Source organism: Clostridioides sp. ZZV15-6388, from assembly GCF_020657755.1.
Classification (GTDB): domain Bacteria; phylum Bacillota; class Clostridia; order Peptostreptococcales; family Peptostreptococcaceae; genus Clostridioides.
In genome coordinates this window covers 1-113,909 of the sequence record NZ_JAGWCU010000011.1, presented here as the reverse complement: position 1 = coordinate 113,909, position 113,909 = coordinate 1, and the positions used below count along the sequence as shown (strand labels likewise).

Here is a 113,909-nt window from a genome sequence, read left to right as displayed (position 1 = left end):
ATAATTTTTTTTAAAATAGGTATACCCAAAAATTAGATTAATATAAAAGATTCTTTATATGAATTTTTTTCAAATATTTTTTTAATTATATTTTTATTTTATATTTACGAATAGATTTCATATTTTTTCCTAAATTGCTGTAAATACATTAATATTTTAATACCTTATATAATATTTTCCAATTATTTATAATACATTTTTTCATTAATTTTCTATAATTAAAACTTTATCACCTCTAATAATACCTAATCAATCATAACATTTAACATTTTATGTAAAATTTATAAAAAAATGTATATAATTTAAAATAAGTGACTATACTAAAAATATGATACGGATAACCAATAAGTTCAACCTATCTCCCCCAAAATAGAATGGGCTACAGTTCCCCCCAACTGTAGCTCATTTTCGTGTTATTTAGGTGTTTTTCATATAATTTCAATCTAAAACAACTTCTATAACAGTATCTTTATATTTGACAGATACATACTAAAATACTAGAATTAAAGAAACCCATGTTAGCTTTTTTATTAGGTCTTTAAAAGATTTACTATGGGTTATTACTTATAAAATAGGGGGATTTAAATGAAGACAGAACGATTAATCATTCGTCAGTTTTCACCTGACGATTGGCAAGATTTGTTTGAATATTTATCACAAGAAGATACAGTAAAGTATGAACCTTATGAGGTATTTACAGAGAATCAATCAAAGGAAGAGGCAATTAACCGTTCAAACAATCCAGACTTTTGGGCAGTTTGTCTACGAAACACAAATAAACTAATTGGGAATATTTATTTAGCAAAAAAAGACTTTGAAACATGGGAGTTAGGCTATGTTTTCAACAGCAATTATCAAGGGAATGGTTTTGCAACAGAGGCTGCGAGCGCCTTAATAAATGACTTATTTGTTCATCACAATGCTCATAGAATTATTGCCTTTTGTAATCCCCTTAATGTAGCATCTTGGAAGTTACTTGAACGATTACATATGCGTAGAGAAGGACATCTTGTCAAGAATACTTGGTTTTTCAAAGATAAAAATGGTAACCCTATATGGCAAGACACTTATGAATATGGAATTATAAAGGAAGAATGGCAATCCATCAAATAAACCTTATAAATACCTCATCCTCTTTGACTAGTATGAAAGTTTGATTATTGGTCAAGACACCTATTTTTTATATTCTAATAGTTTTATATGTTCACCATATACAAAGTAAAAATATAAATTTTTATATGTTTTTTTAAAGATAAAGAGGGGCCTGTCTCAAGATAGAGATAAGCCTCTTTTTCATTGTTGAAATGCTGAAAATATATTTGATTTCATACAAAAAAGAGTATCTCATGAACTAAAAAGCTCATTTTGAGACACCCTCCTTTATTTATTTTAATCTATATTGTTATCTTTACTTTTTATAAACATCAAGTTTCCATTATTTATTCCCCATATCTCATCAGCAAATAAAGCAACTTCCTCTGAACTTGTTGCTATTATCACACATTTATTATCTTTATGTGCCAAATTGTAAAACACATTTATTAGACTTTCTTCACTTTTATCATCCGTGCTTTCTATAATATCATCACATACTATTAATTCAGGATTATTAGATAATGACTTAGCAATACACACTTTTTGTTTATCATAATAAGATAAGCTTTCTACTCTATCCATTACTTTTTCTTTATCAATTCCTACCTTTTGTAGAATTTTATATACTATTTCCTTTTTATTCTTTTTCTTATTTTCACTAATTCTCATTGGTAAAAACATATTCTCCAAAATAGTTTCATTATTTAATAAATTATAATCTTTAAATATAGCTCCTATATCCTTATTTCTATACATATCCTTATTTATATCTCTTAAATCCTTACCCTTGTAAATAATACTTCCATCAGTATAATCATCAAGACCTGATATTATAGATAACAAAGTACTCTTTCCTGCCCGAGGCTTTCCTATAATAACATACATTTTTCCAGCTTCAAATTTGGCACTTACATCTTTTAATACATATTTATTGCTTCCCTCATATTTATAATTAACATCTATCAGTTCTAGCATTACCAATTTACATCACCTAATTTCTATCATAAATTATCTGTATTGGTTTATATACAATTGTACTATATACGGCTACTATACCAGTTAATAATATCAATATTATCGCTACAATAATTATCTTAAATATCAAATTTGGAATTAATTTATCTCTTAAACTTTTTGTTTCTTGTTTGATATCATCACTATTTATATCTATATTTTTATATTCTCTATTATTCAGTAAATCAACATTATGTATTACATTATATTGATTTTGATATTTAAAAACATAATTTGATATTTTTGAAGCTGATATACTTACAATTCCTCCTCCAAGTATAAGGCACACTAAAGTTATAATAATACTTTCACATATAAAACTCTGAACTATCTTAAATTTAGGCATTCCAATTAATATTAACACACCAATGTAATACTTTATTTTTTTTATTGCTATTATAGAATTTATCATCAATAATATCGAACCTAATATTAATATTCCAAGCGTAACTGTAAAAGCTATATTAGACAAACGTTGCATTGGTGCTATTAATTTACTGTACGCAAACTCATCTATAGTAACTTTATAAATGTCACTTAGACCTTTATCTCTTATCTCTTTCTCAAAATCTTTTCTACTATTAGAGTCTCTCAATAAAAACCTAGCATTTGTATAAATTATTGGTTTTTCCGATTCAATCTTCTTTTCAAATTCTACTAAAGTATTGTACGTAGTTAATATACTATTATAGATACTTTCATCTTGAACCATTTCTATATCTTTAACATTCTTAGTATCTTTTTTCTTATATATTCCTACTATTTTTAAATTTAGTTTAGTATTAGTACTATAATCACTTAATAGAGATATAGTATCTCCAATTTTTAACTTATTAATATCAATAAATTCTTTACTTACCATACATTCATTATCTTTTTGAAATACTCTTCCTTTTACCTTCTCCAGGTTATAGTGTTTAAAACTTTCATTCTTTTCTGTATATCCTATAATTCCATAATTTTTAGTCCTCATATCATTATCTACGATTTGCCTGTCATCATTAGAATTATATTTGTTATCATCAAAGTGTGCTGTGATATTTCCAATAAAAGATACTTTTTTTACATATTTTGACTTTGCAAAATTTAAATAATCATTTACACTCAAGTTACTATATTTTATCATAGACTTTCCTGAATTATCCTGAACAAGTTTTTTACTATCAAGCTTAATTTGAACTTCTGATTCAAATTTTTTCTCATAATTTGCCTTTATCACATTAACGTTCGAATTTATTATTGAGGAAATCAATATTGCTAAGACCATCAATAACATAACAACTACACTAAATGAACTACGCAATTTATTTCTAAGTAAGTTTTTGATTGCATTATTTAAAATATACACTTCACATCTCCTCTTACCAATTCAATAATGTCTTAGAATTATTATATCTATCTTAATTTGTTACTTATATTCTTTAAATACTAGATAAAAAGTTGAACCTTTACCTTCTTCACTTTCTACCCATACAAATCCGTTACATAAATTACATACATGTTTTACTAAACTAAGACCTATACCATATCCATCTTTATTCAATTCATTTATTCTATATCTGTCATAAAATATTTTTTTCATACTATATTTATTCATTCCAATACCATTATCTTTTACTGATACAATAACACTACCTTTTTGATTTTTCACATTTACACAGATATCTTTACCTTCACCATATTTTATTGCATTGTCCAAAAGGTTAGATACACCTCTATAAATCCACTTTTCTTTCCCATAGATACTCATATTTTCATCTTCATCAAAATCAAAACTTAAATTATCATATACTTTAGAATAGTGGTCACATACTTGCGCACATATTAAAGCTATATCAACTTCATACATATCTTCATTATTTTTTGTATCACTTATTGCAAGTACATCTTCTACAGTATTTGAAACATTATTAAGAGTATTTAACAATTCTTCATTTCCACTTAACTCTAAACTTGTTCTAAGTATTGCTATGGCATTTTTTTGTTCATGAGATAAATATGAATTTAATCTTTTATAATCTTCAATATGAGAATCAAACTTATCTTTTAAATCTTTATATACTTTAGACATAATGGGGTCTATACTCAATACTTCGTCTTCATCTTCTATATTATTTATATTATTTAATATCCCCATTCTTTCTTTAAACTCTAATCTATTCAATATTGCTAAAAGGATAAAGTTAGAAGTCACTATAAAAGCAAAAAACAACATTATAATTATATTAAAATTACCATTAAGGGCAAGATTATAATCAGAAATTAATCTTTCATCTAAAGTATTATCTTCCATAGTGTTATAAGTATTATCTATATTTATTCCATAATATGAATTTGAATCACTAGCCATTAATTCTTTACTTGTATTAGATATATTTATAATATATTTCAAACCTACTGTAAAAATTATAAAGACTATAACAGAATATAAAATTAAAACTATAGTTTTTTTATCTTTTAATCCTTGCATATAGAATATCCTATCCCTCTAGTAGTTATTATTATCTCTTTTCCTGCAACTTCTCTTAATTTCTTTTTTAATCTAGCTATATGTACCCTTAATACAGATGATAATGGGTCAAAGTATTCATCATAAACATGTTCTGATATATCTATACTTGATACGATGTCTGGATATCTACTTGCAATATATTCTGCTATATCAAACTCTTTAGTTCCTAGACTTACTTCTTTATCATACACGTACACTTTTCTAGATGATGGATTTATTTTGACAGGACCTGCCTCTATATTTGGATTTGTCCTACCATAAAATCTTCTTATAACTGCTTGTATCCTAGCTCTCAATTCTATAATTTGAAATGGTTTTACTATATAATCATCAGCTCCTAAATCAAGTCCTTTTGCCAATTCATTTACTTCATCTCTTGCTGTTACAATTATTATAGGTGTATTTAGATTATTACTTCTAAAAAATTCTAATATCTCTAGACCATCTCTATCTGGTAAATTTAAATCCAATAATATAGCATCATAGTCATTTATAAATGCTTTTTCTTCTCCATCTAATCCACAATTTGCTATATCTACTACTAATCCTTCATTTTCCAACCCTATCTTCATATTATAAGAAAGCTCTTTATTATCTTCTATTACCAATACTCTCATATAATCATCTCCTAAATAAAATATCAACTTATCCATTATATATAATGAATGTTTATTGAATGTTAATTATTCTTTATAATTATTTAATTCTTATATAAAACCTAACCCTATTATTATTCAAATACTCACACTTGTCAAATTTATGCTTAATTACTATTCTATTTAATATCTCTACCAATATAATTATTAACTTTTCCATCATATTTAATAAATCCAAAATATAGATTAATAAGAATTAATTAACGAAATTCTTTATAAGAACATAACCTATATTAAACAAGCTCTTAACTAAAACTTGAGTTTGTCAAATTTTAAAATACGAAAGAGAATCATTTATATGCTATTAAAAATTTGGCTTTTAAATAAAATTTTTTTATTCCTTTTTAGTAATAGCTAAAAAGACAATTTTATTGCACACTTAAAAAAAGGGGGTCTTACAATATTCTTAAATTATAAATGAGATACCCTTTTTTATTTACATATAGATTGTTTAATACTTTACAAAAAAAGTGAACTCATCTGATAGAGTCCACTTTTTGCTGTAGTCAAATCTTTATTTTGAAATAACTTCTTTTAGTGTTGGGAGTGTATTAAATAAATAATACCTGTAATTTTTATTTTATTAACTTTAAATGCCTCTTTCAATATTATATAAAACAACAATAAATACTTATAATAATTTCAAATATCTGTGAAAATTTATTAACTATATTATAATTATAAACTTATGGTTATAACTACTAGTACTACTATTTACTTTTATTTAATAAGTATCAACAAGTACAGATTTCTTTATTTTCTGTTTATCTAAATGTGAAATTGCACTAGATACAGCAGTTTGACCTTGCCCTGCTGGTCCACTTCCTATTATTGCAATGTCATATCTCATAATCTCACCTATTTTCTAATAACCTTTCTTTTTTCTTTTATATAAATAATATATCAATAGCCAACATCACTGACAATTAGGCACTTATTTGTAACTACATAAATAAATCTTATAAATAAAAAACTCACTTTATAATGAGTTTTTTTGTTTATATATATGATTTAAATTAATTATATATATGATTCAATTTTATTTTTTAAATTATCTTTAGGTATAAACCCTATTAATCTATCTATAGGTTTACCATCTTTAAATATTATTACAGTTGGTACTGTAGACACTTCAAACTTTTGAGCTAATTCCATACTTTGGTCTATATCTACTTTTAAGAAATTTGCTTTTTCAGTCATATCATTTCCTAAAGCCTCGTATACTGGTGATAACATTTTACAAGGTCCACACCATGTAGCAAAGAAATCTACGACTACTAACCCTTCTTTGTTTTCTACTTCATTTATAAATTCATTGTTATTTATTATTTTTGCCATAATATATATCTCCTTTATTATTTTTATTGTTTTCTTGATATTAATATACTACGACTTATGTACTAGTTCAATTAGTCACTTTTTTGTAACCATTCATTTTTAACACTCTTAAGATTATCATTATAGTCAAACATTAATTAAACTTATTTATGTCAATACTTTTTATACTATCCATCCTACACCTAAAGTGGTGGGGTTTCTGCACTAGGCTGTAAGTTCAGCTGTTACTTATGTAGTAATTATAAAAATCTGTAAATTTTATTTAGTTGTTAACTAAATTTGAACTTCATTTCAAAAATACACTAAAAAACTTTTCTAATTTGTAACTTAATTTTTTACTTCATATGATTGACAATTATATATATACATTATAAAATAATATTAGTACCTACTAAGGTAGTTATTATATTTTTATTAAAGGAGTTTATATATGGATGCTATAGTTAATGAACTACAAAACATAGGATTTACCAAATATGAATCACAAATCTACATATCATTATTAAAGGAAAACCCTCTAACTGGATATGAAATAAGTAAATTATCAGGTGTACCACAATCAAAAGTCTATGAAAATATAACAAAATTACTTAACAATAATATAATTATCAATATTGAAACTGACCCTATAAAATATGTACCTATAAACCCTAATGAATTACTAAAAAGTAAAAAAGAAGAATTCAATAATTCTATGGACAAACTAGAAAACAATTTACAGATATTAAATAAAGGAAAAAGTATAGAATATGTTTTAAACATAAAAGGCACTAAAAATATATTAAAAAAAGCAATCGAAATGATAAATAATGCCAAACAAGAAATTATAATTTCTTGTTCACATGAAGAAATTCTCAACCTAAAAGATGAGCTTTTAACTGCTTCTAAAAAAAATATTAATGTTGAAATACTACTTTTGGAAGATAAAAATATAGAGGGTCTAAGCAACATTCATATTCATGGAGGTAATGAAGCTACACTTAAAAATAAAAAACTTTATAAAGGTATTCTTTTAATTGTAGATGATTCTGAAATATTAACAGGAAATTTATCTGAAGGTAATGAAGCTATTTCAATTTGGACAAAAAATTCTAATATTTTATATATTGGAAATCAATACATACAACATGAAATTTATATTTCACAAAAAATAAAAGGGGGTCTTAAAGATGAATAAAGTTAAAATCAAACAAGTTGATGCATTTACAACTATACCTTTTGGAGGAAATCCTGCTGGTGTAGTCACAGATGCATCCAATATTTCTAACGAAATCAAACAGAATATAGCAAAGGAAATGAATTTATCAGAGACTGCATTTGTCTCAGAATCAGATGTAGCAGATTTCAAGGTTCAATTTTTCACACCTGGCTTAGAAGTTGACTTGTGTGGTCATGCTACAATAGGAACATTCCATGCTCTTTTAGAAGAGGAAAAACTTGATGCTAACAAGAATATCTTTTATCAAGAGACAAAAGCTGGTGTACTATCTGTAGAACTTAAAAAAATAGATAATGAAAACATATTTATGATGGAACAAAATCCTCCTAAATTCGAAAATCTAAATAGCTGTAGAAAAGAACTGGCACAAATGATAGGTGTAAAAGAAGATAGACTTCTTGAATATCCAATTATGAAAGTAAATACAGGAATTTGGTGGCTTGTCTTTGGATTAAAGTCTCTAGATGATTTAGAAAATATTTCTCCAGACTTAAATAAAATAAAAGAATTTAGTGCTGATAATAATTTAATTGGAATAACTCCATTTTGTGTAGAAACTCTAGATAAAAAATGTGACTATCATTTAAGATCTATAGCTCCATATGTAGGAGTAACAGAAGACCCTGTATGTGGAACTGGCAATGCTTGTGTATCATCTTATATAGTACAACACAGTATTTTAGATAAAACTGACTTTATTGGTGAAGAAGGAAACTTTATAAATAGACCTGGAAAGGTATATGTAAATATAGCTAAAGAAAACAATGATATCTCTTCTGTAAAAATTGGAGGAAGTGCCTATACTATTTTAAGTGGAGAAATTGTGTATTAATACTTTATCTAATTTAACAATAAATAAAAATACTAGTCTTAATTGACTAGTATTTTTATTTATATATTTTGTTTAACAAATTTATTTCACTATACATCATGTTAAAAAGTAACACTTTATATGATTATTATCAATTAGCTATATATCAATCTAATACAATATAACTATCATAGATTAATATACATAGTATAGTTATCTACTGATTATTTATCATCCTCAACAAGTTTATTTAATGTCTTGTCAAATAAGAATAATAATATAGCTGCAACAAATAGTATCACTGGAATTATAGTATATACTTTAATCATCTCAAACTTAAGAGTAAATGCATATATATATCCATATCCTTGACCAGCTATGAAAGTAGCAAATGTCCAAACCCCCATAAGAACACCTAGAAGTTTTTTAGGAGCATACTTACTTACAAAAGAGTTACCAAGTGGTGAGAATAACATTTCCCCAAAACTTAGAAGTATACCAAACATAACTATCCATATTATACTAGCTTTAGCAGTTTCAGGAGCTCCAACACCTCTTGTAAGCTCTGCTCCAACAAGCATTAAGAATGCAAGCCCTAAGAATATTAATCCAAGACCTGTCTTTTTAAATAAACTTATATCACCTTGTGGTCTACTAGCAAGCTTAAACCATAATGCTCCAAGAACTGGACCTAGTACAATACATACAAGTGCATTTAATGAGTCGAACCAAGCAAGAGGAACTTCAAACCCTCCAATAGTCATGTTTACAAATGCTGCACCATAATCATAAACTGCAAGATAAGTTAGGTACCAGAATAACCAGAAAACTACAGAGAAGAATGAAATAAGTATAATAGCCCAAATTCTCTTCTTATCCATACTTGTAAGAGGAGTATTATCTTTTTCTTTAACTTTCTCAGCTACTACACCTTCTTTAAAAGGTCTTTTCCCTGCATTTCCAAGGAATCTCCATCCATATGTGAACCAGATTGCACCGATTACACAAAGAACAGCTGCTATGAAGAAACATTGAGAGAAACCAAGTATTCCATTTTTAGCAAATGTCTTAAGATAAAGTATACCAACTGCTGTTGTTCCGATGAAAGAACCTATATTAACAAAAGAATATTGTACAGAGAATGCTGTATCAAGTTCTTCTTGATTATCAAAAAGTTGTCCATTTACTGCTGATACATTTCCTTTAAAGAATGCAGTACCAATTGAAACTAGAATTATCATTGCATTTACCATAGAAACTGTAGTTGCAATAGAACCAAGATAGTATCCTACCCCCATGATAAGCATACCTATAGGTATAGTATATCTAGCTCCTATCCATCTATCTGATATATATCCTCCAATTATTGGTGCGAAATATGTGAATGCAACAAGGTTAGCTTGCATTATAGCTGCTTGTCCTTTATCTATTCCAAGACCACCTTTAACAATAGCTGTTGTAAGGAATATATAAATTAAAAACTTTGCAGAATAATATGCTGCTCTTTCAAACGAGAAAGTTGTTGCACAGATATAAAATCCTATAGGGAATTTACCCTTTTTATTTACTGTTGTGCTCATAAGTTTAAATCCTTTCTTAATTGTATTTTTATATTTTCTACGTTTTATCCAGACTCTTTCTTTTAATGAAAGATATGGTGATATTGTTTTGTAAAACAATTCGTAATAATTATTAAGATAATTGCGTTTTTATTTGTAGAATCTAGATGTTTTCATGGCATAAAGATTAATATCTTTATTGTCAATAAATTTAAATACTATATCTATAAATTTAAATTATATAAATTCATTATTGTCAGGTATATTTATAACCTGTTATCTTTATAAATTAACACCACAAAAAACCAAACTATAAATTATTAGTTCATTAATTATTATTTAGCTTAAATACAATATTGCCATAACATAATGGATAATTTTATATCTAACTTCTAAATTCATCACTCTAGCAATTTTTTCTAATTTAACTACTCCTAATTAAATGAAAAAATCTTCACTATATGCAATTCTTATTTTTTTACTTGATAGTATTTTACAAACTAAATTCCTCCTTTTGTGGCAAATTGCGTAATCATATTACTATTGCCTTTTTAAAGGAGTTTTGAATAAAGCAACATGTATTTATTCAAATTAAATACTGTCTTTACTTGTTTTTTAAATTTCTAAATACTTCATTCAATTACTTGTCAACTTAAATAAATAAACTACTATCTATTCACAGATTAAATTTATTTCTTATTAAATATACACATGCATTCTGTGAATCTAAATATAAAAACTGTTGTTTTAAAGTGATTACCTAGATATTCGCTTTGATATTATTAATTGAGGTGATACTATTTATAATTTATTAACCATAAAATACCTCAACTTGAAAACTTTTTCACGAATATTTATTTTTCACCTCCCTTTATTTATTTCACCATGTAAATCGTACCATAAACACATACTTATATGCAACAAAAAAATAAGAAAAAAATCGAATAATCGACAGTAAATAATTAGAATAAATCAAATTATACTTGTCAAGTATATTATATAAATTTTTCGTCTGGAAATATAAGTTAAACTAAGCGTCAAAATAGTTTTTTAGAGATGAAATTTTATTGTTTTATAGATTCATATTATTTATTAGATAGGTTTTTGATATGCAACTTATACTGCTTAGACTATACGACGTCAAAGAGCATTTGTTATTTAAGAAACATTATCAATAATAAAATTAAAAAAAAGAATATTCTAATCAATTTTAACTAACTATTTTTAATTTTTAAATAATTGTTATATTTTTAATTAACTTAATAAATTTAAATTCTTCAAAATCAATTATTTTTTATCTGTTAACTCAACATTTACTTAATTAATATAGAAAAGTTTGATTAAAAACAAACTATAGTAATTATTATATATTACTCTTTTAGAAATAGTCTAAATTTTGTATATCTATAATTTTTCAAGTTACACTATAAATATACAACAAATATATCAATTTAAATTATAAAGGTATATTTAGTCTTATTTTGTCGATTATATTTATAATGTACTCTTCTAAACTAAAAGTATTTATCTAATCTATATTTTCATGTATGAAAAATAATTAATCCTTAAATATCTAAATTGTATTATTTATAATAAAATATAACTTATGTTTATATTGGTATAATTCCAAATAATTCAATGTTAATATTTAAAAATAGCTTAGTAATATACTTAATTCTAGCAATAATATAAAAATAATAAGCTGGATAGATATTAAGTTCAAAGTGCGTTTATATGAAACTAAAAATAGGATTTTTACAGAGAAATTAAAACTATATGTAACTTAAATTAATCTATTTTACTTTAGTAAAATATAAATTTTTACGATATAGGTAAAATTAAATAAGGTGACTTCTATTTAATATAGTAGCCACCTTATTAATCAACACTAAAATATATTTTATATTGTCATATACTTTAAACGATAATACTCTTATAATATTATTAATTTTACTTCAGATTTCTAGCATACTTATTAAACTTACCATTCAACCATCCCCTTGATTAAAAAGTATCTTCAATAATAGTTTAATTTTTTAAGAATTATATATTATAAACATCATTTTAACGATTCCTATAATATTATTATATATTCAGTTTTTAATAAAAGCAATGTGAATAAATAATATTCTGAAATAATTAAAAATACCAATAAAATATTCATAAGCACTTATTGTAAAATTATATTTAAATATTATTTTATTTTTTTTATATTTTTAACTATGCTATACTTTGTAAGTAGGAGATAATATAAAAAATACTTTATTGCGGTATATGACTTGATATATATGAGGTAACTTCATCAGGAGAAATATTCAAAACAGTTGCAAACTCTTCATTTAATAATCTTTCTGCTTCTTTCATCATATTATCATCTGCTTGATGTGATTTTTTACCAAGAGATTTTATATATTCTTTATTACAGTATATACTTCTTATTAATTTAAGTAACTCTTCACACTTACCACTTCTAAGCATCACTTTAAATTGCTCACTTCTCATTTTTTCATTATCTATCCAAGATGTATCCATATTTGGTATATCACTTATTAGCGAAGCCACAGTAACTTCAGAAAGTATCTTTCTCATTGGAACTTTCTTATTATCAACAGGTATTTTTATTATTGTATTATTAGAATAAAGGGGACTTAATACATAATATTCTTTTTGTACACCATTTGTAATTTTTTCGTTTGTTATGTCCAAAACTTTACAAACACCTGTCATTCCGTACATTATATAATCATCAATCTTAAACACAAAACCTCACCATCCTTAACAAAAAATAGTTTTGACAACTGAATTTACATCATCAAAACTATATACTATATACTAATTGTACCATATTTTAAGATTTTAAGCTAAGTAAAACTTTTATTGTTTAAATAATAAAAAATACATTGACTATTAATCAATGTATTTTTTATTATTTTTGATAGTGAATAAACCATGACAATCGAACAAATCATAACAATCATATCCAGTATAATATTTATAAAATTGGTGCTTGGCTATTCATTGAGTATCCATCATTTCTAACATCATTTATCTCTAATGCATCATCTTTTGTTTCAACTTTACTAAGTTTTTTAACTGCTCCATAATGCTCTCTCAGTGAAAGTTTATCTCCATTTCCAGAAATAACCCATAAAACTTTATAACCTCTAGGTATTACTTGTAGCTTATTTTCACCCTTACCATCAGTAAAGTAAACTAATAAGTTAATCTTTTTATTATTAGCATATTCGAAGACTGGAGTAAATTTTGTGCCTCCACCTATTTTAACTCTATCTTTTATATCTTTTATAGTTTTTGCTTTATATACACGTCTAATTTCACTGTCACACTCTATAATAGTAATTTCATGATTATAATTTTTAACTATATTAAGAACTTCTTTAATTGCTTGTTTAAATTCTTCATCACTAATACTTCCACTTATATCAATAGCAACTGCTATTTCTGCTTTATGACTTCTAAGTTCTCCTCTTAAATCTAATCGGTTAGGCTGTCTTCTATTTCTCCTTGTTATAGTCTTCTTTTTGTTGCTTTCAACTGTTCCCATTAACCTACTAAGATATAAATTCCATGGTAATTCACCTTTACTATTTTTAAGGGCTGCTATCATATTTTCCAAGTGTGCTGGAATTTTACCTTTTTGAGAACTATCAATAAATTTTTCTGTAAATTCTCTAAGAGTTCTTTCATCTATATCATCGGATTCTTCCCATATATCATGAGTTTTTTCTGGACTATAATCAGTTTCTATATTTCCATACTTGTCACTATCATCTTCTTCACCATCTTCATCTTCTTCTAACAAATCTAATTCAGTTTGAATCTTTTCTACATAATACTCAAAAGGCTCATACGGCTCTAGTTTTAGAGAATATTTCAGATTGACCCATTCTAAAGTAGTGGCATATGGCGGTAAATTATTCAAATATTTGTTTACTACTATATCCATTGCCATATTAATGGCTAATGTACTATACTTTCCTTTTAATTCCTTTGCTCTCACTAAATGCATAGATACTATATGATAAATTTCATGCTTTATTGTACTTTCCATTTGTTCTATATTGAGAGTTAAAAAAATTATTGGATTAAAGTATATGACGTATTTAGCTCCTTTAAAATTCACACCTGTAGGACTACTTATATCGAATCTTATCTCCCTTGACATCTGAAACAAAAAATATCCATAAAAATTATCTTTTTCTTCCATAAGGCTTAAATTAACTTTATCTACTAGACTAAAAAATTCATCTTTAAAATCTTTTGGTATATCCACCTCAAATTTCTCATTAGCACGATTTGCCTTTAGCATAGAATGAGTATTTATAATTTCACTAGCTTTAATATAGAGTTCTTTTGCTTGCTTATCAAAATAATTTTCCATATACTATCCCCTTATTAAACGATATGACTCAAAGTAAGATTTTACAAACTCTTCATTTTCTATAGCTTTTTTATACACTTCAATATAGCTATTTCTAATATCCTTCATAATTCCTATCATTAAATCTATCGGATATATTTTTAAGAACTCAATAAACCTATCAATATAATATTTTGATTCATACTCATCATTTTTCATATTTGATTCTAAATTTTTTAGAATATTTATTGCTGATAAATAAAGTCTTGTATGACTTTCATTTTTTACTCTTTCTACCAGATGTTCATCAATAGTATCACCTAAAAAAACATCTTCATAAGATATCAATGGGCTGGAATCTGATTCAATAAAACTTATAAACTCTTCTGCTATAACCTTACCTACATTCCCCTTTATAACATTTAAAAATACTGCTCTAGGAATTGATTTCTTTTTATCCTTATAAACTTTATAAATTTTAGAAACTCTTTCATAACTTCTCGGAGTTGCTCTTATGTCATCTTCATTTGTTTTATGCAGATATTCTGGGAAAGTTGAAATAAACTCTATAATCTTTTTTTCAATGCCTTCATCTATTGCCCATTTCAACCATTGTGTATGGTCACTCTCCATATTTAACCAAACAAATCTATTTTCTTGAGCTGAATCCATATCTACAACTTGATAATCGAAGTCTGAACCATATTTACTTGATGGATTCATTGCTGCTAAAATCTTTACATCATCATGTAGCTTATATCCATTAATCTCTCTATTTAAAATTAGATTCATAAGTTCTTGTTGTACAGTATGCTCACAACGATTTATCTCATCTATAAATAAAATAACTGTTTTTCCTTTAGATATTTCTTCATCAATTTCTCTTAGTTTATTATGAACAGCATATACTGTCGTTTTCTTTTCTGTCTTATATCCATTAGAATTAACTCCTACATAAGATTCTATAGTTGGAAGACCTCCTATTTCACCTTCTTTAAGTAGATTTCCATCAATTACAATCAAACTCCAATTATTTTCTTTAGCAAGTTTTTTTGCTAGAGCTGTTTTTCCTATTCCACTTTCACCAACTATTAGAGGTACTTCTCCAGTGGATAATATTAAGTCAACGCTTTTTAATGTATCTATAAAATTCATTTTTTCTCTCTCCTACATAATTTTCAATTTTTCATCTACAGCTATTTTTTTTGCTGTTTTACTTCCATATTTATAAATAAACATCATCTTGTCTATTGCTATATAGTCACTGTTTCTATCTATAATATTACAATTTAAAAAATCTCTAATATACTTTTCTTCAACATCTTCTTTTGATAGTACTTGTTTTAATACTTCTTCTAGCTCATCCTTAGATATTTTTTTTACAATATACTTAATCACTAAAATATTTACTTTTAAAAATTCTAATATTTTATTCTTATCTAAATTAGTTATAAAGTTAATAGCTGCCTCATTATTCTTAATAGCTATAAGTTCTGTATTATAACTAGGAGAATCTATATATCTTAATGCATCATAACTTATTTTTACTGCCTCTTCCTGTACACTTTCATAAGGTTGTTTTATAAACTTTATTGAATCATAATTTTTTCTTACTGCTAATAATTGTAACTCTTCACTTGGATTTTTAGAATATTTAATAGCCCACCCTGCTTGATTTATAGCTAATTTAATCACTTTATCAGTTGGATTTTTTATATAGTCTAATATACTCCATCCATCATTTACTGCTTTTATCATCATATCTTCTGTTGGGTCATTTATAAATTTAATTGCTCTAATATTGTTATTAATTGCTAATTCTTGCATCTCTCTGGTTGGATTATTTATATATTCTAGTACAAGTCCGTTTTCTTTGATAGCTAGTAGTTTCATCTCATCAGCTGGATTATTTATAGTTGCTATAATATTAGGATTATTTTTTATCATTTCAATAACTTTTGACTTTTCCATAATATGCCTTTCCTTCTATAGTTATTTTTATTTGTATATTAATATAATAATCTATTCCTATCTATATAATTGTTTCTTATTATAATAAATATACTTTTTAAGCAAGTTTAAACAGAATAATTATACCAATTTTAAAAAAAATTTCTAAAACCTTAGAAAACTAAGTATTTTTAAACTCTGTTATTATATGTTAATTATAGTAGTTTTTAATAATTTACATGATTTATTAAAGTTTTATGACTTTTATCTATCTCTAAATATTTGCAACCTTTTTATGATTGCTCAGATTATTCTATTCAAAATTTATCACATATAAAAAATAATACCCTTTATAATAAAATAATAAAAAAAAGAGATTAAACAATCAGTTTAATCCCTTTTTATAAATTTATATAAGCTTAATCATTTTCATTTAACCATTTAGTTAGAACCTCTATATATTTATCATTTTCTTCAACAAATGGCATATGTCTTGAATATTCAAATAGTTCCCATTTGCTATTAGGAATTCTATCATACATAGTCTTTGCAATGTATGGTGAGCACAAATCTATCGCTCCACTAGTTACTAAACAAGGTTCCTTTATTTCATGTAATCTATCTGTAAACTCATATCCAGAAAGAGTACCTGTAGGAGAAAATTCATTGTATCCCCATCCTACAATATATGCTTCAGAACCAGATTTTTTAGGTCTTCTTAAACATTCAGGAGAATCTTCAGTTACTTCCCCTGCACAATACATCTCCATAAACTTTTCCAATGCATCATTATATTCTTTACTAGAGTAATCTCCAGTATTTACTGCATCAAGTAACGCCTTTTGGTCAGCTTCACTCATATATGATATTCTTCTTTTTTGTTCTTTTTCCCAAAGTTTTGCAGAAGAAAGAGTAGATGAAAGAATATATGACTTAATACCCTTTGGTTTATACTCAAGAGCATACCAAATAGCCTGCATACCTCCCCAAGACTGACCTAATAGATGAATTTCATCAAGCCCTAGATGTTTTCTTAGTTCGATAAGCTCTTTGATCCATGTGTCCGCATTAAATAGCTCCGGATGCCCTTCTACAAATGAATTACCACAACCAATTTGGTCATACATTATAACTTGTCTACCACTTTCAGCTATCTTGTCTAATACTTCAAAGTAGTTATGTGTAGAACCTGGACCTCCGTGAAGTAGTACTAATGGTTTCTTTCCTTCTGTAGCTTCTCCTACTATACGGTAATAGGTCTTAAAACCTTCAAAAGGCATATATCCTTCAGTGATTTTCATGTTTATCTCCTCCAATTTGTCATTATTAACAATAATTAAGTTCATTAATAAGGCTATTTAAAACTTCTCATACATATTTAATTATGTATTTTTATATTTATACCTACTTTTATAAATAGTATAACATAAAAGTTAAAAATCACCATACCAAACCAATTATAAAATTACATTAACTATATAATTTTATTTTTTGTTAATAATAGTATATACATTTTTGACTATTTTCATTTGTTACTTTAATATCAATTTTAAATTTTCTTTCTCTAATAAACTACTGCTATTTTATAGTCTCATGGCAGTTTGTAAATTTAAACTTTTATAAAAAAATTTTATAAAATATGAATATATTGATTGTATTTAACTAAATAGGGCAATAAAATAATTAAGTATAATTAATTACATTTCAAACCCCATTAGTTTTATGTTAAAATTATCTTTATTATATTTGTTTACAGGAGGTTTATATTTGAATAATATTAATTCACTTAAAGTAATAAAATTATCTCTTGGATGCTCTCTTGCTATATCTATTGCTTGGCTGTTAAAATTAGAATACTCAATGGTCGCTGGAGTTATAGTACTACTTACAGTAAAGGACACTAAAAAAGAAACTCTTAAAGGCTCTATTGGAAAGGTTTATGGCTTTCTTTTATGTACTATTTTTTCCTATTTATGTTTTAATATTTTAGGATATAATTTGACTTCATTTTCAATATTTATATTCATAATTATACCACTTTGTTTTTTATTAAAAATTCAAGATGTTATTGCCATGTGTGTAGTAATCGCATCCCATTACTTCCTCCAAGGAGAAACATCTATTAAATGGATTTTAAATGAAGCTGGAATATTTGCAATAGGCACTGGAATAGGTGTCATAATAAATATGTATATTCCAACAAATATACATAAAATCTATGAAGTTCAAAAAAAATTACAAGAAGAAGTGAGTATTGTGCTTATAGATATTGCCGATATTATTGTAAATCCTAAAAAAGAAAATAGGTTCAGTAGAGATTTATATACCTTAAATTCACTTATTGATAATAGTATTTCTGAAACTTATGATAATATTAATAATACTTTATTAAGTGATACTAAATTTTTCTTAGAACATATGGATATTATAAAAAGCCAACGGGATATCTTAGAAAACTTGTATAGTTATATATCTCAACTAAATTCTACTCCACCACAAGCTCATATTCTATCTGCTTTCATACATAAGATAGGTTATACTGAATTTGAAGCCGAAACAGGGAATCTTCTTCTTGAAGAATTGGGCAGGTTAATGCTTAGTATGCAAAATCAACCTCTACCTGTTGATAGAACAGAATTTGAAAATAGAGCTATTTTATTCTTTTGCTTAACTGAATTAAAACAGTTTTTAATTAATCGTAGACGTGCTCAAGTTCTTAGAGATAATAATTTTTATAAATAAAAAAGGTGATGTCTCAAAATAAAAATTTGAAACACCCCCTTTTTTATAATTATGTACTTACATATCTAAAAGATTTGCCATTCTATCAAATGTGTTATATCCAACTACTCCATCAGAAGTTAGGGCATAAGCTCTTTGGAATTTCTTTACAGCATCATATGTTATAGGGCCAAACTGTGAATCTATATTAACATTATACCCTATATCATATAGCATAATTTGGACACAATGAACATTATTTCCACTTGTAATATGACCATATCCAACTAAGTCTCTAGTGCTTATTGTATAGTTTCTAGAACCTGTTATTGTTATAGTTGCTTTACTTGGGTTATATGTTCCATAATTTTTTGAATATGTACCTGCACTCATATCTTCATCACTAAACATAGATTTCTTATCTGAAACAAATACTTCATCATTTGGTTGAGGTACTATATTAAATTGTTTGCATAGCTGCTCATAGTTTTCTTTTGCAAAATCTGGTGCGTCTTTATACTTAAATGTATATCCAGAAATCTCAAAATTGACTATCTTATTCCCTTCTGTAGTATTTTCATTTTGTTCTGCGAATGCTAAATTAGTACATGTAAGCATTAAACAACATAAAAGTGCTAAAACTTTTTTTAACATAAAATCCCCCTATAAAATTATAGTATTTCTACTTAAGCTTCATTCGCTATTAGTAGATACTTCTATTTTATCAGATTTTTGGGGAATTTTACCTAAAATTTTGTAAGATTCTTCATATCTCTTTCTGTATTTTTCTGGAGCAGTTTCATATGTGTAGTCTACAGTTTCTGTAAAGGCATGTCCATAATTGTTTTATTCTTCGATGTTTTTGATATTTTCGTTAGGATTTTCTTTTAAAATAGGTATTTGTGCATTAATTTCTAAAAAAGATGTGCATGAAATTATAAATGCTAATATTCCTACTATAACTCCACTTCTACATTTTCTTTTATATTTTCTAATCTTACTTCTAAGTTAGATTTATTAAATTCTGTTATTAACATATCAATTTTATTTAAATTATCAATTTCTATAGCATGTAATAGTGTTAAACCATAGCAATTTCTTTCTTTTGATGAACAATTATTAAGTACGCTTTCATCACAACAAAGCTCACAATCATCTGCAACTTTTTTACTCATTATATATACCAAAGGATTAACCCAAAATAAACGTTTTGTAAATAATATTAAAAACTTTATTACTATGTCTTTGTTTTTAACATGAGTTAATTCATGCTTTAAAATCCAATATATATCATCCTCACTGCATTCTAAATTGGGCAAAAGAACATATGATTTTAATAATCCTACACAAGCATGACTTTCTAATTCTTCTGTATATCTTATTTCTATGTCTTTTTTTATATTTAACTCAATTAATAGGTTTTTGTAAGTTTTTTTAATACTTTCATATTCTACTTTAGAAGAAGTATCAATGATTAAATTCTTAAATTTAAAATATTTAGATAATATGAAGAATAAATATATTATTGTAACAGTTAGCCAAGCACATATTATAAAAAAAGATATACTTATTTTTGGAGTGAAATTATTATTAAAGCTATTAATAATAGTGTGTTTTTGAATCCTCTCTGTATATAAATTTATAGAATAATTAAATATAAAAAATAACATTCTAAAAATAATAATTAACCAAATATAATAATTAAATTTTTTGCTAAATTTTTAAAATAAAATCTTTTTAAAAAGATTAAAATACATATACCAAAGCTACTTACAATAGTAGTTTTTAATATAGTATTGATTAAATGGTTAAATATATAACTATTCATTTTCTTCTGTGCTAAAGCTTTCTTTGAAAGACTCAAATGTTTTTTTAGATAATATATTATCTGCATACAGAGAAGCCATCAAGCTTTCTTTAGAATCGTCATGTATTGTGTCAAAAAAGTTTCTTGTTTCAAAATTTTTGTATTCTTCTTCCCCAACAAGAATTGTATAGTGTGTGAATCTTCCTATCTTTTCAGCAGTTAAAAAATTTTTATTAATTAGTCTTGCTAGAAGTGTTAACGTTGTTGTCTGTTTCCAATTAAATTGTTGTTCCATAGCAATTATTACCTCTTTAGATGGAACTGTTTTGTTTATTTTCCAAATAAATTTCATAACCTTTAATTCTGCTTCAGGTATCTTTTTAATCATAATACTTTCCCCCTAAAATACAATTTTACGTTTATAGTTTAATACTACAAAAAGATATAAAAAGAGTCAAATAAAATTTATGTAAACAAAAAAATAGTGTCTAAGCTATATAAACACTATTTTCTAAACATATGTATTTAATCTTAATTATCAACTGGTACTTCTATTAAATCTGAGTCTTTTGGAGTCTTACCTGATACTCTACATGCTTCTTCATATTGTTTTCGATATTCTTCGGGAGCAGTTGCATAAGTATAGTCTACAGTTTCAGAAAAGGAATATCCAGTATTCTCTGTATCTTCATCTGTATTATCAATTGGAATATTTTCTAATATAGGAATTTGAGCATTAATTTCTAAAAAAGATGTGCATGAAGTTATAAATACCAATATTCCTATTAGTATACCATTTTTACCTTTCTTTTTTATTATATTTTCAAGTCTTATTTCTAAATTAGATTTACTAAATTCCGTTGTTAGTAGTCCTGCTTTATTTAAACGAGAAAGTTCTATAGCATGTAATAAGGCTAAACCATATTTTTTCTTTTCTCGTAAAGTACAATTGTTTAGCACACTCTCATCACAACAAAGTTCACAATCTTCATTTATTTTCTTACTCATAATATAGACAAGTGGGTTAAACCAAAATAAGCTTTTTGCAAATAATACTAGAAACTTTATTAATATATCTTTATTTTTAAAATGAGTTAATTCATGTTTTAGTATCCAGTATATTTTATCTTCTTGATATGGAAAATCTAATAACAATATGTAAGGCTTAAATAAACCCATGCATGCTGGACTATCTAATTCTTCAGTATACTTTAAAGGTATATTCTTTTTTATATTTAACTCAAGTAATAAATTTTTGTATGTATGATTTATATGTACATCTTCTACATCAAAAGATGTATCAATGACTAGATTATTAAATTTTAAATATCTACATAAAGTATAAGATAATGATACTATAGCTCCAATTACCCAAATCAATAATATCCAAAACGAAACATCTAGAGTTGGATTAATTTTGTTATTTAGATTAGTAAAATTATCAATAAAAATATAATTTTTTGATACTTCTTTAGTAAATTCTATAGAATAACTTAAGAAGAAAAACAGCATTCTGAGTATAATAGTTAACCAAATGTAATAGTTAAACTTTTTACTAAATATTTTAAATAAACATGTTTTTAATAATAGCAATAAACAGATAGAAACACTGCTTATAATTGTTGTTTTTAATAAACAATCAAATAAATAGCTCATATAATTACCATATCCTCCTAAAAAATGATTTCTATTGTTTCATTCTATAATTTTATATATTTTAAAATAAATATGCAATAATATAGAAATAATTATCTGTAGATATTTGCAAAAATAGCTATACTATTTAAGATAATATCTTAAGGAGTATAGGTAAAGGGGACTCAGAAAAATAGAAGAAAAATATAAACAAATGTTAATGGCCACAAAACAAATAGTTAAAAAACATGATGATAAATTTATACATTCAATTTCTACATTACATAAAGATGAACACTTAACTGAAGAAAAACTTAATGAATTAGAAAATTGGGCAAGAAGCTGGAAAGATGAGGAGTAATGTATAAAATTATCTTAAAAAAGAGTTATCAGGTTTAAATAACTCTTCTCTACTTATCATTCTGATTTTTATTTAAATTTTTTATTAGAGCATATAAAACATCTGAAACAATCTTTAATCCTTTTGCATCTAAATTTTCTAGTCTTCCTGTTATATCATTTGGCAAATGATGCTTTGCATATTTAACAGAATCTTTAAGAATTATGTCTGATGTTGTATTCAATTCATTTACTATTTTAATAAATGTTTCTAGACTAGGCATTTTCTTACCTCATTCAATATTACTTAAATGATTATATCCTATATCAGTTTTCTCTGCTAATTCTTCTTGTAATTCCTAGTTCTTTTCTGCGGTCTCTGATTCTTTCTCCTAAATAATTTAAATTCAATTTATAATCTCCTATTTTTTATATAATTCTTATTAATTAGTATATATTTTAAAGACTCCATTTTTTAAAATCCAATAGGTCTAATTTAGCCCTCTCTTGTACTAAATTTCTTGGTATAATATTATCTCCTGTTGATGTAATTTTAGATATACTATTTTCAATTGTTTTATGATTATATCCATTTTTAATATCAATATTGATTGAATAGTAATCTACTACACCTGTAACACTTTCAAAAGTATCTTCACTTAAGATTAAATTAGGACTTAAAGAACTTCTTTCAAACCCATCATACATTTAATCATAAGAAACTATAGCTCCTATCTTAAATGTTTTGTAAAGATACTTTTCATTTAAATCCTCTAATTTATAATATTTATCATCTAATACTTTATTTTCTCTAAACTTAATAGTAACTGAATCTCCTGGTTGTATATTGACTACACTTTCTCCTTGAAGCAATACTCTAATACTTTTATTGTTAGTCTGTGGAATATATAAAATTGCATCTGCATGCTCTTTCATATCTTTAATATTTATATCTCCTTTTATCGTATATCTTTTTAATTTATTTAAAGCTGAATCATTATATCCCCTCAAACTATTTTTTAGAATAAGCTCATTTGTATTTTTATCTTTATCCAAATAGGAATTAAAGTACATATCCTTAACACCTAAGTTTAAATTGTTAAAATATTTTTGATTTTTTATATCCTCTTCATTTAAAATCATTTTTGATGGTATTAGTTTACAAGTATCTATATCTTTTATGCCATCTAGTTTTTTAAGTTTATTTAGATAAGTTTCTGATATTCCTTTTGATTTATTCTCACTATATACATCTATTTGGAAATCAGAATTAGAGTGCAATTCCCAGTTTTGATAATTCCCTCTTTCTTTTTCTATTGAAAGTTTGTATGATAAAACGATAAATGTTATTCCACATATACTTAATGAAAGTAATATAATTAAAAATGTCTTTTTATTTCTAAATATATTTTTAAAAGATAGTGCTATATATGTTTTCATAAATTTCCTTAAAGTGGTTATTGATATAATACTTTTTTCTAAATTTGCAGTACTAAGCCTTTTATTTATTCCATCTATAATTGAAATCTTTCTTATTTGTTTGTATAATAAAACTGATATTAAAAGTATTATAATGCTGATAAATAATATTGATATTAAAATAATAGATATTGGTATAATAACTTTAAGTTCTACTAATGTTCCATGAATTATTATATTTGTATTAACCTTATTTGATATATTATTTATACCAAATACTCCTAAAAACCCAAATACTATACCTATAGGTATAGAAATTATGTACATAAATATAAGTTCAATAAAAACAAGCTTAAAAATATTATAATTATTACATCCAACAGCCTTTAAAATGCTATAGTCTTTGATTCTGTTATATATTGAAATGTTAAAAATACCATATATAATCAATCCATATATAGAGCTTATTATAAACACAAATTGTAAATCATTAAAATTAATTTTGTTATTTATATTTTCTAAACTGATAATATCACTTTGTGAGTGAACATTTTCTCTTGGAATGTTAATCGAAATTGCTATTTTTTCTATTTCTTTTTCTATATTGACGTGTTGCTTAAACTCTATATATGCAAATATTTCATTGATAGCTTTTTCCTTAAAGTTTAAGTATAAATTCCTTCTTCCATACAATTTATTTGAAGCTATATCATTTAATATACCTACAATAAAAAAATTTTCTTCTTTGTATTTTCCATCATTATCATTAACTTTTAAAGTAATTTCTTGATTTAACTTAAAATCCAATCCTAATAGCTTTAAAATCCAGTCATCTACAACTATTTCATTTTTATTTCTTGGCAATCGCCCTTCTTTTATTTTAGATCCACTCAATAAGTAATCATTATTTGCACTCATTATATCTATATTTTGCTTTTCTTCTTTTGAAGTTTGATTATATAAATATTGTAATCCTATGTGTTCAATACTACTATTTGATTGAATTTTATTTAATTGTTCTTTATTAATTCCATTAAATAAAACATGATAAGGTCCATTTTTATATTTTAATGTCTGTAAATCTAAATTATTATTAGTATATCTAAGAACACTCGTTCCAACTATTGACATTAAAGTAAAAATACTACTATATTTTTCATATTTAAAATGAATTCACTATTTCTATTAATCTAATTATCTAGATTTAAATAATCTGATATATCATAAAAATGAATATTAAAAATTGTATAAACACCATTCTCTGAGTACACATCAATCTTATGCCCTAAATTATCCAACATCTTTTTTGCAAAGTATAATCCCATTCCAGTAGATTTATACAATCTATTTCTTCCATTTGTTCCTGTAAATCCTTTATCAAAAATTCTACATGTATCCTCTTCATTTATACCAATGCCATAATCTTTTATAGATAACACTACTCCGTTTTCTAATGGTTTTGCATTAAATTCAATTTTACCAACTTCTTTTGAGTATTTTATAGCATTATTAATAATTTGGTCTAAAATATATGCTATACATTTAGAATCCGTGTAAACAGTATAATTTAAGTTGTTTAAACTAACTTCAATATTGTTTTTTATGAGTAAAAACGAGTTATTCTTTATAGAGGATTTTATTAATTTTTCTAAATTAACTTTATTCATAAATATGTCCTCAAATATACTATTACTTCTACTGCTATATAAAATAGAATTTACTAAAAAGTTTATTTTTGCAATTTGATTCTTAATATCTATACTATCTTCTATATTATTTAATCTATCTGTAATTATACTCAAAGATGATATTGGAATCTTTATTTCATGAACCCATTTAGCTATGTATTCATCCAATTCTTTTAGAGATTGTTTGTAATTTTTTGTATCATCATTGTTCTTTGGTTTCAAATTTTCAATAATATCTCTTATGATATTTTCTTCAAAGGACTGTCCACTAATCAAGTAGTTGTCTATATCATCATGATTTTCTAAACACTTACATAAATCTTTATAGCTATTTTTAAAGTTTATATAATCTACAATAAAAAATACTATTATTATGAGTAAAGCTAAAAAATCTAAGTATATTAACTCTGCATATTGATTCTCAAATATATTTATAGCAAATAAGTAAATATTTATTATACTAATGATAATTAAAAAAAGTACAATATACTTGAATCGGTCTTTTAAATATTTTACTATCATTATATTGTATATCCTATTCCTTTTTTAGTTTTTATAAAATCATCAAACCCTAACTCTTTAATTTTACTTCTTAGCCTATTCATATTTACTGTAAGAGCATTATCTGTAACAAACTCATCATTATCCCATAGAGTCATCATAAGACTTTCTCTTGATACAACTTTATTTTTATTTTTTAATAATAAAGTTAAAATTTTTATTTCATTTTTAGTCAATTCTATATCTTTTTCCTTGTACTTGTTCTTTATGATTCCTTTTCCCACATCAAACATCAAATCTTTGTAGTATAGAACACTATTAGAGTCGCTATAATTGTAAGCTCTTCTTATTATCCCATTTATTTTGGTAACTAATATATCTATAGAAAATGGTTTTGTAATATAATCATCTCCTCCATTATTTATTCCCATTATTAAATCCATATCAGAATCTCTTGATGAAAGGAATATTATTGGAACATTTGAAACAGACCTTATTTTCTCACACCAGTAAAATCCATTATACAGTGGTAAATTAACATCCAAAAGTACTACATCTGGCTTTTTATCTATAAATTCTTCTAAAATCAGTTCAAAATTATCAATTACTTCTACTTTAAATCCCCATCTTTCTAATGCCAAAGCAATTTCTTTTGATAAATCAATATCATCTTCTATTAATAAAATTTTATACATTTATGTAATCTCCATTATTTTAATATTTTCTTATAATATAAATTATCTCTATCATATCATATTTTGTATACATTTATTAGTCAAACGACTTAGACCTAATTAATAAGGTGCTGTCTCAAAATAGATATATGCCTCTTTTTCATTTTTGAAATGATGAAAATATATTTGATTTTATACAAAAAAGAGTGCCTCATGAACTAAAAAGTTCATTTTGAGACACCCCCTTTGTTTTAATAGATTTGTTGATTAATTTTCGTATATTACCTTCTTAAACTTATTAACAGATACTGCTCCATATATTATAAATATTATTAAGCATATTACTAAGCTCAATATATATATACTAAATAAATCAGCCATTAATAAATTACCTGCTAGTCTTAATGCAAAGTAACTTGATATTGTTGCACTTAACATTGGTAAAGTGTAAAATATGGCTACTTCTTTAAATACAGCTTTATTTATTTCTTTTTCTGTAGTTCCTATCTTTAATAAAGTTTTATATTTATCTCTATCTTCATAAGCATCACTATATATTTTCATGTATATTATACTTCCAGCCACAAGCGTAAATACTAAAAATAAAAATACAAGCACTACATATGCAAATTTCATCCATTGACTTTCGTTTTGAGCTTTATATCCATTTCTCATGTAGCCACTTTTCATACTTAAATTTTTTTCAATATTATCAAACATCTTTTGGCTATTTTCTTCATCAGATACTTTTGCTCCATAGAAATATATTGCTTGTCCTTTGTCTTTTAACTTAGAGTAGATGTTATCATTCACTACTATAATACTGTCATTAATCCCTGTTCCTAATACTGGTACTTTTACTTCCCCTTTTGTAATATTATATACTTGTCCATCAATGTTCACACTGGTTTCTTTTTTAGCTAATGTTACTATCGTTTGAGGACTTTTTAACTGTATTACATTATTTCCTTTAACTAATTTTTCGCCATACTCTTTTAATTCTTTCTCATTTCCATTTACTTTAAGAGTATTGTAAAAATCACTGTATTTCATTATTGTATTTAATTTATCATAATCATTTTTGCTATCTGGATTTTCTAAAGCAATTAGTTCTGGATTTACTGAATACCTTATATTATTAGTGTCTTTGATTATATCTTCTATTTGTTTTCTGTTTACTTCATTTCTATCTGTTGAAACTATACTAACAGTATATACATTTCTTTGTTCTTGAGCATTTTGTTGTAGATGTTTTATAGCAACTGATGCACCAAGGGTTGATATTGTAGTAGTTATAATTATAGCTATTATAGAGTAAGTTTTATAGTTTTTATTTAATCTGTAATTTATATTGTTTATAGCAATTATATTATTTCCATTAAATAATACTTTTTTATTTTTCATTATCATATGAAATACAACAGGCATAACTGATTTAAATAGACCATAAGTACCTATTATTATTATCACTATAACTGCCATTACACTAGTTATGTTTCCAGAGCGTATATCCATAGAAAGATAATAACCACATCCTAATACTAAAGTTGATATTATGGCTAATATGTATAATCCTATTCCTACTTTTGGTATTTTGTCTTGCTTCTTAGATGTGTTAATTAGGTTTATTACACTACTTCTACATATTGTTACAAAACCTTTTATAGTCATTATCATAAATATAGAAATAAATATCAAACTGGCATACATTATAGCTTTGATACTAAGCCCATTGGATACATTTATATCAAATCCAGATAATTTTATTATCACTACCTGGAAAAATCTAGATGTTATTATCCCTATAAGTATCCCTGTTATACAAGAGCTTATTCCTATAAGCATATTTTCTACAAAATATATTTTTCCTATAGTATATAAATCCAACCCCATAAAAGATAGTATTCCTATTTCTTTTGACCTATTTTTAAAGAATATATTTGTTGCATACCATATAAAGAAAAATAAAAATACTGATAATATTATTATTACAGATATTAACACTGATAATGTGAATTTCTGATTTTCTCCTTGCAATACATTTATGGCATCACCATATCTTAGTAATTCAAAATTAGTCAGTACAACTACTGAAAAGACCATAGATATAAAAAATGCCAAATAAGTTCTTATATTACTTTTAAAATTATTATAAGCAATCCCAAGTACACTCACTTACATTTCACCTCCCATAGAGGCCAACATATCCATAATTTTTCCATAAAATTCTTTTCTACTACTTCCTTTGTTTAATTTACACTTTATAGTTCCATCATTTATCATATATACTTCATTTGAATAACTTGCTGTTAGAGGGTCATGTGTAATCATTATAATAGTAGCATTATTTTCTTTATTTATCCTTTCTAATGAGTTTAAAAGTTCATAAGCTGATTTAGAATCTAAAGCACCCGTTGGTTCATCTGCAAATATTACTGCTGGGTTTGTAATTAGTGACCTTGCTGCTGCACCTCTTTGTTTTTGACCACCTGATAATTGGTATGGATATTTATCTAAATGATTTTCTAATCCAAATTTTTTGGCTATAGAAAATACCTTATCTTCAATTTCCTTACTTTTCTTTTTCCCTAACGCCAGAGGAAGTGCTATATTATTCATGAGTGTCATATTATCTAGTAAGTTATAGTCTTGAAATATAAATCCTATTTTTTCTCTTCTTAATTTCGATAGTTCATTATTTTTTACTTTCGATATATCAATCCCATCGAGTATTATTTCTCCTGAGGTTTGTTTGTCAAGCGTAGACATTAGATTAAGTAATGTTGTTTTGCCTGCACCTGATGGCCCCATTATTGCTATAAAATCACCTTCATTAACTGTAAGAGATATACTTTTTAGTACATTTGTTTTAAATCCTTTTATACCGTAATCTTTTGATATATTCTTTATTTTTAATATTTCTTTCATAATTAATAACCTCCGTTTGCTCACTTCTTAGTATATCTTCATTTTAAAGGTTTTGTACGGTTAAATCCTTATGTAAATATTACATTTTGCCTACCAATATTACACTTTTGTAACATAGAAAGGTTATTAATAAATATGTTTCTTAAATTTTTACTTATATTAATTTTTTAATGCTGAAAATGCCATTTCCTTATTAAATACTCATCATATATATTTATTTTATTTTTATATTCAATACTTCTAAATGCTTTGCTTATATTATTTTCTGTCATTTTAGATTTAAAATATAATTTTTAGCATCCTCAAAGTTATCAAATATTCTAAAATTGTTTGATTTATTTAACTCTAACATTAATTCTGAAAATCTTTTATTTATCTTATTTTCATCACTTCGCCAGAATGTAAAATCAACTTTCAACCACTTTGGTTCCAAGACATTTCTAAAAATATCACTAATTTTACTTAATGCAATTTCAGCATTAGGATATTTTATAACCTGTAACATTTGTAATCCCTGATATATGTTCTGTTGCTCCTCTTTAGATAACAATGATTTGTCGAGAGCATGTCCGTCTATTAGCGATATTCCCCCACCTGTTCCCTTTGTGGATATGATAGGTATTCCGGCAATAGACAGAGTATTGATATAGCGGTATATTGTTCTTGTTGATACATTAAAATAATCTGCCAATTCTTTAGCTGTTATATGTTCATGATTGACTATATAAAAAAAATTTGTACTAATTTCCTCCTTTCTGTTGCCATATGAAAACGCCACCTATAGTCTCTACTTAGGTGGCGTTATTCACTGGTTGGAAATCTATTTTTACTTGTTCTTATATATTTGCCTTGGTCAAGTGATGGGAGTAATATAACTTCTCAAACCATTGATTTTTTAATTCTATTCTATCCAGCATAAAGTAATATTTAATTGTTATTTAATAATTGATATTTTCAAGTTTCAATACCTTTTTTATACTGTTATCATCTTTAAAATTTATCGTTCTTTTACAGTCTTTTACTTTAAACTCAGGAATAGTTTTAAATTCTTCATCACATGTTCCGTCTTTGTTTAAATACATACAGCTTGACATTCTAACTATTAAACCACTATTTTTTAACTCAAACAACACAGGGTCTATTCCTCCACCATCACCTCCAGTAGTTTCTCCTACTAAAGTTGCAAGCTTAGTCTCTTTACAAAACATAGAAAACGACTCTGATGATGAGTATACTTTTTCGTCTATAAGTAAGTATATATTACCTTGAAATTTTAAATCATTATTAGTATTTATAGTATAAGAAGTCTTTTCAAAATCACTAAAATTTTTTAAAGTTTCTTCTGGTGCATTTTTCTTTACACCTACTGGTAGATTTTCTATAGGCTCTAACTTTATATTTCTTGCATTGGTGTATTTTTTAACTATTTCATTATTATTTCTATAGAGTCTATAACCCTCTATTTTTATATCATTTTTTATAAGTTTAGATACAATTCCTTTCCAATATCTGTCACTTCCCCCTGAATTTCCTCTTATATCAATAATTAAAGCTTGATGTTTTTCTAAATTATTAATATAATCTCCTATAATTTTTAAATCCTTATCTATTGACCCATTTTGTGGCGACATTGCAGGTAAATACATGTATCCAACCTTGCCTTTAATTATATCTTCTAAAATTAGTTCTTTTTTCACAAAAATATCATTTGGCATTTTTATCTTAGTATTTATAGAATCATATCTATCTACAACTTTTTTATCATTAAGAAAGTCATACCAATTATTATTAGAGTATGATTTTTTAAAAAGTTCATATCGGTTTTTATTATCTATTAATTCAGTATGTTTATTGTTTAATTCAGATAATATAGATGACATTTTTTCTATAAATTCTTCATCACTTTCAGTATTTTTAATTCTTTTTATATACTTATCCTCATTTTCTAACCAGTCAATATTATTAAGTCTCTTATTTACATCTAAGTAAGGATACCCCGTTTTTATAACATTATATACATATTTAAAGTCATCTACCTTTTCTTTCTCAGATAGTTGCTTCTTTTGGGAATAAGTAGAATTACCTAGTAAAATTATAGATATACAAATAATTCCTAAAAACAATATTTTCTTTTTCATATAATTCTCATCAACTTTCCAGCTTCATATTTTAATATATTATATTATTATAAATATTTAGAGTAATACTTATATATTATATTTCATTATAATTTATATATCCATAAATATATTTTAAATTTATTATTCTATAGTTTTATCAAAGGAATTCTAATCTGTATTTATATATTAATAAACAAATTAATAATAACTTTTGCCACTAACTTTTAACTGTACACAATGTATTTCTATATAACAAAAAATATTTAGATATATATTTATATAATCTTTATTAGTGTAACCACTTATCTCATTATATATATATTTCTCAAAACTACTAACTAAAACAAACATCATTCAAAATTATTGTAAATAAAAACGTAGGAAGATTTATCTAACAAAAATCTCCCTACGTTCTTATTTACCCTATTTTCCTTTTTAGTTATTCTTCATCTAATACTGTTATCCATATTTTCTTTATGTAAAGCAACTCCACTAGTAACTATACATATATAGCTTCTTGATAAGTTTATTATAGCTTATTTTTTACTTAGTGTTATATATCTTTTATCTCAAAGGTATTTGAAAACTCACTATAAATAGAAAATCTTTCAGACAATTTTTTACTGATAAAGAATGCTCTTATTTATATTTTTTTAATAAAAACTATAGAATACTCCATAGTTTTTATTTAATCATCTAAGATTTATAACAATACAACTACTTGTTACAAATTGTATCAACTTCATATATATACCTATTAAGCATATTTTCTAACATTTCTTGTCTTCCCGACTTATTCTTTATAGTTGGCATTTGTAGTGCATAAGCTTCTAAATCCTTAAATCCAACCTTACCTTCTACTATGTCTTTACCTATACCTTCACTAAAGCTTCTATATCTATCTTTAGTAAAGTTTTCAAATACCTCATCCTCTAATAATTTATGAGCTATCAATAATCCTTTTGCAAATGTATCCATTCCTGCAATATAAGCTAAGAATAAATCTTCTACTTCAAAAGATGCTCTTCTTACTTTAGAGTCAAAGTTAAATCCACCTGGTGCTATTCCACCTTGTTTTAACACTTCATACATTGCAAGGGTTGCATCATATATGTTTGTTGGAAATTGGTCTGTATCCCATCCTAATAATAAATCTCCTTGATTTGCATCGACACTTCCTAAAACATTGTTTATTCTAGCTATATTTAATTCATGTTGGAAAGTATGACCTGCCAGTGTTGCATGGTTTGCTTCTATATTCAACTTGAAATATTTATCTAAATTGTACTTTCTTAAGAATCCTAAAACTGTAGCAGTATCAAAATCATATTGATGTTTAGTAGGCTCCTTTGGCTTAGGTTCTATTAAGAATTGTCCAGTAAATCCAATTTCTTTAGCATAATCTACAGCCATTTTTAGAAATCTTGCAAAGTTATCCATTTCAAGTTCTGTATTAGTATTAAGTAAAGTTTCATAACCTTCTCTTCCACCCCAGAATACAAAGTTTTCTCCACCTAAATACTTAGTCACTTCCATAGCCTTTTTCACTTGAGCTGCTGCATAAGCATAAACATCAGCATTACAAGTTGTAGATGCCCCATGAACAAATCTTGGATTGCCAAACATATTAGCAGTTCCCCATAACAACTTTATGTCTGTTTCTTTCATTTTAAGTTTTATGTACTCAACTATTTCATCTAATATTTTATTTGTTTCAGCTAAATCTTTTCCTTCTGGAGCTATATCTCTATCATGGAAACAGAAATACTCAATTCCCATCTTAGTCATAAATTCAAATCCTGCATCAACTTTAAACTTTGCTATTTCCATTGGATTTGTCATGCTATTCCAAGGTCTATCTACTGTACCTACTCCAAATGGGTCGTTACTTTCTCCACATAAAGTATGCCAGTAACTCATTGCAAACCTTAAGTGCTCTTTCATAGCCTTATTGCCTACTACTTGTTCAGGATTGTAGTATCTAAATGCTAACTCATTGTTAGATTTTGGTCCTTCAAATTTTATCTGTCCTATTCCTTCAAATATCTCACTCATTTTATATCCTCCCAATGTTTTACACACATGATATATGTAATATTTTTTCTTAATTTAAAATTATCTTTTATTTTTATCTTTATCTTCATTTTTAAGCTGTCTTAATTATTTATCTTTAAAATTAACTGCTTCATCTAATAACTTAAAATCTTCTTTCAAAGATTTATATATTTTTTTATACAATTTGTGATATCTCTTGTATATGTCCACACTTTCACTTATTGGCTCTAATTTAGTTGAAGCTTTTATTATAATATCACAAGCTTTTTGTACATTTTCGTATATTCCAGCTCCTACTAATGCAAGAATTGCCACTCCAAGTGCTGGTCCTTCACTTGAGTTTATAGTATATACATCTTGATTAAACATATCTGCCTGCATCTGTCTCCAGACTTTACTTTTACCTCCTCCACCAGAGGCCCTTACTTCATTAACTTCTATATTAAGACTTTGTATTATATCCATACAGTCTTTTAAACTGTATGAAACACCCTCCATAATTGCTCTTGCCATTTCTTTTTTAGAGTGCATTGGAGATAATCCAAAGAACACTCCTCTAGCATAAGGGTCAAGATAAGGAGTCCTCTCTCCCATCATATATGGTAAGTAAAGTAATCCATTACATCCTGATGGCACCTGACTTACTTGCCCATTTATAATTTCATATACATCTTTCTCTAAAGATTTTGAAATTTCTATTTCTATTTGGCAGAAATTATCCTTAAACCATTTTAATGATAATCCTGCTCCTTGAGTAACGCCCATAACATGCCATGTATTTGGTACTGCGTGACAGAAAGTATGAACTCTACCTTCTTTATCAATTTTAGGTTCTTTTGTATATGCAAATACCACCCCTGATGTGCCAATAGTAGATGAAACTACACCTTCTTCAACTATTCCATTTCCTATAGCTCCTGCTGCTTGGTCTCCAGCTCCACCTACAACTATTGTTCCTTCCTTAAGTCCTGTTAAGTTTGCTACCTCTTTAGTCACATATCCTGTAATTTCTTGAGATTCATAAACTTTACCTAAGAGGTTTTTATCTATATTTAACTTTTCAAGTACTTCATCACTCCAATTTCTTTTACTTATATCAAGTAACTGCATACCACTTGCATCTGATACTTCTGTAGCATACTCTCCTGTCAACTTGTATCTTATATAATCTTTTGGAAGAAGTATTTTATTAGTATTTTCGTAAATATCAGGTTCATTATTTCTAACCCATAATATTTTTGATGCTGTAAAACCTGTAAGTGCTGGATTAGCAGTTATTTCAATTAATCTTTCTTTTCCCACTAAATCAGTTATCTCTTCACATTCTTTTATTGTACGTTGGTCACACCATATTATAGAGTTTCTTAATGTATTACCTTCTTTATCTAGCATAACTAGACCATGCATCTGTCCTGATAATCCAATTCCTTTTATATATTCACTACTTATACTTGAACTTTGAATTACATGTCTTATAGATTCTACTACAGCTTCCCACCAGTCATTAGCATCCTGCTCTGCCCAGCCTGATTTCTCTTGTATAAGAGGATATTCATATGTACAGCTTTCTATAGTATTTCCTAGTTTATCAAATAAGACAGTTTTAGTACCTGATGTACCAATATCTACACCTAATACATACTCCAATTTAATCCCTCCTTGAGATAGTGCTTAAAATTATCGTTTTCCTATTCCAATTTTTTTATATTTAGATATATTTTACTTGCTTTATTTTTGTTAGTATATTAAACTAACTTATGAACTAATAATAAAATATTTAATTATCTTTGTCAATGCAAAATAACCTTTTATTTTTAACTAAAAAGTATTACAATATTATTTTAAGGAGGAATATCAAATTGGTTACTGATAAATACACTATTCGAGAAATGAACGAAAGATTGGTACTTGAACAAATTATAAAAAATCAGCCTATTTCTAGGGCGAGTATCGCGTCTACCATAGGATTAAACAAAGCAACTATATCCGCTATTACCAAAAAGCTTATTGATGAATCTCTAGTCCATGAAATAGGAATTGGAAATAGCACTCATAGTGGTGGAAGAAAACCCATACTTTTAGTATTTAATAAATGTGCAGGTATTTCTTTAAGTATGGATATTGGATATGACTATATATTTTCTTCTTTATCTTATTTAGATGGAACTATTATAAAGTCAAAGAATTTGACAGATATACAGATAAATAAAGATAATGTCATACAACTAATAGATGAAGTCATAAATAGTTATAATATATCCAAAATAGACACTCCTTATAATGTAATAGGATTCACTCTGGCTATACATGGGATTACTTGTGAAAATAAAATACTGTTCACTCCATATTATAATCTTAATGAGATTGATTTATATAGTATCCTTAGTGAAAAATACGACTTCCCTATTCATATAGAAAATGAGGCAAACTTAACAGCTTTAGCTGAGAGTACTTTCTCAACTGTACATAATTCACTACTTAGTCTTAGTATTCACAGTGGATTTGGTTCAGGCATTATAATAAATAATAAATTATATAGTGGTAGAAATGGTATGAGTGGCGAAATTGGTCACACTATTATCATGCCTAATGGTAAACCCTGCCCTTGTGGAAACCTTGGATGTTTAGAACAATATTGTTCAGAGAAAAAAGTATTTGAACAACTTTCTACTTTAGAAAATATCCCTAAGATGGATTCTAATATGGTAAAACAGCTATACTATGCAAATAATCAAAATGCTAAAAAAGTTATTCAGGATTTTTGCAGTTACTTATCAATAGCTATAAATAACGCTATTGCAACTTATGCTCCTGAGATAATCTATTTAAATAGCCAAATAATTAGAGATATACCTGAGATATTACAGATTACAAAAGATATGTTAGTTAGTTCTTTTAACAAAGGTATAAATATAGAAATTTCATCATTAGGGTCTGAGGCATCTCTATATGGTGGTTCTGCTGTAAATATTAAGAGCTTTTTAAATATACAAAATTTAACTTTGATGAACGAAATAAATGAAAAAATAGCTGTACTATAATATTAAATAATCTGTGAACTAGCTTATTTAAGCTAGTTACATTTTTTAATATCTAAGTGAATCGATACCTATTATTTTTACTACAAATGTAATAGAACACTAGAAAAGACAACTACATCTAAATCAACATTTACAACAGATGAATCACTTCATAAGTCACTTTATTTAATAGCTTCAAGATTATATATAAGTGAATTCAAAGTTTTAGAACCTGACCTAAAGTATTAAATCGATTAAATATTCATCTTAATGAAATATTAGTTACAGTCATTATTAAAGTCAAAAAAATTAAGAATAGCTTTATATAGATGCTATTTTTATAAAAATAGTAATAATCTTAAATAAGGGTTATGACTACATAGCCATAACCCCTTTAAAGTATAAATTCTAAAATTAAATTTATTCTGGAGTTTACACAAGATTATTTATATTCTCTTTCTCAGAAGTTGTACATTAATTAAATATTAATATGAGATTTCTATTCATCATCAGCTAATAAATTCATTGTAGGTTCAACTATAGAAATATTGTCTTTACCTATCTTCTCTAACTTTACTGCTAGTTCTTTTGCATCTGAAAAAGCTGATTCAATAACCATACCTAAATTTAGCCCTGAAATGATTTTAATTCTACTATCACTATTGGCTTCTAATAAAGCGGCATTGCATGGCGTCCCACCGATTAAATCTACCATTATAATTATTTCTGAACTTTCTTTATATACTTCTAAAGCTTTTTTTAGTTTTTTTATTGTTCCTTCAATTCCATCATCTTGCTTCATATTTACTGTAGGATAGTCTACAGAGTCCCCTATTATCATTTTAGCAGCATTCAAAACTTCTTCAGCCATATTTCCATGACTCATCAAAATAATACTATTCACTTTAATACACCTCTCTAATTTTATAAAATATCTACAAGATAAGTTTTCTTATCATCAGGCGTCATTATAGTTGTAATTTCAATTCCTTCATCTAGGAGTTTTCTAAATGCTTCTTTCTCTTCTTCAGTAACACTGATATTAGGTTTTAACACAGTTGTATTCTTTCTACTTGACATATTTCCAACATTTATATTATGTATCTTTAATCCTGCTTCTATAAACGGAATAAGGTCAACAGGAGACTTTACAATTAACAATACATTTTGTCCTTCATACTTACCAGCAGTAATATTTTTTATAGCAGTTTCTTCTGTAATTATAGATGATGCTATTCCCGCAGGTGTCGCCATTCTTAGAACTTGTTTTTGAACAGAATTATTGGCTACTGCGTCATTTACTACCATTAATCTTGTAACGCCTAATTTATTACTCCACATAGTTGCAACTTGACCATGAATTAAACGGTCATCTATACGAATATTTTTAATTCCTTTCATTTCCATATCTAATATCACCCTTTCCTTATTTTAAAATACCTAACGCATATAGAATTATTGAAACCACCATTACACCTAAAATTAAGTATATTGGTTTTATATTTTTTTTAAGAGCCCAATAAACAATAACAACTAAAATTGCAGGAATTAAACCAGGCATAATTTGGTCTAATATTTCTTGACCTTTCATTGTAAAATCACCTTGCTGAAAGTTAAGAGCAACATTAGCTTTTACTACTGAAGGTATTAATGCACCTACAACCATCAATCCTAAAATAGATGTACTCTCAGTTAATATTTTTAAACTTTTTTCAATTGAAGATATTAGCTTAGTCCCTGATGTATAACCAGCATTAAACAGCGGTATACTTAATAGTTTCAATGCTACACTTACTATAATCCATAATAAGATTCCAAAAGGACTTCCATCTATCGCCATATTAGCTGCTATAGCTCCAAAAATTGTCCATGGAATAACGACAAACAAACTATCTCCTAGACCTGCTACTGGCCCCATCAATCCTGTTTTAATTGAAGTAACAGCCTCCTCAGTATCTTCACTTGATAATTCCTCCATAGCTACATTAATACCCAAAATATAAGGAGCAACCCATGGATTAGTATTAAAAAATTGTAAATGGTTTAATACAGCATTTTGAAGTTTTTCTGGCTTATCTTTATATACTGTTTTTAAAAATGGTAATACTGCATAACAATATGCTAAAGCTTGCATCTTCTCATAATTTGAAGAAACAGAACTGGTAAAAAACCAACGCCATAAAACACTTTTTTTAACTTTTTCATTTGATTTATTTAATGACACATTATCACTCATCTTCATCCATACCTCCTACTACAGTATATTGTTGTGCTTGATTTTCCACATTCTTTTTATAAATTATAAGTGCGATTGCTCCTCCGATTAAAGCCACACCTAATAATGGTACTTTCATATAGACTGCTAAAACAAATCCAATCACTAAATAACTAAAATACTCTTTTGCAGGAAGATATCTAAGTAGTAATCCTATTCCTACTGCTGGAAGTAATCCTCCAGCTACTGTTAAACCACCTGTTAACCATTCAGGTGTATATTTTAAAATAGTATCAACCAAGGAAGGCCCAAATATTACAGCTAGAGCAACTGGAATACCCGTTGTAGCTGCTGTTAATAATACTCCTAACATTTGCATATATGTTATGTTTTTATAATTTCCTTTTTTAGCTCCATCTTCTGCTTTATGAACTAGCCATATACCAATAGTATTTCTAAGGACATCCAATTGTACCATTAACAAAGCAACTGGAATACCTATAGAAATTCCTACAGATGCTTCTTGATTAGTCGTAATAGTTATAAACGTAGCTACTATACTTGCTGTTTGATAATCAGGAATGGATGCTCCACCAAAATTACTAATCCCTAATGATAGTAATTGTAATGTACCCCCAATATATAAACCTGTATTTATATCACCTAATATAAGACCAGTAATAAAACCTGCTGTTACTGGCTGATATGTCCCAAACATTGTTGAATTTTTTTCATAGTTTATAAAAAATCCATATAGTACGATTAATAATAATTGCCATAATTGTGGCTCCATTATGATTTCACCTCACTCAAAATATTTTTTAGTTCTTCAAAATTATGCTTAGAATTTTTATTTAAGAAGATAGGAATTTCTTCAAGTGGGCATTCTATTTCATAAACTTCTCCACCTGCATAACTAATTCCACTAAATATATTCTCCCATGTGTATCCTTTTGGCAAATATACTTTTCTACTTCTATCTTTATAATTCATTATTGGAGCAACCAAAATTTCATCTCCAAACATATATGTATTATCAATCTCCCAAGTTTTCTCATCTTCAGGAAATTCATAAAATAGAGTTCTCATAACTGGTGTTCCATCTTCATGAGCTTCCTTCATTAATTTTTTTAAATAGCTTTTTAAACTTTCTCTAATTTTTATAAACCTTGTAAGAATTCTTTCAACATCTTCACCATAAGACCATATCTCATTAGGAGCTCCAGTGACCATTGAACCTCCACCTTTGTTTGATAATGGCTTACTGTGAGGTAGCCTATCTCCATGCATTCTCAAAATTGGTGAAAAAGTAGCATATTGGAACCATCTTACCATAAGTTCTCTAAACTCTGGGTCGTTAGGATTTCCTCCATGGAAACCTCCAATGTCTGTAGTCCACCAAGGTATACCTGCTAGTCCCATATTTAGCCCTGTATTTACTTGATTGTTAAAAGCCTCAAAACTAGAATCAATATCACCAGACCATACTAAAGCTCCATACTTTTGAGCACCTGCCCAAGCTCCTCTTACAAGAGTTACAACAGACTCTGTATCATCATGTAAACCATCATAAATCATTTTTAAATAATCGATAGGATATATATTTCCACAGCTTAAAACATTTCCTTTTTTGTATCTATAATTATCAAAATCATAAACAGAATATCCAGGTTCAGCTACATCTAACCAATAATAATCAATTCCTAGTTGCTTATAATTTTTATCTATTCTATCCCAAACATACTCCCTTGCATTTTTGTTTGTCATATCTACAAAGACTGTATTCCCTTGAATTTGCATTGTCATTCTGACACCACGATTAACATTAACCAAATAACCATTTTCTAAATAATCATTGTAGTTTTCTGCATCACTTTGAACTGTGGGCCATACAGATACGATTGGTTCTACTAAATACTCTTCTTTCAGTTTTTTAACTAATTCCTTAGGATTTTTCCAATAATCTAAGTCAAATTTATATTCTCCTTGCTTAGGCCAATGAAAATAGTCGATTGCAATTGATGAAAGTTTAATTCCCCTTTTTGAGTATTCTTTCACAACATCCAAGACTTCTTCCGAAGTTCTATATCTTAATTTACTTTGCCATAGCCCTAATAGGTTTTCAGGCATCATAGGTACAGTTCCTGTAACTTGAGAGTAATTTTTACTTAACTCTTTTGGGCTTTCTCCACAAGTAATCCAATAATCTATAAAGTTTGTAGAAAACATCTTCCACTCTGTTATGTTCTTGGCAAAAGATACTCTTCCAATTCCTGGATTATTCCATAAAAATCCATACCCTAAACTAGAAATATAATAAGGAACTGATATTTGAGAATTTCTTTGGGCTAACTCCAAAACGGTATTCTTTAAATCTAGAAATTCATGCTGGTATTGTCCCATCCCAAAAACCTTTTCATAAGGTTCAGACTCAAATCTAGTAGTTACTTCAAATTCCCCACTACAACTTGGTCGATATTCTCTTGATTTTAATTTAAGTGTGGAGTTAAAGTCTTTGGTAATTTCAATGGTTCCTACATCTTCTCCACCATCATCGTGTTTTACAGCTCTTAATCTAATAAATTCCTTTAACAATATTTCATTTTTATCGTTATAAAATGTAATTCTATCTCTATGGTCTAAGATAGCCTTTAATTTTCCATTTTTAATACTTACACTACCATCTTCACTCTTGTCGATTTTAATATCTTCTTTATTCAACTTAGGTTTTTCATTAAGAGCATAATTTTCATCAATAAAATTTTGGTCGACAAATGACCTAATACGTAAAGAATTTTTTCCCCATGCTTCTATTCGCAGTAGTTCATTGTCAAATCTTTTTTCAATATAATCTTCAAATATTCTTACCACAGCCATCCTCCTAAATCGATAATTTAATATTCCATTTTGATGTACTTTAAAATTAAATAACTCAGTCTAATATCTTAATTTTATATATTAAACATTGCATACAATTTATTTGTACGTTAAACTAACTTACTAATAATATACTTTATTTAGTTCTCTTTGTCAATCGTTTTCCAAAATTTGATAGAATTTTCCAATTTAGTTATAGATAACAGCTTTTGTATAACCTAATACTCACAAATAAACAAATCCATTGTTATCCTCGCTGTCATCTATAACACTTGTTCTTAGTTATAAAAATAAGGAATAGTTTGTCTACTATCCCTCAAAAAAATCTTAATATTCAAATTTATAATATATGTCTTCCCTATAATTCTAATAAATTAAAAACCATACAAATAATAAATACTTCCTATATACTTAAAGTTTATTTTAGAGACTTCATATTATTTATAGTATTTAAAATCTTGATAATGGAATATCTATTATTATTATAAATTTATTTTCATCAACTTTTATTTCTAAATTCCCATTATATTTTTCTACTGATTTTCTCATACTACTTATTCCTATTCCATGCATAAATTTATCTTCCTTGTCAGTTATTATTTTTTCTCCATTAAATTTCAATTCGTTAGTTCTTGAATTCTCGCATTTTATAACAAAGAAATTATTTACTTTAGTTCCTCTAAGTTTAATTTTTTTATTAATTGTATTTTCATTTATCTTGATGCAAGCATTGATGGCATTATCTAACATATTAGAAAATATACTACATATATCACTTCTTTCCAAAAAATTACAATTATCCATTCTTATATCAACTACAAAGTCTATATTGTACTTTTTACAAAGTAGACTTTTATCATTTATAATCACATCTAAAACTACGTTGCCAGTGTCAGACATTAATCTATAACTTTCTAATTCATCATTAATACTATTAATATATTCATTATTACCATATACATTTGTTATACATATCATATGATTTTTCATGTCATGATATAATTGTCTAATATTTGATTGAGATTCTTGTAAGCTTAAATAATATATGTTTTGTTTTTTAATATCTTCTCTAATCACTTTATTTTCTAACATTAATTTATTATGGTTAACTATCTTATTTATCATATTTACAGAAAATATACTTGTTAATAATAATATTGAAGATACTAATACCATAATAAAGTCCATGTATATACTTGTATTCCCAAAAGTGTATCTATATACAGTGTCAAATAATATAATAATACATATCAAATTTCCTATTATTGAGAGAAGTACATATATGTAATGTATACCAATTATCTTTCTTTTTAATTTAAGTGATTTAGCAATTGGTATCAAAAATAATAAAATCATATTTGATATAACTATTACTTCTAACCTTATTATTTTATTACCTAACAGAGCATAATAATCAAAGAGTATAACTCTACCTCTTATAGAAACCATAACTTCATATATTGTTTTATACACTAATAGGTATACCAATATAAAAATTATCAGATAACCTATACTTATAATTACACACTTTAAGTTATTAAAACCATATATTTTCTTATAGTATACAAACATTAACACAAAATATAACATCAAAGTTACTCTAATATCTATATGTTTTAGATTGTATAAACAGGAAATTATTATTCCTAGTAATAAAAAAATAGGTATTCTTTTATTTTCTCTATTACATGAAAACACTTCTTCAAGTATTACTTTTGATATTATTAAAGGTACTATTATTCCTGGTATTGATAACATGATGCTCCAAATATATTGTTCTAACATAAAATATCTCCAAGCATATTAGTTAATGTTTTTCTAAGATTACTTATTCTATGTTTACTAACTGGAACTTCTCTATCTCTAATCATAACTGTATTGTTTTCTATACTATCAATATAGACCATATTAATTAGAAAACTCTTATGACATCTAAAAAAATTGAATAATTTCAACTCTTTTTCTACTTTATCCATACTGCACTTTGTGTGATACTCTCCATCTATGGTATGTACAATAATATCTCTTCTTATAACCTCAATATATAAAATGTCCTTTATAGGTATTTTTTTAATGCTTCCTCTATTTTCTAAAATCATAAAATTATCTTTTTTTCTAGTTAAATCTTTTACACAGCTTAAGATACTTTCCTTTAGTTCTTCATACTTTATAGGCTTTAGTAAATATCTATATGCTCTAACTTTATAACCTTCTTGAATATACTCAACTAGAGAAGTAATAAACATTATTTCGGCTGATTCATTTTCATTTCTTATAACCTTTGCTAAACTCATTCCCGTCATATCTCCCATCCTAATATCTAGAATATAAATATCTATACCTGCAGGATTTTCCTCTAGAAACTGTTCTGCACAATCATACTCAAATATTTTAATATGACTTGATACATCTTCTAATATCTGAGTAATCGAATTTCTTATTTTCTCTCTTTGTTCTACATCATCTTCACAAATAACTATCCTATACACCCTTACCTCCCTGTAATATATGCATTATAAAAACATTATTTTTATTATAATATTATTTTAATTTACTGTAAAACTCAATATAAAAATAAGCTCATCATGCAATATTATTTTTATATTGAGATTGATATCAACTCCATATTAAGATAGTTTTAAATCTACTTAAATCATTATTATAATGTCTTTATTTGTTCTACAAAATCTTCACTCTGTACATTTTTTAAAACTTTTATAATTGTCATTATAATTATTATCAACAAAAACACTACTATTATAATCACAGCTCCTATAAGCTTTAGGTTTATCAGCTTGATAGTTTCAAAATCTTTTATTATTATCAATCTTGCAATCAAACTGGGTATTATAGCTAAGATAACTCCATTAAATAGATATATTATCCCTTCTATTTTAATAATTCTTTTAATTTCATCTTTTGAAATGCCTATACCTCTAAGTAATGCAAATTCTCTTCTTCTATTCTTTATACTAACAACTATAATATTACAACAATTAAACATAGATAATACAACTATAATTCCAATAACTATTATCACAATCATATTTTTTTGATTATCGCTTTTTTCAATTCCAGATGCCTCCTCCTTATAAGGGGTCAATAGACCTTTGCCTGATTTGTCTACTATTTTATTCAATTCGCTTTCAATATATTTGTTATTGGCAAGCTTACTAGTCCATACATCAAATCGCTCATATGAATGAACTCCTGTAAATTTATCCATTTGATTTACATGCAGAACAGCTCCAAAGCTTGTTCCTACTCCTTGAGATATTATAGGTAAATTTGTAATAATTCCCCCAACAATAAACTCTTTAGAAATTGTTTCTTTATAGTTACCTGTTTTAGTGTCTGAAATATTAAAGTTTAAATTTATTTTATCACCAGTTTTTACATTAAGTGATTCACTATACTTTTTATCTATTAATATATATGGTTCTTTCTCTAATTTACTTAAATTTCCTTTACCTTCTATTAATACCTTCTTTAATATATTGTTATCTTCAACTCCTAAAACTTCAATAAAACTTGGCATTATCTTTTTTCCATTTTCAATATGGGCATTTTGTTTTAGTACATCTTTATTTTCCTTCCAATATTTTGATTTTTTATTTATATTCTCAATACTATTCATCGTGATAAAGTATTTATTTCTATGAGCATTTACTTTTTTAACACCATTTATATTTTCTATCTCTTTTAAAGTTTTTTTATCATAGCTTACTGTATTTTGTAATATAGATGAGGAATCTATGTTAGTTATTAAAAAATCTCCAGGAATCCATAACCGTAACCCACCATCATTTAAAAAATTGCTTGTAGCTTTTGAATATACTGTTAATATTAAAAAAAATACTAATGATATTGATACTATAAGCAAATTTGTTCGTTTTTGATTTCTTTGTATGTTTTTTAATGCTATATTTCCATAGTCATTATAAAGTTTAGTCATCAGTCTATTTATGGATGATTTTTTCCTTACAACAATCTCCCCTTCAATTTTTTTTATACATGTCATTGGGTCAGTTTTAGAGAATTCTATAAGTGGTTTTAATACTGATATTATTATGGTTAATGTACTTAATAATATTGAGTATATGTATGCATTCATATGGCTAGTATCTTTAATTAAATTTATATAATTAATACCATATATTGCTCCTATCATGTATTCACTACACAAACTAACTATTAATTTTCCTATTATTATTCCAATAGGAATACTTATAATCGAATATACAAATACTTCCCAGACTATTATTTTAGAAATATCAGATGGTATAAAACCAAGTGTTTTTAGTATTCCAAAATCCTTAGCTCTATTCAACATTAATGTATAAAATATATTGTAAATTAATAATATAGTAGCTAAAGCAATTACTATATTTACTAAAATATATGGTATTTTCAAATTTAAACTATCTGACATAGCTAATATTAATGGTCTATTTAATGTTATATTATCTTCATTTAATTTTCTATCTTTAACGAGCTTATCTATTTGCTTTTGTATATTTAATTCTTTTTTAAACATAAAAATAACTTGGTCATATTTATTTTTAATATGCATATTTTTCATGGCATACTCTTTACTTATAGTGGCTACAGACATACCTTGTGCTTTTAAAATTGGATTACTTTCTAATATTCCTACAATCTTAAATTCTTTTTCATTAGTATATAAATTTACTCCTTTTTTACTTTGTTTAATATAGTCTATCTTTATTTTTTTACCTATTGGCTCTTTTATTTTACACTGTTTAATATACCATGTATCTACTGCTATTTCGTCTTCTTTTGCTGGAAATCTGCCATTTTTTAAAGTATACGAGTTAGACATTTCTTGAGTAGCCTTATCATCCCATAATATTTGAAGTATTTGACCTTTTCCTATTTCATGCAATCCTAAAAATATTGATTTTCCAATCTTCTTTATATCAGGATTATTCTCTAAATACTTTAATTCTTCATTAGGTGGTTCAGAGTATGCAACATGCTTTGTACCTAACTCTTTTTTAGATTGATTTATCATTAAATTTCTAACATCTTCACTTATTATATTCATTACTAAAAATAATGCAGTTGAAATTACAATACTTATAACTATTAATAATGTATTTTTCTTATCTCCTATCATATATTTTCTTGCTAGTTTTTTTAGATTCACAGCTACACCTACTCTCTTATAACTCCATCTTCTATTTTTATGACTCTGCCTGCATACTTAGCAATATTCATGTTATGAGTTATCATTATTATTGTCTGATTGTATTTTTTCTGAGATTTTTTTAGCAAATTTAAAACCTCAGATTCACTTTTAGTGTCTAGATTACCAGTAGGTTCATCTGCTAATATTATTGATGGTTTGTTTATAAGTGCTCTTGCTATTGCTACTCTTTGTTGCTGTCCACCAGATAGTTGATGTGGTAGATGTTCTTTTCTATCATTTATACTTAGTAATAGCATTAATTCATCAACATAATTATCATTTTTATTATTGATATTTATTGTTGGTAATTTTATGTTTTCCTCAACTGTTAAAGCAGGAATTAGATTGTATGATTGAAATATTAAACCTATTTTTTCTCTCCGTAAAATAGATTGTTGTTTTTCATTAAGAGATGAGATATTTATATCTTCTATAATTACATGTCCACTTGTTGGAGTTTCAAGACCAGCCATTATATGTAATAATGTACTCTTTCCACTTCCACTCTTGCCTATTATTGCAACAAATTCACCTTTGTTTATTTTTATATTTATATTATTTAATGCCTTAACTTCTGTTTCATCTTTTCCATATATTTTAGTTAGGTTTTTTATTTGTAAAATACCCATTTTACCCTCCTTAGAATATAACTGTTTTATTTTTTATAGTTTTAATCATATACATGTACATTCCATATGGCTTTAAGATAATTATATAAATCAACATTTATATAATTACTCCAACAAATATACTATTTTTTAATTGAGTTATCTTAAATACAAAATAGCATTAAGGCATTCTACGTTCAATATTTATAGCACAAGTGGGTATTTGGGAGACACAACTGGGGTTAAACTTATGTATTTTTCAATTTTTAGGTTACTATATAAATTCATAAAAAGGGTGATTATTCTCCTTCTTCAGAATAATCACCCTTTTATATAAAAGCTTCTATTACAAATATTTATATGAAGTTTTTGAATCTGAATTTATATTATTATAGCTATCTAATATTCTTTTAGATAAGATAGTAAGCTTTTATAATATATCCTTAATATATTTACTTATCTTCTCTAAGTTCGTCAAATCCAACTATAGGTATTTCTAAATTATATTCATTAAGTAATTTTTCTAACTCATCTATAAAAATACCTTTCTCTTCTACCATTTGGATATCATTTATTTTATTCATCAAATCCTTGCAACCACTTAATTCACCAAACCAATTTTTAGAACTACAGGTCTTGTTATATCCACAACTTGGGCTACCATCTACGGCAATGATACTTTTTATATTATAATTATTTTTTAAATATTCATCAAACTGTCTTATATAAGGTATTAGCATTTGTCTACATTGTTCTCTAAAAAACAAATTGTCAAACTGTTCTTTTACATGTCCCCACCTATTTATTCCATACATAATCATCTCTGGACATGGTAGTTGAATTATTCCATATCCATTATTTATTAAATTTATTGTTATACTTTGTGCACCTTTAAATTCTGATAGCCCCTCTACTTTAGAGTTACAATTCAATATACAATGACAAACTACTACAATCTCTCTGTTTCTTTTCATAATATTCTCCTTAAGTATTCTCACTTTTAATAATACTACATATTTTGATAATTATATTATTCATTTGCTCTATATTTATAGTATTCTATATAGAAATATACAATTAGTAATCTTTTATAATCTATACTATGATAAATATATACATTTTTTTAGGAGGTATTATAATTGAATACTAAGAAAATAACATTTTCTTCAATGTGTATAGTTATTAACATTGTTTTAGGTATAGCTATATCTATGATAAATATACCATTATTATTTTTAGATACGGTTGGTACTGTGCTTGGAGCTGTAGTATTAGGGCCTTTTTGGGGTGCTCTTATTGGTGGCTGTACAAACTTGGTTTTAGGAGTTATATCAGGCCCTACGAATATACCTTTTGCCCTTGTAAATATTGTTCTTGGTCTTATCGTTGGTTATATTTCTAAGAAAAAAGGTTTTGGTTATAAGGAGGCTATTATTACAGGACTAATTCTATCTGTTGTTTGTCCTTTAATTGGTACTCCTATTTCAGTTTTATTGTTTGGTGGTTTAAGTGGAAGTGGTGCTGATTTATTAGTCGGTTTTTTAGTTCAGTCTGGTCAGAAGATATTTACTGCTGCATTCTTTCCAAGAATACTTAGCAATATAGTAGACAAGCCTTTGTCTTGTATTATGGTTGTGTATTTTATAAGTAAAATGCCTAAAGGTTTTATATCTCAATATAATAGAAATACATCTAGTTCTTCTTAATAAATTGTAAATAATATATGATTTATTAATCTTTATAATAAATTTATATGCATATATTTGTATAATGATATTTTCTATTTTGGCTTCATTAACTTTTAGTATTTATGATTTAATTATACAACATTTGTATTAATTTAATTAAATACAACCTCTTAATATAGATTTAGATTCTAAAGCTGTATTAAGAGGTTGTATTGTTATTTTATTATAATCAAATAAGATATTAGCCAATTGCTACTACTAACTTATCTCTGATACATTTTATTTAACTTCTTTTAAAAACTCAAAGTTACTCAAGGTTTTTTCTTTCCTTTACATCTTAGTTAAAATGCGTCTCCCTAAAAATCATTTTTTACAAGTATTTCTTATACTAACAAATACCTCTTCGTTTTCTGTAAACAACTCATACATATCTTCAAACTCTGGTATATCATATCCATGAGAATCATCATTTCTTAACTTTCTAAGTGTTTCTATAACAATAGAAGAATTTTGGGGCAATAAGTTATGATACTCACAAGCCAAGAGATAATCATAGAAGGTCTTAGATTTTATATTTAAATTAATTGATTTATAATACAGCATTGCTTTTGTTAATTCTAGAAATGATACCATATAGCTTTTAAAACCTTCTTTTATATATCTAGCCCATAATTCAGGTATTTCTTCTTTAGTATATAGTATTTTGAAGTTTTGCAAATCATATAAACAAGAACCAAAATCTCTATTTACTTCTTCTATTGAACTCCAAGACAATTTATTTCTAATTACCATACATATCCCTCCAATCTAAGATATCTATTACATCACTATTTTCAAAATAGAAATTATTTATATAATCCTTAAAATCTTTAGATTCATAAATAACATCACCTTCTAAAATAGCCTTTCTAAGTGCTATTGTATAGTTATCTGTAACAATCTTTAAGTCTACATCAACATCTAATATATTTCTTAGAGCCTCTGTTTTCGTTGCAAGCTCTGTAATTGATACTTTTTTGATAGGAATCCATGCTATATCTATATCACTTTCTGATGTATGCCTATCTGTTCCATAACTACCAAATATTATGATGGCCATAGTATTTTCTTTTGGAAATATATTTATTATTGAGTTTTTAATCTCATCTGGTATATTTCTCATTTAATCACCTCATATTTATTATGTAATATTACTTAGTTAAATAATTCTCCTTCAAAAGCTCTTTACATTAATGAATTAAAGTTATATTATAACTATTTTAAACTAATTTTCATTTCTAGTTTTCATTTATCTACTTGATTAACAGAATCACTGAATTGCATCTAAAAATTTGCTTTTCATACTAATCTCTTATCTGCTTTATGTCTTAATTTATCTATAATTATATACGACTTTCCATAAAATAATTTGAATATATATTTTAGTTATACTTCTTAATAATTGGTAACCCTTTACACTCAATTAAAAATCACTCTAAATAGTTATCAAATTTTCTTTTTATTATACTTTTTAATTTTTAAAATTAACATAACAATCTTATTTTATAATTATTATATATACTATACAAAATTATTTTATCATATATTCATCATTGAAGTACCATCTACTTTAATAACTATTCCTCTATTATGGTCTTTTTACTATTAAATTAAAATGAAAGAAGAGATTTTTTATTACATTAATAATATCTTCTTTATTCCAGATTTCCACTTACTCTCTTAAATATATAAAATAAAGTAAGAGGTTTATTATAGACCTCTTACTTTATTTTTATTTATGATTAGGTTTTATTGATAACACTCCACTTCCCCTACTGATTTTCCTACACATCCACAAACTTCCATTCTACTCTTAACAAATTCTTTAACCGAATCTAAACCTTTTTTACCATATTTCTTAGGGTCAATTACCTCTGGGTCAGAATTAAGCACATCCTTAACCCCATTACTATAAGCAATCCTTAACTCTGTTGCATAATTAACCTTGCAAATCCCTCTTTTTATAGATTCTTTAATAATCTCATCTGGTATCCCTGACCCACCATGTAATACTAATGGAACTGATACAACCTCTCTAATTTCAGATAATCTATCTAAATCAAGTTTTGGCTCTCCCTTATATAACCCATGTGCCGTACCTATTGCTACTGCTAAAGATGATACCCCTGTTCTTTCTACAAATTCTTTTGCTTCTAGTGGGTCTGTATATGCTCCACCATCACCACCATCTAAATCGTCTTCCTTACCTCCAACTTTACCTAATTCGGCTTCAACAGGTATATCTGAAGGTGTACATGCATCTACAACAGCTTTAGATACTGATATATTATCTTCGTAACTTTCATGAGAACCATCAATCATAATAGAAGTATATCCAACTCTAAGTGCCTGCATTGCTAGCCCAAAACTTGAACCATGGTCTAAGTGCATTGCTACAGGAACGCTTGCCTTCTCTGATGCTACCTTTACATTTGCTAAATAATAATCCAATCCTGCATACTTTATTGTTGAAGGTGTTGTCTGTAGTATTACAGGTGATTTAAGTTCTTCAGCAGCTTCTATTACTGCCATAACCATCTCCATATTTTCAACATTAAATGCTCCTACTGCATAATGCCCTTCTTGTGCATCTAATAATATTTGTTTAGTTGTCACTAATGCCATAATTCATCCTCCTATATATTTATAATGATTTAATTTCTTCATTATTTAATTTTGATACTATTTCTATGCTTGTCTTACTATTTATTAGCTCATTTAAAAATTCTTCATCCATTAGCTTTGCAGATAGTTGAGACAATGTCTTTAAGTGTAAATTATCACCATTATCTGTAGCTGCTATCATAAATATAATATGTACTGGACTTCCATCCTCCGATTCAAAATCAAACCCTTCTTTTGATACACCAACTGCTACACGTGGTACTTTTACTGCATCTGTTTTTGCGTGTGGTATCGCTATGCCCATACCAAAACCTGTAGATGATATTTCTTCTCTCTTATGAATTTCTTCTTTAAATTTATTTTTATCTAAAAGAACACCCGATTTATCAAGTATTTCAACCATTTCATCAATTACATCTGTTTTATTTTTTCCTTTAACATCTAAAACTACTGTTTCTTCGTTATACAAAGATATGTTATTAGATACGTTTTCCAATTTTGTATTTTTATTTTTATGTCCATTTTTAATTTCATTTGTATTTTCTGTAGTATTATTGTTATTTACTACCTTAGGTGTAACCATCATATAAAGTATTGCTCCTACTAATGAACCTACAAGTATGCATCCTACCCATAAAAGTGGCTTATTTACTAATCCTAAGACTAAAAATCCTCCATGTGGAGCTGGTACCTCTATTTTCATTATGTAAGTTAAAATCGCTGATATTGATGATGCAATCATAAGTACTGGCAAGACTTTCAGTGGATTCTTTGCTGCAAAAGGTATCGCTCCTTCTGTTATATGAGTACTACCTAGTATATAATTAATCAGTCCTGCTGCTCTATCTTCTTCTGTAAATCTATTTTTAAATAAAGTAGATGCTATTGCTATTACTAATGGTGGTGTTATACAAGCTGCAGATACACCTGCCATGAATAAGTAGTTTCCTTGACCTAGAAGCATAGTTCCAGTTACATATGCTGCTTTATTTACTGGACCTCCCATATCAAATGCTGACATACACCCTATTACTAATCCCAAGATTATAGGGCTTGAGTTCTGTAATCCTGAAAGGAAATTCATCATAGCATTATTAAGTGCTGAACATGGTCCTCCAAGTAACAACATAGATATACCAACAACACCTACACTGACTATAGGAATTATAAAAATTGACTTAAGGCCTTCTAACTGTCTTGGTAATTTTCTTAATAAATACACGAATAATTTAACTGCATAACCTGCTAAAAATCCTGATATAATTCCACCTAAAAAACCTGAGCCTGTGTCAAACGATATCATTCCTCCAACAAGCCCTGCCAACATACCAGGTCTACCTGATATAGATTGAGCTATAAATGCTGCTAATATAGGAACCATCAAATTCATAGAATATCCACCAACAGATTTTAATGTAGCTGCTATCTGATTATACTGTTCTGAATTTGGGTCAAATGAATAAATTCCCCACAAAAATGATATAGCAGTTAGCACTCCTCCTGCTACTACTAAAGGTAGCATATGAGATACCCCATTCATTAAGTCCTTATATAACTTTTGACCAAACGATAAATTACCTTCTTCTGTAAATTTGTTACTTGATGTACTTCCTTTTCTAACTGGTACTTTACCATCAATACACTTTTTTATAAGCTCACTAGCTTTGTGTATACCTTCTTTTACAGGCACCTCTATTACTGGTTTTCCATTAAATCTATCCATATCAACGTTTTTATCACAAGCAACTATTATTGCATCTGCCATTTCGATATCTTCTGCTGTTAATTTATTCTCTACACCTATTGCGCCATTTGTTTCAACTTTTATATCACATCCTAATTCTTTAGCTGATTTTTTTAATGCTTCTTCTGCCATAAATGTATGAGCAATTCCAGTTGGACAACCTGTTACCCCAAGGATTATCTTCTTCCCCATTTTTATACCACCTTTCTTACTTTTATATTTTTTATGTAATCTTCTACATTCGCCAGATTACCTATACCATTACTTTCAGCCACACTTGCACCCGTTGCCGCAGACCTTTTTAATGCATATTCAATATCTTCTGGATTTTCTAGCCATATACTTAAAAAAGCAGCTAATGCAGAGTCACCAGCACATGCAGAACTAACAACTGTAACTGGTTGAGCACTAGCATAATAAATTGCTTTTCCATTGTAAAAATAAGAACCTTTTTCTCCTAATGTTAGTAATATATTTTGAGCTCCTTTTAAATGTAGTAACTTAAGTACATCCTTAATATCCTCTTCATCTCTTACGATAATTCCAAATATATCTTTGATTTCCTCATCATTTGGTTTTATCAAATATGGATTATATTCTAATAATTCATTTAATTTCGGCGAACTTATATCAAGTATTGTTTTTATATTCTTATTTTTACAAATCTCAAATATTTCTTCATAGTAATTCTCATCAATACCAGGTGGTAAACTTCCACTTATTGACAAATAACTTATATCTTCTAATGACTCTAGCTTCTCTAGCATGTCTAATTTTTGCTTTGCATTTACATATGACCCAGAGTTTACAAATTTAAACTCATCATTTCCATCATTTAAAAATATATTTATACGAGTTGTATCTTCTACCCATGTAGGTAGTACATCAAACCCTTTCTTTTCACTTTCTTCAACTATATATTTTCCTGAGAATCCTCCAAAAAAACCTAATATCTTAGACTCTATACCATAATGACCTAGTACAAATGTTACATTTAAACCTTTTCCATTAGGAGAATATGTAGCATTTGATGTACGATTTACTAATTTACTTTTTATACCATTAGTAGATATGTTCATATCTATTGCTGGATTCGTGGTTAATGTATATATCATTGTCTTCCCCCTTGCTTCTGTTGTGTATGCTTTCATTATAATAAAAAAGTCTATGAAAATCTTTTCATAAATAGAAAATAGATTTTCATAGACTTTTTCAATTTAATTTCCAGAATTATTATATTTGACCATATAATCTATAATTATCCTAGATATAATGTACAGGGGCAACCTAGAAGACACTTCATATTCAGATATAGATATATGATAATGCTTATATCCTACAATATATAAATCAGAATACTTTATAAGTTTTGCATTTTCACTACAGCAACATGTTATAACTTTGGCTCCACCTAAATTGGCATTTTGTGCTGATTCTACAAGTTCTTTAGTATTTCCATTCAACGAAAATATGATTATAAGTTCATCTTCTTTCATTGATTTAGATTTTATTTTCATTATATTAGGGTCATTTATGAAAAACACATTAAAATCAAGCAATTGTAACTTAAGGCTAAACTCTTTTGCTACATATTCAGTAAGACCTCTTGCTAGGACGTATATCTTACTAGATTCATTTATAGTTTTTATTATATTAATTAGTGTAGTTAAAGATATTTGTTCTATAACTCGTTGTGCTTCTATAAAAGACTTGTTTATTATATCCCCCATATTGTGTATATCATTATTTTCATCTTTTACTGTCAACCTGTATCTAAGTTCATTAAATCCATTTAAACCACATTTTCTAATTGCTCTTGAAACAGTTGCTGGAGACGAATATGTTTCATGAGCAATCTCTACTATGGACAATTCTGGTAATATCGACTCATTTTGATTTATAAATTTAATTATTTCCATTTCCGTTTTCGTTAGATTTTCAGAGTTTCTTTTATTTAACTCAATTATCATATTTTCGCTCTCCTTATATATAGGTTTTATTTGTCTAAATTTATCACATATTATAATATATTACCTCTTAACTACTTATTTTTATACACAATTATGATTTAGTCAATGTCTATAGATATAAATTTATAATATTATAATTTTATACTTTAGTTTATTATATTATCATTATGTTATATCACAATAAAAAAGTAATTGCTCAATCATCAAAATTGAGCAATTACAAGATTTTCAGTATTCAAGCGACTTAAATTATTGAATACTATTCATATATACCTCATACTTATCCACTTATCAGTTTATATATTTGAAAAGTATATTTTTTTATTAGTAGAGATTAATTTACTAAAAATTGAAATTGTGGTCCCTGTACATAATATGGAAAATAGAGTTCCAAATCCTAAATTTCCGCCTAAATATACACCTAGAATTAAAAATAGTACATCTACTGTAGTTTTTAAAACTTTATATGAATATTTAAAGTTATTTTCAATATGGATTAATATTGCATCTAAAGGACTCATTCCAATATCAAACTTTATAAGCATTGCAAATCCACCACACATAAGCATATGCCCCATGAGAAAACTCATGTTTCTAATAATAATATCTAAACTCCCTATATTAAAATTCAATAGCAAATATGTATATAAATCTATAAATGCACCTGCTAATAGTACATAAACACAACTTCCTAATCCCAATCCTTTTTTATTCAATAACAATGCTAGCAATAATAAAATTCCATTATATATTAACCCTGCTACTGTATAATTTACACCTAGCTTTAAGTGTATACCTTCGTTTAAAAGTGTAATGGCATCGCTACCAAGACCTGACTGAAGTATAAGAGATATTCCACATCCCAACATATTTATAATTAAAAATATAAACATAAACTTTTTTATAAACTTTTTTATAAACTTTTTTATAAACCTTTTTATAAACTTTTTTATAAACCTTTTTATACTCATAATTAATAAAACCACCTTATTTATAATTATAATCCCTCCTATAAAACCATATTATTAATATAGTTTTTATAAGAGGGATTATTCATATTTAGAAACTATTTACTTTTTATTTTAGTTCTTCTCCATTGGTTCTTATTACACTTTGATACCACTCAAAACTATCTTTTTTATAACGTTTTCTGTTTCCATTTCCATTGTTATCTATATCTACATATATAAACCCATATCTCTTTTCCATTTCTTGAGACGAACAACTTATTATATCTATTGGTGACCACATACAATAAGCTAGTATTTCAGCCCCATCAGCTATAGCTTCACCTATTTGCTCTATATGCTTTCCTAAATAATCTATTCTATAGCTATCATGAATTTTTCCATCTTCAAATTTATCATGCATCCCAAATCCATTTTCAGCTATCATTATTGGTTTTTGATATCTATCATAATATTGAGACAAAGTATGATACAATCCTTTTGGGTCAATTGCCCATCCCCAAGGATTTGCCTTTAAATATGGATTTTTTATATTATCAATTGGATTCATAGTATTTTTACTTGCTGATACTACTGTAGAATAATAATATGATAGAGCTAGGAAGTCCATAGTATTTTCTTTTAATACTTCTTTGTCCCCTTCTTCCATAACTATATTTATATTGTTTTCTGTGAAAAATCTCTTAATATAAGTTGGATACTCTCCTCTAAAACTTACATCTGTAAAGAAATACTGTATTCTATTTCTTTTTAAGGCAAATACTATATTTTCAGGGTCACAATCTTCTGGATAAGATGTGCAGTCTGCCATCATCATACCTATCATCATATCTGAATTTATTTCTTTTCCAAGCTTCTTAGTTAAAGCTGTAGCCATAAACTGATGATGTATAGCTTGATATTTAGCTTGTTCTACATTATCTACTTGGTCTACACAAAATGCAACTGAGTTAAATGATTCATGATACATTAAGTTTATTTGGTTTATAGCTATCCAGTATTTGACCTTGTCTTTATATCTATTTAACATTAATTCTGCATATCTAACAAAGAAATCTACTACTTTTCTATTAGTCCAACCTTTATACTTTAATGTTAAATTTAAAGGAGTCTCATAATGAAGTAGTGTTACAATAGGCTCCATACCATTATTAATTACTTCATTTATAAGATTATCATAAAACTTTAATCCCTCTTCATTAGGCACTAAGTCATCTCCATTTGGAAATATTCTAGACCAGTTTATCGAAAATCTAAAACATTTTAATCCTAATTCTTTTAAAAGTTTTAAATCTTCTTTATATGTATGATAAAAGTCTATTCCACTACGCTTAGGATAATAACCTTCCTTATCTTCCATAGCGAACTTTATTTTGTCTATAGTCATATCAGACTCGTAATGTTTAGATATATCTCTATCTTTATCATATATATGTACATCCGCTAAACACCACCCTTTTCCACCTTCATTCCAAGCACCTTCTAGCTGGTTAGCTGCTACAGCTCCACCCCATAAAAAATCTTTAGGAAACTTACTCAACTTAATCACTCCTCATTTTATCTATTATTTATACTATTTACCTTATCTTCTATAGACTTTACTATCCCTACTAAAGACATAGCTATATTTAATTCACTAAATATTGTCATAAGAGTATCCTGAGCATGTGCAAATAATAATGAATGCTCTCTTTTTTCTCCTCCAGCTTCTCCTTGTATAATATTGGTTTGGGCTCTATGTGCTTCTGTCATAAACTCTTTTGCTTTAGCTAATTTTATATCAGCATTTTTGTAGTCAAACTTTTCCAAATCACTAAGAGCTTGCTTAATTTCTGTTCTAGCTTCTCCTGCACGAAGTATTATTTGCATTGCTACTTCTATTAACTCTTCATCTATTACTTGTTCTTCAATTGTCATATTTATAATTTCCTTTCAACATCTAAATTTAAGCTTCTTGATTCTCCAACTTTAATTCTTCTTTTTCATAGGCTTTAAAGAATGGATACCATATCATAAATAGTAATATTATATTTATTGCTAGAACAATTAACCCTCTAACCTCTTCATTTATCATAAAAGTAGATATTCCAAAAGGAAGATACCATAAATTAAATACTTTACTTGGAATTGTAACAAACCCCAGACTCATTGATAAGTAAGTAGTTATTGATATTACTATCGTTCCTATCCACATAGGTAGCATTAAGAATGGATTCCATGCTACTGGAGCTCCAAACATTACTGGCTCATTTATATTCATTATTGATGGAACAACACATGCTCTTCCTATTGCTTTGATTCTTCCAGCCTTAGATAAACACATCATTAAAACTAGTGGTAATGTTGCTCCCCATCCTCCTATAGTTATCCAACCTGTTTGAATAACTTCATAAGTATATATGTTAGTTGCCACACCTCCTGATGCTACAGCTGCTGCATTAGTTGCAATTGCACTAAGTTGAATTGCATAAGTTATTGGAGATAGTACCCAACCACTTATACCTAAAGAATACAAAAATACTACTAAGAAGTTTAATAGTACAAAACCAGGCAATGTTTGTGCTATATCTGATACTGGCTTGAAGATTTTAACTATTATTTCAAACATATCAAAGTTGAGTCCATAAATTAATAACCAACCTATAAACATTATTACTGCTATAGGTAACATACTGTCAAACCATTTGCTTACAAAATCAGGAAGTGCCGAATCTTCACCGAAAAATGAAAAAGACCCAAATAAAGACATTATTAATCCAGAGAATAAACCTGCAACCAGTGCCACAAGCATCCCCTCTCCTCCGAATCTGTTAAAGTTAAATACAGTTCCTTGTTCTGTAATCTCTGGACGAATCATCATTAACATTAATCCTGCACCAGCAAGACCTGCAACAACACTCATAGTTTCAAATTTCTTATTTTTCATTATTTCCATAGGTAATAAAAATGCTATAAATAATCCTAAAAGTCCAAATGTATATTGATTTATTGGACTTAAATCAGGTAAAAAACTTATGTAATTTTTCAAAACAGAAACTATAGTTACCAAAGAACCTACAAATACCATCGGTAAAACCTTCATTATGGTTGATTGAACTGATTGTATCCACACATTTTTAGTTATCTTATTTACAGCAGGTGTGAACTTCTCGCTTAAAAAATCTATAAATTTATTCATAAATAATCTCCCTATAAATATTTTATTTATTTGATATTAGCTCTAGTGCTTCTTCTAAAGCTTTTGCACCATCTAATCTCCCGTATGCAATTTTAGATATACATGCCACTGGAACGTTATACTCATCTGCTCTTTTTTGAATCTCATCTTTCATATAGTCTAGATGCGGCCCTAATAATAAACAATCTATCTCTGGTAAATATTTATCTATTTCTGACTCACTTCTAGCCTTTATATCTGCTTCTATCCCCTTTTTCTTTGCACTCTTTCTCATACTAGTTGCCATAAACCCTGTACTTGCTCCTGAACCACATGCTAATAACACGCTTATATTTTTCATAATAATACCTCCAATATCTTCATTCATTATTTACTTCTTAATGAATTTTTTTTATTTTTATTTGATTATATTTATATTGTACTTCCTAAATAAGTTCCTTTAACATAAATATAGTTCCTAACAATAGGAAATCATTTACTCTTAACTAGGCATGTTAATATATAGTATAATGTACTTTACAATACGTACATTCAATTATACAATATATCATATCATACAGATTTTATTTTAAAAATTATGCGAGGGGATATTGATGAAAACATCTAAAAAAGAGTTATTTTTAAATTTCATAAAAACGCAACATGCTTGGATAGATTCATCTACAATAGCTAATTATCTTAACGTATCAACACGTTCAATTAGAAAATATGTAAATGAGATTAATTCTACTGGTGAAATTATATTGTCCTCTAAAAAAGGATATAAAGTAAATCTTAATAGTAGTTGTCAAACTAAAATTGATAGTTCAGAAAATGCATCACCTGCTAATAGGTTAAATTTAATTTTAAAGGAACTTATCGTTAATAGTAAAGGAATTAATATATTTGATTTAAGTGAAGAATTATTTGTTAGCTCAGCAACCATTGAAGGTGATATCGTCAAAGCTAATAAATTTATAGAAAATTATAATTTAAAAATAAAACAATCAAGATTTTTACTAAAACTAGTTGGAGATGAGTCTTCAAAACGTAAATTAATGAGTTCTATAATATTTAAAGAAACAGGAAGTGACTTTTTAAGTTTATTTGATGTTCAAAAAATATATCAGGAATATAATCTAACTAAACTAAAGGAAAATGTAATACATATATTAAAAAAGTACAATTTATTTATAAATGAATATGCTATAAATAACATACTTCTTCATCTAATGATAACCATAGATAGGATAAAAAAGAATAATTACATAGAATCAGGTAAAGTAGTAAATTACATAGACAATAATATAGATATAAATATAGCAAAAGATATATCAAGCTTTTTAGAGTCTGAATACGATATAACTTTAACTAGTGCAGAACTATATTATTTAGTATTTCAGTTAACAAACAAAACCACAGTCTTAAACTACCATCAAATGGATACTAAATCATTATCTAATTATATAAATGAACATTTCGTTGATTTAACTAAGAAAATAATTAAAAATGTATATGATTTATATTTTATAGATTTATCTGATGATGAATTCGTTGTAAGATTTACTCTTCATGTAAAAAATTTAGTAAGTAGGGCTAATAATAATCAAGTTTTGAGAAATCAAATACCTCAAAAGTTAAAAGATTCCTATCCTCTAATATATGATATTTCTGTTTATATTTGTAATCAAATTCAAATTTTAGAGGATATAAAGATAGATGAAGATGAGATATCATATATATCTCTTCATGTAGGCTCATTTTTTGATAGGCAAAAACTACTAGAAGATAAAGTTCTCTGTGCATTAATTACTCCAAATTACTATGACTTACAACTCAAAATAGTGAGAGACCTCGAAAAAAGATTTAATGAATCTATAGAAGTTATTCAGATTTTTTCAGACACTCATAATCTAGACTTTGATAGCAAAGTAGATATGGTTATTACTACCTTACCAATTAGTGATAGATGTCCTCTACCTTTTGTCTATATAAATCCTTATCCAAACATAAAAGATTATGACAATATTCAAAGTAAATTTATTCAGATTAAGGAAAGAAAAAATATACTTACTGTACAAAATCATTTAGAAATGTACTTCAGTGAGTCTTTATTTATGAAAAACATATATTTAGACAGTGCTAAAGATTATATAAGATTTATGGGAAATGTACTATATGAAAATAAATATGTTGAGCCTAACTATATAGATGACGTTCTTATAAGAGAAAATATGTCTTCAACTGCGTTTAATAACAATGTAGCAATTCCTCATAGTATGAAAATGAATGCTTTAAAAACTGGAGTCTGTTTAATTGTAAACGATAAACCAGTTAAATGGGGAGAGGAAAAAGTTCAAATTATAGCCATGATACCTATAAACGAAAAAGAAAAAGAAAGATTCAATTACATATTTGAAAGTTTTATTGAAATACTATCTGAGTGGAATAATGTAAAAGAACTCACTAAAGCAGATAGTTATAGTAGTTTTATGAATAGAATAGCTTATCTTATTCAAAGCATCTAAATTCATTAATTTGTTCACAATACATATTATTAAAATTATTAATACAAAATAAATTAAGCTGTCACACTGAAAAAATCTAAATTCATATGTGACAGCTTTCTTTTTACTCAATATATCTTAATTTAAATACTACTTATTTTTTGTCTGTTGTATACTAGTTATAAGATTAAATATTTGTATTGTTGTAGCAGTCATATTATTACTTGCAGTTTCTTTATCCATTGCTTCTTCAATTGTCATAGCCCTATTTACTATAGAGAAATAAGCATCTATCCCTTCTTCATTGCACTTAACTGCATCTTCTGTCGTTGCCCCAGCCAAACCTATTACTTTTACTCCATACTTTTTGGCTAGTTTTGCAACTCCTATTGGTGCCTTACCCATAGCAGTTTGATTGTCCAACCTACCTTCACCTGTTATAACAAGGTCTACACATTTTATTTCATCTTCTAATTTAATTTCATCTAATATTATTTTTACTCCTGATTCTAATTTTGAATTTAAAAACGCTAAAAATGCAAAACCTAATCCACCTGCTGCTCCTACGCCTTCTACATTAGCTACATCTTTATTTAGGTTACTTTTTACTACCTTAGAAAAATTTCTAAGTCCATTATCTAACTCTTCAATTATTTCTGGTGTTGCACCTTTTTGAGGTCCGTATATGTACGCAGCTCCATTTTTTCCAAACAGTGGGTTGTTTACATCACAAGCTATTTTAAAATTACATTCATCTAATTCTTTTAATCTATTATCTACTTTTATATGTCTTATTTCATTTAAAACTGTTCCACCTAACCCTACTAAGTTGTTGTTTTCATCATAAAACTCAAATCCTAAAGCTTGAAGCATACCTACACCAGCATCATTAGTAGCACTTCCACCTATTCCAACTATAAAGTTTCTATAGCCTTTATTTATTGCTTCCTTTATTATTTCTCCAACACCATAAGTCGTGGTATATAAAGGATTTCTAAATTCAGTTGGAACTAATGTTAATCCTGAGGCTTGAGCCATTTCTATTATTGCTGTATTTGTACCTTTTAATAATCCATGTGTCGCACTTACTTTCTTAATTATAGGTCCAGTAACCTCTATAGTTTCTTTTTTCCCATTCATTCCTTGAACTAAAGCATCTACTGTCCCTTCACCACCATCTGCAAGTGGCAATATTTTTACTTCTGCATCTTTTTTTACTTTTAATATTCCCTTTTTTATTGCATTTGCTGCCTCGATTGAAGATAAACTTCCTTTCAAGGAATCTATAGAAATTAATACTTTCATTTTTATCTGCTCCTTATTTTAACCATACAATTTTATAAGTTTTAGTTTACACTCTATTTTATACTCTACTCCTTTCTTTGTACATACAGTTTCTTCTTTATAGACATCTCTTATTAGATGAATTTAATATTCCATCATTTTACACAACTAGAGCAGTAAAAAATAAAGTTATTTATACAAAGAGCGGTATAACACCAAAATGTTATACAGCTTATCCTAAATTCAAAAGTATCCTTATAAAATACATATAAATATGATTCTTTGTGAATTTCAATACTAGAGCTAAAGTACAAAAAAATCAATCACATGATTATACTTCTGCATCCAATTTATAGATAGAAAATTTATTACAATCCTCGTAATTTTACTATCTAATAATTATAAGGATTATTTGACTTCAATATCATTATATTTCTTTGAGTATACCTTGGTCATATAGAAATATATAGGAACTACAATTATCATACCACCTAGTCCCCAAACTATCTTCATTGGTTCATCAATACCTGCTTTTATCAATAATACTACACTTATAGCTACTGCAAATATTGGTATAATTGCTCCTCCAGGTATCCTAAAGTTTATGTCTTTACCAGCATACTTCTTTCTTAATATTAATACAGCTAGACAGGTAGGAATATATTGAATAAATCTAGATACAACACTTATTTGAGATAATGTTGTAAATGACCCTGACCATGCTATTAATAAAGTTCCTATAACAGATACTATAATTGCTATATATGGAGCTCCATTTTTATTAGTTTTTCTTATAGACTTAGGCATTAATCCTTGCTCAACCAAAGCAGCAGCAGACCTTGGTGTAAATATAGATGATGCAATATTTATACCTCCAACAGATACTATAGTCCCTATTGTAATTATATATCCACCTATAGGACCTAACATTTTAATAGCAGCATCTGCAACAGGAGTCGCTGACCCTCTTAATCCATCTCCCAATACACCTATACTTATCCCCAATATAAGCATATATATTACTGATACCACAAACATTACCATCACTAATGCCTTAGGTACATTTTTCTTAGGATTCTCCATATCTTTTGCTGCAACAGCTAAAGATTCAAACCCTGTAAAAGCATAAAATAAAGTTATTGATACTGCTACAAAAGCTGATGATGTACTTTGACCTTTTTGTATTATTACAAATGGTGTAAAATTAGAACTTTTTATAAAGAATAAACCTACAGCTATAAATAAAACTATTGGTAATAATTTTCCTATAGTCATTATATTATTTAAATGCTTAGATTGCTTCATTCCCATAAAATTTATAAGCCCAAGTCCTCCAACTAATATACCAATTATTATATTTTTAATAAGTGGCTCTGCTGCTTGAGGCCATATAGATGATAGTGTGACTGCAAAAAAGTTTGCCATAGTCGCCCAGGCAATCATACTAACTATCCACTTCATAAATCCAACTTCAAACCCAATAAAATCTCCAAATGCCTCTTTTGCATAAAGATATGGCCCTCCATCAGTATCAAACCAACTCCCTGCTTCAGCAAAACATAAAGCAATAGAGACAGCTAAAAACATACAAAAAACTAGTACTAATATACTCGCTGGACCTATATTTGTATAAGCATCTCCAGGTAAACCAAATATACCTGACCCTATTATTGCATTAATCCCTAATAATACAATACTCCAGAAACCTAACTTAACGCTTTTTTTCATTGCTATTCCTCCAAACCCAACTTAAATATAGTTATAATTATTTTTCTTTAGATGCTTCTTTAACTATTGCCATAAATATTTTTTTCATATTATCACAATCCTTAGTCATCATTTCTGGATGCCATTGTATACCTATTACAAACTCATTTCCCTCCTTTTCTATAGCTTCAACTAAACCATCTTTAGCAGTAGCTGAAACAATATATCCTGGAGCTACCTTATTGACAACTAAATGATGGAAACTATTAACTAAGATTTCTTTTTCTCCTAATATTTCATACAACTTTGTACCCTCTTTTATCTGCGCTGTATGTGTAGGTATATTCGATAAATGTTGCTGATTATGTTTTATGTAAGCTCCTTCAATTAAAGATAAGTCTTGATATAAGCTTCCTCCCTCAGTTACATTTATTATTTGCTCCCCTCTACATATACCTAACACTGGTTTTTTCATATCTAAAGCATGTTTTAATAACTTCATATCAAAACCATCTCTTTTGGGTGATATTGCACCTAGCTTATTATGAGGTTCCTCTTTCCATATGAGAGGATTTACATCTTGCCCTCCTGATAGTATAAGTGCATCTATATTTGATACTTGTTCCTTTATAATCTCATCATCATATACAATTGGTACAATATATGGTATAGCTTTACACATAACTACTGACTGTATATAGTCATTGTTTACATAAGCCCTTTCATAACCAGGAAACATCCCCCCTTCATCAATTAATAAGTTTCCTGATATTCCTATTACTGGATATTTCTTTTTAATCACTTTCTTCACCCCTTAAATTATTTATGAACAATAAAAAATGCTACTTCTCTCTTAAAGAGCAAGTAGCATACCAATATTTTATTTATTTAAAAATTCTAATTTATTTTTAAAATACTTTTTCTAAGGCAGCAGTTATATAAATCATTCTACTAATTTATATTTTATTTTAATCCTGTTTAATTCGGCTTTTTTGAATAGTCTTAAGTCTAATTAATGGGCAAAATAGGCATTTATATTTTCCTTTTTATTGACCTATTAAATACTATTTAATATATTTTTTCCTCTTCTATTTAACTCACTTCCCTTTCTACCTGATTCACATATTATCAAATCTAGTTCTTTAAGTATATTAAGTATTCCCCTTACCTCACCTTCTGTTATATTATAACCTAATTCATTTATTGAATTAACAATACCATTTCTACCTATGTTTTTATTAAGGTTATTGGCATTTTTTAAGCATTCCATTACTAACCTTACTTTTTCTATAGATGTTCTATCTTTTAATGTACTTATTTCTTTACTATAATCTTCAGTTATATTTAATAGGTTATGAGGTAGGTCATTGATTAAAATAACATGCTCAGAACTCATAATGTTAATATACATAGCTGTATTTTTTAACTCTCTTATATTCCCTGGCCATTCATATGCATTAATAACGTCTTGAACATCTTGACTAATTTCCCTCTTCCTTTTCATAAAATACTTTAACATAACTTCTATATCTTCTTTTCTCTCCCTTAAAGGTGGTATGTTTATAGGCAATACATTTATCCTATAATATAAATCAGCTCTGAACCTATCTTTTTTTATCATTTCTAATAAATTTTTATTTGTAGCTGCAATTACTCTAACATCAGTGTCTATTACATTTTCTCCCCCAACTCTCATGACTTGATTCTCTTGTAATACTCTAAGTAATTTGCTTTGTAAATATATAGGCATGTCTCCTATTTCATCTAAAAATATAGTTCCATTATTAGCTTGCTCAAATAAACCTTTTTTTCCTCCTCTTAAAGCACCTGTAAAAGCACCCTCTTCATATCCAAAAAGTTCACTTTCAAGTAAATTTTCTGGCATAGCTGCACAGTTTATAGCTATAAATGGTTGACTATGTCTTGGTGATGCATTATGAATAGACTGAGCCATGAGTTCTTTTCCTGTTCCACTTTCTCCAGTTATAAGAACTGTATAATCAGATTCCGCTATTTTCATACCTAGCTCTTTAGTTCTTTCCATTTTTACTGATACTGTTTTTATGTCATCAAAGGTATACCTAGCAACTTGCCCTTTTTCTCTAAGCTTCTTTGATAGGTTTTGTTCCAATTTCCTTATGTAAGTTATTTCTTGAATACAAAAATAATATCCAGTCACCCTTCCAAAACTTTCTATATTATACTTATTTACATTTAAATATTTATTATTAAACTTTATAACTTCATCATGTGCCTTACTTAATCTAAAAATCTTTTTAATATTTTCATTCTCTAGTTCATCTATATTTTTTCCTATAATATCATTTTGAATATCTAGTGTATCACTCAAACTATCATTACAAATAATTATATTTTCCTTCTCTGATATCATTGCCATACCTAAATTTGATAGGTTTATTATAGAGTTTAATTCATCTGCTTTTATAGTAAGTTCTTTATATTTAGTATTTATACCTGAATATAAACTAATCACTTCATCTGTATATTTAATTAACCTTTCAGTAATTTCTTTATCATCTAGTTTAAGCTTTGCTATTATTTGAATAAATGTTGAACTATCAATATATCTATGTCCTAAATCAATAACTTCTTTAATATATTCAGGAACTAACTCTCTCTCTCCTGGTGTTATAGCTATCTTAATGTGTCTATATTCTTCATTAGGATTATATGGTATAAAATTTAAGTGATTTATTCCTATATTGTATAAATTAGATATTGTTTCTAATACAGTATGGTTATTATCATTTACTACTAATACATCTATTCCTTCTGGTAATGAAAATAACTTGTATATATCCCTTTGCTTTATACTCCTGTTTATAGTTATTATTTTTGAGACATCCTTTACATATTTTTTTATTTTTAATACTCTATCATCTATCATTACTAATATTATGTCATCTTTTATCAATTCTTCTTCTGTTATTCTATTTAAATAATAATTTTTTATTTTTACTTTATCTTTAAATATTAGCTTTAGATTTTTATTTAAAAAACATTCTAATTTAGATAATCCATCAGTTACTACTGCTATTGTTTTCATTATAAATCTATCCTTTCTTTTGTTTATATTATGTGAGATTTTAATAGTTCTAATATAGTTCAAAATCTTTTAACTTAGTATAAAGCAAAAGTTATGCCAAATTGATAGATTACTTATTTTTATTTAATATTGACTTAGAAATATTATTATATGATTAAGATTAGATAAATAATATAACTTTATCTATAGAATCTACAAAAATATGACTTCTATCAAAAAATAAAGAGGTATTACCAACTTTTCGGTAATACCCCTTTGTTTTATTTTTAATTTAAGTGATTTTTCTTAATCTCATCAAGTAGTCCATCTTCTAGATAAATTTCTAATGCACATCCTACCATTGCCTTTACTGCTTTGTGAAGTTTATCATAAGCTTCCTCAGAATTTGCATAATTTAAAAACTCTTTTTCATGAACATATACCATTGGATTTATGTCTAGAGCTATTTCTGTATACATAGTAGGACAAACTTGGCTTACATTTCCTATATCTGTAGAACCTACTGGTCCCTCTTTTCCTTCTAATATATCCGTTATACCTGCTTCAATTAAATTATTCTTTGTTATATTCTGAAGCACCTTATTATTAATTATGTTGTCAAAAGAATTTTCAAAGTATCTATAAGAAAGTTTAGCTCCTGTCATTAGCTCTGCACCTTTCGCACAGTTTATAACTTTTTTAGTTACTTCATCTAAATAACTTCTTTCAGCAGCTCTTACGAAAAACTCACAGGCTGCTTTTTCTGGAACTATGTTTGGAGCTTCTCCTCCATTTGAAACTATCCCATGTATTCTAACATCTGATTTTACATGCTGTCTTAGTGCATTTATTCCTGCAAAAGTAAGTTGTACTGCATCTAATGCATTAACTCCCATATGAGGGTGACTAGCTGCATGTGCTGATACACCTTCAAAACTAAACTCTATTGAGTCTATTGCCAAAGCCTTGCAGTTTATGTTATTAAAAGCTTCTATATGCATCTGATAACTTACATCAACATCATCAAAAGCTCCTGCTTTAACTAAATCACACTTTCCTCCTGTTGTCTCTTCAGCTGGTGTTCCTATTAGTACAATTTTTCCTTTAAAATTTTCTTTTAACTTACTTAGTACTATACAAGCTCCTAATGTAGATGCAGCAATCCAGTTATGTCCACAAGCATGACCTGGTTCTTTATTTTCCCCATACCCAGGCAGTGCATCATACTCAGCTAAAAATGCTATAGTTGGACCATCGTTATCCCCTAGCTCTGCTCTAAAAGCAGTATCCATATTGCAGTACGGATAAGTTGTATCAAATCCATATTCCTTCATTTTCTCTACTAAGTACTTTGATGATATATATTCTTCTTCTCCTAACTCTGGATTGTTAAATATAAAATCACATACTTCTTCAATTTCTTTTCCCAGTTCATTCTCTATCTCATAAGCTCTTTTCTTTATACTTTCAATCATAATATACCTCCTATTAGAATCCAACAAATAATCCTATTGTTAAAAATACCATTACAGTAATTGTTAATACTACCATTAAAGGCATTACAAATCTAACCCACTTTGACCAAGGAATATTAGCTACTGCTAGTGCTCCCATTAAAACACCTGATGTAGGTGTTATTAAATTAGTTACACCTATACCAAATTGATAAGCTGTAACTATCATTTGTCTAGATACATCTACTAAATCTCCAAGTGGTGCAAGTACAGGTATTGTAAGTGATGCAAGTCCTGATGCTGATGGTATAAAAAATGCTATTAAACCTTCTATTAAGAAAGTTAAATTTATAAATATAGTTTTTGGAAGTCCATTTAATAAATTTGCGGCAGAATTTAAAATTGTATCTATTATAAATCCATTTTCTGCTATTATTACTATTCCACGTGCAAATGCTATACATAACCCTGCTGTCATTAAATCTCCTGCTCCACTTATAAATGAATTGACTATGTCATCTTGTTTAAGCCCTGATGCTATTCCTGATATTATACCTATAGCTGTAAATATCATTGCAATTTCAGTTATGTACCATCCTAGCTTTAAAACTCCATATATCATAATTGCCATACCTATTGTGAAAATTGCTATTACCATAGCTTCTCTTTTTGTAAATTCTTTTATGTTTGTATCAGTATTAGCCATTGATTCTTGATTCAATGATATACCATGTACTAAAGACTTTTTAGGGTCTTTTTTAACTTTATTGGCATACATCATAACAAATCCTATAGATATAGCCATATATATTATAAACATAACAACTCTCAACTCTATCCCAGAACCTGGTGTTATTTGTGACAATGCTTGTGCTATTCCTACAGAGAAAGGATTAGTAGTAGCTGCTCCAAATCCAGCTGTTGCTCCTATAAATACTGTCGCCACTGCTGTTAATGAATCATATCCCATACTGGTCATGAGTGGAATAAATATCATATAAAAAGGTAGTGTTTCTTCACTCATTCCAAATGTTGTTCCACCTAATCCAAATAGAATCATTGATATAGGTATTATTAAAAATTGGAATCTCTTCATTTTATTTACAGTATGAGCTATAACAGCTTCTATAGCTCCTGTTTTATTAACTATTCCAAAAGCTCCTCCAACTATCAAAACAAATCCAACTACTTCAGCCGCATCTATAAATCCATTTATAGGTGCTGTAAATACATCAGTAATTCCCTGTGGATTTGATGCTGCTTTTTCATAAGTTCCAGCTACAACAACCGATCTTCCGTCTATATCTACCCTTTCAAAATTTCCACTTGGCACTATCCAAGTAAGAACTGCCATTACTACTATTAGTAAAAATATTATAGTAAGTGTCTGTGGCATAGTAAACTTTTTCTTTTTTAAACTGCTCATTTTTAATCTCCCCACTTTTTAAATTAAAATATTTTATTATTGATTCCCTTTTCTATCCTATTTTGTATAGATGTAAAAAAGCTCAACATGGATACATGTTGAGCTAAATGCGCTAAATACAATATACCTACATCTTCCCTTTATCTTAGTTAAGATAGCTCTCCATCAAAATTCGGGATAATTTTGATGACAGTGCTGCACTTATTAAATACAGCCCCAGCACTAGCTTTGGACACTAGCACTTCGGCACTTACTCCTTTTATATTGCTTCATTGGCTTCCAACCTCTTCAATATTAATCTTAGTAAATGCGACCTCTACCTCAATCTTTTTATTAGATGAGGTAATTCTTATTAAATTTTATTTATTCTAAATAATTGTAGCATAATATGTCGAGATTGTAAATATTTTCAGAAGAGTTTCTATGCTTCGATAATATTAACAAATCTAACTTATACTATTCCAGTATATAATTACAACTTTAGTATTATGTTTAAAAATATATTTGTTTTCTCTTTTTTCTATCATATTGTCTATATACTTATCTAACATATCACTAAAGTTAATCTTTTTATTTAATTCTGTTTCCATTTTAAAAAGTATATCCTCTATACTATTGAATTCAATTTCATTTTCAACATCAATAAATTTTATATCTGCACATATATTTAAAGAATGTAGTATATTTGGAATGTATATATAATCTGGACAAGTTCTATCTTTATCACCTAAATCCATATACAAATCATTAAATAATGGTTTTTGAATAGTTCTCACTATAATCACTTTTTCTCTAGCTAACTTATCCATCTTACTCAAAGCATCTTTAATATCCCAAATTCGATAAAGAGAATTCACAGATAAAATATAATCACTATGCCCAACATTAATCTCTTCCCATTTTCCTTGTACTATGTCTATATTAGTTATATTATGTTCACTAATCTTTCCTTCAAGCACATTAAGCATATCTATTGAAAAATCATTAGCAATTACACCTTTACATTTCTTAGAAAGTGGTATAGTAAATTTTCCAGTACCTGCACCAATTTCTATAAGATTTTTTCCTTCATCTATTAACTCATCTATAAAATCAAATACTTCTTTTGAATAATCATAAAGTGTTGGATTATCATCATATTTATGAGATAATTTTTTGAAAATATTCTTTCCGCTTCATCATCAAAAGCTCTTTCTCTTGCATATCCTTCTTTACTTTCAATATACTCATGCCATTTTCTCTCAAAATCTATATCTTTATAATACATGATTAATCTTCCTTTCTAAAAGTGTTAGGGACAAGATTTGTAATTTTCTATACTCAAAAAACTACTCTTACTAATGTAATAATTGATTAACTAAACAATTGATTACTATATTTTAAAAATTAGTGAAATTCTCAATAAGCTCTTTGGTATAAGCATGCTTTGCACTTTTATACAATTCCTTAGCCTCTATAGTTTCAACTATCTTGCCATTTAACATGACCGCAACCTCATCACTAACTTCTTTTACCAAGTCTATATCATGAGATATAAATAAATAGCTTATATTAAACTGTTTTTGAGCTTTCTTCAAAACCTGTATAACTTGAGCTTGCACAGATACATCTAACATTGATGTAGGTTCATCCAATATCATAAATTTAGGATTTAATAAAAGCACTCTAGCTAAGGCAACTCTTTGTATTTGTCCTCCACTTACTTGATGTGGGTATCTATTTAAAATTTCCTCACTAAGCCCAACAAAACTTAAGTATTCCATTATGTATTCTCTTGCTTTATTCTTTTCGTAGAGTTTATGAATTTTTAATGGCTCCACAAGGCTCCCATATATAGTTTTTTTAGGGCTTAGGGCAGAATCTGGATGTTGAAATATTATCTGCATCTCTTTTCTTAAATCCCTCATTTGAGAAAAATCATAATTACTGATATCTCTACCATTAAAATAAATTTTACCTCCATCAGATTTAATAAGTCTTAAAATAAGCCTTGATAAAGTTGATTTTCCGCATCCACTTTCTCCTACAAGACCTAATGTTTTTCCCTCTTTTATTTCAAACGATACATCATCTACCGCCTTGACTATCTTTTTATTGATTATTCCGCTTTTAAACTCCTTATAAAGGTTACAAACTTTTATCATAAAGAAAACACCTCACCTTTGAACCATTAACATCAAATAGTCTTGGTTCATAATCAATACATGTTTTTTTTGCAACCTTGCATCTTGGAGAAAATCTACATCCTTTTGGTAAGTTTGTTAAACTTGGTGCTACCCCTTCAATAGGTATTAATTTTTCATTTGGCTGTGAATCGATTAAACCTCTTGTATAAGGATGTAGTGGATTATTAAATATACTATTTTTTGGACCATCTTCTATGATTTTACCTGCATACATAACTACAGCTTCATCACAAAGCTTTTTAGCCAGCATTAAATCATGAGTTATAAGTATCATACTAACACCCATATTATTTCTTAAATCATAAAATACTTCATATACTTGCTTTCTTATTGTTGCATCCAAACCTTTAGTTGGTTCATCTGCAACTATCCAGTTAGGTTTTAATGATGTCCCTATAGCTGCCAGTGCCCTTTGACTCATACCTCCACTTAGCTGAAATCCATACGAATTATAAACCAACTCACTATTTGATAAAAAGAATTTTTTTAATATCTCTAAACTTTTACTATTGCAAGAATTCTTTTTTTCTTTTCCATGATAATAAAAAAGTTCATTCATATGACTTCCTATTTTCAATATTGGATTAAAAGAACTTGATGGATTTTGGGGGATTAACGCTATTTTTTTCCCTCTGATTTCTCTAATTTCCTTTTCTTTAATTTTTAGCAAATCTTTTTCTTCATATAAAACACTGCCTGAAACAGTTGAATTATTAGATACAAGGTTCAAAATTCCTAGTCCTAGCACCGATTTTCCACTTCCAGTTTCTCCAATAATTCCTGTAATTCTACCACTTTGAAAGGTTCTAGATACTCCATCTACAGCTCTTACTTTTCCTTCTTTAGTATTAAAATGAATTTTTAAATCTTTTATACTTATATCTCTATTCATAGTTTTATTCCTTCTAAAGATATTGGCTTAAAGAGTTGCTTTTTTCATCAAACATATCCCTTAGTGCATCTCCAATTAAATTTATACTGCAACACAATAATAATATACTAAAACCAGGTGCTAATAATAGATTTGGATAGCTTCTAAAATGAGTCTTAGCATCATTTATCATAACACCCCAATCTGCTTGTGGAGGTTGTATTCCTAGACCTAAAAAACTTAACGATGCCATAGAAAGTACACTTTTTCCTATCCTTATTGTAAATAGTACTATAAAAGGAGCAAATATGTTTGGAATTATATAGTGCAAAATTATATAAAGATGACTAGCACCTAATGCTCTTGCACCTTCAACATATTTTTCTTCTTTTACCTTTAATACCTCTCCTCTAACTACTCTTGAAAAACCAGCCCAGGAAGTAAATACTATTGCAATTAATAAACTTTTTATACCTGGTCCAAGAACTCCAGCAAGAGCAATCATAAAGCTAAGACTGGGAAGACCTTGAAATATATTTACAATAGACTGGATTATCGTATCTACTATACCACCACAATATCCTGCTATTATACCTACAAAACTACCAAATAGCATTGTTAATAGGCTTGCTAAAAAAGCTAAAGATATGGATACTCTGGCTCCATATAATATTCTACTTAGAATATCTCTACCTAGAGTATCTGTTCCAAGTATATGCTCTCTAGAAATCCCCATTAACCTATCCTCCATTTGTACTTGATTAGGGTCATATGGAGCTAACTCTGGTGCAAACATTGCAACAAGTATCATAATTATTAGCACTAAAAAAGCTAGTTTATGTATAAATAACATTTCTTTAAATTTATCCATATTATTTACCTCCAACCCTCATTTTAGGATTAAGAAATAGGTAACATATATCTACAATTAAATTAAACACTATAAATATAATCCCTGTAAATAGCACATATCCTTGCACTACTGGATAATCCCTACTCATTATTCCTTGTATTACATAGCTTCCCATCCCTGGAATACTAAAAATAACCTCAACCACTGTGGAGCCTCCTAAAATAGCTCCAAAATAGTTTCCCAGAACAGTTACAATAGGCATTAATGAATTTAAAAAAGCATACTTAAAAATAACTATTTTATTTGGCAGGCCCTTAGCTTTTGCTACTGTTATATAGTTTTGTCCTATACTTTCTATTAAAGTTGCTCTATTTAGTCTTGCTACAGTTCCTATAGTTCCAGCTGCTAAAACAAATCCAGGCATTATTAAATGTTTAATTGTACCATACCCACTTGTAGGTAGCCATCTAAGATTCTCACAAAATATACTTAACATGATAATAGCTAACCAAAACCCTGGAATAGATGTCAGAAGTAATGATACAAAAGTGCCAATCTTATCTATCGTTGAATCCTTTTTTAAAGCCATGATTATAGCTAGTGGTATAGATAACACTATAACAAAAAACATAGCCATTAAAGATAAAGAGAAGGTTATTGGTAACCTTCTTAATATCTCTTCTGTGATTGATGTCTTTTTGATATAGGAAAGTCCTAAATCTCCAGTCATAGCTTTTTTAGTCCAATTAATATACTGAACTATAATATTATCATTTAACCCTAATTCTTCTCTAACTCTTTCTATTTCTTCATCTGTAGGAGCAGAAATACCATCCATGCTTAAATATTCAACTGCTGGGTCACCAGGTGCTATAACCCCTAATATAAATCCTAGAAAAGTTATTCCTATCAAAATAGGGATAGTCATCAATATCCTTCTAATTAAATATTTAAATGGTGTTTTCACTACTTACTCCACTCCATATTTGCTAATGTAGTTCCATATAATGTAGGTTTGTACCCAGTTATTTTTTTATTATAGGCAATTAAGTTAACATCTTCAAATAATGGTATAGCTGATGGATGTTCTGCTGATATATCTTGAAGTTCATCATATATTTTACGTCTTTCATCTAAGTCCATTGTTTTTTCTAATTGACCTATTAATTCATCTGCTCTTTCATTTTTATAGCCCAATGAATAAGCCATATTACTTGACCCTGTGCTTCTCATATAACTATCAAATATAGAAAATGGTTCTGCATTTGGAAGCCCTTGAGTGTGAAGTGCTATATCATAATTTCCTGTTTTTTGTGCTTCCTTAAAAGCCGCTCCATCAAGTATAGTTATTTTAGAGTTTAATCCAACTTCACTTAATACAGATTGTATATACTCTGCTACAGTTTTGTATGGATAACGGTCTACACCATAAGATGGTATTATAAACTCTAACTCTTTTGTTTCCCCTTTTAACTCATCCTTTATGATTTTTTTTGCTTTTTCTGCATCATAAACAGGTTTAATTTCCTTAGCAAAAGGAGAACCTTGATTCAATATATTCATAGTTGGAGTTCCATATCCTCCATAAAATTTATTTACTATAGTTTCTCTATCCAACAACAAACTTAGTGCTTCTTTTATCTTAACATTATTAAATGGTGCCCTAGTACCGTTTGTAGATACAAATTGAGTTATTGTTGATGGAGATGTTTTAATCTCAAAGTTTTCATCCTTTATTAGCTCACTAGCTAACTCTGGAGTAATAGCCCCTAAATCCATAACACCCATAATTTCCTCTGATTTAAGTGCTGTGTAACGAGTTTGTGCATCTTTAATTACATTTACTCTTACATTTTTAACTTTACTTTTATCTCCATAATAGTCTTGATTTCTCTCTAACAAAACAAATTGTTCTTTTTCTCTTTCTTTTATCTTGAATGGACCAGTTCCTTGTGCATATTTAGTAAAATCTCCCGTTTTTATATCAAAACACTCTGGACTATACATAGCACTTCCAAATCTAGCCATGTTATATATTAAAGTTGATATTGGTTTACTAAAAGTAAGTTTAACTTCATAGTCAGAAACTTTATCCACACTTAGTAAATTAGGATATGTCTTTTCTATATCAAACGAATAAAAAGGTGAGGATTTTGTTTTCATATTCATATAACGTTCAAAGTTTTTTACTACTGAATCTGCATTCAAATCTACACCATCATGAAATTTTACACCCTTCTTTATTGTAAATGTCCATTCTTTATAATCATCTGAATTTGACCACTTTTCTGCAAGTTCTGCCTTTGGTTTTCCATCATCACCCAATCCTACTAGCGGTTCCCAAACATAAAGTATAGAACTTGTGTAATAAGCATCTTGTTCACCTGGTGCCAAATCCCTAGCTGCTGCTAAAACTACTTCCTTTTCATTATTCATCTTGCTAACATCATTATTTTCCTCTGGTTTACTACACCCTGTTAGCAATGATAACATCAGCATAACTACTAAAATTATACTACTCAACTTCCCTTTTGAAATCTTCCTCATGATACATTTCCCCCTTATTTAGAAATATGAGCATAAAAAAAGTTATAGCAAATAATGCTATAACATCCCATTTTAATATGTATACTTTAAATTCTAAATTCCATATACAAAACAATAAATCTAGTTGCTCCCCCCTAAATTTATTTACTAATATTTAATGTAGGTATCTGACTTACATTTCATTTTCTCAGCCTTTCTAAATAACATCTGTTGGCTATGTAGAATTTATCCATGCTTACAGTGATGGGTTCGTGTTGGATTTTCACCAACTTCCCTACTCTTTAAATACGTTTATTCAATTCTTAGTTTAATTGTATGCAATCTTATATAAATTGTCAACTTAAATCAAAATATAGCACTATATGCAAAATTAAAAATTATAAATATATAGTAATTCATCCGATAAAAACACTACTTTTAATTTAGTATTTATATTTACTAGTTGTATATGTTACAAACTAAGTGTCTAAGCTTTATTATGAAATATAAATATTTAAATTAAAATTTACAATTATCTATCTATTAAAGTCTATTATAAAAACAGATATATTTTTTTCATACGGAAGGTAATAAGCTACTTTATCTCCTTTAACTACATTTTTCATAATATGATTGTATATAGTTTCATACTCTCCGCCTTCATCATAAGACTTAGCATACCTGACTATATCATCTTCACAAGTAAATGTCTGTCCAAATTCAAGACTTAATGGTATTAATTCATATTTAAGTTTCTTTTCATCTAATAATGATTTTAAATTTTTTGAACTATGTCTTTCTACCATGTCCATTCTTTTCTTAGATACTGGAATATGAGTTTTGGATTTATCATTAACAATTGCAATTAATCTATCACAGTGTTCAGTAAAAAATTCTATATTCTCATATGAAAAAAATGAAATTAATATAGTATCAAATCTTGTATTTATCTCTTTAAAATCTTTGACCATATATCTAATATTGTTTATATTATTGTCTTTTATTGATTTTTCTAAGTAATTTATAGCATTTTGGTTTATATCAATACAAGTTATATCTTTTAGTTCTTCGCTTAAATACATATCTATTAAACCTAATCCACAACCTACATCACAAAAAGTTTGGCTATCTTTGATGTATGGAATTATTTCTTTAGCTAATATCTTGTGAAAACCAGTATATTCACTTGCATCAACAAAAGATTTTATTGTAGTATCATTCCAATTCATTCTCATACTTAAATTTCCCCACTATCTTTTAAATTTACTTTCTGACCTGTACTGTAAAACATACTGTTTCTCTCATTTCCACTTATTATGCTCATTACTTTATCATGTTCTTTAATTACAAATCCTGATAAATCATTTACCCCATACTTAAATAATATAGGTGCCATTGGAGTTGCTGGACCTACCAATACCACATAAGCATTTTTACTTAATTCTAAATACCAAGGAAAAGTTTTTGTACTTAATGTATAACAAGATATAACTACAAAGTCCTGTTCAGGTAAGATATATGGTGCTGAAGTCTCTGGATAATCACCATATATATCTTCACTTTCTATTATGGATAAATCACACACAGGTGCAAATAGTTCTTCTAAATAGTGAAAATGACCTATAACCGCTACCTTTTTCCCCCTTATCATATTTTGGTATGAAATAAAAGGGTCATTAATTCTATCTTCTATAAAATTGTTTTCATTTAACTTTATATTATTTTCTTTTGAAATTTTTACAGAATTATAATAAGAATTTATTGCAGCTAAGCCAATTCCTGATTCTGTGATATTCCAAGACTTAATACATCCAGCTATTTCATGTAAAGATTTTCCTTTAAAAGATTTCACAAACTCTGGAGGACGCCCATCTTCATTATATACAAAACCTATACCACTACCTACACTACTTCTTACTAAAATATTATGTTGCCCAACAGCTATATCTTCAACGATTATATCCTTAGGAATTCCTTCTATTAAATCATCATAAATTTCCCACAAAGCCAGTTACCTCCTCCTGTACAATACTTTTTATTTCTTTTCTATTTAAGACTTCACCTTTTCTAACCTTGTGCCTAATATCTAGTAAAATATTATCTAAGCTTTCTATGTATTTAATACTTTCTATTTCTTCATCTGTCGTAGATATTACCTTTGAAATTCCACCATTTTTAATAACTATTCTTTTATCAGCATTTAAAGCTAATATAGGGTCATGTGTTGAAATTAAAATTATTTTTTCCTTTTTAGATAATAGTCTTAGAGCTTCTTTTCTATCTATACCTGCATTTTCAATTTCATCAATTAAAACTATCGGTGAAGAACTCATATATGCAGTATCCGATATCATAAGAGCCCTTGATTGACCTCCCGATAATTGAGTTATTTTTGTGGTTAATTCAAATTTTTCTCCAGCTAGTTTATTAGCACAATAAAAGCATTTTTTTACTATGTCATCTTGATTTTTACAGAAACGACTTTTAGAGTGCATTTGTAAAAATTCTTCTACTGTTAAATCCATTACAAAATTCATATTTTGTGAAAGTTGAGCTACTAACTTTCCATCCATAACAAAACGAGTTTCATCACTTGGAACACTTTCATTTATTAATATTTGTCTGTTAGTAGGAGTGTCTCTCTGGGCTAAACATTCAATATCCTCTAGCAGTCTACTTTTTCCTGAGCCTGTAGGTCCAACAATACTTATAATTTCTCCAGCCTTTATTTTCAGCGAAATAGCTTCTTTTTCTTTTAGCTTATTGTACCCACCATTAATAGTAATACTTTCTATATTTAAGCTCTCTTCATCTTGGTCAAATTCTTTTAAAAACTCCACCAATTTAATATATAATTCTTCTTTTTCTATACCAAAAGTTATATAAAATTCCTCATCTAAAGATTCTATTAAATTATTAAAAGTAATTGAGTCATCTATATTACTTAGATTATAATTTAAGAAAAAATCAAAGGCCATAGAATAGCTTTCTTTTATCTCTTCTATAGACATGTTTAGTAAATTTTCATAATTATCATATTTCATAGTCAAACTCCATTTTCTTTATCATCCCCATTTGATAAGATTCTCCAATTCTAGTCTCTCCAGTACAGTAAGAACACACTGATGCTGGTGTTGTAAAACGTAATTGCTTTTCTCTAAGCGTAGTTATTTCTTTTATATCACTTAAATATTTCTTAAGTAAAAATACTCCTTGTCCTGTGATTCCATTTATAAATATTATCTTAGCTTTTGAATTTACTTGACGTACATTAAAGGAAAATACCTCCCTTTCTGCTTGTGATACTATATCTCCTTTTGTAATTACAACAATATCAGCATATTTTAGCATTGGTCCTATTTTTCTAGGTGTATTTATCCCTGATAAATTATCTATTACACAAACTGCTGGTATAGTTTTTATATATGGTGAGCAACGATTACAAAGCCCTGCACTTTCAGTAATTAAAATATCTAAGTTTAATTTTTGAGACCAATAAAGTGCATCCTCAATATTACTTATAAAAAAATGGTCTGGACAAATTTTACCAGAAAGTCCAATTTGAACAGGTATATTATTCTCTTCATATCTAATCTGGTCAAAAGATGTAAGGCAGTCAAACTTTACTACTCCAACCTTATTTTCTTCTGCCTCCATAGCTTTAATTAGATGAAGAATAACGGATGTTTTTCCAGATGATGGTGGCCCCGCTACTGTAATTAGTTTCATATCAATTCCCCTTTTTATGAAAGAAAGTAGGTAAAATCCTACTTTCTTCTAATTTACATCTATATATTATTTATTAACTTTATGTCTATACATTATTTAGTAACTTTATATCTATATACTATTTAATAGCGTTTTTAGTTAATTTGCTATATTGTTCATCACTTAAATCAACATGATAAAATAACTTATAAAATTCTTTTGTTTTTTCTTTTAAATCATAATTAAAATTCTCTGGATAAAGTATTTCAGATAACCAAATCATACCCATATATCTATTTACAGATGGAGGGAATCCCATCCAATTATATGGAGTACTTGGTGCTTCATAGTATTTACCACTAGATATAGCACTTATTTTTTGCCATTCAGCCTGACTTCCTACTTTACTATATATACTCTGTGGTGCAAACACTATTACATCTGGATTCCATAAGTATAATTGTTCTAATGATACTTCATTTCCATTGCCTTTACTTGATGGGTCATCAAGCTTTGCAACATTATTTGCAAGTATATTAATAATTTCAGAGTGGAAAGACCCTTCTGCGATTATATTTGTTCCTGTATCTCCTAAGCAATAAGCAAGGTTTACTTTATTCTTATCACCTATTTTCTTCATCGTTTCTACAGTTGTATCATAAGTAGCTTTACAGTAATCAGCTAATACTTTTGCATTATCTTCTACATTTAAAATTTCCCCTAGCTTAGTGTAGCATTCTGACATATTAGCAGTTGTAGCTTCTATAAATATAGTTGGTATACCTGTTTGTTCTTGTATAGAATCTAAATCTTCTTTCATGCTACCTTTCTTCTCACCTATATCAATAATTACTTGTGGTTCTGCTGCTGCAAGGGCTTCCATATTTAAATCTCCCTTACCATAAAATTGACCAAAAACAGGAAGACTAGTATACTTTTTATCCACATAGTCTTTTGAATCATCTGTCCAATCTCCTGATAATCCAACTAACTTATCTGGTGCTACTGAAAATAGTACGATTTGTGCTAAACTTCCTGAAGGTGCTATTTTTTCAATATTTGCTGGAATCTCAACCTTTCTACCTACTGAATCAGTAAACATTATTGTTTTAGATGCGTTTTTATCCTCTTTTTCACCTTTAACATCATCATTTGATGATGTACATCCAACTAAAGATGTTATTGCTAAAGTTAGTACCAATAACAATGATAATAATTTCTTTTTCATTTTATCCCCCCTTAAGTAAATTATATAGTTACACTTTTTGGTATGCAGACTCTGATTTTGTCATCATATAAACTGTTTAATTCTACATCTACATTATATAATTTTTTAATTAGACCAGAATTAATTATGTACTTAGGCACACCAAAAGCTAATATTTCATGATTGTATAAAGCTAAAACCTTGTCTGCATACAAAAAGGCCTGGTCTGGATTGTGTGTTGACTGAATTATTATATATCCATCCCTCGTTAATTCTTTTACTGTATTTAATACTCTGATTTGATTACCATAATCTAAATCAGAGGTCGGCTCGTCCATAATAAGTATCTTTGCGTTTTGAGCTAAAGCTCTCGCAATAAGTACTAATTGTCTTTCTCCTCCACTTAAATTTACAAAACTCCTATCTTTTAAATAGGAAATTCCTATTTTGTCTAAAGATTCTTCAACTATTTCCATTTGTTTTTTAGTAGGTTTAGACATAGGTGAAATTTGTGATGTTGTTCCCATCAATACCATTTCAACAACGGAATAACTAAACACAGGATTATGAGACTGAGGGATATAAGCTATTTTTCTTGCTAGATTCTTAATTTTATAATCCTTCAAGTTTTTTCCATCCAATAATATTTCACCTTTATATCCTTTTAATAACTGAAGTATACACTTAAACATAGTACTTTTCCCTGCACCATTAGGTCCTAATATACATAGTAACTGACTACCTTCAACATTAAAGGATATTTGATTAAGTACATTTTGATCTTTATAAAAATAACTGAGATCTTTAACTTCTAAAATCATATTAATCCCCCCTTTTCGTAATCAGATATATGAAAAATGGTACACCAATAAATGATGTTAATATACCTATAGGTATCTCACTAGTCCATAAATTTCTAGATACATTATCAACTAACAACAAAAACGATGCTCCAAACATAGCTGATGTTGGCAATAAATAAACAAAGTTATTTCCAACTAATCTTCTAGATAAATGTGGTATTACAAGACCAACCCAACCTATCATTCCACTTACAGCAACACTTGCAGAAGTTAAAAGTGTAGCACATATAATAGTAATGAATCTTATACGCTTTGTATTTATCCCCATTGTTCTTGCCTCATCTTCTCCTACAGTCAATATGTTTATTTGCCAGCTAATAAGTATTAGAGGTACTATACCTATTAACATAGGAATAATCGCAAATTTTATATCAGATATTTTAGCTCCTGATAAACTCCCCATCAACCAATATGTAATTGCAGGTAACTGGTCATTAGGGTCTGCTACAAGTTTTATAAAAGATGTACCTGAAGAAAATAATGAACTTACCATAATACCAGATAAAATTAAGCCTAACACCTTACTTCCCTTTGTTCTTTCACTTATCAAATAAACTAAAATTACAGTAATTAAACTAAAAATGAATGCACTAACAGTAACCTCTCTACTGCTTTTATAAAGAAATAGCGCTAAAGCTGCTCCAAATGCTGCTCCTGATGATGCCCCTAGTATATCTGGTGATGCCATAGGATTTAAAAAAATATATTGATATGATGCTCCTGCAGCTGCCAATGCCCCACCTACTAAACATGCAAGTGCTATTCTTGGCAATCTAACATTTAAAAATATAGTTTCCATGCTATCTGTCCAAAACTTATCTATATTACATATTTTTGAAACTAAAATTCCAAATACTTGATGTGGTTCTACTGGATATTTTCCAAGTGCTAACGATACTAATATCAATACAATCAATATAATAACTAAACAAAGCATAATTAATTTATTACTTCTTACACTCTTACTCACTTATTTAATCCCTTTCTGCCCCTACTATTTTCATCATTTTACCTGTCTTTTCAATATCCTCATAAGGTGCACTTATTTTTACTAAATTAAAACATTTGTCTATATCCTCTACAACAAATCCACCTATATTTTTTATACCTATTTTTTTAAAAGCTGAAGATATAGGTGTCGATATATCACAAATTACGCTTTCTTTATTAAGTGAATCATTGGCTATTTTTATTAAATGTTTATTAATAATTAAGTCTCCACCTAAATATGTACTATCATAGTTTTCTACTAAATATCCATATGCTGATATGTTGTAATCACCTTCTTCTATTTTTCTATTGAAAAAATCCACATCATATCTAAATTTAATTTTATTTTTATTTTTAAGATTTCCCTCTACTACTGCTATTTTTTTTGATGAATCATCAATCATGCAAATAAAATGATGATTAATTTTCTCTACTTTTGATGGTTTAGTGCAAATATTCTGATTATAATAAGAATTTATTGCTGCTAATCCTAAACTAGCCTCTATAAAATTCCAAGACTTAATTGACTTGCATAAATCTTTTAAAGACATATTTATTTTTATATCGTTTTCAAAAGAAAATCTTTTATCACATAATAAATGACTAATACCTGCTCCATAATCTGTTATTACCATAGCAAACTCTGAACCTATAACAAAATCTTTTACTCTTATGTTTTCTGGTACTTTATCTATTAAATTATTATAAAATTCCCACATTTTGTCACCCCCTTCAAAGTAATTATATTATGTTTTATACTATTTAGCTATAATATTTTATATTTTTTTACAATTTTAGTTATGTTTTGTTATGTTTTATTATGTTTCATTTTTTATACTTCCGTATTTCTTAATTTAACAGTCCTACTTTAAAGTCATCAGTTTATTTAGTAGATATGGCTATTATGCACAAGTTTTCCATAAATTCAAAATAACTATAATACTCTTGAAACTAAAAAAGCCATGCAAACTAATCTAATTTGCACGGCTTTATACTCATTAATCTACACCTAATACAGCTTTAACTTTTGCTGCTATTGTGATAACTCTTGGCCCAAATATAACTTGAACTGAATTTTTCTTTCTAACTACTCCACTTGCACCTAAATCATTTACCCAGAAACCATCTTCATAGAATCCATCTATTGAGTTTAACTCTACTCTAAGCCTAGTTGCACAGTTTGTAATATTTTTTATATTACCACTTCCTCCTAGACCTTCTATTATAGAATGTACAAGTTCTGTATCTTTGTCTTCTACTGTATCTTCTACTGCACCATTATTTACTGCTTTAACATTATCTACTGATTGTCTTTCTCTGTATTCTTTCTTACTATAAAGCTTAACTTCTTCTGAACTTCTTCCTGGTGTCTTTATATCAAACTTCTTAATTGCCCATTTGAATATTACATAAGTAACTATAAAGAATATTGGTATTAAAAATAATAAAGGTAATGCATCCACTTTTTGAGGTTGCAACAAGTTAGGAAACATATTTCTAAATGATTCTCCCATTATAGAAACATTAAACATTTCTGTAAATACATATGTTAATCCTGCTAGCGGTACATATACTACAAAGTACAATAATGGTGCAACAAATAAGAATGTATACTCTATTGGTTCTGTTACCCCTACCAACATGGCTGTTACTATTGCTGGTATCAATATACTTCCATTAAACCCTAAGACAAAAACGTTTTCCACATTTGCAAAAACTGACCCTAATCCTATAAATACCCCTGCTACAACAAGTAATATAACAGGAATCATCATTGCTCCAGAAAGTACTTGTAATTTATCATTCATTTTGAATAGATTATAATTAGTTAGACAATAAATATTTTGTCATGATATTATTATATATAATAATACAAAGAGAGATTGTTTTATCAGAGCTAGAAAAAGTAATACCTAATATGAAATAATTATACTAATTGAAAAGGAAGTAGTCTATGAAAATAGCAATCATAACAACTGAATTCTTAAAGGAGTTTGTAGAGAACTCTATAAAAAGGTTAAATATTAATGCAGAAATTGAAATATATATTTATAAAGATTTTTCTCATGTTGGAGATTTGTATCTAGAAATCGAAGATAAGTTTGATGGATTTGCAGTTAGTGGCCCTATCCCTAAGGAAGCTATTACAAAAAAAGCTGGTACTATAAAAAAACCTTTAGTTGATTTTGGTACGGATTTACAAAGTTATTATGATACGTTTCTAAAACTTATTTTTAAATACAATACATTAGATTTTTCTAGAGCATACTTTGACCTAATGGACTGGGCAGATAATCCAAAAGACATATCATATTATTTATCAAATGGTACTTTTGGAGATTTAATGTATAGTATTAATGAAAATGCATCCAAAATGAGTTTATCTGATATAGCAGAACTTGAAAAAAATATTGCAAAAAAACATATTAAGTTATGGGATGAAGGTAAAATTGATTTTTCTACTACTCGTTTTAGTAGTATTGTTCCTATGTTACAAGATGCAGGAGTAAATTTTCATTTTATATATCCTGACATAAACTTATTAAAAAGTACTTTTAATGAATTAATAAAGGACATTCATCTGCATAGAATGAAGGTAAACCAACCTAGTGTAATATATATAACAGCTAAAGATACAAACTATGATGATTATACTATAGATAAAATTTATAAAATATTGAATACTGTAAAAAAAGACAAATTAACTGATTTTATAATTGAAAAAAATAGTAGTTCTTTTAAAATTTTTACTAAATGCGACACTATTAAATCATTAACCAAAAATTTTACTACATGTTATATAAAAGAATTTATTGAAAATAGTATAGAGTTTAAAGTATGTGTTGGGTATGGAATTGGTAATGATATAAAACAAGCTATGTCTAACGCCATAAGTGCTAATAAGGAATCTAAAATAAATCATTTAAACTACAGTTTCTTAGTTAATGAAAGTTATGAGACAATAGGACCTTTATTATGTGATAAATTACTTACTGTTTCAAATAAAGTAACTCCACACATAAATACAATTGCCAAAAATTCTAAATTATCTACTCTTACTATTCAAAAGATTATATCTGTTACTGAAATTCTACAAAGAGATGAAGTTACTCCCAAGGAATTATCTTCATGTTTAAATGTAACAGTAAGAACTGCCAATAGATTTTTAAGTAGTCTCCTAAAGTCTGGAAATGCTACTATATTATACGAAAAACAAAACTCAACAAAAGGTAGACCTGAGAGGGTATACAAATTATTTATATCAGAAAATAAACATTAAAATCTATAGTACATAAAAACATTTTATCAAAGATAGGCGAAATACTCCATCCTCAACGTAAGTAGGGTGGAGATGTAAACCTGTAATATAAATTAAAAGGAGGTGAAGAAATGATACAGATGAAAGCTTTTAAGTTTAGAATATATCCAAATCAAACTCAAAAAGAAATAATAGAAAAATCTTTTGGATGTTCAAGATTTGTATATAATCATATGTTAGCACTTCAAAAAGAATGCTATGAAAAAGAAGGTAAATCACATTCAAAGTATGATTTAATTAAAAAACTTCCATCACTTAAAAAAGAATATGAATGGCTTAAAGAAGTTGATTCAACCAGCTTACAAGCTACTATTGATGATTTATATAGTGCATAAAAACTTCTTTAGAGAATTTAAAAAGGGTAATAATCAAGGATTTCCAAAGTTCAAAAGTAAAAGAAACCCTAAAAGAAGTTTTGAAAGTAAGTGTGTAAATAATAATATAATTATTAAGGATAATCTAATTAAGCTACCAAAATTAAAATGGGTTAAGGCTAAAGTGACTCAAAATATAAATGGTAGAATATTAAATGTTACTGTATCAAAAACACCTACAAGTAAATATTTTGTTAGTATGTGTTGTGAGGTTGACATAAAACAATTAGAAGAATCTAATAAGTATATTGGCATAGATTTAGGCTTAAAAGATTTTGCAATATGTTCTAATGGAAGCATATTTAACAATCCTAAATGGTTAAGAAAAGCTAACTATAGATTGAAATTGGAACAAAGAAGATTATCAAAGATGAAGAAGTTCAGTAATAATTGGAATAAGCAAAGAATTAAAGTAGCTAAGATACATGAAAGAATAGCTAATCAAAGAAAAGATTACCTACATCAAATATCAACTAAGCTAATTAGAGAAAACCAAATAATTTGTTTAGAAGATTTGAAAGTGAGTAATATGATTAAGAATCATAAATTAGCAGGTGCAATAAGTGAAGTTAGTTGGTATGAATTTAGAAGGTTACTTGAGTATAAAGCTACTTGGTATGGGAGATTAATTTCTGTAATAGGAAATACATATCCATCAAGTCAGTTATGTAGTGTATGTGGTCATAGAAATAAAGATGTAAAAAACTTATCACTTAGAAAGTGGGTTTGTTCAGAGTGCCATACACAGAATGACAGAGATATAAATGCCAGCATAAATATACTAAAAGAAGGATTAAGATTAGTGGGGATGGAACAGCCCTTAGAGCCTATGAATGCTTAGTGCAAAAGTGCTATCGAATATGAATCTCCACCTTCAAACATTACCGAAGGTAATTAAGGTGGAGTAGTTCAAGTTATTGTCTATTAAACTGTATTTTAAACTTTATATATCTTTTAAGGAGTAGGAATATCCTTTGGAATAGGACACTTATATGTTTTCCCATTCATTGATTTATCGAATTCTTCTTTTGCCTTTTTAGCTATCTCTGGATTGTTTAATATTTTAGCTCCAAACATAGCCATAATTTTTGCTGCATATATCATACCTTTTTCTCCAATAGAACTTCCTGCACAAGATGTAAACTGCCAACTATGCCCAGGTGCACCTATGTTTGTACATCCTGTAAAAAAGTATGCTGTAGGAACTATATGCATTACATCTCCAATATCAGTAGAGCCATAGCTATTAAAGTTCGTAACATTTCCTCCTCCATAATATAGGTGAGTTCCTTCTGGTAAATTATATTTACTTATCATAGCCTCATATTGTTGTGGGCTTTGTCTATCTAATTCAGCTGCAAAATCCAATTCATCTTGAGTCCAAGGCTCTTGTGTAATATCATCCATACATTCTGACACAAGATTTGCTAGAACATGATTGTTTAAAGTATTATAGCATCCTCCTAAAAACTCTACTTCAACCTCAGTCTCAGTCATCATTGCAGCTCCTTTTGCTACCTTTATAAGTCTTTCATATGTATTTTCTACAGCTTCTCTACTCAAAGCTCTTGTGTAATACCATACTGATGCTTTATCAGGAACTATGTTAGGTGCTACTCCTCCATCTGTAATAGTATAATGAATTCTTACATCAGAAGTAACATGTTCTCTCAGATAATTAGCTCCTACATTAGTAAGTTCTACAGCATCTAAAGCACTTCTTCCATTTTGAGGGTCTGACCCTGCATGTGCAGTTATCCCCTTAAAATGGAATTTTACAGAATTAACAGCTGTTGATATACCCACTGTAGCTTCACTAATTTTATTTGGATGGAAATTTATAGCTAAGTCTAGACCTTCAAATGCACCGCCTCTAGCCATAAATCCTTTACCTGTTAATTGTTCTTCTCCTGGACATGCATAAAAAACTATAGTTCCTCTTAAATTATTTTCTATCATTTCTTTTTTAAGTCCTATTACCGCTCCTACATGCGCAGTACATAATAAATTATGTCCACATCCATGACCACAAGCTCCCAATTCAAATGCTTCTTGCTTTGTTGAAACTTTTTGGTTTAAACCAGGTAATGCATCAAACTCTCCCATAAAACCTATAACTGGTTTCCCTGAGCCAAAACTAGCCTTAATAGCTGTAGCTAAACCTCCTACCCCTACTTCCACATCAAATCCTTCACTTCTTAGAAAATTTGCTGTATTTTCACATGCTTTGAACTCTTTAAATGCTTTTTCTGGATTTTTCCATATTTTCTTACTCAAATCATCAAGTTTAAGTCTTTTTTCATCTATCTCTCTTATAGATATACTTCCTATCATTAACTTTACCTCCCATAAATCTATTTCATATTAACCAAATATAAGTGGACCTATTATACTAGCAAATGCCACTGAAGCAATAGTTACAGTAACAAATCCCCCTATAATCATCTTTGGTAATAAATAATCTGTTGCCCTTTGCTTTTCTTCTACAGTTCCTTCCATAGCATCAATACCTTCATTAGAAATTATCTGTGTTGCTGGATAAGCAAGCATACAAGTTACACCAATCGCTGCTGACATTCTTGGAGAATATCCTAATAACTTTCCTACAATTGCAGTAAATAGTATTATGAATATAGCTCCTATAACTAGTATTCCTATAGTTGGAACAATCATTGCAAATAGTGCTGTTGGAGTTACCTTAGCAAGTCCTCCAGGTAACATTAACATACAACCAAACATTATAATCCCATTAGATTGAGATTTATCTAAAATTCCTTTTTCTAAAAATCCTATTCGTGTAAAAATTAGCCCTACTAACAAACATGCTATATTTGGATTTAAATAATAGTTTGAAGGAGTAAATCCTGATATTAGAGTAGCCAAGCCTATAAAGTTACCAATCATAGCAACAAATGAAAGTTTTGCAAGATATACTAATGTAGATGATTTTTTATTTGACTCTTCTTTAAAAATTCTCATACTTGGAAGCTTAAAATTACTTTTTGATTCATCCCTTAAGAAATCTCCCCTATCTCTTTTAAATTTTAATTCTTTATTTATACAATATGTTGTTATAGGAATACCAAAGAATTTTTGAAATGACAATACTAGAATTACAAATGCTGCAAGTTCAGGTCTATTTGCTGCTTCTGCAACCGTTGTTACAATAATACCAGCAATAGTAGAACCTGCTATTGGAGGTGCTGCTATTAAAGCATACTCTCTACCAAATAACATACTACCAACTGTGAAACAACCAACCGCTATGCCTACAATACCTACTAATGCAATTACAACTGTTTTCCATTCATGGCATAAGTCTTCAAGGTTTATAAGTGTTCCTAAGTTAGTTATTAATAATGCTATACCAAAGTTACTCATCGCAGCTAATATCCCCGATGCTCCTGTAACATCTTTTGGTAGAATATTAGTCCAAAATCCTAATAAAAATATAATACATACAAATAGCAATGTTGAAATTGCACCTTTTGTTTTCTTAGATAAAAACTCACTAAAAGCATAAATCATTACACATACAGTAAAGCAAGTAAGCGGATTCCAAAAATTTTCCATTGTTGTTTCCTCCTAAATATAATAATTTTTTATCAATAAAACAATAATTATAAAATGTATATTCTGTGGTTATTATTAACTACATATAGCACAGTTTGATATTTTTTGATGATATTTTATACGTCTTAAATTATTCCTAAAATATCTAAATAAATATAACTTATAGTTAACTTTTTAAATATTTACCATAATCATTAATTTACTAGACTTCTTTTCAATTTTTGACTTTCTACATTATTTTATAAATGCAGAATTGTACTACAACTATCTTCAATTTTAATATACATGTTGGAAGACTTGTCTTTATTTAATATTAGATATATAATTTACGCTTTATATACGTCTTAAATTATTCTTAAAATAGCTAATATAAATTAATAACATACCTATTACTATTGTTAAAAGATACCTTATTTTAATTATTTCTTTTAAGTCTTCTTTAGGTACAAATTTGTATCTGCTAATACCTCCCCCCTCTTTAAATTAGACTATATCTAGCGACTTTAGAAATCGTATTCCTAGGAATAACAATTATTTGTCATATTAAATCAATGATAAACTATATGTCTATAGTAGTCCTAAATTATTCTTAAATTAACAATAAAAAATAAATTTACTAAAATATAAAGTCACTAGTTTTTATTTTGTCAAACTATTCTTGATATAAATTATAATTTCAAACTTTACTTTTGTCAATATATTCTGACAATAAATTGCAAATTTATAGTTTTAAAATTAGTCTTAATCTTCTTATATCACTATGTACTTTATACTTAAATACTACAAAAATTTTTAGTGACTATAAATTCTATGTCAGTATATAAAGTCCTAAGTTTATTTTTATTTAAACGTGATAGTACTATATTCAAGTAAATTTCCATAAAAATCCCCCTATTTTGTCATGAACCTATCTATCCCTATCATCTTTAAGATAAATTGGTGGATGCTTCACACTTTTTAATTCTTCATTGCTTTTTAAAAGTTTATTATTATTTTCCATATCATAAATCTGTAACATAACTTTATTTACATATAGAGCATAATAATCATCACTATAAAAATACTGATATTCATATTGAGGGTCATCTTTGTAATATACTCTGTATAGTATTCCTTTGTAGCTTGCTTTCTTTGCTTTTTCTTTTGTAATACTCTTTATATTATCTTCTGAAATATCTTGCTTTACCATATATTTATTAATATATATTTCAGCATCCTTCCATGGTTTAAAGTAATTGTTATATACAACACTCCCTGTTATACCTACAATACTTATAATTAATACTAATAAAAAAGATATAGTAGTATCTACTATCATCTCAATTAACCCAGAAAAATCCTTCCCAATTTTTTTCTCGTCTCCAGGATGTAATTCTGGAAGATATTTATCACAGCAAATAAATTTTGCTCCAGCACCTTCAATTTTATCTTTAAATTCATTAAAAGGATAATACAATACCTTATTCCCTCTATCTACCAATTCACGAACTACTTCAACTGTAGGATTAGTGTGACCATATGCAGGAATACTAAAAAATACTATTTTACTCATATTTTATCCATCCTTTTATAATTTTTTTAAATTATTATTCTTTACCTATTACCCCCATATGACCTATAAAATTTATCAAATCACGTTGATGAACAATTCCTAATCCTCTTTCTTCATCTCCTAGTATCAATAATTTATCTCCTGCATTTATATTAAATACATCCCTTGCTTCTTTTGGAATAACAATCTGACCACGTTCACCAACTACGACAGCTGCAAAGAAAAATTTTCCTTTAGGTGGTATTACAATACCTGTTTTTTCTTCTGAATGATTAACTAAGTCATCTAGTTTGACATTGTACAATTTTGCAAGTTTAATGCAACTATCTATATCAGGAGTAGATTCGCCATTTTCCCATTTTGCTACTGATTGTCTAGATATATTAAGTTTTTCAGCTAATTCCTCTTGTGTGTACTGATGAATTTTTCTTAGTCTTTTCAAATTCGTATTAATCATATTTTTCATACCTCCTATGTTTATAGTATTAGATTTATTGCTTAAATTCTATCAACTAATCTTAACATTCATGTATGTATTTATATATTTTTTTCTTATATGACTTTATTGTTTAAATTACATATCTTCTTAAATTATAGTAATATAAATTTATGACACAAGAGAATAAAAAAGTTATACTTGATAGCTATGAGGTTTCTTTGATTTAAAATGGCATATTCTATTTGAAAAGCTCAAATGACAAAAATATCATTAATTTTACCTATTGAAATAACATCATATCCATTATTATTTAATGAGTTTAATATTGTATCATTAAATGGCTTTAAGACATAATCATGTCTATTGCTTATTATAGTAAATTTAGTGAAACTAGAACTAAACTAATTATCTGTAAAATCAATAGGGCTTTGTGGTTTAGGCTTGAAGAATATCTCTATAAGAAAATCATTTATTATAATGTGTATATTGAAATTAGCGGTGATGTATTAGAAAAAAATATATAAAATTACAGAAAAAGGAAAAGATGAGTTTCTAGAATGGCTTGAAAAAGATATTTTCCGTCTTAAAATGTACTTTTCTAATAATTTAGATATAGACACTAGGCTTGTTTTATTAGAGCATCAGTTGTTTCAACACCAAGAAAGGATTAAATTCTTATACAGTCAAATGGAACGTTATAGTGAAGTGCCTCCTCTTTATAGCAATGATTTTGGTGATTATATAGTTCTTGATGGTGCTATTATCAGGGAGCAAGGTTCTATAAAATGGCTAACAAATTGTATTAACCATCATAAAAATGACTAATACTACTTTAAAATAATAAGTTGTTAATTTTAATAATTTATTTAATTACAAACATTAAACTTACAAAAAAGGGCGTAGCACTATTTTCTAGTGCGACAACCCCTTTTTGCTAAATCACTTTGATTTACTCACCTTTTCTTACATCATTTTCACCAATATCTTGTATTCCAACAAATATAAGATTTATTAGCTCTGTTAGTGATTTCCATTGCGATTTTTTTGAATCAAGATAATAATAGTTTTTAGTCCCTTCTCTACGTACATTAACAATTTCTGCTTCTTTCAATATTTTAAGATGATGAGATACAGCAGGGCGAGAAAGATGTGTTTTTTCTGTAATTTCTCCTACTCGTATACCATTGAAGTCACTCTCTAAGAGTGTTATTAAAATTAACTGTCTAGTTTCATCACCCATAGCAGAAATAGCTTTACGACAGTCTTTAAATTTAGATGTTATTTCTTCTATTCTTTGCTGACATTCTTTTTCCATAAAATCCTCCATATCTTATAAGTATCTAACACTTGCTGCCTCTTTTTGTGCAGTACGTCTATATTTAACATCTGGATATCCAATAACTAGCGTTGTGAGAACATGATTCTTGTGTTTTAAACTTAGAAGCTTTTTTAACTTTGGTGAGTTATTTGCTACATCTGAAAAATATCCACTAAATAAAACCCCCAGACCATAAGATTCTGCCATTAGTGCCATATTAGATGCTGCAAGTGAACCACTAATCTTATCTTTTGTAATTATCATTATTGCAATAGGAGCATGCTTGAAGAAAAAGTTATCATCAATCTCAATTTCCTTTGAATATTTAACAGCAATATTTGCAATAGGTTTGATTTTTCTAAAAAATCTCACTGCCTCCTTTTCATACATTACTTTTTTATTGTCCAAAACAATATATGATACATCTTGTGAATTTTTAGCACTAGGTGTGTATCTACCTGCCTCAATAATTTTCTTTACAATTTCTGAAGAAACTTCTCTATCTTTAAATTTCCGGATACTTCTTCTAGATTTAATTGCCATTAGTAATTCATCTGAGTCTAAGTTTGGCTTATTTGTAAGTTCTATAGGTGGTTCATCAAATCCTGTCAGTGTAATAGCTTCTTTGGGACAGATTGCTGCACAGTGTCCACACATTAGACAGTCTTGCTTTTTAATTACTGATTTTTTATTTTCTATACTTATATTATTTACTGGACAATCATTTTTACAAAGTCCACATCCAATACAAAGGTCTTTATTAACTTCAATTATATGTTGATATTTCATATGCACTCATCTACCTTTCGTTCATTAGTTTAAACTATTATAACACGAAGATATTTTTTATATTCATTGGTAAAGAATTTGATTACCATTGAATTTTTAATATATCTATTGAATAAGTTTTTCATAAATTTTAAAGCATTATAAGTTATATTTAATAAAAAAAGACAAGCCTAGAATTTAAGCTCGCCTTTTTCATCTCTTGGTACAAAATAAATTATCTCTCTCTTTTCAGTAAATCTCTTCGTTAATCCTGCTACAGAGAAAAAATTATACCACTATTATTTTTATATTCTTCTTATTTAATATAAATCTTCACCATTTGAAGCAATTACTTTCTTATACCATTCAAAACTTTTCTTTTTCGTCCTTCTCAAACTTCCATTACCGATATTATCTCTATCTACATATATAAATCCGTAACGCTTTTCCATTTCACCTGTGCCAGCACTTACTAAATCAATAGGACCCCATGTAGTATAACCTAATAAATCTACACCATCTATAGAAACTGCATCATACATCGCTTTTATATGTTCTCTTAAATAATCAATTCTGTAATCATCTTCTACATAACCATTTTCATCAGCTATATCTTTTGCACCTAATCCATTTTCTACAATAAATAGTGGCTTTTCATATCTATCATATACATGATTTAATGTAATTCTTAGACCTAATGGATCAATTGGCCATCCCCATTGACTGTATGAAAGATATGGATTTTTAGCAGATGTAAATATATTTCCTTCAGCTACATCATCTGCATTTTCATCAGTTCTAACACAACGACTGTTGTAATATGAGAATGAAATAAAATCTACTGTATATTTATTCAGTAATTCAATGTCACCAGGTTCCATTTCTGGTGTAATACCTTTTTGCTCCATATACTTTAATGCATAGTTAGGATATTTTCCTCTAGATTGTACATCTACAAAGAAATAATTTTCTCTATCTAACTTTGTAGCTTCCCATACATCATTAGGATTGCAGCTATAAGGATATACACTTCCAGCTGCAAACATACAACCAACTAAGTTATTTGAATCAACTTCATGTGCTATTTTAGTTGCAATTGCACTAGCTACAAGTTCATGATGAGCCGCCTGATATTTTATCTTTTCAGTATCTTCGCCTTCTTCAAAACAAATACCAGCACCCATAAATGGAGCATGTAAAATCATGTTTATTTCATTAAAAGTTAACCAATATTTAACTAAGCCTTTATATCTTCTAAAGATAACATTACATAATTTCTCATAGAAACCTATCATTTTACGATTACGCCATGCACCATACTTTTCAATTAAATACATTGGACAATCAAAATGTGTAATAGTAACTAGTGGCTCTATTTCATATTTTTTACATTCGTTAAATATATTTTCATAAAATTGAAGCCCCTTTTCATTTGGTGTTTCTTCGTCACCTTTTGGAAATATTCTACTCCATGCAATACTCATTCTATATACTTTAAATCCCATTTCACCAAATAGCTTTATATCTTCTTTATAATTATGGTACATATCAATACCAGTTTGAGCTGGATAATAATGCTCATCATCAAAATCAAACATTTTTAATTTTCCTGTAATAACTGCTGTTCTATCTTTTCCTATTGGACATACATCTACATTTGCTAATCCTCTTCCGTCTTTATTATATCCGCCCTCACATTGATTAGCTGCAGTAGCCCCTCCCCATAGAAAATCTTTTTTAAAACTCATAGTTAAGCCTCCTGAAATTATAACTAAGGCATTAACCTATGCTAATACCTTAGTTTTTTACTAAAATATAACTGTAATCAGATTGTCCTCTAATTCGGTACTCTTACTTTCTGTTTCTACTACATCTAAAAATTGTGATGAATTTGTAATAACAATTGGAGTTACAACACTATACCCTGACTCTTTTATTGCATCAATATCAAAGTTTAATATCGTTTGACCTTTTGTAATTCTATCACCTTGCTTTATACATGCCTCAAAACCTCTTCCTTCTAACTGAATAGTATTTAATCCAATATGAATAAGCACTTCAACACCTGTATCTGAAAGAATTCCTATAGCATGTAGACTAGGAAATAAGGTTGTAACCACTCCATCTACTGGTGCAACTACTTTTCCATCACTAGGTATTATTGCTACACCTTGACCTAGTACACCAGATGCAAATGCAGCATCCTCTATATCGCTTAAATTTAAGACTTCACCTTTTATAGGACTTACTACTATTTCTTTTTCTAATTTAGCAGACTTAACCTCTTTTGTTTCCTCTTTTACATTATTTTTTACTTCTTTAGCTTCTCTTGCTTCCTTTTCTTTATATAAAACCATAGTTAATACAAAAGCTACAACCATTGATATAGCTATACCAGAAAGAGCTACTATTAAGTTACCCATTCCTCCATCTGGTTCAATCATTGCTGGAAGTTCGAATATTCCCATCCCTCCAGTTATAAACTTTCTAAGATTAAAGAATCCATAAAAAGCTCCTCCAATACCACTAGCAATACAACTTATTATAAATGGCTTCTTTAAAGGTAATAATATTCCATAAATTGCTGGCTCTGTAACTCCAAATATACCAGATATAAAGTTTGGTATTGCCATCTCTTTTAACTTCTTGTCTTTAGTCTTGAAGAATATTGCTAATACAACTGCTGAACTTGCAAATGTACAAGCAAAGAATGGCATCATGACATTATCGTATCCTAAAGTCATAACATTGTTTATATATACAGGAATGAATCCCCAGTGCATACCGAAAATAACAAGAATTTGCCAAGTGAACCCTACTATAGCACCTGCTAATAGTGGACTAAAATCTCTTATCGAAATTACAACTTGCGAAATAAGTGTAGAACCAAATGTTGCTATAGGGCCTATAACTATAAGTGCAACAGGTACTGTTACTAATAATGTAAGCATTGGCACAAAGAAAAACTTAACTAAGTCTGGAACAATCTTGCTAAATAATTTTTCACACTTAGATGCAAAATACACTATAAATATAATTGGTACAACTGTCCCAGTGTAATCAATTGATATCATTGGTAGTCCAAAGAAATCAATATATACTGGTGATGCAAACATTGTTCCTTTAAATAAAGTGTACATCACATCTGCACCTGCTGATATACTACTACCTTGTATCGCAGGATAACACATTGCAGCTCCTAGTGCTAATCCCAACATTGGTTTTAGCCCAAATTTCTTAGCTGAAGTATATCCTAAAAATAAAGGAAGGAATGTAAATAATGCATCTCCTGCTGCATTTATTACCATATATCCACCAGATATATCACTATATAATCCCATTGCTACAAATAAAGCGTTAAATCCTTTTAACATCCCACAGGCTGCCATTATTCCTAGTACTGGCTGAAAAATCCCTGATATTATATCTATACCTTTATCTAGCATACTACCTGATTTTTTATTTTCTGAATTTGTACTTGAGTCATCTAAGTCAATTATTTCAACTATATCTTTATAGACAGCCTCAACATGATTTCCTATAACTACTTGATATTGTCCTCCACTTTTCATTACAGTAACAATACCTTCCATATTTTTCAATACATCATCATTTGCTATACTTTCATCTTTCAAATTAAAACGTAATCTTGTAATACAGTGTACTAATCCACTAATGTTTTCTTTTCCACCAACATTTTTTACTATGCTTTGTGCTAATTGTTTGTATTTTCCCATTTTCTCCTCCATATTTCTTTTAAATAAATTTTTTGAAATTTGAAGGTTTGGCCAACTCAATGTTACCATCCAACCATAGGTATAATTTTGTTAGTATCACTCCTTTCAATAACTCTTACTATATACTACTGAAAAATTATTCATCTTACATATTTGAATCTTTAACTACTTTAGCTAAATGTATTGTTAAATATATAAGTTCATCATCTGTTAATATGTAGTTATATTGTTTTTTAATAAAATTTTTAATCTTAACTACACATTCAAACTCTTTATTATATTTAGACTTAATAATGATTAATAATTCTTTATCTGTCTCACCTTCATGCACACTATTTGAAAGTAATCTCTGGGCAAAAAATTTCAGATGCATTATAAATCTATAATAAAATACAGAATCCTCATGAAATTCTATTCTAAAATGATATCTAACTATACTAAGTACTTCTTGTATTAACTTTGTAATATCAGATGCCAAGGTATGACCTTCACTTAACTGAGCATTTACTATATGAAAGGCTATAAATCCAGCTTCATCTTCTGGTAATTTTACACCTGTTTTGCTTTCAATAACATCAAGTGCTTTCATTCCAATTTCAAACTCTTCTTTATAGAATCTCTTAGTTTCCCAAAGTATTGCATTCTTTACGTTTATCCCTTCTTTCATTCTTTGAATTGCAGAATATGTATGGTCACTTAATGATATATAAATACTTTCATTTAATTTCTTGTTTAACTTTATTTGTGCATACTCTATAATTTCGCTTGATAATTTCATGTGCTCCATAGGAATATTATTAAGTAATTCTTGTAACTTATTTGATATTTCTTTATTTGATATCCTAAATACTTTGTTTACTTTAGTTTTATCTATTAAATCGCCTTTTGATTTTTGATAACCAATGCCTTTACCCATGACAATAATTTCTTCATCATTGTCATCTAATGTGATTACAACGTTATTATTTAATATCTTATTAATTATCATGATTATCCTCCTTTTGAGCATAAAAAAAGCTTATCCATAATAATGGGCACAATCCTTCCAAGGATACTGCTATTATTAATGAATAAGCTTAGCTTGTACTTAAACAATTACTACCTAATTCCAATTATTATGATAAAACATTAGACATATTTTGTCAACGTTTTCTTTGAACATATTTCATCTTTATATGTAAAGAAGCTATAAGCTTGCTTCGTTTAAGCCATATGTAGATACTCTATTTCATATCGACAACGACTGCATCTGTTGCTTTAACAACGTGTTGGCGATATATTTATATATTTTAAGCTTATTAGTTGGGATTATAAAATATCCATCTACTTATTATATAATAAGTAATGTTAACTTTATTTATAAGTGTACCTATTTTGTATATTAAAGATAAGTATACCACTGATTTTTATTAAATATTAATCATATAAAATAAAAATAAACCCAATATTTTGTTATTATCTACTGGGTTTATTTTTATTTTATACATTATACTAAAGTATTTTATGTAGTCATATATATTTTTTATTGATCACGTCCTATTGTTCCATCTTCAAGACCTTTTTCTACTTGTTCCTCGCTTGGTTTTGGTAAATTATTCTGTTGCTCTGTTTCTTTTGGTGTATTATTTATTTCCTTCTTACCTTCACATCCAATTACGCTAAGAGCTACCATTGATACTATTACTGCTGCTGTAAATTTCTTATTAAATTTCATTTTTTCTCTCCTTTTATTTTATATATTTTTTATTTTATTACCTTTTTCATAAAACTAATATTTATTAGATTTGCTAAATAATAGATTAATTATCTAACAAATTATTTGATGTATAATTTTATTCTGATTTAAGTGCTACTATTGGTTGTAACTTAGATGCTTTATTTGCAGGGGATATTCCAAATACTACTCCCATAAATATGGCAAATCCAACTGCAGCAAATACCACATTCCATGCTATATAAGGCTCAGCCCCCATTGTTCCTAGTATTGGGAATGACCCAAGTATACCTATTGAAGATCCTACTATTCCACCTATTAAGCTTATTGTAAGAGATTCTACTAAGAACTGTACTAGTATAAAGTTTCTAGGAGACCCTAAAGCTTTTCTTATACCTATTTCTTTCGTCCTCTCAGTTACAGATACTAGCATCATGTTCATTATACCTATCCCTGCTACGAATAAAGATACACTTGCTATTGCTCCTACCATTAGGTTCATAGTAGCATCCATTGATTTCATTGAATCTATCATTTCTTTATTACTTGATACATAAGAATCGTTTGGTGCCATACCTTTTCTAGTAAAGTGAGCTTTTATTTCATCCATTGTATTTGTAACACTATTATTTGAAGTAGATTGTACATTTAATTTAGATATGTCACTTATTCCTAAAACAATTTGTGCTGTTTTATAAGGCATATATATAGTATCATCTTCTGGGCTATTATAAGTTTCATCAATCTTACTTAATACGCCTATAACTTTGTATGGTATAGACTTAATATTTATTGTTTTTCCAAGTGCATCTCCTTTAGGGAATAATTCACTGGAAACCTTACTACCTAATACTACAACTTTAGTTGATTTATCATTATCAATTGGCATAATAAATCTACCACTCTTAATTTTAGTGTTATTTAGTTTTGAATAGTTTTCATCTGTTCCAACTATACTTTTTTTACTATCTTTTTTATCGTAACTCACAGTTACTGAATCACTTATTTCTGGAGATATTTCTTTTACATTCGAACTACTTTTTAATACTTTTATATCAAATTCATTTATTTTTTTATCTCCATATACACTTGCAGTTATTAAATCTAGTGGCTTTGATTCAAAATTTTTATACATACTTTGTTTACTACCTATAGATATTGTAACGAATAAAATTACACTGGCCGTGCCAATTGATATACCTAATATAGTAAGAAATGAACGTAGTTTATTAGCTTTGATTTCTCCTAATGCCATCTTAATTATTTGGAAAATATTCATATACGCCACCTCCTATTCAAAAATTTCACCATCTCTAATTCTTATCAATCTTTTAGCATTTCTTGCTATATCCATGTCATGAGTTATCATAATTATAGTTTTACCTTCTTGGTTTAGACCTTCTAATATTTCAAGTATTTCTTTACTTGTTTTACTATCTAGTGCTCCTGTTGGCTCATCAGCTAGAAGTATTTGTGGATTTGTAGCTAGAGCTCTTGCTATTGCTACCCTCTGTTGTTGCCCTCCAGATAATTGATTCGGCCTATTATTTAATTTATCTTGTAGTCCAACCTTTTTCAGACATTCTAGTGCTATTTTTCTTCTTTCTTTAGGAGTTTTACCTTGGTATATAAGAGGAAGTTCTATATTTTCTAAAGCTGATAATTTATTTAATAAGTTAAAACTTTGGAATATAAATCCTATTGTCTTGTTTCTTACAGCACTTAACTCATCTTCACTTAGTGATGTTATACTTTTTCCGTCCAGTACGTATTCACCATTATCAGCTAAATCTAAACAACCAATAATATTCATAAAAGTTGATTTACCCGAACCTGATGGACCTATTATAGATACAAATTCACCTTTTTTAATATCTAGTGAAACCTTTTTTAATATAGTTATTTTTTCATCGCCTATGCTGTATGATTTCACTAAGCTCTTAGCTTGTATTACATAATCACTCATATATTATCACCTCTCTTATCCTATTGATTTTTCCATCATTGAGCCTGAGTCTGCCTCTGAATTTTCAACAGGACCTTTAAATGACTGTATACTTATACTTTCATTTTCTGAAAGTCCTTTTGTAACTTCTATATATTCTGAATCCGTAATTCCTGTTTCAATGTATTTCTTTTCTTTTGTACTTGAAGTAGTAACAAAGTATCCTTTTTCATCTTTTTGAACAGCCATTACAGGAATCTTTATTACATCATTTTTTTCGTTTATTATGATTGTACCTGTTACAGACATACCATCTTTAAGACTTTGTATAGTTAAATTATTTTCTAAAATCCATCCAGTAGTTTTGTCACTAGTTTCAACTTTATACCAATTCTCTTTTTTATCTAGAATTGTTACTTCTTCACCTTGCAATAATTTCCCAAGACTCTTACTATTAGATGCATTATTCTTTCTAAGAATTGTATCATTGCTAGCTATTTTTACTTTTACATCTTTTTTATCTATTCCTTCTAACTTAACTCCATATTTTTGTATCCACCCTTGTGTGTTGTCTTCTAGTTTAACTCTCATCCAACTTCCTTTTCTTTCTAATATGTGGAATTTATCTCCTTTTTCTATTTTAGCTACTTTTCCATATTCTTTAGATGGTCCTTTTCTTACACTTATTTCTTCGTATTTACTTTCTCCAACTTCAAGTATCGGATTAGAAACTGCCACAGTTACATTGTATGTCGGACTCTCTCCTTCTTCTGCTTTGTTAGATATTTCAGTTATAGTTCCTTTTATAGTTTCACCTGGAAATGCCTTTGCATTTACCTCAACCGTTTGATTTACTTCTAACTGAGATATATCATATTGATTTACTGATACAGTTATTTTAATCGCATTTGGATTGTTTCCATCTGCATTAATTAAAGAAACTTTTCCTCCAGCTGATACAACTGATTTTATGTTTCCTTTTTCTACTGATAGAGTGTTCATTGTTGCATTCATTTGCTGTTGTTGTTTTGCCTCTGCATTTTTATTAAGCCCTATGTATGCCCCCGACCCTGCTAGAGTTATTGTAATAGCCGCTATAACTATAAGTTTTTTTGGTTTTTTCATAATATTCCTCCTTAAGTATTGTAAAGTACTGTAAATATATAATTGCACTTTAATATTTTCCGTAATTTATCTTATATTTGTATTTCTAATCACCAATATAACATCTTAATGTTTACTTTGATAAGTGTTAGGCTTTAGAGCTAATCCTTAACTCTGGTATGAGTGTAACATCTTAATGTTAATCTTATGTTTACATAAACTTAGTTCTTGTATATTTGATTTATCGCAAGCTAATCTCTTTGTTTTATTATGGAAATAACAAAAAGTCACATAGTAGCACTTTTATTGGTAGCAACAACATCTTTAACTATAGGATGTTAATCAACAAATAATAACAATAATGAAAATAAGAGTAATAAAATAGCTCAAGTGCCATCTAATACTCAAAGCGTATCTAATCTTACTTTAGAAAAGATGGAAAAGTTAAATAAAGAAGTCTTACCTCAAGTAGAAAAACTATTTAAAGAAAATGATATAGAGATTAAGGATAGAGAATTTGATGAAGGTATAGAAAAAAATCTGGAGATATTTATAAGGCACATATGAATAACTCAAACACTACAATTAGTGAAATTTTAGTTGAAGAATATACTTCTAGAGCTAATGAAGGATATTGGAGAGTTTCTTTAACGATAAATACAAAGATATATTTAAAGATAATAAATTCAAAGTAGAAGATACTTTATTTTATAGTTTATCAAATTTTATAGTTAAGAATAATAATATAGACTACTCTGATTTAAATAATCAAATAAATGAACTTGCATCTAATTAAAACCTTGATTAGATATGGGATTTTTAAAAATAAAAATTATTACATATATACTCTAAATATTTCTAGTAGCTTCTCAGAAAGATCTCTTTTTCTGTGATTGGAGTATAGTTGGTGGATTTAATCACCAAAATGAAAAATACCAGTCAATAAAGACTAGTATTTCCAAAGATTTCATCACTCTTTTTTCAAAATTAGTAGAGACGAATCGCAGGAATAATACCCACAATTTAATTTTTCACATTTATACACAATTTTTACCTCAGGGCTCATACTGAGTCACAAAGCAATTCAGCTTCTATCTGCATCACTGATAGTAATCACTTTATTTGTTTACTTGTTATTTATATTAAACTAAATATATCCTCTTGAATTAATTCTTCTTTATTACCTATATAAAATTTACTCATACCTACTGATTCATCAGTTTTATTTTGCTTAATCTCATTAATATCCACAAATTCTTTATTAGAAGTAGTTTTTTCAACTGTCATTAAATAAATCTTATTAAACATCGCTCTTATAGAAGCATTTGTTACATGAGTATAAGATATAATTTGAACTTTGAATTTTTTAGCAAGTTCAAATATTTCTTTAAGGAAATCTTGCTGCGACGTTTCTCCAAAAGGATTATCCATAAGTAGTACCTTACCCTTATATTTACTTTCATCAATTATTGCATTTCTATCATATCTTTTATATTCCATCAATAATATTGTCACAATAAAGGAGATACAAAATCTCTGTCCTCCTGTTGTTTCGTTATTAATAGAGTTCCACTTTATAGTTTCATTTCTATTTATTTCATATTTTATAACTGATACAGGAATTCTCCCTATATTAAGAATTCTATTTAAAATATAAAAGGTATTTATTTTTTGTTCAACATCACTCAGGTTTGCTTCTTCTACAATTTCATACATTAGTATATCCACTAAATTCAAACTATTTTCTATTTTATCTGCTTTAGGTAGTGCTACATTGAATAGTGCTTGTCCTTTATGTTTACCAAGTTTATTTATGATTTTAAATTCATCAATACAATCCACAACATAATCTTTTATTTGTCTTGATATTATAGTCTTTTCTTTTCTTAGTTGTTCGCTATGTTTTTCTAATTTACTTATCTCTTCTCTTATAACTAGTAATACTATTTCTACTTGTTCTTTTTGGCGAGAGTAATTCTCTTTATTTACATTTAAAGTTTCTATAAAGTTTTTGTATTTTTCCATGTGCTTGTAATTAAATTCTTTTATTTCTAATATTGTATTTTCATAGTTCTTTATGAATTTAATTAAATTGTCTTCAATATTTTGCAGCTTTGATTGTAGTTTTTTACTTTCAATAAAAACATCTTCAGGTTGATAGGTTATAGCTTTTCCTTCTACCTTATATTTCTTTAAGTCTCTTAATTCCTGTTCTAGATTTTGACAAGTAGTTTTATTACATTCTATAATTTCATCAATATCCTTTATATCTTTTTTTATATCTTTTTTTCTTTTTTCAAAATTAAAGTTTACTATTAAGCTAGTAGATAAAGGTTCTTTTCCATTAAATTTTTTAAGTATCTCCTCCCTTTTAGTGTTTAATGAACCTTGATTTTTATCTATATCACTTTTAATAATATCTTTAAATTCTTTTAATTCTTCAACCTTACTTTTATTTAAAACTATTCTTTTATTAAGTTCTTCTATTGTAAATAATATAGGTATATTTTCAAAATTATCAATAGTAATAAATTGCCTAAATTCTTCTAACTCTATAGTACTACTCTCTATTTTTTTTAAGCAAACTGAGATTTCATAATTTAATGTTTCAATCTCTTTTTTTGTAGGGTCTTCTAAGTATTTCTTGTATTTTATTTCTAATTCTTCTAGTTTAGCATTTTCAAGTTTAACAGGTTCATAAATCTTAAATTTATTTATCTTGCTTTCTGTATCATCTATATGCCTATTTATACTATTTTTTTCCAACTCTGAATTAAATATATTAACATCAATATCTTTTATTGATTTTTCAATAACTTTTTTTTCTTCTTCGATTTTTTCAATACTTGTTTTTAACTCAGTTATTTTATTTTTATTTTCTAAAATTATAGAATATGTATCTTGTATATTTCTAATGTCCTTCAATTTATTAAATAATATATTCTCATTTTTTAGTAACTCTTCTTTATTTTCGTAAAGTTCTTTAATTTCATTAGATAAATTCTTCTCATTATTTTCATTACTTTTAATTTTATTGTTTATTTCAAATATAGTTTCTTTATAGTTTTCAATTTTCACATCTATTGATAAATCTTCAGCTGTAAAATCAATTTTATTAGTTAGAAGTTTAAATTCTTCTAATATTTCAATTTCTGCTTTATATTTCTCCACTTTATCTCGAATACTATTTATTTGTTCTTTGATTAGATTTATATCCTTTTCTCTTTTTTCAGTATCTAAAGCTTTGTTATCGAAAGAAGATAGCATATTTAATCCATTACTAATTACAAGGTTATTAGATATAGTTATAAAAGTATCTTCTATGTTATCTCTTACAAATATAGGCATTGAGATTTTAGTTTTATTTTTTAAGTTTATTTGCTTCAGTTTTTGGTACTCTTTATTTGTAATTATTATAGAATATGGTAGCAATGGATTTTTAGATATGAGATTGTTTTTGTATTCTAAATCTCCGTCTAAGGTTAATAGATATTTCATACCTTCAATAGGTTTTATTTCATTTATTTCCAGTTCTGTTAATATTTCTTTTTCGAAAATTATATCTTTATAATTTTGTAAAGTTTCTAGCTCTTTTTTTAATTGCTTTTTATTATTTTCTAAGTCCTGTACTTGAAGCTCTATTTTATTAAGCTCTTGTTTTATCTCTTTATATAGTTTAGTGGAGTTATCTAATTCACTGTCTATTTCAAATCTTGTTTTAATGGTCTTATATTCTTCTTTAAAATTATCTATATCTTTCTTTCTAGCTTTTAATACTTGTAGTTTTATACCAAATTCATTATTATTTAATTTAAGATTATTTATAGTTTTATTTATATCATCTTTAAGTTTATTTGATTCTTCTATTTTCATGACTTTTGATTCCAGATTTTCTTCTATTAATTTTATTTCTCTATTTAAATGATTTATATAGCTAGTATAATCTACTACTTCGCCTAAAAAATTATTAGAAATAAAGTTTCTAATATCATTGTTATTAAGTTTAAATTCATGTAGTTGATTATTAAAATCACGTTCTTTTCCTTCTGTAGCTTTAATCTCTGAATTTTCATTTATCAATACTTTTGTGAGTTTACTTTTATCATCATTAAGTTGATTCTTTTTTTCTTGTATGGCTATATTGTTATTTGCATTTTCTTTAAGTTTTTCATTATTTATAATACTTTCTTCCTTTAAACAATAATGAATACTGCTACCTAGATGATTTATAACAGCTGTTATTTCTTCTTGACTTACTTCTTTTCTTTGTTTTTCACTTTCTTTTTTTATCTTATTTTTTTCCTCTTCTTCTAGCTCCTTCTTTTTTCTTTTGAACTTTGATATATTTAAATATTGTTCATCTAATTCTAATTCTTCTATTTTATTCTTTAATTCATTTTTAGCCTTATCAAATTCTACCTGAGTATCTTGTATCTCTTTTTCTTTTCTGAAGTACTCATAGCTATCTTCTTCATATTCTACTACCTTAAATTCCTCTTCTTTTGATGCTTTCATTTTTTCATACTGTTTTATTTCTTCCTTTAATTCATTGCATTTATTTTCTATATGTACATATAGATTAGCTAATTCTCCCAATACATTATTTTTATCTTCCTCTATGGATAGAATCTCATTTATTTTATTTTGTAGGCTTTCAACTCTAATATTTAAATCTTTATAGTTTTCATAATCCGATAATTTTTCCTTTATGTCTATAATATTATTTATGCACTTTCTTACTTGTTCCTTAATTTGCAATATTGGAGTTACTTCTTCTGTTGTTAAGCTTGTCTCTATTAAAGGTAATATTTTATCCCTTATAAGTTTTTCTGAAGTATTATGTTCTTTAACAAAGTCTGATAGTCCACCTTCTTTGTTATTACTATTAAGTTTTATAATAATTTCTTTCCATTCACTTTGGTTAATTCCGTATTCTTCTAATTTTTCTCTATGTTGTTTTCTTGAGTAATTATTAAAGAAGTGTACTTTGTTTTTTCCATATTTGTCTTTTAGCATTTTTACATAGTCTTGTGAGGCAGTTAAAGATTGTACTATCCTTATACCTTTGTCATTGTTGTTTAATAAAGGTATATTATCTATATCAACATCCATTTCTTTAGATTCTTCTATAATAAACATAAAGTATTTGTATAAATCGTCCTTTTTTTCTTTCCCTTCTTCTTTAGATAATCCAGCCTTTTTCTCAAATCCTATTCCCGTTAATAATAATGTTTTACCATCATCTAGCAACCATTCAGTCATTGAGTATAATGGTTCTTTTTTATTATATATTGCAGTAAATGGTTTGGCTACATCCGATAGTGGACAAATACTTTGTATGATAGTTTGAATACTCATAGTTTTACCTGCTGTATTTTCTGCTTCTACTTGTAAGTTTTCTCCATATAATTCCATGGTTCTGTTGCTAAGTATTCTTTCTTGTCCCATACCATATTTAAAATTTATGATTTTGTATTTATTAATTACTGGCATTAATACTTTCCCCTTTTCTTAAAACTAGTTTTTCTATTAATACTTTCCTTTCTTCATCTAAAAAATAATTATTCATAAGATCAAGAAATCTTCTAGTTGATTTTATCTTATCTTCATCCTCAATGTGTACAATTAAGCCTTCATTTTTTAAGAAATTAATTATTTTTCTAATAAAGCCTATTTGGAAATCCGCTGATGTTGTTTCTATTCCTTTCTTACTAGATTCGTCCCACTTTCTTTTACTTTCCCAATAGTTCTTTAAGATAGTTATATTAAACTCGCATGATTTTTCTATTTCTTCTAGGTTATCACGAGCTATTGAACGTTCTAAGGATTCTTGTACTAAATCCAGCAAGTTTAATACTTGAATATATGATGCTGGTGCTACCCCATTTGTAAATTCAGAAAATATTATTGTCATTATCAAATATCCTAAATAGCTATCTTTTAAATCTTTCCCTAATAAAGATTCTTTCCTATAGTCAAATCCAACAATATCATTGTCATTATTTGGTATTAAGTATAACGTATCTGAAATTAATATTATTTTTATTTTAGATACTTCACAAATTGCCTCTAGAGCGTACCTTACATTACTGTTATTTATATAAGCTAAAAATAATTCTTTAGCTTCTTTTTCTTTTAACTCACTTTTTTTAAGCAATCTATAAAATATTTCATTGGCTATTTTATAATCATTTAAAGATATATTCATTGTATTTCCCCTTATATTTAGATTATTTCGAATTTTATATTTTCTATTTCTAGCTTAATTGCCATCATAGTTTCAAAATTTATTTCAGTATTTATTTTAATTTCATCTTCAAATATTTTATTACTTTTAATATAGCTAAAGCTATTTAATAGTTCAAAATCTTCTATTGATAAACGTTCTATTAATCTTTCAATTTGAAAATCTGTACTTGGTGAGAAGGTACTATTTTCTAACATTTTGATTATTTTTTTGATATCGATGCTTTCCCTTTGATTAGCGAAGTACATTATTATATCTCTCATTAATTTGGAGTCTTTAGTTATTTCTAAGTAAATATCTTTACCATATTTTAGATAATTGTTTAGAAATTCTTTTAATGTAAATTGTCCTTTTCCAAGTCCATATTTAGTTAAGTATTTAAAAAAATCAAAATAGTAATTTTCACAATAATTTATACGTTCTTCCTTCTCTTTATTCTTAATAATTTCTAACTCTTCTTCATTAATTATTTCATTTTCAATTTCTTTAGTATTTAATAGCTTTTGTTCTTGGTATGCCACTCCAATATTAAATAGATTTGGCAACTCTACTTTAAATAAAGATACATATAATTCTCTTATTATTAATAAAAAATCACTGTCTTTTTCAAGTCTATCTAAGATTTCTTCCTTGAAATTGAATCTTTTAAGTACTGGCATTGTTAATAGTTTTTTTAGTATTTCTTTAAATTCTTCTCTAAAATCTTGAACTCTAGATAACAAATTTGTAGCTGTAGACTTTGCTAAAACTATTCCATCTATTAATTCTTTCATTTGTAATAGTTGAATTCTTATATTTTTTATCTTCTCTTTGTCTATATCCTCATCCTTTTCCAAGTAGTCCTCTTTATCTTTGATTAATAGTTTTACTTCTTTTTTTAATTCTTCATATTTGTCCATTTCTTCTAAAAGTGTTTCTACAGTTGTATCTATTACTGTTGAATATTTTTCTTCTTTTATGTATAGTATATTTACTTTTATTATTTTTATATAGTTATCAATTTTCTGTTGCTGGATTTCTAAGGTATTTATTATATCGTAAATATCTTCCTTTGCACCTTGATAATCACCCTTTTCTATCCTTAACTTTGCAATCATTTGTGATATTTGAATTTGGAATAGCTCATCATATTCTTTTGTTGATAACAACAATCTATAACCCTCTGTTGTTAAGGAGTAAGATAGTCTTTCTTGATTATTTATTTTTACATTTTTATCTTCTATAATTTTAATACTTTCATCTATATGTTTTTCTTGTTCTAGAGAATAGTAGGTAAATAGATATACTTTACCACTATTGGTTAATCCATTAATTATATAGTTTGCTAAATCCTTTAAGCCATCCTCTGAAAGCATTATTTTATAATCCATACTATTTATTTCTTCAATAAAATCCTCAATATCATCTCTTAAACAGTGCTTTCTTCTAAGAGATCTATCAAATATATAACACAAAACTTGAATTAATAAATTGTAAAATTGAATGTTGTTAAATTCTTTAAATTTATTTCTATTGTTAGCAATAGTTGCAATAAGATAATAAGATCCTATACAGTTTACTCTCTTATTGTAGCCTCCTAAAATATTAATCATTTCCATTAGTTATATTCCTCCAAGTCGAATCTATTTAGAGCTTCTTGAGGTATGTATTTTCCTTGTACTAAAATATTTTTAATACTTTCTTTTAATTTTAGATTATTAATATTTTCTAATCCACATTCAAAATTATCCTTTTGATTTTTAGGGATATTCCTCAAGGTATTTTCCTTGGTTTTATCTATCATACGCTCATAAGCAACTTCAAATAATCTTATATTGTTAATTTCATTGGTATCTTTTAGAGAATAGTATATTGATAATCCAGTTTTATCTATATCTCCCCAATATAAAAATTCATTTTCTTTATTTGTAAGATATTCAATTGTTATATCTTCCTTTAATCCTTTAATACTGTTGATTATTTTTCTTCCTTCTCCGTATATAACAGTATCTATTTTATTTTTAAGTATTTCTTTGCCCTCTAATAGCATTTTTGTTATTGTTATGTAAGTGTCTTTATTTTCTATAATTAATATTTTTTGTGGAGATACACGATTTATTGATAAATATATGAATGGCTCTGGTGTCTTATATACGTTTAAATCCTTTATTAGATCTATTTTTAAGTTTTTTAGTACTTCTTTTCCTACTTTACTACTTATGAATTTCTCATCCTCGAATATTTCATAAGATCTTTCGTTAATTGATATTTTCTTTGATAGATTACCAGATTTTTTAATAAGATAACTATTTAAATCCATTATTGCAACTCTATGATTTTTGTAGTCTATTAAGTTTTTTCTATAATAATCTATACTTAATTTATCACATATTTTGTAATTTATTTCTTCTAATACTTTTTTATCTTCTTCGGTTTCTTGTTTTATTATTCTATATTTTGTATATAATTGCTCATGCTGAGGTGTTAGATCTGAGGTTTTTATTGGTTTTATTTTATTATCATTTATTAGTTTTTTTATTATGTGTACTAGTTCTTTATGTTCATTGATTTTGTATAGTTTTTGTATTTCCTTAAGATATATATAAGTCTTTTTTATTTTTGTAATCATACATGTTTAAATCCTTTCTTTACTTATAACTATATTAT

The 113,909-nt window shown here is 27.4% G+C and carries 98 protein-coding genes, 4 pseudogenes and 2 riboswitches; of the genes and pseudogenes, 13 read left to right on the top strand and 89 right to left on the bottom strand.

The genetic code is table 11. The features are described 5' to 3' along the window. Positions 1-585 precede the first annotated feature (585 nt). Positions 586-1,113: a GNAT family N-acetyltransferase gene (locus KGF48_RS09390; protein ID WP_227839808.1), complete on the top strand. Its 528-nt coding sequence runs from the start codon at positions 586-588 to the stop codon at positions 1,111-1,113. Positions 1,114-1,389: 276 nt separating this feature from the next. Here the strand turns inward: KGF48_RS09390 and KGF48_RS09385 are convergent, their stop codons facing one another. The 6 genes from KGF48_RS09385 to trxA form a co-directional block, all read right to left on the bottom strand. Further along, positions 1,390-2,070: an ABC transporter ATP-binding protein gene (locus KGF48_RS09385; RefSeq protein ID WP_227867964.1), complete on the bottom strand. Its 681-nt coding sequence runs from the start codon at positions 2,068-2,070 to the stop codon at positions 1,390-1,392. 16 nt (positions 2,071-2,086) lie between these two features. After that, a complete protein-coding gene (locus KGF48_RS09380; RefSeq protein WP_227867963.1) occupies positions 2,087-3,457 on the bottom strand; it encodes an FtsX-like permease family protein in 1,371 nt (456 codons plus the stop codon). Between the two features lie 60 nt (positions 3,458-3,517). Continuing rightward, positions 3,518-4,579: a sensor histidine kinase gene (locus tag KGF48_RS09375; protein ID WP_227839805.1), complete on the bottom strand. Its 1,062-nt coding sequence runs from the start codon at positions 4,577-4,579 to the stop codon at positions 3,518-3,520. Beyond that, positions 4,567-5,238 carry a response regulator transcription factor gene (locus tag KGF48_RS09370; protein WP_227839804.1) on the bottom strand — a complete coding sequence of 224 codons (672 nt, stop codon included), beginning with the start codon at positions 5,236-5,238 and terminating at the stop codon, positions 4,567-4,569. Before KGF48_RS09370 ends, KGF48_RS09375 begins: the two co-directional genes overlap by 13 nt. 763 nt (positions 5,239-6,001) lie before the next feature. Continuing rightward, entirely contained in the window at positions 6,002-6,127 is a 126-nt protein-coding gene (locus KGF48_RS20325; RefSeq protein WP_255606358.1) for a hypothetical protein, read from the bottom strand. A 170-nt stretch (positions 6,128-6,297) separates the two neighbouring features. Next, a complete protein-coding gene (trxA, locus tag KGF48_RS09365) occupies positions 6,298-6,615 on the bottom strand; it encodes a thioredoxin (RefSeq protein ID WP_227839803.1) in 318 nt (105 codons plus the stop codon). Positions 6,616-7,045: 430 nt separating this feature from the next. On the opposite strand from trxA, the gene KGF48_RS09360 reads away from it, so the two are divergent. Further along, positions 7,046-7,792, top strand: coding sequence for a helix-turn-helix domain-containing protein (locus tag KGF48_RS09360; protein ID WP_227839802.1), 747 nt, complete (start codon positions 7,046-7,048; stop codon positions 7,790-7,792). Then, complete coding sequence (locus tag KGF48_RS09355; protein WP_227839801.1) at positions 7,785-8,666, top strand: PhzF family phenazine biosynthesis protein; 882 nt, start codon at positions 7,785-7,787, stop codon at positions 8,664-8,666. The genes KGF48_RS09360 and KGF48_RS09355 overlap by 8 nt, the downstream gene beginning before the upstream one ends. Positions 8,667-8,869: 203 nt before the next feature. On the opposite strand, the gene KGF48_RS09350 is transcribed toward KGF48_RS09355, so the two are convergent. The 6 genes from KGF48_RS09350 to pepI form a co-directional block, all read right to left on the bottom strand. Then, complete coding sequence (locus KGF48_RS09350; protein ID WP_227829633.1) at positions 8,870-10,225, bottom strand: peptide MFS transporter; 1,356 nt, start codon at positions 10,223-10,225, stop codon at positions 8,870-8,872. A 2,241-nt stretch (positions 10,226-12,466) separates the two neighbouring features. After that, positions 12,467-12,964 (bottom strand): CarD family transcriptional regulator, encoded by a 498-nt coding sequence (locus KGF48_RS09345; RefSeq protein WP_227841263.1) that lies wholly within the window; start codon positions 12,962-12,964, stop codon positions 12,467-12,469. A 232-nt stretch (positions 12,965-13,196) separates the two neighbouring features. Then, the gene (locus tag KGF48_RS09340) at positions 13,197-14,606 is read right to left on the bottom strand and encodes a VWA-like domain-containing protein (protein WP_227867962.1); all 1,410 of its coding nucleotides are present in this window, start codon (positions 14,604-14,606) and stop codon (positions 13,197-13,199) included. 3 nt (positions 14,607-14,609) lie between these two features. After that, positions 14,610-15,740 (bottom strand): AAA family ATPase, encoded by a 1,131-nt coding sequence (locus tag KGF48_RS09335; RefSeq protein WP_227841261.1) that lies wholly within the window; start codon positions 15,738-15,740, stop codon positions 14,610-14,612. A gap of 12 nt (positions 15,741-15,752) precedes the next feature. After that, entirely contained in the window at positions 15,753-16,556 is an 804-nt protein-coding gene (locus KGF48_RS09330) for a hypothetical protein (protein ID WP_227841260.1), read from the bottom strand. A 398-nt stretch (positions 16,557-16,954) separates the two neighbouring features. Beyond that, positions 16,955-17,836 (bottom strand): proline iminopeptidase, encoded by an 882-nt coding sequence (gene pepI, locus KGF48_RS09325; protein WP_227841259.1) that lies wholly within the window; start codon positions 17,834-17,836, stop codon positions 16,955-16,957. 466 nt (positions 17,837-18,302) lie between these two features. Between pepI and KGF48_RS09320 the strand changes: the two genes are divergently transcribed. Beyond that, a complete protein-coding gene (locus KGF48_RS09320) occupies positions 18,303-19,277 on the top strand; it encodes an aromatic acid exporter family protein (protein ID WP_227830052.1) in 975 nt (324 codons plus the stop codon). 57 nt (positions 19,278-19,334) lie between these two features. Here the strand turns inward: KGF48_RS09320 and KGF48_RS09315 are convergent, their stop codons facing one another. From KGF48_RS09315 to KGF48_RS09300, 5 genes and pseudogenes are all read right to left on the bottom strand, one after another. Beyond that, the gene (locus KGF48_RS09315; RefSeq protein ID WP_227841258.1) at positions 19,335-19,910 is read right to left on the bottom strand and encodes a peptidoglycan-binding domain-containing protein; all 576 of its coding nucleotides are present in this window, start codon (positions 19,908-19,910) and stop codon (positions 19,335-19,337) included. 39 nt (positions 19,911-19,949) lie between these two features. After that, a pseudogene (locus KGF48_RS20665) lies at positions 19,950-20,060 on the bottom strand (hypothetical protein); the annotation flags it as partial. 152 nt (positions 20,061-20,212) lie between these two features. Further along, positions 20,213-20,962: pseudogene (locus tag KGF48_RS09310) on the bottom strand (M56 family metallopeptidase); the annotation flags it as partial. A gap of 114 nt (positions 20,963-21,076) precedes the next feature. Beyond that, a complete protein-coding gene (locus tag KGF48_RS09305; RefSeq protein ID WP_413894798.1) occupies positions 21,077-21,454 on the bottom strand; it encodes a BlaI/MecI/CopY family transcriptional regulator in 378 nt (125 codons plus the stop codon). A gap of 140 nt (positions 21,455-21,594) precedes the next feature. Beyond that, entirely contained in the window at positions 21,595-22,719 is a 1,125-nt protein-coding gene (locus KGF48_RS09300) for a M56 family metallopeptidase (RefSeq protein WP_227867961.1), read from the bottom strand. A gap of 193 nt (positions 22,720-22,912) precedes the next feature. On the opposite strand from KGF48_RS09300, the gene KGF48_RS09295 reads away from it, so the two are divergent. After that, positions 22,913-23,059, top strand: a complete 147-nt coding sequence (locus tag KGF48_RS09295) for a hypothetical protein (RefSeq protein ID WP_227838923.1) — start codon at positions 22,913-22,915, stop codon at positions 23,057-23,059. Positions 23,060-23,108: 49 nt separating this feature from the next. Here KGF48_RS09295 and KGF48_RS09290 read toward each other — a convergent pair whose 3' ends face one another. From KGF48_RS09290 to xylB, 11 genes are all read right to left on the bottom strand, one after another. Beyond that, complete coding sequence (locus tag KGF48_RS09290) at positions 23,109-23,321, bottom strand: hypothetical protein (RefSeq protein WP_227838924.1); 213 nt, start codon at positions 23,319-23,321, stop codon at positions 23,109-23,111. A 175-nt stretch (positions 23,322-23,496) separates the two neighbouring features. Further along, complete coding sequence (locus KGF48_RS09285) at positions 23,497-23,745, bottom strand: hypothetical protein (RefSeq protein WP_227838925.1); 249 nt, start codon at positions 23,743-23,745, stop codon at positions 23,497-23,499. Beyond that, entirely contained in the window at positions 23,746-25,587 is a 1,842-nt protein-coding gene (locus KGF48_RS09280) for an ABC transporter permease (RefSeq protein ID WP_227838926.1), read from the bottom strand. A 59-nt stretch (positions 25,588-25,646) separates the two neighbouring features. Continuing rightward, positions 25,647-26,666 carry a sensor histidine kinase gene (locus tag KGF48_RS09275; protein ID WP_227867960.1) on the bottom strand — a complete coding sequence of 340 codons (1,020 nt, stop codon included), beginning with the start codon at positions 26,664-26,666 and terminating at the stop codon, positions 25,647-25,649. Then, the gene (locus tag KGF48_RS09270; protein ID WP_227838928.1) at positions 26,666-27,340 is read right to left on the bottom strand and encodes a response regulator transcription factor; all 675 of its coding nucleotides are present in this window, start codon (positions 27,338-27,340) and stop codon (positions 26,666-26,668) included. The genes KGF48_RS09275 and KGF48_RS09270 overlap by 1 nt, the downstream gene beginning before the upstream one ends. Positions 27,341-27,586: 246 nt before the next feature. Continuing rightward, positions 27,587-29,494, bottom strand: coding sequence for an FtsX-like permease family protein (locus KGF48_RS09265; protein ID WP_227838929.1), 1,908 nt, complete (start codon positions 29,492-29,494; stop codon positions 27,587-27,589). Beyond that, positions 29,495-30,247, bottom strand: a complete 753-nt coding sequence (locus KGF48_RS09260; protein ID WP_227838930.1) for an ABC transporter ATP-binding protein — start codon at positions 30,245-30,247, stop codon at positions 29,495-29,497. Positions 30,248-30,515: 268 nt separating this feature from the next. Further along, positions 30,516-31,025, bottom strand: a complete 510-nt coding sequence (locus KGF48_RS09255) for a helix-turn-helix transcriptional regulator (RefSeq protein ID WP_227838931.1) — start codon at positions 31,023-31,025, stop codon at positions 30,516-30,518. 160 nt (positions 31,026-31,185) lie between these two features. Then, positions 31,186-32,385 carry a S41 family peptidase gene (locus KGF48_RS09250; RefSeq protein ID WP_227838932.1) on the bottom strand — a complete coding sequence of 400 codons (1,200 nt, stop codon included), beginning with the start codon at positions 32,383-32,385 and terminating at the stop codon, positions 31,186-31,188. Between the two features lie 699 nt (positions 32,386-33,084). Next, positions 33,085-34,422 (bottom strand): xylose isomerase, encoded by a 1,338-nt coding sequence (xylA, locus tag KGF48_RS09245; RefSeq protein WP_227867959.1) that lies wholly within the window; start codon positions 34,420-34,422, stop codon positions 33,085-33,087. A 105-nt stretch (positions 34,423-34,527) separates the two neighbouring features. Then, positions 34,528-36,075 carry a xylulokinase gene (gene xylB / locus KGF48_RS09240; RefSeq protein WP_413841437.1) on the bottom strand — a complete coding sequence of 516 codons (1,548 nt, stop codon included), beginning with the start codon at positions 36,073-36,075 and terminating at the stop codon, positions 34,528-34,530. Positions 36,076-36,281: 206 nt separating this feature from the next. On the opposite strand from xylB, the gene KGF48_RS09235 reads away from it, so the two are divergent. Beyond that, positions 36,282-37,463, top strand: a complete 1,182-nt coding sequence (locus KGF48_RS09235) for an ROK family protein (protein WP_227838935.1) — start codon at positions 36,282-36,284, stop codon at positions 37,461-37,463. Between the two features lie 478 nt (positions 37,464-37,941). Here the strand turns inward: KGF48_RS09235 and KGF48_RS09230 are convergent, their stop codons facing one another. From KGF48_RS09230 to KGF48_RS09185, 10 genes are all read right to left on the bottom strand, one after another. Next, positions 37,942-38,346 (bottom strand): PTS sugar transporter subunit IIA, encoded by a 405-nt coding sequence (locus KGF48_RS09230; protein ID WP_227838936.1) that lies wholly within the window; start codon positions 38,344-38,346, stop codon positions 37,942-37,944. A gap of 20 nt (positions 38,347-38,366) precedes the next feature. Then, positions 38,367-38,849, bottom strand: coding sequence for a PTS sugar transporter subunit IIB (locus KGF48_RS09225; RefSeq protein WP_227838937.1), 483 nt, complete (start codon positions 38,847-38,849; stop codon positions 38,367-38,369). Between the two features lie 19 nt (positions 38,850-38,868). Then, positions 38,869-39,684, bottom strand: a complete 816-nt coding sequence (locus tag KGF48_RS09220; protein ID WP_227838938.1) for a PTS system mannose/fructose/sorbose family transporter subunit IID — start codon at positions 39,682-39,684, stop codon at positions 38,869-38,871. Continuing rightward, positions 39,671-40,450 carry a PTS mannose/fructose/sorbose/N-acetylgalactosamine transporter subunit IIC gene (locus tag KGF48_RS09215; protein WP_227838939.1) on the bottom strand — a complete coding sequence of 260 codons (780 nt, stop codon included), beginning with the start codon at positions 40,448-40,450 and terminating at the stop codon, positions 39,671-39,673. The genes KGF48_RS09220 and KGF48_RS09215 overlap by 14 nt, the downstream gene beginning before the upstream one ends. Beyond that, positions 40,450-42,534 carry a TIM-barrel domain-containing protein gene (locus KGF48_RS09210; RefSeq protein ID WP_255611790.1) on the bottom strand — a complete coding sequence of 695 codons (2,085 nt, stop codon included), beginning with the start codon at positions 42,532-42,534 and terminating at the stop codon, positions 40,450-40,452. The genes KGF48_RS09215 and KGF48_RS09210 overlap by 1 nt, the downstream gene beginning before the upstream one ends. A 450-nt stretch (positions 42,535-42,984) precedes the next feature. Next, entirely contained in the window at positions 42,985-44,319 is a 1,335-nt protein-coding gene (locus KGF48_RS09205; protein WP_227838941.1) for a sensor histidine kinase, read from the bottom strand. Further along, positions 44,313-45,023 (bottom strand): LytR/AlgR family response regulator transcription factor, encoded by a 711-nt coding sequence (locus tag KGF48_RS20660; protein ID WP_227838942.1) that lies wholly within the window; start codon positions 45,021-45,023, stop codon positions 44,313-44,315. The genes KGF48_RS09205 and KGF48_RS20660 overlap by 7 nt, the downstream gene beginning before the upstream one ends. Before the next feature lie 170 nt (positions 45,024-45,193). After that, complete coding sequence (locus KGF48_RS09195) at positions 45,194-47,704, bottom strand: ABC transporter permease (RefSeq protein ID WP_227838943.1); 2,511 nt, start codon at positions 47,702-47,704, stop codon at positions 45,194-45,196. 8 nt (positions 47,705-47,712) lie between these two features. Beyond that, positions 47,713-48,375 (bottom strand): ABC transporter ATP-binding protein, encoded by a 663-nt coding sequence (locus KGF48_RS09190; RefSeq protein WP_227838944.1) that lies wholly within the window; start codon positions 48,373-48,375, stop codon positions 47,713-47,715. Positions 48,376-48,806: 431 nt separating this feature from the next. After that, positions 48,807-49,328: a CD3072 family TudS-related putative desulfidase gene (locus tag KGF48_RS09185; RefSeq protein ID WP_227838945.1), complete on the bottom strand. Its 522-nt coding sequence runs from the start codon at positions 49,326-49,328 to the stop codon at positions 48,807-48,809. Between the two features lie 165 nt (positions 49,329-49,493). Here KGF48_RS09185 and KGF48_RS09180 point away from each other — a divergent pair, with 165 nt between their 5' ends. Beyond that, positions 49,494-50,060, top strand: a complete 567-nt coding sequence (locus KGF48_RS09180) for a CD3073 family putative ECF transporter S component (RefSeq protein ID WP_227838946.1) — start codon at positions 49,494-49,496, stop codon at positions 50,058-50,060. Between the two features lie 345 nt (positions 50,061-50,405). On the opposite strand, the gene KGF48_RS09175 is transcribed toward KGF48_RS09180, so the two are convergent. The 11 genes from KGF48_RS09175 to KGF48_RS09125 all read right to left on the bottom strand — a co-directional run bounded on the left by KGF48_RS09175 (position 50,406) and on the right by KGF48_RS09125 (position 60,906). After that, positions 50,406-50,834: a hypothetical protein gene (locus KGF48_RS09175; RefSeq protein ID WP_227838947.1), complete on the bottom strand. Its 429-nt coding sequence runs from the start codon at positions 50,832-50,834 to the stop codon at positions 50,406-50,408. Next, positions 50,824-51,204, bottom strand: coding sequence for a nucleotidyltransferase domain-containing protein (locus tag KGF48_RS09170; protein ID WP_227830062.1), 381 nt, complete (start codon positions 51,202-51,204; stop codon positions 50,824-50,826). Before KGF48_RS09170 ends, KGF48_RS09175 begins: the two co-directional genes overlap by 11 nt. Positions 51,205-51,830: 626 nt before the next feature. Beyond that, positions 51,831-52,706, bottom strand: a complete 876-nt coding sequence (gene gatY / locus KGF48_RS09165) for a tagatose-bisphosphate aldolase subunit GatY (protein WP_227838948.1) — start codon at positions 52,704-52,706, stop codon at positions 51,831-51,833. A gap of 19 nt (positions 52,707-52,725) precedes the next feature. Further along, a complete protein-coding gene (locus KGF48_RS09160; protein WP_227838949.1) occupies positions 52,726-54,642 on the bottom strand; it encodes a PTS fructose transporter subunit IIABC in 1,917 nt (638 codons plus the stop codon). A gap of 2 nt (positions 54,643-54,644) precedes the next feature. Continuing rightward, positions 54,645-55,565, bottom strand: a complete 921-nt coding sequence (locus KGF48_RS09155) for a 1-phosphofructokinase (RefSeq protein ID WP_227838950.1) — start codon at positions 55,563-55,565, stop codon at positions 54,645-54,647. A 102-nt stretch (positions 55,566-55,667) separates the two neighbouring features. Next, positions 55,668-56,420 (bottom strand): MurR/RpiR family transcriptional regulator, encoded by a 753-nt coding sequence (locus tag KGF48_RS09150; RefSeq protein ID WP_227838951.1) that lies wholly within the window; start codon positions 56,418-56,420, stop codon positions 55,668-55,670. 296 nt (positions 56,421-56,716) lie between these two features. Next, entirely contained in the window at positions 56,717-57,391 is a 675-nt protein-coding gene (locus tag KGF48_RS09145; RefSeq protein WP_227838952.1) for a hypothetical protein, read from the bottom strand. A 106-nt stretch (positions 57,392-57,497) separates the two neighbouring features. Then, positions 57,498-58,937, bottom strand: a complete 1,440-nt coding sequence (locus KGF48_RS09140; RefSeq protein WP_413894796.1) for a glycoside hydrolase family 1 protein — start codon at positions 58,935-58,937, stop codon at positions 57,498-57,500. An 8-nt stretch (positions 58,938-58,945) separates the two neighbouring features. After that, positions 58,946-59,305 (bottom strand): PTS lactose/cellobiose transporter subunit IIA, encoded by a 360-nt coding sequence (locus KGF48_RS09135; RefSeq protein ID WP_227838954.1) that lies wholly within the window; start codon positions 59,303-59,305, stop codon positions 58,946-58,948. 28 nt (positions 59,306-59,333) lie between these two features. Then, positions 59,334-60,566 (bottom strand): PTS transporter subunit EIIC, encoded by a 1,233-nt coding sequence (locus tag KGF48_RS09130; RefSeq protein ID WP_227867957.1) that lies wholly within the window; start codon positions 60,564-60,566, stop codon positions 59,334-59,336. A gap of 22 nt (positions 60,567-60,588) precedes the next feature. Then, the gene (locus KGF48_RS09125; protein ID WP_227838956.1) at positions 60,589-60,906 is read right to left on the bottom strand and encodes a PTS sugar transporter subunit IIB; all 318 of its coding nucleotides are present in this window, start codon (positions 60,904-60,906) and stop codon (positions 60,589-60,591) included. Positions 60,907-61,159: 253 nt separating this feature from the next. On the opposite strand from KGF48_RS09125, the gene KGF48_RS09120 reads away from it, so the two are divergent. Then, positions 61,160-63,073 carry a PTS sugar transporter subunit IIA gene (locus KGF48_RS09120; RefSeq protein ID WP_227838957.1) on the top strand — a complete coding sequence of 638 codons (1,914 nt, stop codon included), beginning with the start codon at positions 61,160-61,162 and terminating at the stop codon, positions 63,071-63,073. Between the two features lie 129 nt (positions 63,074-63,202). Here KGF48_RS09120 and KGF48_RS09115 read toward each other — a convergent pair whose 3' ends face one another. The 22 genes from KGF48_RS09115 to KGF48_RS09010 form a co-directional block, all read right to left on the bottom strand. Continuing rightward, positions 63,203-64,357, bottom strand: coding sequence for a glycerate kinase (locus KGF48_RS09115; RefSeq protein ID WP_227838958.1), 1,155 nt, complete (start codon positions 64,355-64,357; stop codon positions 63,203-63,205). Between the two features lie 387 nt (positions 64,358-64,744). Next, positions 64,745-66,064 carry an APC family permease gene (locus KGF48_RS09110; RefSeq protein ID WP_227830071.1) on the bottom strand — a complete coding sequence of 440 codons (1,320 nt, stop codon included), beginning with the start codon at positions 66,062-66,064 and terminating at the stop codon, positions 64,745-64,747. Positions 66,065-66,101: 37 nt separating this feature from the next. Next, positions 66,102-66,854, bottom strand: a complete 753-nt coding sequence (locus KGF48_RS09105) for a gamma-glutamyl-gamma-aminobutyrate hydrolase family protein (protein WP_304521243.1) — start codon at positions 66,852-66,854, stop codon at positions 66,102-66,104. Positions 66,855-67,100: 246 nt separating this feature from the next. After that, positions 67,101-69,110, bottom strand: a complete 2,010-nt coding sequence (locus KGF48_RS09100) for a sigma 54-interacting transcriptional regulator (protein WP_227838959.1) — start codon at positions 69,108-69,110, stop codon at positions 67,101-67,103. A gap of 266 nt (positions 69,111-69,376) precedes the next feature. Then, positions 69,377-70,564: a M20 family metallopeptidase gene (locus KGF48_RS09095; protein ID WP_227838960.1), complete on the bottom strand. Its 1,188-nt coding sequence runs from the start codon at positions 70,562-70,564 to the stop codon at positions 69,377-69,379. A gap of 13 nt (positions 70,565-70,577) precedes the next feature. Further along, positions 70,578-71,969 (bottom strand): YfcC family protein, encoded by a 1,392-nt coding sequence (locus KGF48_RS09090; protein WP_227433860.1) that lies wholly within the window; start codon positions 71,967-71,969, stop codon positions 70,578-70,580. Positions 71,970-72,116: 147 nt separating this feature from the next. Then, positions 72,117-72,296: riboswitch (Lysine riboswitch) on the bottom strand. A gap of 119 nt (positions 72,297-72,415) precedes the next feature. Beyond that, positions 72,416-73,132: a class I SAM-dependent methyltransferase gene (locus KGF48_RS09085; protein WP_227867967.1), complete on the bottom strand. Its 717-nt coding sequence runs from the start codon at positions 73,130-73,132 to the stop codon at positions 72,416-72,418. After that, positions 73,054-73,236 carry a hypothetical protein gene (locus tag KGF48_RS09080; RefSeq protein WP_227867956.1) on the bottom strand — a complete coding sequence of 61 codons (183 nt, stop codon included), beginning with the start codon at positions 73,234-73,236 and terminating at the stop codon, positions 73,054-73,056. Before KGF48_RS09080 ends, KGF48_RS09085 begins: the two co-directional genes overlap by 79 nt. 112 nt (positions 73,237-73,348) lie before the next feature. Further along, on the bottom strand, positions 73,349-74,113 hold the full coding sequence (locus KGF48_RS09075) for an ATP-binding cassette domain-containing protein (RefSeq protein WP_227838962.1): 765 nt from the start codon (positions 74,111-74,113) through the stop codon (positions 73,349-73,351). Then, positions 74,097-75,047, bottom strand: coding sequence for an ABC transporter ATP-binding protein (locus KGF48_RS09070; RefSeq protein ID WP_227867955.1), 951 nt, complete (start codon positions 75,045-75,047; stop codon positions 74,097-74,099). Before KGF48_RS09070 ends, KGF48_RS09075 begins: the two co-directional genes overlap by 17 nt. A 13-nt stretch (positions 75,048-75,060) precedes the next feature. Continuing rightward, positions 75,061-75,897 (bottom strand): ABC transporter permease, encoded by an 837-nt coding sequence (locus KGF48_RS09065; RefSeq protein WP_227830078.1) that lies wholly within the window; start codon positions 75,895-75,897, stop codon positions 75,061-75,063. 1 nt (position 75,898) lies between these two features. Continuing rightward, on the bottom strand, positions 75,899-76,846 hold the full coding sequence (locus tag KGF48_RS20655; RefSeq protein WP_227830079.1) for an ABC transporter permease: 948 nt from the start codon (positions 76,844-76,846) through the stop codon (positions 75,899-75,901). Next, positions 76,846-78,426: an ABC transporter substrate-binding protein gene (locus KGF48_RS09055; protein WP_227838964.1), complete on the bottom strand. Its 1,581-nt coding sequence runs from the start codon at positions 78,424-78,426 to the stop codon at positions 76,846-76,848. The genes KGF48_RS20655 and KGF48_RS09055 overlap by 1 nt, the downstream gene beginning before the upstream one ends. A 161-nt stretch (positions 78,427-78,587) precedes the next feature. Then, a riboswitch (cobalamin riboswitch) is annotated at positions 78,588-78,725 on the bottom strand. Positions 78,726-78,941: 216 nt separating this feature from the next. Beyond that, on the bottom strand, positions 78,942-79,640 hold the full coding sequence (locus KGF48_RS09050) for a methyltransferase (RefSeq protein ID WP_227838965.1): 699 nt from the start codon (positions 79,638-79,640) through the stop codon (positions 78,942-78,944). Positions 79,641-79,642: 2 nt separating this feature from the next. Further along, positions 79,643-80,410 (bottom strand): Rossmann-like domain-containing protein, encoded by a 768-nt coding sequence (locus tag KGF48_RS09045; protein WP_227838966.1) that lies wholly within the window; start codon positions 80,408-80,410, stop codon positions 79,643-79,645. Next, complete coding sequence (locus KGF48_RS09040) at positions 80,394-81,449, bottom strand: ATP-binding cassette domain-containing protein (RefSeq protein ID WP_227838967.1); 1,056 nt, start codon at positions 81,447-81,449, stop codon at positions 80,394-80,396. Before KGF48_RS09040 ends, KGF48_RS09045 begins: the two co-directional genes overlap by 17 nt. Next, positions 81,439-82,134, bottom strand: coding sequence for a GTP-binding protein (locus KGF48_RS09035; protein ID WP_227838968.1), 696 nt, complete (start codon positions 82,132-82,134; stop codon positions 81,439-81,441). Before KGF48_RS09035 ends, KGF48_RS09040 begins: the two co-directional genes overlap by 11 nt. Positions 82,135-82,252: 118 nt before the next feature. Continuing rightward, complete coding sequence (locus KGF48_RS09030; protein WP_227838969.1) at positions 82,253-83,341, bottom strand: ABC transporter substrate-binding protein; 1,089 nt, start codon at positions 83,339-83,341, stop codon at positions 82,253-82,255. A 20-nt stretch (positions 83,342-83,361) separates the two neighbouring features. Further along, positions 83,362-84,141, bottom strand: coding sequence for an ABC transporter ATP-binding protein (locus tag KGF48_RS09025; RefSeq protein ID WP_227830085.1), 780 nt, complete (start codon positions 84,139-84,141; stop codon positions 83,362-83,364). 1 nt (position 84,142) lies between these two features. Continuing rightward, positions 84,143-85,153, bottom strand: a complete 1,011-nt coding sequence (locus tag KGF48_RS09020) for a FecCD family ABC transporter permease (RefSeq protein ID WP_413894795.1) — start codon at positions 85,151-85,153, stop codon at positions 84,143-84,145. 4 nt (positions 85,154-85,157) lie between these two features. Then, positions 85,158-85,892, bottom strand: a complete 735-nt coding sequence (locus KGF48_RS09015) for an enolase N-terminal-like fold-containing protein (protein ID WP_227838970.1) — start codon at positions 85,890-85,892, stop codon at positions 85,158-85,160. 279 nt (positions 85,893-86,171) lie between these two features. Continuing rightward, the gene (locus KGF48_RS09010) at positions 86,172-86,981 is read right to left on the bottom strand and encodes a glucose PTS transporter subunit EIIB (RefSeq protein WP_227838971.1); all 810 of its coding nucleotides are present in this window, start codon (positions 86,979-86,981) and stop codon (positions 86,172-86,174) included. A 146-nt stretch (positions 86,982-87,127) separates the two neighbouring features. Between KGF48_RS09010 and KGF48_RS09005 the strand changes: the two genes are divergently transcribed. Both KGF48_RS09005 and tnpB read left to right on the top strand, forming a co-directional pair. Further along, on the top strand, positions 87,128-88,453 hold the full coding sequence (locus KGF48_RS09005; protein ID WP_227838972.1) for a hypothetical protein: 1,326 nt from the start codon (positions 87,128-87,130) through the stop codon (positions 88,451-88,453). A gap of 110 nt (positions 88,454-88,563) precedes the next feature. Then, a pseudogene (tnpB, locus tag KGF48_RS09000) lies at positions 88,564-89,707 on the top strand (IS200/IS605 family element RNA-guided endonuclease TnpB). Positions 89,708-89,820: 113 nt separating this feature from the next. On the opposite strand, the gene KGF48_RS08995 reads toward tnpB, so the two are convergent. The 5 genes and pseudogenes from KGF48_RS08995 to KGF48_RS20640 form a co-directional block, all read right to left on the bottom strand. Next, positions 89,821-91,200, bottom strand: a complete 1,380-nt coding sequence (locus tag KGF48_RS08995; protein ID WP_227838973.1) for a M20 family metallopeptidase — start codon at positions 91,198-91,200, stop codon at positions 89,821-89,823. Between the two features lie 30 nt (positions 91,201-91,230). Then, the gene (locus KGF48_RS08990) at positions 91,231-92,439 is read right to left on the bottom strand and encodes a hypothetical protein (RefSeq protein ID WP_227867954.1); all 1,209 of its coding nucleotides are present in this window, start codon (positions 92,437-92,439) and stop codon (positions 91,231-91,233) included. A gap of 907 nt (positions 92,440-93,346) precedes the next feature. Further along, the gene (locus KGF48_RS20650) at positions 93,347-93,991 is read right to left on the bottom strand and encodes a DUF3139 domain-containing protein (protein ID WP_413894794.1); all 645 of its coding nucleotides are present in this window, start codon (positions 93,989-93,991) and stop codon (positions 93,347-93,349) included. 34 nt (positions 93,992-94,025) lie between these two features. After that, positions 94,026-94,235: an AbrB/MazE/SpoVT family DNA-binding domain-containing protein gene (locus KGF48_RS20645; RefSeq protein WP_413894797.1), complete on the bottom strand. Its 210-nt coding sequence runs from the start codon at positions 94,233-94,235 to the stop codon at positions 94,026-94,028. Positions 94,236-94,265: 30 nt separating this feature from the next. Next, positions 94,266-94,448 (bottom strand): annotated as a pseudogene (locus KGF48_RS20640) (helix-turn-helix transcriptional regulator); the annotation flags it as partial. Between the two features lie 570 nt (positions 94,449-95,018). Here KGF48_RS20640 and KGF48_RS08965 point away from each other — a divergent pair. Continuing rightward, on the top strand, positions 95,019-95,255 hold the full coding sequence (locus KGF48_RS08965; RefSeq protein WP_255642504.1) for a hypothetical protein: 237 nt from the start codon (positions 95,019-95,021) through the stop codon (positions 95,253-95,255). A 124-nt stretch (positions 95,256-95,379) separates the two neighbouring features. Here the strand turns inward: KGF48_RS08965 and KGF48_RS08960 are convergent, their stop codons facing one another. From KGF48_RS08960 to KGF48_RS08920, 9 genes are all read right to left on the bottom strand, one after another. After that, positions 95,380-95,745, bottom strand: a complete 366-nt coding sequence (locus tag KGF48_RS08960) for an ArsR/SmtB family transcription factor (protein ID WP_227830281.1) — start codon at positions 95,743-95,745, stop codon at positions 95,380-95,382. Positions 95,746-95,760: 15 nt separating this feature from the next. Beyond that, on the bottom strand, positions 95,761-96,537 hold the full coding sequence (locus KGF48_RS08955; RefSeq protein ID WP_227867953.1) for a nitroreductase family protein: 777 nt from the start codon (positions 96,535-96,537) through the stop codon (positions 95,761-95,763). A gap of 299 nt (positions 96,538-96,836) precedes the next feature. Continuing rightward, positions 96,837-98,264 (bottom strand): 6-phospho-beta-glucosidase, encoded by a 1,428-nt coding sequence (locus KGF48_RS08950; protein WP_227867952.1) that lies wholly within the window; start codon positions 98,262-98,264, stop codon positions 96,837-96,839. Positions 98,265-98,324: 60 nt separating this feature from the next. After that, positions 98,325-100,253 (bottom strand): beta-glucoside-specific PTS transporter subunit IIABC, encoded by a 1,929-nt coding sequence (locus KGF48_RS08945; protein WP_227867951.1) that lies wholly within the window; start codon positions 100,251-100,253, stop codon positions 98,325-98,327. Positions 100,254-100,398: 145 nt separating this feature from the next. Next, positions 100,399-101,241 (bottom strand): BglG family transcription antiterminator LicT, encoded by an 843-nt coding sequence (licT, locus tag KGF48_RS08940; RefSeq protein WP_227838979.1) that lies wholly within the window; start codon positions 101,239-101,241, stop codon positions 100,399-100,401. 534 nt (positions 101,242-101,775) lie between these two features. Then, complete coding sequence (locus KGF48_RS08935) at positions 101,776-101,967, bottom strand: hypothetical protein (protein ID WP_227830286.1); 192 nt, start codon at positions 101,965-101,967, stop codon at positions 101,776-101,778. Positions 101,968-102,085: 118 nt separating this feature from the next. After that, a complete protein-coding gene (locus KGF48_RS08930; RefSeq protein ID WP_227867950.1) occupies positions 102,086-103,246 on the bottom strand; it encodes an ABC transporter permease in 1,161 nt (386 codons plus the stop codon). Positions 103,247-103,258: 12 nt separating this feature from the next. Next, positions 103,259-103,933: an ABC transporter ATP-binding protein gene (locus KGF48_RS08925; protein WP_227838982.1), complete on the bottom strand. Its 675-nt coding sequence runs from the start codon at positions 103,931-103,933 to the stop codon at positions 103,259-103,261. 15 nt (positions 103,934-103,948) lie between these two features. Next, positions 103,949-105,037 (bottom strand): SH3 domain-containing protein, encoded by a 1,089-nt coding sequence (locus KGF48_RS08920; protein WP_227838983.1) that lies wholly within the window; start codon positions 105,035-105,037, stop codon positions 103,949-103,951. Positions 105,038-105,406: 369 nt separating this feature from the next. On the opposite strand from KGF48_RS08920, the gene KGF48_RS08915 reads away from it, so the two are divergent. Together KGF48_RS08915 and KGF48_RS20300 are read left to right on the top strand one after the other, a co-directional pair. Next, positions 105,407-105,583 (top strand): hypothetical protein, encoded by a 177-nt coding sequence (locus KGF48_RS08915; RefSeq protein WP_227867949.1) that lies wholly within the window; start codon positions 105,407-105,409, stop codon positions 105,581-105,583. After that, positions 105,580-105,711 (top strand): hypothetical protein, encoded by a 132-nt coding sequence (locus KGF48_RS20300; RefSeq protein WP_255642503.1) that lies wholly within the window; start codon positions 105,580-105,582, stop codon positions 105,709-105,711. The genes KGF48_RS08915 and KGF48_RS20300 overlap by 4 nt, the downstream gene beginning before the upstream one ends. A gap of 442 nt (positions 105,712-106,153) precedes the next feature. Here KGF48_RS20300 and KGF48_RS08910 read toward each other — a convergent pair whose 3' ends face one another. Genes KGF48_RS08910 through KGF48_RS08895 form a run of 4 tightly spaced genes read right to left on the bottom strand, consistent with a single transcriptional unit; the run spans position 106,154 to position 113,871 of the window. Continuing rightward, positions 106,154-110,509 (bottom strand): hypothetical protein, encoded by a 4,356-nt coding sequence (locus KGF48_RS08910; RefSeq protein WP_227867948.1) that lies wholly within the window; start codon positions 110,507-110,509, stop codon positions 106,154-106,156. Further along, positions 110,496-111,224, bottom strand: a complete 729-nt coding sequence (locus tag KGF48_RS08905; RefSeq protein WP_227867947.1) for a DUF6063 family protein — start codon at positions 111,222-111,224, stop codon at positions 110,496-110,498. Before KGF48_RS08905 ends, KGF48_RS08910 begins: the two co-directional genes overlap by 14 nt. 17 nt (positions 111,225-111,241) lie before the next feature. Further along, positions 111,242-112,861, bottom strand: a complete 1,620-nt coding sequence (locus KGF48_RS08900; RefSeq protein ID WP_227867946.1) for a hypothetical protein — start codon at positions 112,859-112,861, stop codon at positions 111,242-111,244. After that, entirely contained in the window at positions 112,861-113,871 is a 1,011-nt protein-coding gene (locus tag KGF48_RS08895; protein WP_227867945.1) for a Wadjet anti-phage system protein JetD domain-containing protein, read from the bottom strand. Before KGF48_RS08895 ends, KGF48_RS08900 begins: the two co-directional genes overlap by 1 nt. Positions 113,872-113,909: the final 38 nt, after the last annotated feature.

Coding starts and splice junctions, on each gene's coding strand:
- KGF48_RS09370 (WP_227839804.1), bottom strand. CDS start 5,238: ATGAGAGTATTGGTAATAGAAGATAATAAAGAGCTTTCTTATAATATG.
- KGF48_RS09385 (WP_227867964.1), bottom strand. CDS start 2,070: ATGCTAGAACTGATAGATGTTAATTATAAATATGAGGGAAGCAATAAA.
- KGF48_RS09025 (WP_227830085.1), bottom strand. CDS start 84,141: ATGATTTTAGAAGTTAAAGATCTCAGTTATTTTTATAAAGATCAAAAT.
- KGF48_RS09030 (WP_227838969.1), bottom strand. CDS start 83,341: ATGAAAAAGAAATTATTATCATTGTTATTGGTACTAACTTTAGCAATA.
- KGF48_RS09170 (WP_227830062.1), bottom strand. CDS start 51,204: ATGAGAAATATACCAGATGAGATTAAAAACTCAATAATAAATATATTT.
- KGF48_RS08935 (WP_227830286.1), bottom strand. CDS start 101,967: ATGAAATTTAATAAGAAATTTACAGCAGCAGTAATAGTATCAATGGTA.
- xylA (WP_227867959.1), bottom strand. CDS start 34,422: ATGAGTGAGATATTTGAAGGAATAGGACAGATAAAATTTGAAGGACCA.
- KGF48_RS09210 (WP_255611790.1), bottom strand. CDS start 42,534: ATGGCTGTGGTAAGAATATTTGAAGATTATATTGAAAAAAGATTTGAC.
- KGF48_RS09160 (WP_227838949.1), bottom strand. CDS start 54,642: ATGGGGAAGAAGATAATCCTTGGGGTAACAGGTTGTCCAACTGGAATT.
- KGF48_RS09285 (WP_227838925.1), bottom strand. CDS start 23,745: ATGTATGATGGGTTTGAAAGAAGTTCTTTAAGTCCTAATTTAATCTTA.
- KGF48_RS09360 (WP_227839802.1), top strand. CDS start 7,046: ATGGATGCTATAGTTAATGAACTACAAAACATAGGATTTACCAAATAT.
- KGF48_RS09145 (WP_227838952.1), bottom strand. CDS start 57,391: ATGAGTATAAAAAGGTTTATAAAAAAGTTTATAAAAAGGTTTATAAAA.
- KGF48_RS09130 (WP_227867957.1), bottom strand. CDS start 60,566: ATGAATAAATTTATAGATTTTTTAAGCGAGAAGTTCACACCTGCTGTA.
- KGF48_RS08950 (WP_227867952.1), bottom strand. CDS start 98,264: ATGAGTTTTAAAAAAGATTTTCTATGGGGAGGGGCTACTGCAGCTAAT.
- KGF48_RS08995 (WP_227838973.1), bottom strand. CDS start 91,200: ATGATAGGAAGTATATCTATAAGAGAGATAGATGAAAAAAGACTTAAA.
- KGF48_RS09220 (WP_227838938.1), bottom strand. CDS start 39,684: ATGAAGATGAGTGATAATGTGTCATTAAATAAATCAAATGAAAAAGTT.
- KGF48_RS09270 (WP_227838928.1), bottom strand. CDS start 27,340: ATGTATAAAATTTTATTAATAGAAGATGATATTGATTTATCAAAAGAA.
- KGF48_RS09110 (WP_227830071.1), bottom strand. CDS start 66,064: ATGAAAAAAAGCGTTAAGTTAGGTTTCTGGAGTATTGTATTATTAGGG.
- KGF48_RS09015 (WP_227838970.1), bottom strand. CDS start 85,892: ATGTGGGAATTTTATAATAATTTAATAGATAAAGTACCAGAAAACATA.
- KGF48_RS09150 (WP_227838951.1), bottom strand. CDS start 56,420: ATGATAATTGAGTTAAATAAAAGAAACTCTGAAAATCTAACGAAAACG.
- KGF48_RS09355 (WP_227839801.1), top strand. CDS start 7,785: ATGAATAAAGTTAAAATCAAACAAGTTGATGCATTTACAACTATACCT.
- KGF48_RS09155 (WP_227838950.1), bottom strand. CDS start 55,565: ATGATATATACATTAACCACGAATCCAGCAATAGATATGAACATATCT.
- KGF48_RS09135 (WP_227838954.1), bottom strand. CDS start 59,305: ATGACAATTGAAGAACAAGTAATAGATGAAGAGTTAATAGAAGTAGCA.
- KGF48_RS09035 (WP_227838968.1), bottom strand. CDS start 82,134: ATGAAACTAATTACAGTAGCGGGGCCACCATCATCTGGAAAAACATCC.
- gatY (WP_227838948.1), bottom strand. CDS start 52,706: ATGGCATTAGTGACAACTAAACAAATATTATTAGATGCACAAGAAGGG.
- KGF48_RS09185 (WP_227838945.1), bottom strand. CDS start 49,328: ATGAAAAGAAACAGAGAGATTGTAGTAGTTTGTCATTGTATATTGAAT.
- KGF48_RS09055 (WP_227838964.1), bottom strand. CDS start 78,426: ATGAGGAAGATTTCAAAAGGGAAGTTGAGTAGTATAATTTTAGTAGTT.
- KGF48_RS09070 (WP_227867955.1), bottom strand. CDS start 75,047: ATGAATAGAGATATAAGTATAAAAGATTTAAAAATTCATTTTAATACT.
- KGF48_RS09340 (WP_227867962.1), bottom strand. CDS start 14,606: ATGGAAAATTATTTTGATAAGCAAGCAAAAGAACTCTATATTAAAGCT.
- KGF48_RS09280 (WP_227838926.1), bottom strand. CDS start 25,587: ATGTCAATAGTTGGAACGAGTGTTCTTAGATATACTAATAATAATTTA.
- KGF48_RS08920 (WP_227838983.1), bottom strand. CDS start 105,037: ATGAAAAAACCAAAAAAACTTATAGTTATAGCGGCTATTACAATAACT.
- KGF48_RS09050 (WP_227838965.1), bottom strand. CDS start 79,640: ATGAGAATGAATTGGAATGATACTACAATAAAATCTTTTGTTGATGCA.
- KGF48_RS08925 (WP_227838982.1), bottom strand. CDS start 103,933: ATGAGTGATTATGTAATACAAGCTAAGAGCTTAGTGAAATCATACAGC.
- KGF48_RS08960 (WP_227830281.1), bottom strand. CDS start 95,745: ATGGAAAAAGAATGTCAGCAAAGAATAGAAGAAATAACATCTAAATTT.
- KGF48_RS20650 (WP_413894794.1), bottom strand. CDS start 93,991: ATGAGTAAAATAGTATTTTTTAGTATTCCTGCATATGGTCACACTAAT.
- KGF48_RS09100 (WP_227838959.1), bottom strand. CDS start 69,110: ATGAAAACAATAGCAGTAGTAACTGATGGATTATCTAAATTAGAATGT.
- licT (WP_227838979.1), bottom strand. CDS start 101,241: ATGATAATTAATAAGATATTAAATAATAACGTTGTAATCACATTAGAT.
- KGF48_RS08930 (WP_227867950.1), bottom strand. CDS start 103,246: ATGAATATTTTCCAAATAATTAAGATGGCATTAGGAGAAATCAAAGCT.
- KGF48_RS09115 (WP_227838958.1), bottom strand. CDS start 64,357: ATGAAAGTATTAATTTCTATAGATTCCTTGAAAGGAAGTTTATCTTCA.
- KGF48_RS09065 (WP_227830078.1), bottom strand. CDS start 75,897: ATGGATAAATTTAAAGAAATGTTATTTATACATAAACTAGCTTTTTTA.
- KGF48_RS09005 (WP_227838972.1), top strand. CDS start 87,128: ATGAAAATAGCAATCATAACAACTGAATTCTTAAAGGAGTTTGTAGAG.
- KGF48_RS20300 (WP_255642503.1), top strand. CDS start 105,580: ATGAATAACTCAAACACTACAATTAGTGAAATTTTAGTTGAAGAATAT.
- KGF48_RS09125 (WP_227838956.1), bottom strand. CDS start 60,906: ATGAAAAATATAAGCGTGTTATTAGCATGTGGTTCAGGAGCAAGTACA.
- KGF48_RS09120 (WP_227838957.1), top strand. CDS start 61,160: ATGAAAACATCTAAAAAAGAGTTATTTTTAAATTTCATAAAAACGCAA.
- KGF48_RS09205 (WP_227838941.1), bottom strand. CDS start 44,319: ATGTTAGAACAATATATTTGGAGCATCATGTTATCAATACCAGGAATA.
- trxA (WP_227839803.1), bottom strand. CDS start 6,615: ATGGCAAAAATAATAAATAACAATGAATTTATAAATGAAGTAGAAAAC.
- KGF48_RS08905 (WP_227867947.1), bottom strand. CDS start 111,224: ATGAATATATCTTTAAATGATTATAAAATAGCCAATGAAATATTTTAT.
- KGF48_RS09095 (WP_227838960.1), bottom strand. CDS start 70,564: ATGATTGAAAGTATAAAGAAAAGAGCTTATGAGATAGAGAATGAACTG.
- KGF48_RS09190 (WP_227838944.1), bottom strand. CDS start 48,375: ATGGGTATTTTACAAATAAAAAACCTAACTAAAATATATGGAAAAGAT.
- KGF48_RS09090 (WP_227433860.1), bottom strand. CDS start 71,969: ATGAGCAGTTTAAAAAAGAAAAAGTTTACTATGCCACAGACACTTACT.
- KGF48_RS09040 (WP_227838967.1), bottom strand. CDS start 81,449: ATGAAATATGATAATTATGAAAATTTACTAAACATGTCTATAGAAGAG.
- KGF48_RS09350 (WP_227829633.1), bottom strand. CDS start 10,225: ATGAGCACAACAGTAAATAAAAAGGGTAAATTCCCTATAGGATTTTAT.
- KGF48_RS08895 (WP_227867945.1), bottom strand. CDS start 113,871: ATGATTACAAAAATAAAAAAGACTTATATATATCTTAAGGAAATACAA.
- KGF48_RS08965 (WP_255642504.1), top strand. CDS start 95,019: ATGTACTTTTCTAATAATTTAGATATAGACACTAGGCTTGTTTTATTA.
- KGF48_RS09290 (WP_227838924.1), bottom strand. CDS start 23,321: ATGCCTAGTCTAGAAACATTTATTAAAATAGTAAATGAATTGAATACA.
- KGF48_RS09375 (WP_227839805.1), bottom strand. CDS start 4,579: ATGCAAGGATTAAAAGATAAAAAAACTATAGTTTTAATTTTATATTCT.
- KGF48_RS09390 (WP_227839808.1), top strand. CDS start 586: ATGAAGACAGAACGATTAATCATTCGTCAGTTTTCACCTGACGATTGG.
- KGF48_RS09215 (WP_227838939.1), bottom strand. CDS start 40,450: ATGGAGCCACAATTATGGCAATTATTATTAATCGTACTATATGGATTT.
- KGF48_RS08990 (WP_227867954.1), bottom strand. CDS start 92,439: ATGGAAAATTTTTGGAATCCGCTTACTTGCTTTACTGTATGTGTAATG.
- KGF48_RS09275 (WP_227867960.1), bottom strand. CDS start 26,666: ATGATAGTAAAATATTTAAAAGACCGATTCAAGTATATTGTACTTTTT.
- KGF48_RS08910 (WP_227867948.1), bottom strand. CDS start 110,509: ATGCCAGTAATTAATAAATACAAAATCATAAATTTTAAATATGGTATG.
- KGF48_RS20325 (WP_255606358.1), bottom strand. CDS start 6,127: ATGAGATATGACATTGCAATAATAGGAAGTGGACCAGCAGGGCAAGGT.
- KGF48_RS09330 (WP_227841260.1), bottom strand. CDS start 16,556: ATGGAAAAGTCAAAAGTTATTGAAATGATAAAAAATAATCCTAATATT.
- KGF48_RS08945 (WP_227867951.1), bottom strand. CDS start 100,253: ATGGGAAAATACAAACAATTAGCACAAAGCATAGTAAAAAATGTTGGT.
- KGF48_RS09225 (WP_227838937.1), bottom strand. CDS start 38,849: ATGGAAATGAAAGGAATTAAAAATATTCGTATAGATGACCGTTTAATT.
- KGF48_RS08955 (WP_227867953.1), bottom strand. CDS start 96,537: ATGAAATATCAACATATAATTGAAGTTAATAAAGACCTTTGTATTGGA.
- KGF48_RS09295 (WP_227838923.1), top strand. CDS start 22,913: ATGTTAATGGCCACAAAACAAATAGTTAAAAAACATGATGATAAATTT.
- KGF48_RS09300 (WP_227867961.1), bottom strand. CDS start 22,719: ATGAGCTATTTATTTGATTGTTTATTAAAAACAACAATTATAAGCAGT.
- KGF48_RS09175 (WP_227838947.1), bottom strand. CDS start 50,834: ATGGTAATTAGAAATAAATTGTCTTGGAGTTCAATAGAAGAAGTAAAT.
- KGF48_RS09080 (WP_227867956.1), bottom strand. CDS start 73,236: ATGTATTATAAAGATATAGATTTTGAGAGAAAATGGCATGAGTATATT.
- KGF48_RS09075 (WP_227838962.1), bottom strand. CDS start 74,113: ATGATAAAAGTTTGTAACCTTTATAAGGAGTTTAAAAGCGGAATAATC.
- KGF48_RS09010 (WP_227838971.1), bottom strand. CDS start 86,981: ATGAATGATAAATTACAAGTACTTTCTGGAGCAATGATGATTCCTGTT.
- KGF48_RS08900 (WP_227867946.1), bottom strand. CDS start 112,861: ATGGAAATGATTAATATTTTAGGAGGCTACAATAAGAGAGTAAACTGT.
- KGF48_RS09250 (WP_227838932.1), bottom strand. CDS start 32,385: ATGAAAAAGAAAATATTGTTTTTAGGAATTATTTGTATATCTATAATT.
- KGF48_RS09315 (WP_227841258.1), bottom strand. CDS start 19,910: ATGTTAAAAAAAGTTTTAGCACTTTTATGTTGTTTAATGCTTACATGT.
- KGF48_RS09335 (WP_227841261.1), bottom strand. CDS start 15,740: ATGAATTTTATAGATACATTAAAAAGCGTTGACTTAATATTATCCACT.
- pepI (WP_227841259.1), bottom strand. CDS start 17,836: ATGAAAATCACTGAAGGATATATGCCTTTTGAAGGTTTTAAGACCTAT.
- KGF48_RS09260 (WP_227838930.1), bottom strand. CDS start 30,247: ATGAAAGAAATATTAAAAATAAAGAATATATCAAAAGATTACGGTATA.